Source organism: Patescibacteria group bacterium, assembly GCA_040390045.1.
GTDB lineage: Bacteria > Patescibacteriota > Minisyncoccia > Phycocordibacterales > SIBU01 > SIBU01.
Map to the genome: position 1 here is coordinate 163,891 of JAZJZC010000001.1, position 90,293 is coordinate 254,183.

The window sequence follows — 90,293 nt, forward strand, 5'->3', positions numbered from 1 at the left end:
GAAACGCTACGGTTATGATTGGGCGTCGTCGCTATACCACCTTTCATATGGGATGGTGAATCTGCCATCAGGCCGGATGAAGTCTCGTGAAGGAACAGTGGTTGACGCCGATAATCTGCTTGATGAACTTGAGCGGTCGGCGGCGCAGAAACTTGGGCGCGACGGTTCGGAGGCTACCAGCAAAGAAGTTCAACGTTCCTCATCGATTATCGCGATTGGGGCGCTGAACTACTACTTGGCAGCGGTTACTCCGCGAGCCGACATGTTGTTTGACCCAAGCTCGTCAATCGAGTTTGAGGGCGATACTGGACCGTACATCCAGTACTCCTGCGTTCGGATATCGTCAATCATCAATAAAGCGGGAGGACTGCCGGTGGTGCAGTATCCGGACGCACTGACAGATGATGATGCCTTTGCGCTTGTCAAAGCACTGATTGAGTTTCCGAACGCAGTCAAACAGGCGGCGCAGCAGTTCAATCCCACCATACTCACTGCTGCCCTCTATAAAACGGCAAAAACATTTTCGTCGTTTTATAGAAATCGGCACGTGCTTCATGATGGTACTGTCAACCAAGATAGGCTTGAACTGTGTCAGGCCACGAAAGTCGTGCTAACAAACGGGTTGAAATTGCTTGGCGTCGGGATTCCCGAGCGGATGTAATTCGGTATCGCCATTAAATTGTAGTTAACCCAAGGAGAATTTCCAAAAGATTTTCTCCTTTTTTATTGACATCGGTTTTAATATGGTTTATTCTCAACTTCAGAAATTGTCAGTAAAAACTCAACCAAAGGAGATAAAAGTGTCGAATTCGAATCTCTCGAAAACAGAAGACCACGGTCCTCTCAGTAAGTTTCTCCGGACTTTGCGGTTCAATAAGATAACCGAGGTAACCATTGAGGCCGGACATATCTATGCCGACCAGGTACCGGGCCAAGAACAACGGGAGGGCTTTGCGGTAGCGTGTGAGATTTGCAAGCAATTATCTTTGGAGGGTATTACTCCAAGGCGAATCGTGTTTGTTGATGACTACAACGCCAAAAGAAATGGCTTTTCCGTGGAAGGTTATCTCGAATTTGCCACCGTTTGCGGATTTGCTCCCGACAGTGTTTTTTGGGAGTCGGAGATGGCCGGACACGCTGAAGTCTTGATTGATAAGCTCATGAAGCAGGGTCAACTGGAGAATGGCGAGGGTCAAAAACTTCTGACTGTGAAGCAGGGTATCAAGCTTCGTCATTCCGATGGGCGCTATACCTGCGCTGCTCTAGACACAGCCTTTCATCTTGAGCGGTTTCGTCAATTTGGTTACAACGTTACGGTGTTACCCAAATGTTCGGAGCATAACCCCGAGCAAGATTATGCCGACCAGCAGCGAAATGTGCGGCGGCTCTTACGAATTCTCGGAAACGATCATTCGCCGCTCGCGACCGTGTTCTTTGACCCACAGCGCAATCTCAACATTGTGCACTGAATATATTAGGAGGAGAATTTCTGAACGATTTTCTCCTTTTTTCTTGCCAAAATATCTAATGCCATTTATTATTCAATTTTTGATGACTCTAGTGCTTCCCCTATGTTGTGGTATGCTTTTAATTCAAGAATTACGATGAAGAAAGATATTACAATTGTTTGCAGTAAATGTTTAAAGCCGTCGAAGAAAGGTGTTATTTCCTGCACATGCTCAACGAGCCGGTACTACGATTATGAAACCGTGCTTTATGACTACAAAAAGGCGGCTGAAAATTTTCCACTCGTCGGTACTCATAACGGTTTAGATAGATTTTTACCGTTGCTTCCCAATGAAAAGTTTTCAATTACTTTGGGTGAAGGTAATACTCCCCTGCTTCACTTTCAAAAATTCGGACTGAAATACGGTTTGGCGCGCCTTTTTGTCAAAAACGAAACTGGAAATCCCACCGGATGTTTTAAAGACCGAGAAACCGCGGTAGGCATCAATGTTGAAAGTGAGCAAGGCACAAAAAAAATTGAGATTGTTTCATCGGGAAATGCCGCGATTTCAGCCGTAGCTTATAGCAATAAGGCCGGTATCGAGTGTCTCTGCCATATACCGGAGACGACTTCTGAAGGTAAAAAGCAGTTGCTTCAGATTTTTGGTGCAAAGTTTCAATTGCACAAGGGTGACTACGAAAACATTTATCGCAATGTCATTGATTCACATTCGTTGAAAGATACAGTTGTAAATTTTACGGCTGGCAAATATGTTTATAGGGAAGAAGGTAATAAGACCATTGCTTTTGAAATTTATGAACAGTTAGATGCGGTACCCGATACCGTTGTTGTTCCAATCGGTAACGGTTCGCTGCTTTTCGCAGTATACAAAGGTTTTTGGGAACTTTTACAGATGAAGAAAATAAAAAAAATTCCGAAGATGATAGGAGTTCAAATTGCCGGATTTTCACCTGTTGCTGAAGCGTTACGGCAGGGAAAGGATTTTGTCGCCCTACCCAATTCACCCCATTCAATTGCTGAGGGGGGAATTGCCGCCATGGAAAGTTATTGTTCTCCGAAAGCGATAAAGGCCATTAAGGAAACGGATGGCGCTGTAATTGAAATTACTGATGCCGATTTGGTCCGTGTACTTAAAGAATTGATAACTGAAGAATCCTTTGTTGTTGAGCCAACTTCTCTTGCTCCTTTTGCTGCGTTCTCGCAGATTAAGTCAGAGCCGAACGAAACGATAGTGTGTGTTGCAACCGGGAATGCTTTTAAAAATCTTGAAGAAATTCTTCGGATGCTTGAGGGGTGGAGTCACGCAAAAAAGTAAAAATATAATGAAGTTGCTTTTCGTAGACATTATTACGGATGACCCGATTTTTCAGGAAAGTGATGAAAAAATGTTGTCCAAATATTGCCGGTGGTTATTTCAGCAGGTAACATTCGGCCTTCGTCCACGGGACGGGGGCGATTTTTTTCATATATCTTTTATGTATAATAATGTTGTAATTTAGGGCTACTTTCTTCGTGCTGCCTTTCATTTTCTGACCGTCAAGATTTACATTTTTGGTATAAAAAAACCCGGGGCACATTTCTGTAACTCCGGGTGTGATTGCTATCGACATTCAACTTTCGAGCCGTCGCACCAAGATTGTGATGGCGGATGAACTGTTGCTGGCCTGAAGATCTAGCGGGAGATCCGAAATCTTACCGGTAGTAAACTTCTGACTGAGCCACCATTGCCCTGTGTGCGGGCTGACCAATGTTAGTAGCGCCACCCCCTGACCCCCCGCTTCTTCAAAGAGGCGCTCAAGCATGAGCTCCCCAATACCGTCACTGAGGTATGATTGATCAACCGCAAGCGAACTAATCAACGCCTTTTTCTCACTTGGGAAACAGCGCAGACAACCGCAAGCCATAACTCCGTCGTCCTTTACTGCAACACGATAATTCGCGAGCTGCGCCCCGATCATCTCTTCCGTGTGTTGACGAACATCGCCACGGCTTTCCTGTGTGCCAAGGACATTCAGAATACCGCCAATGTCGGATTCGCGCGCGGAGCGAATTTCCTGGTAGGGATTCTGGTGAATCATTGTTCCGACGCCATCCTTGGTGAACACTTCACTGAGTAAGCCACCAATGACCTTGCCATTAATGAAGTGAACGCGCAACACTCCTGTACTGATTACCTGTTCTGCCATTGACGTGAACTCCGCGAACTGTCCCGTAATGACACCGTCCGTTACCAGTTGGCGGACTTCACTCGGCTGCGCTTCTCTCAGTAGAGCGCTACCCCTTTGGAAAATACCGTCAACGCACGAGAGGTAGATCAGTTTGTTTGTCGATATTCCTGCGCACAGACTGGTCGTGACTCGCAGCAACGAACCAAACCACGATTCATCGGTATTTTCATCTTTCGGTCTTGCAACAATGACCGGCAGTAACCCTTTGGCCAGAATGTCACCAACCTTGTCCGGAAGCGACTCGGTGCCGATGTCATTCTCCTCCACCTTGAATGCGAAACCCTGTGATTTTGTAACTTCCGGTTTGTTTGAAACCAAGAAATTGCAGTGGAGCATGTTAAGGGATCGGCACAACTGCGCGGCAAGTGATTGCAGTCGTGCGTACCGAGTTTTCCGTCTTATCCGGTAATCAGACTGGTCGGAAGAACCGAGCACTAGCACAATACGAATACCGACCGCATGAAGCAGAGTAATGTCCCCTGCTACAGAGAGTATGTCATTACCCTCAAGTACCCTGCCATCAATTGCGATGACGAAGGTTGAATGTCCGAACCGCGCGACGTAGGTAAGCATCTCGCGAAGCTGGCTCGTCGCCAATTTTCTATCTTTCATAATGAATCCTTTCCTTTTGGTTTCAGAGACACATCTTTTGTGCAATCTGCCTGAACTTGGTAACGGCAGACTCTAGTTGCTCAGTTTTGACAAACTCATTCGGTTTGTGCGCTTGCGCGATGTCGCCAGGTCCCAAGATGAGACAGTCGGTACCCATTAGTTGGAGAACTGACGCGTCTGTGCCGTATGGTACTCCTCGCGCCTTGATACCTGTCACCTGTTCCGCCACGGTCACGATTAATGAATTCGCATCCGTGGTTACCGGTTCAGTAGGACAACGCATGAGGCGAAGCGAAACGAGGGGTTGCCCTCCGTGCTCCCCAATACTTCGCATTCGGGCCACGAGGTCTTGAATCATCAAATCCGATGTCTGCCCTTTGATGGGGCGGATATCAAACTCGATTGCGCATTCCTCGGCAATCACATTGGCTTTTGTACCGCCTTTGATCACCCCGATGTTTAATGTCGCGCAAGGAGGATCATATTCCTCGTTTTCCTGCATCGCTAGTTCACCAGCAAATGCGCGTAACTTTTCAATAACCCCTGCTGCGATCTCAATAGCGTTGATACCGCTTTGGGGGTCACTCGCATGACCACTGACTCCGCGACATAGGGCGCGCAAGTAAATGTGTCCCTTGTGCATACGCATCGGTCGCATTAAAGTTGGTTCACCAACCAACGCGTATCGAGGTCGAATCAATTTGGATTCGACGAGATGTTTGGCTCCAAGCAGGCCAACCTCTTCGTCATACGTGAGCCCGAGAATCAGTTCCCGTTTGAAGCTTCCCGCTTTCGACAAAAGGGGCGCGATTGCACAGATCATTGCTGCAATTGAACCTTTCATGTCGACCGAGCCGCGTCCAAACAGCAATCCTCGCCTTTTCTCCTCAGTCAGCTGAAATGGCGGATAATCCCAGTGATTGCTGGAACCCACGGGGACTGTATCTGTGTGGGCGGAAAACATAAACGATTCCACGTCTCGCGGGCCGGCGCGGGCGATTATGTTTGCCTTCTCCAGTGTTCCATGCTCAAAGGTTCTCTGTTGGATTTCCACCTCAAAACCGATATCGACTAACAAAGGGTGGAGAAATTTCACCAACGGCAAATTGCTATTGGTTGAAACGGTATCGAACGAAACCATCCTGCTCGTTAGCTCTTTTACATCAAGTATTGTGCTCATTTTTTCCTCTCTTTCGTATCTGGGATTTGTTATTGTGTGTTCAATTTACAGCCTTATTGAGCCCCACCAAGGGCAGTACTGTCCTTAAAACAGTCGTTTTCAAAGGTCTATATATGAAACTAATTCCACCCTATCACAAATTTTGAGGCTTTGTCCAGAATCAGTACCCCGAGTTCAACAACCGATTTGCAACGCATGACTTAATGACAAAGGAACAGATTATCAACCGCATCAAAAACGACGGAGTATCGATCATTCAAGCTGCGCAAGACTACAGGGTATCGGAAAATTCGCAATCGCATATCCATATGCGAAAAACAAAAAAACATCCCGATCGGGATGTTTTTTTGTTTAAACTATTTCTGCGAAATCTAGAACTTAATATTTGCCGGAACAGTGAGCAACTTGGCGTCCATCAACCAATCGTGACAATCCCAACTGACATTGTCTGGATTGGTACCATATACCGCTCCACTGGTAAGATCGCTTGGAATAACTTCAGGAAGTTCTGCCACTGAAGTGATGCTTAATTTCTTGCCAGTCACCGCGCCTTCTTTCCAAGAATAGAGAAGTCCCCCACTGTAGATCATGAGATTTGCAGTGCTTGTGGTAGCAGTGATCGTTCGAAACTCTCCTCGCATTTTTCCATCTGCAATGTAAACCACACTGGTGCTTCGACTGGTTGGGTTAACCTGTTCATAGGAGCACTGATGATTTCCTGATTGCGCAAAAATACTTCTAAATGTCGTCGTATTTTTTACCGGTGTGACATTTGTTTGAGTGTTAGTGCTACTTGTTTCTGCTGGCACACTTGGCATAGTTGACGATGAAAAATACCAAATACCGAGTATTGCCAAAATTGCGACAACGACGATTCCAATTATTATGTTGCGATTCATGTGTAATATAAATTAAATTTTTAATGTAGGAAATTAAATTCGTCGACCTTTTAAGTCCGTGATAATTATATCACGTTAGGTTTGAAACACTTTATTTTGTAATACATAACAGCTTTTGCCGTCACTAGTCAGCAAGCAATATAATTGTTTATAATACTATCGTAGCTTATTTACTAATTAACAACAAAAATATGGCAAAAGTTAATCCGTTTATTAGATTCAACGACAAGAAGTGCCGCGAAGCAATGACTTTTTACAAAGACTGTCTCGGTGGTGAACTTGAATTTATGACCGCCAAAGGCACGCCGATGGAAAAAGACATGGACGCTGACAAGCTCGACCTAGTCATGCACTCAACTTTGAAGAAGGGCGACTGGGTGCTCATTGGTTCAGACATGATGCGAGATAAAGCGAAAAGTGGCGACCAAGTCGGTATTTCCCTTGATTGTGAAAGTGCCAAAGAAATCAAAACAATTTTCGACAAACTTGCAAAAGGCGGAGACGTCTTCATGCCGCTTGAAGATCAATTTTGGGGCGCGACCTTTGGTCTCGTTACTGACAAATACGGTGTCGAGTGGATGCTGAACTTCCAAAAAGCTCCGATGAAAAAATAAAGAGTCGCAACAAAAAACCGCCGCGCGAAAATTCACGCGGCGGTTTTTGTTTTCAAAAAAATTGACGCATGCTACTTAGGCGTGCTATTTTGATTTTTAGAAAATCACAGTTTTGACAATCAAACTCGGTACACCATGAGTGACAATACAAACCGCCTCGAGGAGGCTTTGCGCCTTTGGGAAACGCACGCCTTCCTTTTTGGAAGAACGTTGTGCTCCAGAAACAAAGGACAGGAATTGCCCGAGACCCGTGATGGCGTTTTCGCACATTATCAGGAGTTTAGGCAATTCTTGCTTTCGCGGAATCAAACCTTCCGGCCTGATAAATTTTTTCACCCGAATCAAAAAACAATGGAGGAGAACATCGCTATCGGAGGGAACCTCCTCCTGCCGCTCGAACTCCATCAATGGTCTTGCAGATCGCGAAGAATTTATAGTGTAACTTCCGAGTTGCAACAATTCCTCGAAACTACCTCGACGAAACACATCACTTGGAATGATGTAACACTTCCATTTGATTCGTTCGGTATCGCCCTCTCCATTCCCTTGAAATCATTTAATCGAGGTGAATCTGGAGTGAGGACGGTCACATCAAACTGCGACTTCATTCTCGTCACACGTCAGAGCATACCTGAAAAAAGATTTACCCTCTTGATCCGGCAAATTGCAATCGATCCCAACTATGTACACCCCGCTAAAGGCCTGCGCCAACATATTGATGAGTTATTACAAAGTGGAAAATATTCGAAAGCTTCGACCATCTTAGAGGAACGAATAGCCACAATAAGGGCTTCGAGCGGTTACATGAGTCTTTTGCGACTTAACCTTTCGGAAGAAGAATTTAATTCCCCTCTCAGTCTTGTTCTTGACAGTGACCCGATGGTTTTGGCGCACCCGCTTGCATCGTCGGAAGCAAAAGAATACGGCGAGACTGAAATTCAAAGTGTGGCTCGTTTGAGCATCAGAATTGTGGTGGGGCTTTGTCTGTACCTCGAATCCCTCGGGACCAAAAGTAAGGGTAAAGGAAAACTAGCTGAACCCATTTGGGAGCGGCAGACTTCAACCGATCCGCGCACGCTGGTTTCCGAGTCGCAGGTTCTTACCGTCACTGGTGAAAATCTCCTTTCAGCTCAGGATGAACGCCTCTACAAATTGACGCAAGAAAAAGGACTTGCACAAGCGCTCAAAGAAATGGGAGCTCACTTCCGCTGTGCTCACTGGCGTCGACCGCCGGGCAAAGGAGATGACGGTTCAGCGTTGAAAACCGTCCACGTTAAATCCTGTTTTGTCAGACCCGACCGACTTCCTCCCGAAGGATTGCCGCCCGGCACCGAAATGCAGGTAGTTTAAACTGAGCTCTTTTCGCACCGCTAAACGATAATTCGTTTAGCGGTTTTTATTTTTTAAAACAACCCTTTAATTGTATTCCACGGAACAGCCACAAAAAGCGTGCCGATAAAAACGAGCCCGAGGCCTATCCCCGATTGTACCGTGATGCCTTCGAGCAAAACCACAGCGGCGAGAATGGCAGTGAACACAATTGAAAGTTTGTCGATGACTGTGACGGCTACAGTCGGGCCGGCGGCGAGCGCTTGGTAGAAAAATATCCACGACAGTGCTCCACCAACGCCTGAGAGAATAACAAAGAGCCACTGTTTCGACGAAAGTGACTGTAAGGATGTCATGGAAATTTTTCCGAAAGAAAGCGCGGCAAGCGTCACGATTATTGCCATCACAATACCGCGGATGGCGGTGAGCAAATTAGCGTCAACACCTTTAAGCCCGAGTTTGGCAAAAATTGTTCCCAAACTTGCCATGACAGCGCCGATGAGCGCGTAGAGAATATACATCTCTGAATCATATCACGGAAACCCTAGGGCAAACCCACTCAGAGAAATTGTTGACAAACGCTTATAGATTTGTTATAATTTTTGTCCTTAGGTTACTTCTAATTTTTGCTTAAGGAGTCACACCATGTCTCCTACCCTTCACATTACTCGAGAGAAAAACCCGAAAGCAATTTCTGTTTCGGGTATTTTTCAGTGCATTTTTTCCGGACTACTATTTTTTCAATTGGCCATTGTAATCCTTGGTTTTAATTTTTCAAAAACGTCCTTCGAACCAGCTCAAGTCTTGTTTGCTAAAACACCGGCGGAAAAAATCGTCAGTAGCGGTCTTCCTCGAATTGCGAGAGTAGATCGAAAAGAGCCTGAGGTTCCGGTAAAAATTGCCGCCAAAAAAGTAACTCTTGCCACTTCGGACATTGTTCAAAAATTACCCGCGGCACGTCTGAAAATTCCAAAGATTACCGTTGATGCTTCTATTATAGACATGGGGCTGACAGAAAATGGCGCCATGGCCGTTCCAAACAATCGCGTGAACGTCGGTTGGTTTAGTCTTGGAACCCGTCCCGGCCAAACTGGAAGTGCCGTCATCGGAGCACACAATCGCTGGAATTCACAGGATGGAGTTTTTGCTCACCTTGATCAATTGGAAATTGGTGACATCGTCTCAATCGTAGACACAAGTGGCATCTCGATTTCTTTCGTAGTTCGAGATTTTAAAATGTACGACGCGACAGATACACACACAAATGATATATTTGAATCCGAGAACGGCGCTCACTTGAACCTGATCACCTGTAGTGGCGACTGGGATCCGGCGACAAAAAGTTTTGCCAAACGTTTGATTATTTTCACCGACCTCGTTGATACTCCGACAGCAATCGCCATGGTTCCACAAACACTGTAATCTTTTTCTACTTAACCGGCATATATGCTGATGAATCTAAAAAAACTACATTCAAACAAGCCCTTTTTCTACGGAAGTCTTGGCGTGGCAATTCTTTTGCTTATTGTTGCAGGGTTTTACATTCAAAAATTAATCACCTATTACGCAAATTCAACCGAGTACTTTGAAGTGCAAAACAGTTGCAATTTCGAATTCGTGGGAGATTGCGTCAACGTGCGATCTGGACCTGGAGAAAAATATTCTATTGTCACTCGCCTGCGCAATGGTGTGGTTCTCGAAGTTGCTGACAGAGTACAGCAAGATGGGCGTACCTGGTACAAAATTGGTTTCGGCCAAGAATTGATATATCCCGAGCGCGTCTCGGGTGGCTGGTATGTGGCGGCTGATCTTGTTCGTACATTTAGAAATGAAGGAGATGTCTTAATCAAAAAAGGAGAAGTTGCTACAACCAAGAAACGCATTGTGGTAGATCTTTCAGAAGAAAAACTTTTCGCCTACGACGGTGATCAGTTGTTTATGGAAGAATCAATTTCAACCGGACTTGATCTGACACCTACCGACCTCGGCACGTTCCAAATTTTCAAAATGACCCCAAGCCGATTTATGCAAGGACCAATTCCAGGTGTGAGCGATCAGGTCTACGACCTACCCGGAGTGCCTTGGGATTTATATTTTACGGGAAGTGGCGCGGCCATTCACGGCGCCTATTGGCACAACCATTTTGGAGAACAGTGGTCTCATGGCTGTGTTAATCTTCCCGTTGAAAGCGCCAAAAAGCTCTATTCTTGGGCCGAAATTGGGACAAAGGTTATTGTCCAAAATTAGACCACAAAAAAGCCTTGCTAACTAGGTCTCTATCTGAGATGCTGGATAGGTTATGTTCGTTGCAGTACCCCCAAATATTTTTCAAAATACTCCAGTTTCCACAGCACAGATTGAAACTGTGTTGCCCGAAGTGTATAAAAATTTTTCCCTCGCCGCTTCAACCTCAACTATTCCGGTAGTCCCCTTCTTTTCACAATTTAAAGATATTGCTTCTCCGACCTGGCAAAAAGTGGGTTGTGGTGTTGCGAGCTTGGCAATGGTAATTAATTATTTCGAACTAGATTCTGTATCGGTTACAACACTACTCAATCGAGGTATCGCCTCCGGCGCCTATCTGAAAAACGCCGGTTGGATTCACCAGGGTTTGATTGACCTATCGAAAAAATATGAGCTTGATGGAAAATCCTTCGACCTTTCAAAATTAGATTCGAAGGCTGCGCTTGCCGCATTTGAGAAAAATCTAAAAGATGGCCCCGTCATCGCGTCTGTCCATTACAAATTTGAACCGACCAATCCCATTCCACATCTTGTAGTAATTAACGCTATTGAAAATGGCATCGTCTACTACAACGACCCCGCCGCCAAAACTGGCGGAAAAACTATTTCCACTACAGATTTTCTCAAAAGCTGGAAAAAGAAATTCATCGCTATCAGACCAGTGCAACAAGTTGCAAAAGCAACGTCATTGACTCTGCATATCTAAATTTCGCCGTTTTGCAATTTATCCGTGCAACCCGATCTGCAACTCGAAAAGCCTCCGATATTCTCCGCCAGAAATTTTCAAAAGTTCGTCGTGATTGCCGTTTTCAATCAGTTTCCCCTCTTTGAAAACTAAAATCTTGTTGGCTTTTCGTACAGTACTCAAGCGATGCGCGATGATAAACGTAGTTTTGTCTTTCATCAAGACATCGAGTGAGTCGGTAATAATTTTCTCAGACCCCGCATCAAGCGCGGCGGTTGGCTCATCGAGGATTAAAATTCGAGGATTACGCAAGATGGCGCGAGCGATGGCCACACGCTGTTTCTGACCAACAGATAATTTAATTCCCCGCTGTCCCACCATCTGATTCCACTTGTCCGGAAATTTCTGAATGAAATCAAGGGCATGAGCTCGCTTGGCGGCGGCTTCCATCTGCTCGTTTGTCGCGTGGAAATTGCCGTACTTAATATTAGTTTTGATCGTATCGTTAAATAAAACAACTTCCTGCGGCACAACCGCGATTTGCGAACGATACGAATACAGATCGACAGCGTCAATCGATACACCGTCGATTGTGACTTTTCCCTCTGTAGGAAAATGATACGCAGACATGAGATCAATCAAGGTGCTTTTGCCGACACCCGACTCTCCGACGAGCGCAATCACCTCACCTGCTTGTACTTTGAAAGAAATGTCCGTGAGTACCGGTTTGCCATTTTCATACTGAAATGAGACGTGATCAAAAACAATATCTCCACGAACCGCGAACGGCTTTGATCCCGCCGGGTGATAATTTTCTGTCGGCAGGGCTAAAATCTTTTCCGTTTCTTGAATATTGATAACGCCGTTGTGAATTGTCTGCCAATTGCGCGCAAGTGTCATGAACGGCCCGAAGATCATGGCGGCGTAGGCGTTAAAGGCCAACAGTTCTCCGATCGTCATCGTGCCTTGGTGGATGTAGTAGATTGAAAAAAGAAAAATTAAAATTTGAGTGATAAGAATAATAACGCGCTGATACAAATTGAGTCCGCTCCATGCTTTTGTCAGCCGCATCCACAATGGAAGTGCCACCCGTGCGTTCTCGGCCATTTTGTTTTTTTCATATTCCTCGGCCGTCGCTTGTTTGATCGCCATGGTGTTATCGATCATTTCATAGGCATCGCCCCAAATGACATTGAATACTTTGTCATAATATTCTTTTTGATACTGACTCAAGGGTTGCACTTTTTTAGCAATAATAGCGGCGTAGAGCATGAGTCCCACCAAAAGAAACGCGGCCAAAACTGGTTTCAAAATAAAACCAATCACAAGCGCGATCACAATACTCAAAAGTTGCGGCGCCAAATCAATCACTACTCGGCCGGCAATAGTCTCGAGCGATCCGGCCGCATTATTTATTTTATTTCCAATCTCGCCAATTTTGTTGGTCTTATGAAAACTCATCGGTAAATTAACCAGGAAACTAAAACCTTTGGCCATGTAGTCGAGCCAAATATAATTGGAAAGATATTCACTCTTGATTTGAATTCGCCAGTCTATCGTTGAGGTAATCAATTGAACAGTCGCCCAAAGAATAAGAAGCGCAACGTAGAGCGGTAAAACAGCGCCAGAAATAGTTACCACACCGGGCGTGATGATCGCGTCAAAAAATCGACCAGCAATGTATGGCACAATACCGTTGCCGATTGCGGATAAAATACCGATGATACTGAGGATAATGATATCTTTGCGATAACTGGCGAGATATTTGAAAAGTACTTTAAATCCTGTGTACAGACTCTGTGCGGTAATTTTATCCTGTGGTTCTTTTGATTCTTCTTTTTTTTCAGATTCAGTCTCGGACTCTTTTGGCTCAACCACCACCTCTTCAGTTGTAGTATTTTGATTTTCCATGCAAACAATATATCGCAGATTGGCTTGAAATGAAAACTTTTTCTCGGATCGTGTTTTTTAAAAAATACTTTCGGCTTAATTTAGAGACCATGGTCTCTAAATTAAGCCGAAATAAAAAACTCCCGCGTGTAAACGGGAGTGTGACTTCCAAAAATGTTAGCGGATAGCTTCCAGCAGTCTTCGGGCGTCATGGACATGCCCGAGAAGAACCGGATCCTGCGTATGCGTTTGAATCTCCTCAAGGGTTGCCCGCACCCAGTCGCGGCCCCTGAACGAGCGTGTACGTCTCGATCTTTCGACAAGATAGGTCGCCACTTCGTCAATCGACACCTCAAACAACTCAGGGCCGGACTGGCCGACGCAAAGCTTCCTGAGACTTCGGTCTGGCCCCGCGAGAAATAGATTCTGATTTCTCCTCAATGCCCATGCCTCCAACTTTCTCGGTTGCTGGCGGGGGTGTCGGGTGTCACCTCGATCCGTGCCATGCCGCCAAAGTGGCTCATCGTTGTGGTTCTCCCCTCCCGGCCAAAAATAAATTTTTGTGGAAGAAACGAAGGGTTCCCCAAACCTGAGCTCATTGGTGTCGAAGGCCACGATGTAGCCATCAAACCGTTCCCGGCAATCGAGGGCAAGCTCACCTCTTCCGATTCCGGCAGACAAGATAAACCCGTCTTGAACGCTTGCTGGATGAAACCCAACAGCCAACTCAATGTGGCTTTGAAACTGAGGATTGATGGCGATAAAGCATCCATCATCTCTGAGTTCGAACGGAATTCCGGGAAAGAGTTGCCCACAAGCGATCCGGTAACAATTGCTATTCATAAAAATAAGACAGAACAAACTAGGTCGCAGAATACTGGATTGACAAGGGTTTGTCAATATTTCCTAGAACGAAAAAATTCACAGGTGACCTCTCGGTTGCTATACTTTCCAAATGCTAAAAGCCGTCATTTTTGATCTCAATGGAATTCTCATTCAAAGCCCAAAATTGAGCGAACGGTTTGAAAAAGATTTCGGAATTCCTGTTGCTACATTTCTGCCGAAACTTTCAGAAAATATGGAAAAAACCCGACAACCAGAAGCGGGCGGAAGTTTTCAATACTGGAAGCCTGTGTTGCAAGAATGGAAAATCAATTTGTCGGAACAAGAATTTTGGGACTATTGGTAAAAGAGCCAGTTCACAATCTAACCGCAACGGTAAGTGCGAAACAGAGCTTGCCTGCTAAAACTTCAAAATTTCGGCTGCAAATCACCCACTTCTCGTCAACGTATCTCGATATGTTTCCTCGAATTGTCTGATTTTCGCACGAAATTTTGAAGTTTTATCTAGGCATTAGATTGTTCACTGGCTCTTAGGCTGAAACCGTCTCAAAAACGATGATTGATTTTTGTAAAGAACTGCGTGCGAAATTTCTTACCAATGAAAAATCCCCGCGAAAATGATGTCGCGAGGATACGAAACGCAGAAGCTTAAAAAAGCATCTTCGGCAGAGGTTTGAAACCAAGATCTCGATAGATAGCGAAATACGCGCTGGTGTTGTTCATGCCCAAAGTTTGGGTCTGTCCATCTACGTCGACAGAAGTTGTGTCATCGGGATCGCCGACACGATCGGGGTTTGCCCGCCACGTTGCTTCCCGCTCCTTGAAAAGAGTCATGATTTGGGGAAACGTCGGTCGCTTCTCTGGTTTGAAAAGCGCTGAGCGCTCGAAAATTCGGACCGCCGCGACGCGCCCATCTGAAACAAACGGGATCAAAAAGACAACGATTTGCAGAACCTCCTGCGGGGTGTATTTGCGACTAAGATCCTCAATCAGGATTGAACTAAATGCTTGTGTGTTCATGTTTTTTGGGAATGTGCCTAGCAAAAACTTCTACATATGAATATATCAGTATTGTCTTTTTTGTAAACCTTGTTGAGAACCCATCAAAATGAGATACTGTTATTACAATGCCTCAGAAAAAATCCACCGCAAAATCAAATATCGTATATCACAAAGACGGTAGTATCTGGGCCAAGGGCAAAATGGTTAACGGAGTTTCTGATGGGTATTGGAAATGGTTTCGAAAACCCACCAAAACGGGCGGTGCAATCGGCATGATCATGCGTTCTGGTCATTTCAAAAAAGGGAAACAGGTTGGCGAGTGGATTACGTATGACAAGGCGGGAAAAATTTACAAAGTTACTACTATCAAAATCACAAAGTAACTAAAATGGAAAACGAAATTTTATTTGCCGAGACTCAAAAGTTTAAACAGTGGTGGCTGTGGATTTTACTTGCGGGTATTCCGGTACTGTTCTTTTTTGGCGCGTATGCGCAAATAGGATTAGGAATACAACTGAGCGACAAACCGATGACTGATACTAAAATTATACTGGCTTCTCTGTTTTGTCTCCTGCCTCTCGTGTTGTTTTATAGTTTCAAACTTGAAACCGAAATTAAACTCGATGGTTTGTATGTTCGCTTCTTCCCGCTTCACATCACTTTTCGAAAATACGCCTGGCCAAAAATGACCAAATGTTTCGTCCGACAATACAAACCCGTTCGCGAGTACGGTGGCTGGGGTTTGCGTGGGCTTGGTAAAAAACGAGCGCTCAGTGTTTCGGGCGATCAGGGGTTACAACTCGAATTTGTAAGCGGCAACACACTACTCATTGGAACGGCTAAGCCCGCGGAACTGACAGAGGTACTCAAAAAAATAGGAAAGCTAAAACAGTAGAGCGGTATTTACTAAATTTGTGCTACAATTTAAACAATGGAAACCTTAATGAAAGCTGATATTTTCTTTTTTATCACAGGGATAGCTGTAATAGTTTTAGCCCTTCTTACGGCTATACTTATGTACTACTTAATAAAGGCGGCGAAGAATCTGTATTCTTTGACCGAAACTATTAAAAATGGAGTTAAAGAATCTGAAGAGTTTATTATGGACATCAAGGATCGTTTTGACAGCAACATGATTTTGAGAATGTTCTTCCCTGCTTCGCGCAGAAAAAAGCGAGCAACCGTAAAAGAAGCCGAAGTTAAAAGCTAATCTTAAAAAATATGCAAAAGAAAAAAGTAGAAGAAGGATCGGGTGCAATGAAATTAGGAATGATTGGCGTGGGTTTGGCCGGCCTTGCCGCTACCGCCTATTTTTTCCTCAGCCCAAAAGCTAAACAGCATCAGAAACATGCTAAGGCTTGGGCGATCAAAATGAAAGGCGATGTTATTGAAAAACTTGAACAAGCAAAAGAAGTCAGCGAACCAGTCTACCGTGAAATTATCGATTCAGTTTCCAAAGATTATGAAAAAGGCATGAAAGCCACGAAGGAAGAAATTGCTGAATTGGCTGAGGATTTGAAAAAGCATTGGAATACTATCAGTGCCACGGCTATGAAAGCCAAAAAAGAAGTGGTGAAGGGTGCGGGACGAGTGGCAAAAAAGGCGGGGCTTTAGTCCCGACGCGAAGACGGTCGGGATCCCGAACTCCGAGTACGGAGCATCGGGATTTTAAAAATAAAAAAGAGGTTCACGCGTGAACCTCTTGCGGCGAATTATTCTTAGGCTTAGTCACTCTGTCTGACCGACTAATGGAGATGCGCCGACCTCTTGGCGGCGGTTCGGGTGCATCTTCGGACAAGTTGATGCCGAGAAAGCGCGCAAGACTTGCTCTAGCACTTGAAACCTCAGGGAAACTCTTGTACCACGCTCTCCACTGCGCATCCGTGGCTTTGCTGTAGATTAGAGTGCCTAGCGGTCCTCGGTTGATCCCTACCTTGAAGACGAGATCTCGCCACTGCTCTGGCTCAAGTGGCAAAGCGCCAATGTGAGCAAGTGTGAAAGCTGTCCGTTTGGTAGTCGGTGCCCGAAAGTGCAACTTAGCCCAATGCGCAGGCGTAGTGGCTAAGGACACGGCCTTGCTCCACAAGAGAAGCTCGAGCCTTCTCTGGCCACAAAGCTCGTCGATGAGATCGAGGCACCGATCGAATGTACCCGCAGACAGAACCATCTTGCGAACCTGTGCCCGACTGAACTGCGTTTGCCGACCGGCAGGATTCACTCTTGCCCGCTTCTGCTCCGGTGACTTATCGAAAACTGAATCAAATGGAATTGCCATGACTTTTTCCTCCAACGTTTCTTAATTGATACTATAATTATCGAAAGCTATTGTAAAGCAAGAAAAAATGCCCCGTTCGCTCTGCGAACGGGGCATTTTTTTTAACTAAACTCTAGTCAGACTTCACTTCAAACTATTGAGTGCGGAACGTTGATGGAAGCGTGATGCTCACATTTCCAGAAGCGTCCGTAACATAGATCAAGTAGTAATACGTCGTAGCAGATTGCAAACCAGACAATACTACATTTTGAGAAGTTCGGAGAGAACTATCGGTCATAGCGGTGTTACCACTGACATCAACCGTGTGCGGATTTTCATAGGTTGTAAGTGGTGTGGCACTGAAATATACAACTCCCTTTGCAAACTCGCTGGTGTTCCAAGAAACACTAGCGCTACTACTTGTTGTATTTACTCCAACACTTGAGATCACTGGTGCGTAGATATCTGCTCCGGTACTAACTCCCCCACCCATTTGGGCATTAAGAGCGGCAAGCGTCACAGGACCAACGCGTCCAACACTAGCGATACCGTTACGAGTTTGAAAATTCGCAACAGCAGCACTGGTCAATGCGCCGAAATAACCCGAAACGATTCCTTGGGGATAGAGTGATGGATCTTTAGCGAGAAACAATTGAAGTGCAGAAACATCGCTTCCCGACATACCAATATCGAGCTGGCGATTGAGCACTGCGGCGTGAGTGAGGAAAGGAATTGCGAAAGCCATGAAAGCTACCGCAACCAACCCAACTTGGACAAGAACATAATTCGATACTTTAGAAAAAGTTATGCTATTTGTCATGTTATTTTTTTTAATTTTAATTAATTTTTATTGTAATATACGCGTTCGACCACTTTCAGTACCTACCCCATATTTGCCGTTTGCACGACAGTAATATTACAGGATTTGTACTACGCTCGTCGCAAAAATTTCACCGCGGCAATAAGTAGAACTGACCCGAGAATTGCCACCAAGAAGCTATAGAGATTAAACCCTGAAACATCGCTTCCGCCAGTAGCAGTCATAATCCAACCTCCGATGACTGCGCCCACAATACCGACGATCACATTGAGCACAATTCCCTGCTGTGCGTCCGTATTCATAATGAGAGACGCTACCCAACCGACGATACCCCCGAAAATAATCCAAAGTATAATTCCCATATATTTTTAATTAGCTTGTAAACTCTTTACGCCTCCTCTTCGTGATTCAATTTTACTGCGGCTTCCGGCGTAGAAACCGTTTTACCCATCACGAACATTTTGATAATTCCCATCGCCACAATCCAGTAGACAAGCATCGCGAGAAGTGTCGTCCATTCGAAGACACTGCCCTCAACGCTGGTAACACGAAATACGTTGAGAAATGGGGCTGAAAAAATATACGTGGTGGAATAAATGAATTGAGTAAACCCTGCGCCAGCATTTGCTCCAAGAAGTTTCAAGACAAATCGAAAGACAAGTAACACTTCAATGAGACCGAGAATGTACCAAACAATCTGCGTCCCTCGATACAATGGTTTAGTTGTCGGTGAATTAAATGAATCCATAAATTTTGAAGTGAATTAAAATTGACGAGAATAAATTTTATTTTGTTCTAAACGTCACCTTATCTCCACGGACAGTACCTGAAGTGTTTTGTGCAACCAGTCGGAAATAATAATTGGTTTTACCAACGAGACCAGAAATGTTCTCGGCAACCGTTTTGTTTCCCGTGCTAACGCCAAGAGTTTTTTGGGGTGTAGTTCGGAGTAACACTGAACCTAAGAGCGAATCGGTGCTGTACTCAAACCAATAGGTGACTTCTTCACCGTTTGGATTGACCGTTCCGTTAAGACTTGCGGTTGAAGTGCCGACAGCGGTTGCAGAATTTGTGTTAACAGTCGGCAATGCTGGGCCAGCCGTTTTAAAGTTTAGAATTGCGCCGTTGACCGTACCGAATTGATTTTGTGCATTGAGTCGGAAATAGTAGGTTGTAGATGGAGTGAGATCAGAAAGTGAAATTGATACTGGCACTTTAGTTGATCCGTCACTTGCCGATTGAAAAGCGGTCACTCTTCCTAGGTCAGCACTTGTACCGAACTCAAACCAATACTGCGTAGCGGCCGAATTAGGATTCACTTCCCCATTTAGATTACTCGTAGTTCTTGATACTCCGCCAGCTGCAAGAGTTTTCGTAGTTGGTGCACTACCTACAGGCGCTGGATTGCCATGAGTTGTTTGAAATGAATATTGAGCACCTGAAACTCTACCGAATTGATTTTCAGCTGTTAATCGGAAGTAATACGTCGTATCTTTCGCTAAACCGGTGATGTAACCGGGAGCTGAAATCGAAACGAAACCTCCCCCAAGAGTTTGTTTTGGAGTCGTAAATGTATTGCTCATATTAGACGAAAGACTGTACTCGTACCAATAACTGGTGAAGGCGCCATTTGGAGTAACACGACCATTAACGACTGCGGTTGTGTCAGAAGGCGTGACACCAACATTAGTAATCACCACCGGGAGTCCAGCCTTTTGTACTACTGGAGTCGGTGTTGGAGTTACTGGGGTAGAAGGTGTCGGAGTTACTGGTGTGCCATCCGATGGAGTAGTGCTATCTTTGGTTGCGAAAAAAATGATTCCCCCGATAACAACAACGGCAACAACTGCTCCTACAATAGCTTTGGTTCCATTCATATTTTTTTTATTAAAATTTTTAACTGATAACGCTCACATAGAATAAGACGTCCGAAGGGTTAACACATTACAGTCCATAAACGTACTGTAATATTTTGTGATGATGGCCGTCTGCAAAGGTAACAAATATTATTAATATTTTATAAAAACATGACAACAATCATCAACACACCGCCACAAAATCAAAGCCCAGAAAGTACTGGAGCAGGAATTCTTATTGGTATTACAATCGTCATCTTGCTTGCCATCCTCTTCTTCTTGTTTGGCCTGCCCTATTTACGCAATCAACCAGCAACAGAAACTCCAGCCAAACCAGCCGCCTCTGTTGGTGCCGTTCTCAACATGGATACACCAAATAACTCTTCCGGTTCAAATACTGACGGGGTGGGAATGAAAAGTTCTTACTAAATACTAAAAAATACTCCCGCCGCGCTTTGCGCGGCGGGAGTATTTTCTTTACTTAGCTGCAACCTTCACCTTGAGCTCCTCGATTTGTTTTTTCAATTCTGTAATAGAGATTTCCAGCTTTTGAGTTCTTGCAGAATGTTTGCTTTCAAACTGATTAACGTGTCCCGCCAACTGTTCAGCAACCGCGATCATTTCTGTAATATCTTCCATAGCGAGAAGAATTATCGGCGGAAAAAGTTCAGAATCTCCAGAGCCAACTCCGGTAACAAATCGTGAATGAATTTGTCTCGCATTTAATATCATCACCCTTGATCCGATAACGGGAAATTCATGAGCAACTTCAAATCCTTTGAAAAAAGTGTGCTTCGGTAAAATATCTTCGAGCAGTTTCCGGAGGGACGCAATATTCCACTGACCGTTGCCGAGCTCATAGACAATCTTCCCTTCCGTCTCTTTTTGGGTGACTTGAAACATTCTATAGAAAGGCTCATTAGCCGCCATTACTTTAAAATTTTTATCCAAAATCAATACCGGTTCTCTCACCACATCAACCACCGTTTTAATGTACGTCCAACTTTCTTCCCACAATCGCTCAAAAAAATCAGGTCCGATTTTGTTTTTATTTTTATCCATAGTTCCCTAGCCGTTTGATGTCTAAAGTTATTGCAAAAAAAATCCTAGCTATGTTTTGTAAATCCTGCTACACTCTATATTCAGGAACCTACTCTTCAGCACACTGCACTACGCAGTGTAATGAACCAGAACTAAATCTGAGAGACTCCCCATAAACTCTCGAGGGAAAAATACAGCACCGAGCACAAACTGCCGAGTGACTGTAATAATTTCATAACCAAAAGCCGCTTGAAACGGCGATTATATATAATGACTCCAAAAGAAAAAATAGACCGACAAGAAATCTTGAGCGTGGCTCATACTGATTTTCAAAAGGGTCTCAACGCCCACGCTTTTTTCAAGATCAGCAATCGCGCCTTGAGCGAAGACTTGGTGCAAATCACCTTCATGAAAACCTGGGTCTACCTCGTCAAAGGCGGAAAAATCGACATCATGAAAGCCTTTCTCTACCACATTTTGAATCACCTGATCGTCGACGAACATCGGAAACATAAAACCACCTCGCTCGACGTCCTTATCGAAGAAGGTTTTGAACCCGCAGCCACCAACGACACCGAGCGTCTCTTAAATTTTCTCGACGGCAAAGGAGCCATTCTTTTAATCGCGCGTCTTCCCGAACCGTACAAAAAAATTATGCGGATGCGCTACGTCCAAGACCTGACACTCAAAGAAATGTCACTCATCACTGGTGAGTCAAAAAACACTATGGCAGTGCAAGCTCATCGAGGACTCGAGAAACTAAAATTGCTGTATTCGAACGCCCTAGCGTAAAGAAAAAATTGATTTTTTATAGCAATTGCCTTTCTTAAAGGCTTGGATTATCATAAAAATTAGACACCTTGAAACTAGGAAAATCACATGAAAAGCAGAGAACAAATGGTCGAGTCATTGACTCATGCTGGAATTGCACTCCGCGGCCCTCGAGATCCTTTTGAGGGTTCGACTGTGAGAATTAACGACAATCGCACCTGGAGCCAGGTGGCACTTTGGGGGACTCGCGGGCTTGCGCGAGCCTACGAAAATGGTTGGTGGGACTGCGAGCGGCCCGATGTTGTTGTAGAGAAAGCTGTACAACACGGGCTTGACTCGAAACTGTTTTCATCATCACTCAGTGACCTTGCCTTGAAGATCAGGGCGGCACTGTTTAACTTGCAGAGCAGGGCGAGAGCGTTCGTTGTCGGAGAGAAACATTACAATGCCGGTAACACACTTTTCGAAACCATGCTCGGGAAACATCCGCTCTACAGTTGTGCTTACTGGAGTGGCACACCTCGCGCGCAGACCCTCGATGATGCCCAGGAAGCCAAGCTTCATTTGATCTGCCGGAAACTCAAGTTGAAAAGGGGCGATCATATTCTCGACATTGGCTGTGGTTTCGGGGAACTTCTCCGATTCGCCCACGAGCACTATGGTGTCACGGGAGTTGGAATCACCATCTCGAAGGAGCAGGCGAAATTCGCACGGAAACTTGTCCATGGCTTGCCGATTGAAATTTGGGAGGTTGACTACCGCGACTTGCAAACAAGCCGAAAGTTTGACCGTGAGGTTTCGGTGGGTATGTTTGAGCATGTCGGGCAGAAAAATCACCGGGCGTTTTTTGAGATGGCACAACGTCACCTCAAACAAGACGGCCTGTTCCTACTTCACACCATCACTGGCAGTGGTGAAGCCGATCCGTTTCTCAACGATGACATTTTTCCGGGGAGCGTCGTGCCGAGCCTAAAACAAGTCGAGCGGTCCGCGCAGCAAAGGTTTAAGCGTCTCGACCTTCACGAGTTTGGACGCGACTATGATCCAACCTGTTGCGAGTGGGAAAAAAATCTCAGCCATGGATGGACGCGTATCGCGCACCTGTACAACAACGACGAAAAGTTTTTGCGCAGGTGGCGTCTCTATCTCTTGATGTCAGCCGGACTTTTCCGAGCAGGGAAAACCAGCGTGGCACAATTCGTCCTTTCCAACTGTGACTTTTCTTACGATCCGGTTCGGTAATTTAGTTTCGGCCCCGATTCGCAAAGCGAATCGGGGCTTTTCTTTTAGCTAAAAATCCACTCCAAAATTTCTTCCCTCCCCTCTTTGGTTTTAGCTGAACAGGGAACAATCTTCAATCCTGGAATTTTTTCAGAAATTTCCCGCAATTGAACACTGCGTTCTTTTTGATTGAGCGAATCAATTTTATTCGCGACCACCAAAACCTCTCTGCCGTGTTCAGAAAGTAACCGAAGCATTTCAAGATCCATCGCGCTTGGCCCAACTTTACTATCGAGCACCAAAACTACTTTTCTTTTCGCAATCTCAATCCCGAGAAGATACCACTGAATCATTTTGCTTAGTTGGTCGCGCCGTTCAATCGACATGCGAGCAAAACCGTATCCCGGAAGATCAACAAAATAGCAATTGTTGTTTATGAGAAAAAAATTTATTTCTTGAGTCTTGCCCGGAGTTTTTCCGGAACGAACCAAATCCACCCGATTGAGAAGGGCGTTCATAAGACTCGACTTACCCACATTTGATCGCCCGACAAAAGCCACCTGAGGATGAGGCTCAAGTAAAATATCATCGGTTCCCCGTATACTTTTTTTAAACTCCGCGGATTTTATTTCCATGTCGGTGATTACAGTACGAATCGTGAATCAAAAATTAGTGTGAATCGAGAAACATCTTCTTGACGTGCTCGACAATACTCATTGGCGTCACTAAAGCCTTAGTCAAGAATGAAGCGTTCAAACTTTTTGCCCTTTCGCGATCCTGAACCTGATCGGTGTTTGAAACGATGAGGACTGCTAGATTTTTTGTAACAGGATCCTTTCGCAAACTTTCAAGCAAGTCGAGGCCGTTGACCCCCGGCAAAAAGATATCAAGCACCAACAAATCAGGAACGTCACTCTTAATTATCTCTTGTGCACCATCTCCCCGGTCAATCAAAAAAACCTTCATGCCAGACTGCTGTAGGTGTTTTGCGAGCAACTTGCCCAAAAAGACGTCATCTTCAACAATCACCACTTTTTTTCCAGAAATTACCGAATTATCGATAATATTTTTCGGATCATCCGAGAAACTGTTGCCAATGCTTGAATTTTCAGCCATAAGTTTAAATTAAATTGGAGTAACGTTTGATTTTGATAACCCTATTATTCTATCACTTCTAAAATTTATCGCACCTAGGCGCTGTAGTTACCCACTTGTGCCGCAATAGAGCGGGGATTACAATATTAGCTATTAGAAGTAATCTACATTTTATGGATAATATGATGATGATGGAGTCGACGGGACCTATGATCGGGATTTTTCATTTTGAGGTTTTTTTGATGCTCGCTTCGGGGGTGTTTTACCTCATCTGCGCAGCCCTCTTGTGGAAACCGTTCCGCCAAGAAAAAAATGAATTGATCGGAGCCTTGTTTGCCTTCCTCGTCTATCAGGCGATCAGCATGTTCTTTATGGGAATGGAAATGCAAACCATGAACATGGTGTACAGCAACATCTCGAGCCTCGCGGTCTTTATCGGATCGGCCTTCATGCTCAAATTCCCTCTCAGTTCGTTCTCAGCCAGCACCAGAAAAATTGGTTTTCTTCTCTCGCTCATTGCCGTCTTGGGACTGTTCGCTTGGTTTATTCAGACCGAGGAAAGAGAAATGATGCTCATGAGTTTTACCCTCTGGTACGACATTGCTATCAACGGAATTATTGTCGGTGGTTCAATTATCGCCCTTGGTATAAACGCAGAACGCTGGATGCGCGTAAAAGCTTTCGGTGGAGGTTCAGGTGTTGTTGCCTGTTGTGTCCTTGCTAACGCCACTATGATTGGCGGCGCCATTCTAACTAGTTCAGTATTTCAGTTCGCCGCACCAGTTCTCATTCTAGGATCTCTTACCTACGCTCGAAAAAAACAAGCTGAAGAATCTCGAATGCAACCTGCAAACTAAGGATTTCATGGCTGAAAAAGTTGAAAAAATAATTTTTTACATCCTCGGAGGTGTCGGCGGGGCTGTCTTAGGATTCATCGTCCTTTCTTTCCGCATGTCCTACTTCGCCAACGAAAATCACTCGTTCGTCGTTGCCATTACATCTCTCATTGGTGTTCTGGTTTCTATCATTTTTGTTAATTACGAAAAACAAAAAACTCTCAAAACAAACAGCGCTGTGCGAGATGAAACTGTTGCTCTCATCACCCATGAAATGAAAACGGGACTCACCTCAACTGGCTGGGCCATCGAAATGATTCTTCAAAATTACGGAAAAGCCATAACTGAAGAAGACAAAAAAATGCTTGAAGGTGTCGTCAATTCGATTTACACGACCATCATGCACTCGGTTAACCTGCTCGACGTCAGTTTGCTCGACATAGGAAAATTGAAAATATCACTGGAAAAATTTGACCTCAAGGAAATCGAGCAAAACCTCAAAGAAACTATCGAAAAATACGCCTTCGGTGCGCAAAAGAAAGGTATACATCTCACCTCGGAAATCCACTTGAACCACGAGAGTTTAGTTGAGGTGGATTTACTGCGCCTACGCATTATTCTAGAAAATCTTTTGGAAAATGCTTTGCAATATACACTTGGTGACATTCGAGAAATCGCGGTGCACATCGGCAACGATGAAAAAACCTTGAACATTTCAGTCAGTGATAGCGGTATCGGCATTCCCGAAGCTGAAAAAGAAAAAATTTTCTTAAAATTTTTCCGCGCCAGCAACGCCAAAAAAGAATTAAACAGCGGTAGTGGCATTGGACTCTATATGACCGATCAATACATCAAAGCCCACCGAGGTTCTATTCGTTTCGAAACAGAACTCGGCAAAGGAACAACCTTCTACGTTTCCATACCACTTAAAACTGCGGCGAATGTCGGCGAATTTCTAACAAAAATTTAAAATTGAGAATGCAGGCGTTACGCGCTGCCAATTAATAGTCCCGCCACAAGAACAAGTGCTCCTCCGAAAACCACTTGCACCACTGAAAGCCAAAAGCTGGTTTTAAAATAGCGATATCTAATGTAGGCGATAGCCACGAGCTCGATACCAACAACAATGTAGGCGAGGTAGAGCGCGAGATGTAAATTGGAAATAAGAAAAGGCAAGGTGTGTAAAATGCCTCCCAGAAAAGTCATTGAACCGATGATGAGTCCCCGAATAAAAGGATGACCGCGACCGGTGTGCTCCCCATTGTCTGAAAGAGCCTCGGCAAATGCCATACTGATAGCCGCACCCGTAGCCGCAGAAGCACCAATCAAAAAAGCTAATCGAGGACTGCTCGTCGCATAGGCGGCAGCAAAAATTGGCGCAAGCGTTGATACCGAACCGTCCATAAGTCCCGCGAGCCCTGGCTGAACCACCTTGAGCAAAAAAGCTCGGTCGATATGTTCTTGGGATTGTGTCTGTGATTCCATACTATTTTTATCGTTTTAGTATAGCAATTCGATGACTAAAGTCATAATTCACAACGTGTAATTTTGTGCTAAAATGGACCCAATGTTAACCCTTATAACTTTTGCCACGTTTTTCTCAACCCTTCTCGGAGGTTTGTTTGCTTTACGCTTCAAAGACAGACTGCATCTTATTTTGGGCTTCAGCGCCGGCGCCGTCATTGGTGTTGCCTTTTTTGATTTGCTACCAGAAGCCATCGAACTTGGATCAAAAACCTACGGGTTTTCTACAACCACATCCGTGGTAGCGCTTGGTTTTATTTTGTACATGATTCTCGACAGACTCATTCTTTTTCATACTCATACACATGATGCTGAGCACCCTGAAACTCATCGTCAGAACCGAGGAATTGTGGGCGCCAGCTCCCTTTCAGTGCACAGTTTTCTTGACGGGGTGGGAATTGGACTGGCGTTTAAAGTTTCTCCAGCGCTCGGAGCAATTGTGGCCGTTGCAGTTCTAACCCACGATTTTTCAGATGGTATCAATACGGTTAACATGATTCTCAAAAACCATGGCGAATCGAAAAAAGCTTTCAAATGGCTTTTGGTTGATGCTCTTGCGCCGGTTGTCGGCGTAATTTCTACTATCTTTTTTACTCTACCGGAAAACGCGCTCGGCTTGTTGTTAGCTTTATTTTCAGGTTTCTTTCTCTACATCGGCGCAAGCGACCTTTTGCCTGAAAGCCACCATGCCCATCCAACCATTTGGACAACTTTCATGACGGTTGTTGGCGTAGCGGTGTTATTTCTCACAATCAAGCTAGCAAATATTTAATCCGCAAACATAGGATTTTTTTATATTTGTGGGATAATTCTTGTATGGAAGATTCTTCTGTACGTCAAAAAATTAAAAAGCACGGAACTGCTATCGCCTTTGTTCTCGGATTTATTTGGGACAACATCATGTTGAGCCAAATTGATCATGTCTTTGCCAACATCATGCTTGGTTCTTACTTGGTGATTTCAGCCTTCAGCATCTTGATCATGAACCTACCGTTTCACCCAGAGCGCCGGGTAAAAATTATAGAAAAAATCACTAAGTGGTTTCCACTCATTCTTCAGTTTTGTTTCGGTAGTCTTTTTTCCGCCTATATTATTTTTTACACTCGTAGCGCCTCGATTTCAAACAACTGGCCGTTCCTACTTTTTTTAGTTCTCCTCGTCATCAGCAACGAACTTTTGCGCAAACGCTATCTTTCGATCACCTTGCCCGTGAGCCTTTTCTTTACCGTGCTTTTTTCCTACAATATTTTTTCCCTGCCAATTCTTTTAAAATCAATGAGCGCGCTTATTTTTATATTGAGCGGACTCGCAACGTTAATCATCATTACAATTTTTATTTGGATTCTTTCTCGAATTGCGCCTGAAAAATATGCATCGAGTAAGCGCTCGCTCATTCTTTCTCTATCAGCAATTTATATTTTATTTAACGTCGCCTATTTCACCAACATTATTCCTCCCGTGCCTCTTGCGCTGAAAGAAATCGGTGTCTATCACTCGGTGACGCGACTGGCAAATGGCGAATACACCCTGAGTTTTGAGCATGACAGCTGGTATCCTTTTATTTCCAATACCGATTCCACCTTTCATCAAAAACCAAATGAATCTGTCTACGTCTGGAGCTCCATTTTTGCGCCGACGGATTTGACCGTACCAATCTATTATCGATGGCAGTATTTTGATGACGCACAAAAAAAATGGATCGAGACGGATTTAATTCAGTTGCCAATTTTCGGAGGCCGCGATGAAGGCTTCCGTGGCTACACAAAAAAATCTAACGTCCAGCCGGGTTTGTGGCGAGTCGATGTTGAAACTAATCGTAAAAATCTTATTGGCCGAATTGAGTTTACCGTCGAGGATGCAATTGATCCCATCAACAGCATCGTGACGGAAACTAAATAGCGAAAAATTACGTTTCAACCCTAATTGCACCACCTACATTAAGGAGTCACGGCCGTGACTCCTTAATGTAGGTGTAATTTTTTCTGAAAAAAATTTAAATTTTTAAAAAATAATTTTAAAACACAAAAAAATAGCCCGGGTAAAGCCGAGCTATGGACAAGAATAATCATGAGGGGTGAGCAACGAGCTTTTCTGCAAACTGACGCAAACGATCCGCTGTCTCGCGCATGTTGGAAGCAAGCGCCAAGCGAGCGACAGGCTGTTTCATTTCTTCACTCGCCCTGAAACCATCAGCCCAAAGATTCAGATTGTGGACACTGAGACGGACAGCCTCAATCGCTGTTCGCGCCAACTTGGCAACCTCGCATGGCTGTTCCCTTCTTTTACCGCCATTAGGACCTTTTTCCGTTTTGTTACCAATAATCAAAGCCTCAAGACAGGCGGCTAAACCTCGACGGCCCAAATGCCCGCTCTCTTGAATCGCTTGTGCCAAAATCTCCTCCTGTTTTTCAGGCTTGACCTTAGCGAGGAGCACTCCGCAACCGAGCGGAAGTTTTTTCCCTTTAGGTTGAGAAGTGCTCAGAAGCTCGAACAGACTTGGCACCAAGGCGCTCAGAGAAAGGTAATTCCGAACACTAGCTCCAGACATCGAAAAGTCCTTCGCTACATCATCGATGCTTCTGCCAGCCTTTTTCACCGCATAAATAATAGCGGTCGCGTACTCGTAGTGAGTGTGAGGTACAGCGTGCATATTCGACACAACTGACATCCGATGCTGATCTGCCTCGTCGATTGGATACCGCATCGAAACTAACACTTTCGGTATGCGCTTTAATTGCGCCGCTCGCCAACGCCGCTCCCCATCGACAATCTCGGAACAAACCTTACCAGCGGCCTGATCTGGACCGAGTGGACAAATTAGAATCGCCCGCATCTGCCCCGTGAGCAAACTATTGCCCAATTCGTCGAGCGCGGCGTCGCGGAAAACTTTTCTCGGCTGACCTGCCCACGGTCTTAAGCAATCCACGTCCATCCAAAACTCACCTTTCGAATCTTCACCTTGAGATTTCTGAGGATATATCCTTGAAGACTTAACGAGTGTGACGGGCGGAGGCTCGGGTGTTATCATCTCAGCTGGCTTATCAGGCAAAACGGATTCTGGATCCCACTTCTTACTGTCAACGACAATCTGGGCGTTGCTGAGCGAGTTGTAACCGTTTCCGTCAACGATCCACTTTCCTGAAACTTTATCGTCCAGATTACCAAAATATCCATCCTCGAGGGTTTGGACCCCGCCATCAGACGAGAGTCGCAAAAGTTTAAAGTTCCCACGCTTATTGGCATTTTTTTGCCTGGATATTTCAAGGACGTTTCTTCTCGTTGGATCGATAGCCCCGCGATGCACGGAGACATCAGGTTTTTCGGCGACAAATCCCGCGGCCAACAAAAACTCCACAGCCGCCGGGTCTGCCTCATGAGAACCCGAAGGAGATCTTCCAACCAACCGGAGAACTGCGTGCCTCTCCGCCGGCAAGTATTCCGGAGCCACGCCATGACCATTGCCATTTCCTTTGTTGCTCATATATTTCCCTCATGTTCAATTGTTAATGTTCAACTATTAAATTCCTTAATAAAGTTAATCACTGAAAGGGTTTCTTGGCAATAGAAAACGGCCCCGCTCCGATGTACATCGGAGCGGGGCCGTTTTAAAAATTAATTCTGAACCGCTCTCTTAGCGAGATAGCCGTGCAAAATAATTAAAGCGAACGCAGTCAAAGCCATCAAGGGAATTGTAATGTACCCAAAGACCGTGACAAATTGTTTGGCGCAAGAAACGCCAACGACACTGCAAGAAAGTTCTGGCACAAATCCCCACTGGAGCAAATAATGATAGATCGAATACAAAATTCCAACACCCGAAAGTGCCAAACCGTAATCAAAAATTTTATTGTCTTTCTTGTACAGTGCTAGACCAAAAAGAATAGTTTGTGGATACATAAAAATTCTTTGGAACCAACACAGATAGCACGGCTCGTAGCCCAAAATCTCAGAATAGGTCAGACTTCCTGAAGTCGCAACAAGGGCAACTAAAAACATCATCCATAAGGCGCGCTTGGTAAAAAAATCAACAATTGATTTTCCCGTTCCGGTAAGAAGACAAAAAATAACAACCACGATAATCACCTGCCCTAAAAGGGTAGCCGAACCCAAAATTAAATTTACAAAATCGGGAGAAAACATAACCTTAATTTGGAAGCGTACAACCGGTTTTATCTGCAAGGACACTCAGTTCCTGTTCACCAGTTGTTGAACTCATGTCTGGGAATATCCATGTTGGATACGAGTGAATTTCTTTTTCTATACAAATTGGAGTCTGGCCGTTAGCGTCGGGAGTTGAACATTCAACATAGGGAAGATATTTTTTCGCATTCCCAAACATTGATTTTTGCTTAGCGCAATGAGGACACCAAAATGCTCCGTAAAACGTAGCGCCTTTATCCTTCAAACACATAGCAAAACCGTCGTATTTACTTGGCGCGTTATTGGCATACACCAAACCACCAACAATGAGCACAAGGGCGACTATTCCAACAATCATAACGGTGCGATTTGATGTATCCATACTTTGTATTATTAACTAATTAGGAAAATTATAGCACATTGGTATGTGTTGTAAAAAGCGCCGAAAAACCTGCTAGAATACCAGCATGTCCAGTCAGTCTAAAAAAGTCTTAGTGTTCGGGGTTTTCGATATCCTGCACGATGGCCACAGGTATTTTTTAGAAAGCGCTAAAGCCTTAGGTGATAAGCTTTTTGTAGTACTAGCGCCAGATGAAGCAGTGCTCGATCTCAAAAAAAATCATCCGCACAATCCCCTCGCACTGCGCATGAAAAATTTAGAGACGGAAAAAATTGCCGATCACATATTTGAGGGAGATAGCAAAAGTGGCAGTTGGAATATTTTTACTGAACTCATTCCAGATATCATAGCGCTTGGCTACGATCAAGAACCTCTCGGAAAGGCTTTGGAAACTTTTCTCGCGCAAACAAAACACAACGTAAAACTGGTACGCCTATTCCCGCACAATGACGAAACGCTTCACTCAAGCTCACTCCGCAAAAATTTGAAAAAAATATAGTATAATTCTAGGAACATATGGAGCACGTGGACACCACAATTTTCTTCTGGTTCAATAGTGTTATTGGGCGATCGGCCTTCGTTGATCAGATACTCATCTTTTTTGCTAACTACCTTGCGTATGTTTTAGGCGCCGCCTTTATGCTTTTTGTTATCTTTCAAACGGCAACTCAAAAAGAAAGAATTTCAATACTGCTGTCGACGATTGTCACTGAACTTATCGGGATGGAAATTTTCTTAAAAATAATCAACGTTTTGTACGAGAGGCCACGACCCTTTATTACCCTGACTGAAGCCCGTCAACTATTTACAGAAGTAGGACCCTCCTTCCCATCGGGTCATGCCACTTTTTTCTTTGGATTGTCAGCGGTGCTTTTCCAATACAACAGAAAAATCGGCATCATATTTTTTATAGCAAGCACAGTCATGGTCATTGCGCGAGTGATGAGTGGAGTTCATTATCCATCTGATATTATTGCAGGAGCGCTTTTAGGATCGACTGTAGGTCTCACAATACCTCTCGTAGTCAATCGCTTTAGTTTTAAATTAATGAATAGGATTTACAAAAATTAATAGTAAAAATATGAAAAAATTTTACGCCAGTTTGTTTGCGAGTTTCATTTTCCTTACACTCCCCGTTTTTTCAATTCATGCAGACACTCCTTCCGTAGTTTCTTTCAGCGCGCCAACCAGTTTAGGATCCGGACAAGTCGGAGACTTTACCTGGACTATAAACGGCGGAGGACACTCAATCATCTTTTTTTGCCCACAAGGAGTGACGTTGCGATACGCTTCTACCAATCAATCATTTCCCTGTGATACCGCCACATCGATAAGCGGTGCCGCATCCGAAGGTGTGTCACTAAATGTTATAAACGTCAGTGGCAGTGGAAAAATTTTAACTGTGCGACTAACGCCCAAAGATGCCAGCGCGGTGAATTTTGATGCCGGAGCAAGAGAGGTTTCGCTCTATGTTAATCCTTCAGCAGAATCGATTGGAAACTTTTACACCACCGCAACCACCACGATTTCTGGAGCGGCCACCAATTTTTATTGGACATCTCCCTATCTCGGTGGTGTCAATTTTAAAATTGGTTGTAATAGTTTTATTGTTGCCACTTCGTCGTCCTACAATAACGGCGCTACTGTTCCTTGTGGTCAGGTTATTTTTCCAACCGACCTGCCGGGCTCAGGGTCTATGTCAATGTTGTTTAAAAATTCATCACAAGAAAATCTTCCGCTTGAAGTTACCATTCTGCCAGCGATGTCACCGGGGGTCTACGATGGTGGCCGATCAAAAAGTATTCAATTGTCGGTCACCTCTGACGCTCAAAAAGCAATTTCTCTCTCCACTTTTTCTGTTTCGCGTCAAAAAATATTTTCCGGTGACTCTGTGGCCTTCAACTGGTCATTTGTTAACGGCTCGGGCGCTAATATAAAAATTTCCTGCGCGGCCGCTTTAACCTACACCTTGATTTCAACGACAACAAGCACAACACTGCCATGCAATGAATTTCTGGCAACAACCACTTCGTTCGGTGCGACCGCCTCGACTTCCATTTTTTTCTTTAATTCAGAACCGAGCGATCAAGCCGCAATCGTTTCAATCTTTCCACAACTGAAAGACGGAACCTACACTGGCAGTAATGCGGCAAGTGTCAAAATTACAGTACAACCAATTCCAAAATCTGGCACAATTTCTCCTGTGACAACAACCACTTCAACGATAGTAACCACACCTACAATTTCAACTCCTGTAATCACAAACGTAACAACCGGCGGTAAAAATATTTTCAAGCGAGCACTTGATGTTGGTTCACGCGGCGCAGACGTTACGGCACTTCAAACCTTTTTCGCCAAAGACAAAATAATCTACCCTGAAGGCTCGATCACCGGCTACTTCGGCCCGGCGACCAAGCGGGCTGTTGGAAGATTTCAAATTAAATTCGCCATCATTAAAACTAGCTCCGACCCTTCGTACGGTTTTGTCGGCCCTAAAACCCGAGCTCTTTTAAATTCTCAACAGTAGAAAGAGGAGAAACGTCGTAGAAATTTAGGCAGTAGTCAAAGCCTGCACCTTTCCGCTAAACGTTTTAACCAAATCTTTAACCATATAGAAAAGCACAATAACCACGGCCACTGCTACAATCTGAATTATCAATCGGGTATTTAAAAATGCAGAAGTCATAAACTGCAAAAACTTTTGAGTTTCCAAAAGTGACGGCATATTTTTTAAGACATTTGGCACTGAAACAAAAAAACCGCACAGAGCTAGCAAGGTAGAAAAAATTGCTACCTTAGGAAGGAAGATTGCCGGCAATCTTTTCAAACCATACACAAACAGCACTCGTTGCATTATTTGTTGTTTTAAAAATTCTTCTTGTTTTGTCATGTTAATAAAAATTAAAATAGTAATATTGGCTTAGGATGCATCGTTTTCACCCGGAGAAAAATCAACAACTTTTTTAATCTCCTTTTTGGCACGATGGATTCGAGCCCGTACCGCACCCAACGAAATCCCCTCCATTTGAGCAATATCCTTTTGCGATTTGCCTTCAACAGAGTACAACCGCAAGACTCGCCCTAAAATTACAGGCAACTTGGAAATGAGGGATAAAACGTAATCGGTGTCGAGTTTTTGTTCAAAAGAATTGATTTCGTCTTTAGATGGCACAAGCTCGGCAATCTCAGGATCCAGATCGCGTAAGTAGACGTTATCACCTTTAATTTTTTTGTATTTCGTAAAACAGGTATTGATGAGAATTTTGTATCCCCAGGATTTAAAAGAAGCTCCTTCCTGGACCTTAAACTTGCTGGCATTTAAATATATTTTCACAAAGGCATCCTGAACGATGTCTTTGACCATGTCAGGATCGTTTCTGATTATTTGGCCGGCCTTCCGGATGAAAGCTTCTTGGTAGCGATCTACTAGTATAGAAAACTTGTCAGGGTTTGAAACAGACAGGGCTAAAATAGCCTCGTCACTAACATTCGCTACTTCTGTATTTTGAACGGTATCGTTTAGTAGGTCCATAGATATAACTCGAGGAGAGCCTGTCATAAGCAGACTCTCAAAGCGAGCTTCTTAATTATATCGACCGTCTTCCCTTTCTACAACACGCTGCTTTTTGAGAATGTTACAGGTTGAAAATATACCCTCATAACCTTTGACAAAAAGCCTTTTTCTTGCTTTACTTATGCGCACTGAGCCGAGGGCTCTTTATTTATTTTCAAACTTTTAAAGGACGAAACGTAATTAAATAACAAACTAATTTGGGCTTTCATTTTTGGATGAAATTCGAGGCGCACATGAGCACCGAAACGAATCGTACTCTTAGTACGCTGAGTGAGGAGCGGAATGTGCAACGACGAAGTTCGCCAAAAAGGAAAGCCCCCAACGCAAAATGGAGATTCGAAACATAGCAATCATAGCCCACGTGGATCACGGCAAAACCACACTGACTGATGCCTTAATGCGCCAAACCGGCATGGTCAAGGAGGACAGCGCCAGTATGGACTCAAACGCTCTCGAACAAGAGCGCGGCATTACCATTTATGCTAAAAATGCGTCTCTCTATTATAAGGACACCAAAATCAACATCGTTGACACTCCGGGCCACGCCGACTTCGGTTCAGAGGTAGAACGCGTGCTTCGTTCAATCGACACCGTGCTTCTGCTCGTTGACGCTCAAGAAGGCCCGATGCCTCAAACTCGTTTCGTACTTAAAAAATCTTTGGAATTGGGATTGAAACCGATCGTCATCATCAACAAGATCGACAAGCCAGCCGCTCGAATTACTGAAGTTAACGATGAAATTTTGGAACTCTTTATGGAACTCGGTGCGACCGACGCCCAGCTTGATTTCAAAGTGGTTTACGCTATCGGCCGACAAGGTATTGCTAAAATAAAAATTACAGACGAATCAAAAAATCTTAATCCTCTTCTCGATTTGATTCTTGCTGAAGTGCCCGCCGCTGACAGAAATTCCACAGCGAAGCTCCGGATGCAGCCTTTCAACCTTGCATACGATAATTTTCTCGGACGATTAGCAATTGGACGAATTTACGAGGGCACAATTAAACAAGGTTCAACTGTCTACATCAAGAAGCCGGCAGGAGGCGAGATGGTCTCTGGTAAAATTACTAAGCTCTTTAGCTTTGAAGGTGTCACTCGAAAAGAAGTTTCTGAGGCAGGAGCTGGAGACATTGTGATGATTGCCGGTCTGCCTAGTATTTACATTGGAGATACTGTGACAGACTCAGTTGATGTTATTGCCCTACCCGCTATTGCAGTTGACGAGCCAACCATTTCCTTGAACTTCCTGGTTAACGATTCCCCACTTGCCGGCCGCGAAGGAAAATTGGTAACCACACGACAAATCCGCGCTCGACTTGAAAAGGAACTTGAAGTCAACGTGGGTCTTAAGGTTGATTTTTCAAACGGCGATACTTACAAAGTCTATGGCCGAGGCGAACTACACATTTCCATTCTTCTTGAATACATGCGCCGCGAAGGTTTTGAATTACAAGTTTCTCAACCGCAAGTTATTATCAAAGAACTTGATGGCGTGAAGGTTGAACCTTTCGAAGAAGCGGTTGTTGATGTGCGAACTGAAAATGCTAGCTCGGTCATTCAGAAATTAACTCGCCGAAAAGGTATTTTGATGGAACACAAGGAGCACGAAAATATTGCACGACTAATCTTTCAAATTCCAACTCGTGGCCTTCTGGGTTACCGCGGAGAATTTGTGATTGATACTAAAGGTGAAGGTTTGCTTTCATCGCGATTTATCGGATTCAAACCATACGTCGGCGTGATTGAGAAACACAGTTTCGGTTCGATGATTTCCATGGAAACAGGCACCGCACTTGCCTATTCGATTTGGAATTTACAAGAACGTGGCATTATCTATATTGATCCTGCGACACCCGTATATGAAGGAATGATTATTGGAAACGTGACCAAGGGTGAAGACATGGATGTAAACCCAACCAAGAACAAACAGCTGACAAACGTTCGTATGTCGGGCAATGACGACGCAATCCTCATTATTCCACCTATGCGACTTACGATCGAACGCGGAATGGAAATTATGCAAGGCGATGAGTATTTGGAAATTACACCCAAATCCGTCCGCCTCAGAAAACAACATCTTAAAAAAGGAGATCGCAATAAGGCGAATAAGAAAGCGGAGTAGTGAAAACAAAAAATCCCCCCGCGGCCAAAGGCCGCGGGGGGATTTTTTGAAGCTGCAAGCCCCGCCCGAACGTACCAGAGTACACTCGGAACGGGGGGGGGTATTAGCTAACAGCTACAAGCTTCCTGTGGCTCTTCCAAAATCCTCCCTTTTATAGCATAATCTAGCCATGAAGCGGCTCACTAAGAAACTGATAATACCGCACGAAGGGAATAATTTTCATCCCTACCTTCTGCGCGCGAGTGGTATCTTTGCTTTCTTGTTACTCATCGTCGGTTCTTTTGTCACCTCCACTCTGTATTTTAAAGTTCTCCAAAAAAATAACTTTCTCGCCGCTATCTTGCCTTCAATCCTCATTGATCTTGCCAACTCAGACAGAACCACGCTTGCCTTAAACACTCTTACCGTTAGCCCAACCCTTGAGCAAGCGGCGCAAATGAAAGCCGACGATATGGCTCAAAAAAGCTACTTCGCTCACACCAGCCCCGAAGGATTGAATCCTTGGTATTGGTTTTCCAAAGCCGGATACTCGTTTGCTTTTGCAGGAGAAAATCTCGCCATTAAATTTGATGACTCGGACACGGTCAACACCGCGTGGATGAACTCCCCATCGCACCGCGCCAACATTTTAAATGAGCATTTTACTGAAATTGGTGTCGCTACCTCACGTGGCGTGTATGAAGGACAAGAAACAATCTTTGTGGTTCAAATGTTTGGCAACCCTTCGCCAAAACCCGCCACTACAACTCCACAAAATCTAGCCACCACAACTGAGCAACATGGGGCAACAACAACCACTGCTCTGGAAGAGGAAATTCCTAAACTTGCCCTCACTACTATTGTCCCAACAGAACCTGAACCAAAAATCGTACCGATAGGCTCAAGTGCCGTGTTAGGCGCCAAAATCGATGAAAGTTTTGAAGCAGTCCAAAACACTTCCGTGGAAATCCCAAGGCCCACCCTTTCCATAAACGAAAAACCTGAAGTCCTTCCGCAAGCATCGAAAATCGACCACATCGTCTCGAGCCCAAGTAAACTTTTGGGAATTTTCTATCTCATGCTCATTTTCCTGCTCTTTATAACGTTACTATTCGTACTTCACATCGATCACAAACGACGCGCGCATAATATACTCTCGATTATAATTTTGTTTTTAATTATTGTTATTTCCTACTACGGCTACCAAACTCTCATGCTTTCAAAAATCCAAATTTTGGATTCTCAAGTGACGGATACTCAAAAAGCCTAGCCAGTTGACAAACTAGTCACAACCAAGTACAGTTTGAAGCAGAGAGTGAAGTCTTGCTCACAATGCTGGCGACAGCGGTCATATTGACTTGAGCAATTCAAATCGCTTCCATTGGAAGCACTGAGAAAGGTCATTGCATGACATTTTCGAAGTCGGATGACAGGACACCTGTCAGCTGGATGTTAGCGGTGCTGGTCGTGAGATGGGTTGTTGTGCCTCTAATCGCCTTTTATCTCCTGGTTGGTTTGGTCCGAATGGTTGGAGTGGTCACAATGGATCACATCGGGATTTCCCGCGAGCCGTGGCTCGACTGGTGGTGGACACCGATCGTGTCAGGCATATTCAAACTGAAAGATACCGTGATAAATGGGCTACTGATCACACTCGGTACGATCGTCGCAATTTATTTTGCCACGGGCATGATCCGTGTCCTGGCGCAAATCGTCACAAACAGCGTGTTCACTGACCGACCGTGGCTCGACTGGTGGTGGGTAAAACTCGTAGACTGGTTTTTTCCCAAAAAGACCGCCGAGTAAACTGTCGGCAATGTACACAAACGACGTTCAATCCTGAACGCCGTTTTTTCTTTGCACTAAAATTTAATTAATTTAATACTCGATCGTTATAGGAAAAAGGATAAACGCCTCATGCTCCGGCAAACCGGAAGGATTGTCTTTCTTAAGAACGAGAGTGGCCGGCCCGATGTATGACTCTGGCACTTTCAAATCTACTTTAAACGGCACAAATTCAGTGGTCATCCAATCACTTTGAGCTTGGGCTGGCGTTTGAATAAGTATGTTGCCATCTTTGTCTCTCAACTCGACGGGAAACGAGGCCTCGAAAAACCAAGTGCCACGAGCTTTACCAATAACCGAAAAAGTTTTCCCCGTCACTGCGCCAGGAGTTGGTGTCTCCACCGTAATCAAATCCGCAGAAGCGTTGGCATAGGTAATTTTTGGCATAATTTCTTCAGCAAAAGTTCGTCCATCTGGAGTTTTACACTGACGCGGGTAACTTTCCATTACTGGATATCCAGCCTTAGCACAGTCCGCGAAAGATTTTATTTCGCTAACGCCTGGCGCATCTGCTTTTTTGAAGAACAAAAAGAAACCGAGTGCGAGCGCGAGCAAGACCAAAATAGAAATGATGATGTTTTTGTTTTGCATGTTTTTGGATTACATTTTTAAAGCTCTTTAAACGTTACACCTGCTGGTAGCGTAAATCTCGAAGTGTCTGAAGGAACAGTCTGGCAGTTGTAATCTCCAATTTGATCTGCATTAAAACTGTACGTGCCTGCAGGACCAGCGCCTCCATTATTTGATTCAGTTGTAGCTACTTTCGCTTTGAATCCCATGCCGGGCGCCAAAGAAGTCCACGAATAGGTGTAGCCGTCCCGCACAATGATGTTAGTCCCAACCGTCACACCAGAGACAGTTGTCGTATATTCACCGCGAATCATACCTGCGTGGACATAGGTCACCCCGCTCGTTTCTGCATCACCCGCATTTTGTTGTATGTCGCACTTATAGAAACCATTCTGCTTTACCAGTTCTGAAAATGCCATCTTTTTCCCATTGGGCAATACGCCCGCATCCTTTCCGTACTTCATACCGCCTCCGGTGACTAAAAAGTAACCACTGACTAATACGACGAGCACCGCCACCCCAATTATTATTTTTTTATTTTCCATAGTTTTTGAATTAACGAATATCGCTACCTTGTTATGGTAGCACGATTTTTCCCTCACCGGGCAACCCGAATCATGAAATGGTGTCAGCCACCATTTCTCGTTCTATCTATAAATAAATGCTGGCTGACCCCATTTCTTAATTTTAACACGAGTGACTCAAAAAATTGATCGAGAAATATAATTGTTGAGCTACATAAATTGACTGAGTTCTTTTGGTGAGTGAAATCTTTTTAACTCAAGGGGTTTACTGATTTCAATGGCTTCTTCTATTCCTTTACGTTCAGCCCGAGTAATCACACGCCACAAAAACTTTAAACTTAAACCTTCTATGGCTTCCTTGGGAAGTTCCGGTCGGTTTTTATTACGAAATTGAAACCAGCGTTTTATCAACCGCGCAGCACAACGAATTCCCGAGTAATCGAGATATAAAACAACATCAGCCTTTTTAAGACGGTTGGACATTTTAGCATCTATCCATCCTTCGATAATCCATTCATTTTTTTGGACGAGCGATTCATGCTCCTGTAAATATTCAGGTTCGGGCACTGACTCCCAATTACCCCTCCAAAAAAGAGCGTCCATGTGAAAAACCGGCAAACCAGTTTCAGACGAAAGCTGTCTCGAAAAAACACTTTTTCCAGAACCACTTATCCCAACAACAGCAATTTTTCTATAGTTCATGCCTTATATTAAACACTAAGCCAGCCCAATCTGCACGCTTGGTACAAAGGTTCGACCTTTGTATTTGACGGGAAAACAAAATTAAAATTTTACAAAAATAACAAATCTCTATCCAAATCATCGAAATCTGTCGGCTCATTATCTTTCGCTTTTTTCCCAAACTTACCCTTGGGTTTCAGCGCAGCGTGAGTCGAAGCCAGATGCACCACCCGCTTACCAAGTTTATTTTCTAAAGAATCAATCCGTTTGTGGATGACCTCAAATTTATCCGCCAATTCCCTACTACCAAACAAATCCGCTTGCGAAACTGAATCTGGAACTAACTCACGCAAGGTTACTCCAGTCGTACGATACAAAATGCCACGCTTGTGCATATTTTTTAATTGCTCGCCGGCCAGTGTCATTAAAACTTCCGGAGCGTTGGTCGGTGACGGCAGCGACACAAGAGAGGTCGTGTATTGAAAATCTTGAGTTTTTAGAAACAAAGAAAGCTTTTTGGGAACCAGCTTGTAATGCCTCGCTTTGGTGCAAGCTTCTTCGATATTTTTTGAAAGTTGGGCTAACAGAAAATTTTTATCGTTGGTCGCAGGATGAAACGTTCGAGTTTTTTGAATTGAAGAATAAGTAGTTTTTGCATTCGGATCTATCGGCATCACCGAAATTCCAGAAAGCTCCTGCCAAATTACTTCGTCCGGTTTAGGGAAAAAATGTCTAACCCAATTTAAATCTTTATCTATAAAATCTTTGGCCGTTTTAATGCCGTTACGCCACATCTTTTGGGAAGTCTGGCCGCCGATGCCCCAGATTTTTTCAATTGGTGTCTGCGACAAGAAATCTCCTGCAGTTTTTGCGGTGATGACCGTGAGACCCTTTGGCTTCACCCATTTCGACGCCACTTTCGCCAAAACTTTCGTCGGCGCTACACCAATTGAAACCGAGAGATCGAGCTCATTATTTATTTCTTGTTTAATCCGCTCAGCCATTTGCCGATACGTCATTTTAAGTGTGGCCTCAAGTCCCGTTAAATCAGCGAAACATTCATCGATACTGTATTCTTCCACGTCATCGGCGTACCTGCGCACAATATCAAACATCTTGCTCGAGTAGCGAGCATAGGAAGCATAATCCCCCGGTAAAATAATTACTTTTGGAAAATCCTTCTTCAATCTAAATATCGGCATGCCCCGAATAACACCGAGCGCCTTGGCTTCATAGGAGAGCGCTGAGACAATCCCGCGTTCTTCTCCCGTAACCACAGGCAACCCCCTGAGCTTCGGGTTTTTAGCAATTTCCACACCAACAAAAAACGCATCTCCGTCCATGTGTAAGATGGCTTTTTCTTTCACGTTCGGCTTGCTAGCCTCAGTGTCTTCCTCGCCTTCACTCCTCGATATTTTCTTTTGAACAATTTTAGGCACCAACTCATCATAATCTAAAAATGAGTATTAGAAAAAGGTAAGCAGAAAAAATGGTTAGCTTTTTTTCTTCGGTTTTGGCACTTTATCTCCTTCCCGACGAGCTTCTGAAATGGCGATTGCCACAGCCTGCTTTTGGCTGGTCACTTTTTTGTCGGAATTACCACTTTTCAATGTGCCCTCACCAAATTCATGCATTACTTTGCTTATTTTCTTTTGAGCTTTTGGTCCGTATTTTGGCATAGAATTTATCGTTAAAATTTAAAGCTTTGTTACCTAGAACTTCTCCAGTTGGATGCAGTTCGAGGCGCGAGCGATTTTGCGACTAAAATGTATTCCTATACATTGCGGGAGCAAAATCGTGAAGCAACAAAGAAATGCGCCGACTGGAGAAGTTCTAGCTGTCACGCTTACCGTGGAGAAGCATCTCGACCGCATGCTCCATTGATCCCGCCCGAATAATTTCACCAGCATTTACAAAGAAAATTTCGTCTGCATTTTCAATCGTGTTCAATCGGTGCGCGATGATCACCAGTGTCGTGGTTTTTGGTAATTTTTTCAAAATATCTTCGAGCAACTGTTCGGTCACGGTATCGATGTTGGCGGTTGCTTCATCGAGAATGAGAAGTTCAGGTTCACGAAGCACCGCTCGCATAAAGGCAATCAATTGTTTCTGACCAAGAGAAAGCGCGTCGCCAGATGTAGCCACTTTGGCTTCCAGACCTCCTTCAAAACGCACAAGCAAACTTTCAAGCCCCGCAGCATGAATGACGCCGACCAGCTTTTCACTTGAGAAATCTTTATACTTTTCGTTACCGTACAAAATATTTTCCCGTACAGTTCCAGAAAAAAGTAGTGGCTCCTGCAAAATAAATCCAATCTTGTGCGTGCGTTCCACTGCATCAAACGTTCGAATATCTCGTCCACCAAGAAGCACCGCACCAGCAGATGGATCGTAGAGACGCGCCATTAGGGATGCCGTGGTGGTTTTGCCGCCTCCAGTTGGTCCAACAAGCGCATAGGTTTTCCCTCGCTCAAGGATGAAATTAACATGATGCAAAACTTCTTTGTCTTCGGTATACCTAAAAGAAACATCTTTAAACTCGAGCAACGTGCTACTCGATTGTTTCTCCACTGTTCCAATTTCTGAAATAGGAACCGTTACCATTTCCCCGTGCATTTGAAGAATCGCCGAAATACGATCCCAACCGGCAAGCGCCACTTGAAAGTTTGACCACAAGGCCGCAAGCTGACGAAGCGGATTGTAAAAATTTGAAACGTAAGACAAAAAGCCGATGAGTAATCCGAGTGAAAAATTGCCCGTGCTGATAAGGTGCACTCCATACGCAAGCACAATAAGTTGCGCGAGGTTTGAAGAAAATCCGAACACAGGAGTGAAGACGTTGTTGGCCACACCGGCGCTCACAGCTGATTTGTAATTACCATCGTTCGCCACCTCAAAACGTTTACGGAAAAAATCGCGGCGATTAAAAGCTACCACTACTTTGAAATTATTGAGACTTTCCGAAACCTCTGCTGAAAGATCTCCCGTTGAAGTCATTGAAGCAGCGTTAGTACGTTTGACCCACGGCGAGAGAATTCGGGTGAAGAAAAATAAAGCTACAGCTGGGGCAAGCGCGGCGGCACCCAATTTAAAATTAATTGAGAGCAGGAAAATGGCCGCGCCAACCATAATGACAATACTGCCGACAAATTGCACCAAGGTTTGCGAGAAAAATTGGTTGAGCTTGTCCGTGTCGTTGTTGATGCGTGAGATAAGATCTCCGGCTTTGTTAGCGTTGAAAAAAGCTACAGGCAATTCCTGCAACTTCCCGAAAATTTTGGTGCGCAAATTAAACAGCACGCGTTGTCCCACGCCTCCCATGAGTCGTGTCTGTCCATAACTCGTACCCAAACCGAAAAGATAGAGTCCTAGTAAAATCGATGCGAACGTCAACACGCCGCTAAATTGTTTAGCCACAATGTATGTGTCGACGACGTGAGCAATGAGCAGCGGCGCGATAAGGTTGACGAGCGAGTTGGCGAGCGTGGCAAAACCAGCGTAGATCAAAATGCTTCGTTCGCCTGAAAGCAGAGGCCAAAGTCCACGGATAGCAGCCCATGCGGAAATTTTCTTTTTATTTTGTTCGGCGTTAAGTTCGTAATTCATAATGATCGTTAATTTTTAGGAGATTCATATGTGTGTGTTGAACGCTGGGAATCAAAAATCTGCACGTACTCCGGGCTAGACTCCATAAGCTCTTTGTGTGTACCATGCGCCAAAACTTCCCCTTCCATGAGCAGAATTATCTGATCGTAATTTTCAATCGGCGCAATTTTTTGAGTAATGGAAACGAGCGTAATTTCAGGATAATTTTTCTCGACATTAGCCAAAATCTTTTGTTCAGTGTGTGCGTCCACGCGAGCGGTAAAGTCATCGAGATATAAAATTTTTGGATTAAGCGCCAGCGCGCGAGCGAGCATGATGCGCTGTTTCTGACCACCAGAAAGCGACGTTCCTCTTTCAGAAACCACCGTGTCGAGGCCTAAGGGAAGCGTGTGAATAAAATCATCAAGCTCTGCCGTCTCAATCGCCTTTTTGAGTGTCTCGTCAGTCACCGTCGTGCTAAAGGCAATATTTTCCCGCACCGTGGTATTGAACAGAACACTGTCCTGAAAAACTAAACCAATCTGGGGATAAAATGCGGCGCGCTCATATTGCGCTAGTGGTCGCCCGTCATAATCAACTTCTCCTTTTTGCGGCGCGGTCAATCCTGTAATTACGTTAAGCAATTGAGTTTTACCGGCGGCGGTAGGACCTATGATCGCGGTTTTTGTTTTAGGCATAATGGAAAATGACACATCCTTGAGCGCAGGTTTTTCTCCATAGGTCACCGTAACATTCCTAACTTCAATTTTTCCCAAAAGTGGTTCAGTACTAACACCGAAATCTTTTTCGTCCGGCGCTTTAAGAATTTCGTGAATACGCGCATAGGACGCGCCTGCCTGAGCAATAACGTTACTCATAAAACCGATAACCAAAATTGGGAAAATAAGAATTACAATATAGTTCATAAACGCCGCAAATGAACCGAGTGTCATTGAACCATTGACGACATAGTATCCGCCGAGCGTTACAACCGTGAGCGTGGCCATACTCGAAACAAATGTAATGACCGGAATCATAAATGAAAAAAGTCGCAAAATTCCTAGACCGATAGTCCGCGCCTGAACATTCGCTCCTTCAAATTTTTGATGCTCGAAACGTTGAGAATTTAAAACACGAATAAGCGCAGCCCCTAAAATACTTTCGTTAATCACCTTGTTGAGCCAGTCGATCACTTCGCGACTCTGGGCAAAAAGTTTTCTGACCATCCGAAGAATCACAAAAAAAGTGCCTCCGATAATCGGGATGATCGTCAGCACTGCAAGCGCCAATCTCCAATCGATGGTGAGAAGTATAATCGCCACACCGACAATAATAACGGCGGATGAAACCAAGGAAACTATGGCCTGCGCCACAAACATTTTGATGGAATCAATGTCGGACGTGAGATTGGTGAGAATTTTTGACGGATTTTTATCTTCAATAAACCGATAGCTTTGCTTGGAAATTTTGTTTACAAGTTGAGAACGCAGGTCGCGCCCGACACGTTCCGAAGCGTAAGTCTGCACAATACTCTGAACATAGGTGAAAAATAAAATACCAACCGCAAATCCACCGAATTCAAGAACAAGAGCAAAGAGATCAAGTCCACCGCGAATATACGAATCAATCACGCCTGAAATAAACTTCGGCAAAAACAGAGTCAGCGTGTTAGCGGCAATAGCAAGAACTATCAGCCAGAAAACCTGCAACTTATACGGACTGAGAATGCTAAAAACGCTCGGCGGTTTTTGAATCTCTCCTATTTTTTCGTTTTGTGATATTGGTTTTTGAGTCGGCATTTTTGAAAGATTGCATATGGAGTAGTTGGAGTTAGGATATCTTACTAAAAAGTTGGGCGACTTTCAATTTAATAATTAAAAACAAATAGACAATTTCGAGAACGCCAGCGGTGTTGACCAAGAGCATCACCACAAACCAGTACTCCTGTCCACGTCTACCCGAATGCCAAAGCGCAAGTCCTTTCCAAAAAAGACTCCAGAGAATTAAAAGTAATAATGCCGGCCCAAACACATGAATCCACGCCGGCGCACCAGCACCCATTCCAAAAGTTGCATTAAAATTGTTCATACACCTAAGACGTTAGTAATGTATGTATATTACGTTGCAAATTCCCTACTTACTTTTCATCAAACTCGCTAATTTTCTAACTGTGTTCACATTTCTCGCCGTCATGTGTTTATACAGCGGTGTCCCAATAAATTTTCTCATGCCACTTTTGGTGTAGCCTTTTCTATCGAGGCTCCAAATTATCGCGCCGTCGATGTATTTCAACTTGTCGACTTCTGGATGCGCAACGATAAGATTAAGCGAGCTTTTTGTATCAAACTCTTCCCACAAAAATAAAATGTCGGTTTTTGTTTTGGTGTCGTTGGTCCAATCAAGCGGAATATTCTTGGAAATTTTTTCAATATTTTTAGCGTTTCGTACCACCGATCTAACAGCAAATCCAAAATGATCCTGTAAGGCTTTTTCGATCTCCTGTGCCAATTCCAAATGACCTCGCTCCTTTCCATCGAAAATTACATTCCCAGAATTGATGTAGGTTGAAACATTTTTAAACCCAAGAGCTTCGAAAACTTTTCTCAGTCTCGGCATTTCCACCTTACTATTTCCTCCAACATTTATACCGCGAAGTAGCGCAACGTATTTTTGCATAAAATTCTGTTTAACGATGAATACAGCCCACCCAACAACACGGCCGGCGCATTCCACCTGAGAGTTTAGAAAGTGCCTTCTTGATACGGATATTTCTGGTTTCTTCTTTTTTACCAGAGATCACCCAGCAAATCCATTCATTGCGTGCAAGAGGCGTAATATCCTCCCATATTGCCAATGACTTTGGCGTCGAAAGAATGGCTTTTTGCAAATCATCTGGCATTTCATGGACGACACCACCCGGAAGTTTTTTTGAGGTCATTTGTTATTTTTTATTAGACATCGAACTCTGTGCAACCCTAAACTTTACTATTTTTGCAACAAGTGTGAGTGGTAATTTTTTATCGAGTGAAAATTGAATAGTTCCTTTTGACGTGACGTACGGGGCTAATTCTTTTTTAAACTTCTCAACACCCGCCGAACCTGGGAAAAAACTAACATGATCTTTGAATCCTCCAAAATGCACGAGATTTTTCTTCTGAAATTTAAAGGTTGGTATTCCATAGCTAATCGCCTCTTCGGTCTTTGGCCCCGCCTTCTTAATCGTCGCGCGCATTTGCTTGAGAAGCATCTGCACTTTTTTTGGATACCCTTGTATGTAACTATCGATATCTTTGTAGGTGTTCGTATTTCGCATTCTGCTGATTTAGAAAGCTCGTATTCGTTTTGCAATTTCGTACTGCTTTTCAGTAAGCTCTAAATTGCATTTTTTGCATTTATAAAGGTTCACTCCTCCTTCAAAACCAGCCATACCATGTGCACCAGTGACAGAATCATAGACCGACAGAGCCCAAGGATCATTTGGATTGCCGCCTAGAGAAAAACCGTATGTCCCACAGCGAGGGCATTGTTCACCTGAATGAAAAAAACTGTTTGTCTGTATAACATCGTCGTACATTGAAACCACAAACCTATTATCTGAACGTTTTATCATCTTTTCAACCTCTTCTTCCAACACTTTCTCGAGTTCTGCTTCGGTATATTTCTTTTTCGGCTTTGAATTTTTTATATTCTCTTTACCAAATAAAGCTGTTGCAATCGGTGATACCTTTTCCCAAATAGTACCCATCTTCTTTAAAACATCTTCTGAGTCAAATATAATTTGATCTTCGGACTTGTAACCGTGTACAAAATAATTTCGTAACTCATAGATATCGCTGATAGCCTGAAATTCGTCTTCCGTGAAAATATTTTTGAAGATGATTTTGAATCGACCCAATATTTCCTTTATCCTTGCTGTTTCAATATCCTTCTCTTTTTTTAAAGCAATTATGGACAAAGAGTTACTGTCCTGAATATACTTAGTATCAAAAACTAAAAGAGGGTTCTTATTATGAAGTTTGATTTTTAGAATTTTTTCAACGGCTATACAGAATGAAACGATATTATCTGGAATCTCTTTTTCAGCAGAATTCTCGGAGCTTAAAAACTCCTCAACACGAGAATAAAGGAATAGTAAATACTTATGCGAAGATTTCTTTTTTGTCATTGATATATAGAGGTCAGAATCTATCTTAAGCTGGCTAGGTCCAGCGAACGAAATTGAGCTCAGTCAGGAATTATTTATAAAATCTGTGTCCTAATAATTTTACCAACCAATCAGTGAATTTTCATATATTTTACTTTGGCTAACCCATTAACTTTGCGCATTCGTTTTGAGTGCTCCATCGAACTCGTAGGTAGCAAAAATGAGGCCGGTCTTCCCTATCTTTGAATCAACAAGCTTGAAATTCTCGGCCTGAGTTCCCTCCGCGAAAAGCCGCTTGCCTGTGCCGATTGTAATCGGGTGTATCCACAAATGCATCCGATCGATCAAATGATTTTCGAGCAAAGTCTGGATAAGATTTCCACTGCCCCACACCCACAAATCCGGACCATCCATTTCTTTAAGTTTTTTAATCTCTGCCACCACACTACTTGAAATACAAACTGAGTTATTCCACTCCGGCTTAAAAGATTCATGCGACACCACGTATTTTTTTGTCTTATTAAACGGATTTGCCACCTCAAGATCTGTTTTGGCGGTAGGCCAAAATCCAGCAAAAATATCGTAGGTAATCTTACCGAGAAGAAGTTCAAATGGAATAGTAAAGAATCCACCCAAGATGGGCAACAGTTCCTCGTCTTGGGGAAAAGACATTTGCCAACCGCCGTATTTAAAACCATTTGAAGTATCCTCTTCCTTCCCTCCTGGCGCCTGCATCACGCCGTCTAACGTAACAAAAGTTGTGGTGATTATTTTTCTCATACATATATACTATTACTTTCGTAAGATTTTCTCCATAGTTTTCCCTTTTGCCAATTCATCAATTAATTTGTCTAGGTAGCGAACTTCCCGCGTAAGCGGATCTTTAATTTCTTCTATTCGAACACCACAAATCACACCTGTGATCAAAGAACGCGAAGGATTCATATTAGGAGCTTCTGCAAAAAACGCCTCGAAGGTATTTTGCTTCTTCACTTGTGATTCCAAACCTTTTTCCGCATATCCAGTCAACCAGCAGATAACTTGATCAACTTCCATTTTTGTCCGCCCCTTTCGCTCTGCTTTTGCAATGTACATGGGATACACAGCTGAGAACTTCATAGTGCGCATCCGATTTTTTGTCGCCTCGTTTTCTTTCATGTTTTGATTATATCAAAAATTTACGAGATGGTATCTGGACGATTTGTAAGCTTCAAGGGGTATGTTAAAATAATTGCATATGAATCCCGTAGTAGATTTTTGATTCGATTATGTTCTATGTTTATATTTTACAAAGCAAGAAAAACAACGAACTGTATATAGGTTATACTGAGGACCTCAAGAAAAGAATTTTAGAACATAATCAAGGATTAAATTTTTCGACCAAAAGATACATGCCATGGGAGATTATTTATTATGAAGCCTGCAAAGAACAGTCCGATGCCCGACGTAGAGAGAAATATTTAAAAACTACACAAGGTGGTAGACTGATAAAAAGGAGAATAAAAGATTACTTGTATGTGTCGAAAAATTTAACAAATCAAAAATTCACTACAGGATGAAATCAATACCTAAAAATACAATTTGTCTTTGGTACGAAAAAGATGCGGAAGCCGCGGCTAACTTTTATGCTGCTACTTTTCCAGATAGTGCAGTAGGCGCTGTTACCAACGCCCCCAGTGATTTTCCTGATGGCAAGAAAGGCGATGCGCTAACGGTGGAGTTCACAGTCTGTGGAATTCCCTGTATCGCTATTAATGGCGGCCCAACCTTTAAACAGAGTGAGGCATTTTCCTTTCAAATAATGACAGAGGATCAGGAAGAAACGGATCGTTATTGGAACGCGATTGTCAAAAATGGTGGCGAGGAAAGCCAGTGTGGTTGGTGCAAAGATCGCTGGGGACTATCTTGGCAGATTACACCGCGCACTTTGACCGAAGCTATGGCTGCTGGTGGTGCTGAGGCAAAACGCGCTTTCGAAGCGATGATGAAGATGCAGAAAATAGATGTCGCTGCTATTGATGCTGCCCGACGAACAAAGTGAGCGGAGCAATCGTCGTATGACGGTAACCCGGCGAACTAAGTGAGCGGAGCAATCGTCGTATGACGGCAACCCGACGAGATAAGTAAGGAAAAATTATTTCTTACGATTGACTGCAAGTTTGATAATTTTTTCAAGCTCTTTTGTATTAATATCGGAAAGTTTGTTGATGTAAAGACATCCTCCTCCTTCTTTATACTTACCTAATTTTAAAAGAAAGTCATTTTCTTTTCTCTTTTCTTTTAAACCACCGAGGGTCATTTTGAAAATCTTTAAACCATAGAGAGCGATGTTTTGTTTGCGTGGAGCAAAACCAATCTTCATCCATTCTGCCTCTTTACCATTTGCATATGTGTACTTCATTCGACCGAAACCAACAATCAATGCACCCCACATTTCTGGTTTGGTTTTAGTTACTTTCTCCATTATTTTAGAAATTTCGAAACAATCATTACGTCTCTCTTCATCTTTGATTGTGCTCAAAAATTTCTCCACACTGGCTTTATTCACTTTTGTTTTTAGTTCGGACATAAATATTTTTGCTGGGAGTTTGATAAAATACTAGAACCAATTTGGAGTATGATTGTTTTAGGTTTATTGTAACTGCGGATTCATCCTCGCCCGCTCTGGGGCAAGGATGAATCCGCAACGAATGGTTGCGTCGGCGGAGCCGACTCTTCTACAACAAAGTTTGCCCTGGTTCCTCGCCTATTACCCGCCGAGTCCGCGAGGACGCCGCTGCGGCGGGGATAGGACGAGGACAAACTTTATTTCTGACTAACTATGTCGACTGAGATCTCTACCGCTGGAATGGTTCCCTTGTTCTCGAGCCAGTGTGTAGTGTTGCTATCCTCCGGCCAGCCAACCCCAGGCCCGTAGTCAGTATCTACACCATTTCTATGGTCAGTAATGACTCCGTGTAAAATAAAAACAACACCTGGTCTGCCTGCATGATCATGAATTGGACCAAAGACGCCTCCAGGCTCGACAGTAAACTTACGCATTCGAAGTTGATGCCCCGCCATGCCCTTGATCTCAGGACCAAGGTCAATAGTTGCAAGTAATTCCACGGTAACGTCCTTCATCTCATGTAAAATTTTTTTGTTGCCCATGGATTTATTATATCAAAATGCTAAATGGCCGTCTGGGACGAAGTTAGAACTTTTTTTTAAAAACTTACAACTAAAAAACCCGCAACGGAAATTAAGACTGCACCAACGACTGACTGCCAAGAGTGATATTGTTTCCAGTGATCGTCCGGCCAATCCCAAGTTTTAAAAATAAAAAATAAAGGTATTTCATCTACAACCAAAGCGGTTCCTACAGCAAGCAACACAGTCCAGTGAATCATAAAATATAATGCCACAAGTATGATACCGTGCATATAATGGTGTGGTTGAATACTCAAAATCTTTTTTCCATGTATGTGAAAAAAGGTAAGAAATATTCTTGTAACAAGAATGGTTAGAGCGTATATTAAAAATAAATAACTGAAAGACATACGCCGAAAATTATAACACCGCTGACATGTTTAGTTCAGAATCCAAATCGAGTAATTGAGATACGCCGCAAAACTGACCCATAGAATATAGGGCGCCAAAAGCCACGCGGTGGGTTTGGAGATTTTGACAAAGGTGATGATCGTGACAAGAATAGCGAGCCACAGGAAGACAATTTCAACCAGCGCGCCGCCCGGACTGTGCAGGCCGAAAAAAATAATCGACCAAAGCGTATTCAAGGTGAGCTGGCTAGCAAAGATACCGAGAGCGATTTTTACATCCCTGCGCTCCAATCCTTTTTTCCAAATCAAAAATGCCGCGACACCCATAAGAGCAAAGAGTGTAGTCCAGACCGGTGCAAACACCCACGCTGGAGGATTGAAGCTCGGTTTAATAATACCCGCATACCAGCCAGTGATGGAGGGAGTCGTAAAGACCGAACCGATGATGCCGGCAAGTTCTGAAATGACAATAGCGATGATAAGTTTGAATGTGTTGTTGAACTTCATAGACACATTTTACTCTTTTTTATATTTATTGCGACGAGGGAGAAGGCGTATCAACCGTGATACGCTTAAAAATCGGCTGGGGGACTTGGACCGCGGGTACGCTTATATCCTTCGACTTAAATTTTTCGTCAAAAATTAAACAATTTTTACGCCTTTGGTTCACGTCTTGTGTCCTTGCCAGACATCCGCGACGTGAATTGAAGCTTTTTTATTATCGAGCACTTCGCTTGTAAAAAACATCAATTCGGCTGGGCTCCTCGGTCTCGTATATTTACCCATCAAGCCACATAAGGCTTTTTTGATTGATTTTATTCTACCATTTCGATGCTCCTCGGAACGAGAATCAGCATTTGTCTCCGAGTATTTCTTGGTCCAACTTTTTTAACGCATCAAATATCTTCTGTATACGATGTGGAGTCGCTCGGACGCTCTTCCCGCCTTGAGTTATTTCTCTTTTAATAAAGCTATCAAGAAAGTTTTCTACAACTTTTAGGTGCTCCTTCCTTATATATCCAGCCTTGGCTTCAAACTCATTCTTTATATTTAGAATATGTAGCCTCCACTGATCGTTAATAGGATTAATGTCACCAAACTTCTTTAAAATAGCACGGGTATCATCAATGGTCGGTTCAGCAGAAATTTCAGTTAATAATTCATCCCTATTAATATTTAAAGCTCTAATCATTAACAAATTATAGGTTAAAGATCCATACAATCTTTCTTGAGTCAGATTTTTCCATTTTGCTTTTTCTTGAAAAGATTCCTTTATCCAGTTAAGTACTACCCCAACTACCGTAGCAACTAGAGTAGAACTTATTATTGCCCAGAATATACTTTCAGTAATCATGATTATTTTTTGAAAACTAAAAAATATGGGAGTTTATCCATTCCTGTATAGGTAAACATTTCATAATTTGCTCTACGGGCAGTTTCAGAAAGACGATAGTTGGAGAGATTCTTTTTTGGAACAAAGGGATAAAACCTTACCTCTTGTTTTGTCTCCCCTTTTTCTGACCATTTGAAATTTAAAAATAGAGGCGGGGTCATATAACCAGACTTTAAAACCTTATTCATTATCTGCCACCCAGCACCAAAGACTACGGATTTAGGTTTACTTTGATTTGTTTTGACTTGTGCTCGGAAAGAGCAACCCGTGCACTGAACATCGTACAAAGGATAATTCGGTGGTAATTTCATCAAACTTTTTCCGCAATTTGGACACGGAACAAGTTCGACAATTTCTTGTTCTCCTGAGTTTCCTGATTCTTTGTTAGTTATTTTCTTCATAGATTTCAATGCTCTTCGGAGTCCGAACCTATCTCAAACTGGCTGGGAACTTGGACCGCGAGTACGCGTATCGAAACTTACAGTTTCAGTACACCTTTCCCGTTTTTTCCTCATCTGAATGACTCAAAAACATGGGAGAAGGTCTTCGATTCCAGGACGAAAGTGCGTTTAGCACTTTCGTCCCCCATGACATTTTTATAGCAATAAAACATGTCCGTCGAAATTTACTAATTTCGACGCGATTTTTACGCTTAAAAATCGGCTGGGGGACTTGGAATCGAACCAAAATTAACGGCTTCAAAGGCCGCTGTCCGACCATTAGACGATCCCCCAATGGCACTTCTAATCTCTAGAACTTAAATATACTACTACACCTTCTACCCATCCCGCAATCTTCCGATTGAGCGAAATACTTCTACTGACGATGACAGACAATACCCCTCGATAATCTTCTCCGACCCTCCTACGCTTAGTTTTTGGGTTATGTTTTTTAAAGTAAACCTTAAGTTTATCCTCTCGAAATTTGAGATTTTGCTTCCAATATTTTTTTGCGCTTTCTACATCAGCTTTCTCATGAATGAACAATTCAAAGCGTGTGTCTCCATCAACAACCTGTAAATATTGGTGGATCCAATTCAAAAAAATCTTGTGAGCCTGTAAATCCATGTTGGTAAACTTCACAGGACAAGCAATCGCGTGCTCTTTTGATCCTTCAGCCCAATACAAAATAACCCCCGTTAACCAGAACGGGTCCCGAATCAGCGAAGCGACTTCTTGCCTTGCCGAATCTTTAATATCTTTTACTCTCCTAATTTTATTTCTCCGTACAGCATCAACACCCCTCAATCTGCCTGCAATTCTTTTTTCTGTAATAACTTGTTTTTGCTTTTTTGCCAACCCAACATCACGGAGCCACAGCGAAATAGTAGACTTGGCAACCGGAATTTGTTTCAAAATTTCCGAATACGAAAGACCCTTTCTGCGCAGAGCAATAGTTTCTTCCTTGAGTTTTCCTTTTGTAAACATCGAACAATGATTATACACTATATAATAGCATACTACCGTTCGAAATACTTATTTTGTTTGTGGGGAGAAAATTTTGACTAACGCAAGCTCTATAGGTAGAGCCGGAATATGAGCTCGGGAGATAGAGTCATAGGCCAAAAGAAGCTCAGATAAAAGAACCGAGGAAATGGAAGAATCTTTGGCAGAGGCGAGCGAGCTTAAATATTTAAAATCCTCAGGCGAAACTTCATCGGCAATTTCTTTTTCTAGCTCATGAGCGTATCGCAACAGCAAAACATAGCGCAATTTTTGAAGCACTAGTTGCATAAAAACTTTAGCATCAATATTTTTCTCGAGCGCTTGGTGGAGCGCCACAATCGCAGGTTCAACTTCCTTTTTTGAAAGCGCTTCAATAAAATTGTTGACGATAGAACTTTTCGGCGCGCCCGTAACCACTTCGACTTCTGCGAGAGAAACCTTTTTATCTTTCGAGGCACTCATCACCTTCTGCAAAATTCCCTGCGTATCGCGGAAAGAACCGTCGCCCAAAAGTGAAATGAGCTCCCCCACTCCCGCCTCAAGTGAAAATCCCTCTTTTTTGGCAACAGAGGCGATTGACTGTTTAAGAATTTCACTCGTTGGTCGCTTTAGTTGAAAAACCTGACAACGCGAAAGAATAGTTTCTGGAAGCTTGTCGACTTCGGTGGTAGCTAAGATGAAAACCACATGCTTCGGCGGCTCCTCCAAAGTTTTGAGAAGTGCATTGAAAGCCGATTTGGAAAACATGTGTACCTCATCAAGAATGTAAACTTTGTACGGCGAACTGAAAGGCAGTGTGCTCACAGCTTCGTTTAGAATTCGCATTTCATCAACGCCGTTGTTTGAAGCGGCGTCAATTTCGTAAATGTCATCTGCACTCGCGCCAATTTCTTTCGCCACGATTCTGGCGAGTGTTGTCTTGCCCGTTCCGCGTGATCCGGCGAAAAGATAGGCATGGGAAATGTTCCCAAGCTTCAGTGCGCCTTCGAGAGTTTTAACTACATGATCTTGCCCGATCACCTCCTTAAAAGATTTGGGACGGTATTTTCTATATAGAGCTATTTCTGGCATGAAAGGGCTACGTGGTTGGCCTATTTCTTTGTTGCTTCACGATTTTACTCCCGCAACGTATATGAATACGTTTTAGTCGCAAAATCGCTTGCGCCTCGAACTACATCCAACCCCGTAAGCCCTTTAGTATAACAGATTTGTTTGGGTAAAAAAAAGAACCCCGAGTTGGAGTTCAAGACAAAAATCTCATGCAATCGCCGACGCGACTGGCCAACACACAGACACAGTTCACAAAGTGACCCAGTCTGGATATTTCCCGGCTGTCCAAGTCGGATGAATCGAACCACGCATTCCGGCAACCATAGGTGCAAAAATGTCTCCACTGACCGTTTGGAAGGTTGAAATGGGTTCCGTGGTCGACGTCTTTTATGGCAATTCCGCAATTGTAACAATAGAGTTTCAGCATAAACCTTGGCTTCAACGGTGGTTAAGGTACCGAAAACACTCGGGAGAGTATAGCAAAAAGGGGGTTAGACGCAAACGAGAAACCCCCGGCCGCGCGAAGCGCGGCCGGGGGTTTTCCTGAATCTTAAATCTATTCAAGACCATTAAACAACCTTAACTTCTCCCCTACCACCTTTTGCATTGCCAGTTTTGGTTCTTTCAGATATTTGTACGGTGAAATTTCATCGGGATGTTCTTGAAGAGAAAGCATCAAGGCTTTCCGGTACGCCACGCGAAGTTCGGTGTTGATATGTACGATCGCCACACCAGCTTTGATAGCGCCGAGAAAATCTTCGGGAGAATTTCCTGATCCGCCGTGAAGCACAAGAGGAATTCCTACCGCTTCTGAAATCTCAGCGATCCTTCCCAAATTAAGTGCAGGGTCTTTTCCGCCAGAAAGCATACCGTGAATATTTCCCACGGCTGGTGCCAACAAATCAGCTCCGGTTTCTTCCACAAATTTTTTCGCCTCATCTGGTTTTGTTAAAAATTCCTCAGAAATTTTCACGCCCGCTGGAATGCCTTCCAAAATTTTTGAGGATTTACCGATAAAACCCAATTCCGCCTCGACGATAATTTCAGGGTTTACACTTCGGGCGTATTCCACACACTGCTTGGTCAATGCTACATTTTCGTCATGGGGTAATTCAGTTCCATCAAAAATCACCGCATCAAAACCCGCATCCACCGCTTCTTTTACTTTTTCAAATGAATAGGTGTGATCAGCATTAAGGTACACAGGAAAATCAAATTCATCGCGCAAACTTTTCACTAACGCCGCAACCTGCCGTACACCGACAAAACTTCGCTCGCCTTCTGACACACCGATAATGACCGGAACATTCAATTCTTTGGCGGCATCAAACACTGCCCAAAAACCTTCGAGGTTGGAAATGTTGAAATGGCCGATGGCCACCTTACGCGAAACTGCGTCATCAATAGATTGTCTCAGCGATTTCATGGCTAGATTGTACCACGGAGAGCACACAACATGGAACATGGAGCACGGAACATGCTAAAACCATAAGGTATGTTAAAATAATTGAATGTTTAATCGTACACCAGACTTCCTCGCCATTGGCGACATTACCACCGACGCTTTCATTCGCATAAAAGAAGCGAGTGTGCACTGCAATCTCAATAAAGAAAACTGTGAATTGTGTGTCAGCTTTGCTCAAAAAGTCCCTTATGAATTTGTGGAAGTCCTAAGGGCTGTGGGTAACGCATCGAATGCGGCGGTTTCAGCTAGTCGGCTCGGCCTATCTTCCGGATTGGTTGCCGACACAGGTAACGATCAGAATGGTAAAGAATGTCTCGCTGTTCTAAAAAAAGAAAAAGTTTCTAGCAATTTCGTGAGTACCCACAAAGGCATGGAAACCAACTATCACTACGTTTTGTGGTACGAAGATGAGCGAACCATTCTCGTCAAACATCAAGCCTTTCCATACAAACTTCCACATATCGGCTCACCGAAGTGGATCTATCTCAGTTCACTCGGTGGAAATACAGAAAAATACCACGACGAAATCGCGCTGCATTTGGAAAAACATCCGGAAATTAAACTGGCCTTTCAACCGGGAACTTTTCAAATAAATCTCGGCGTGGAAAAATTGAAAAAAATCTACGCTCGAACCGAAGTGTTTGTCTGCAATAAAGAAGAGGCGGAAAAAATTCTCGGCGTGGGTGAAACTGACATAAAAGAACTTCTGAAAAAAATCCACGAGCTTGGACCAAAAATTGTTCTGATAACTGATGGGCCAAAGGGTGCCTACGCCTTTGCAAATGACGTTTCTTTTTTCATGCCACCGTATCCAGATCCAAAACCTCCATTTGAACGGACCGGCGCGGGAGATGCCTTTGCCTCGACTTTTGTCACCGCACTCGCACTCGGTAAATCAATTGAAGAAGCGCTCCGCTGGGCGCCGATCAATTCGATGTCTGTGGTTCAACAAGTCGGGGCTCAACGAGGACTTTTGACTCAAGCAGGAATTGAAGAGTGGCTCAAAAAAGCTCCTCAGGATTATTTCCCAAAAAAGATTTAGTCAACCTAAACGTATAATTTATTTAAAAATCAGTGATTGACTGATTGCTGATTAAACTGTACTCTGTTGGAAGTTACAACGCAGTACACTACCAAAACATATGACGACAGTCATTTCCCAACCACCGCAAAATCTTGCTCGCCTCGCAGAGCAAGCTGTGCAAGCAGAATTGTTCTCCGCCGAAGACCAAGGCACTCATCAAGAACGCGCCCGCGCCAAGGAAGCCGCTCCACGGTATCACGGCGAGATCACTCGCCAAACCAGCTTTGAGCGCTATCAATCGAGAGCAGCCTGGCTGGCCAACATCGGTCTCTAACCCATTCCCACGCGACTCTGCGTGGGAATTTTTTTATCATTTTTATTCCCTTACCTTCTCTTAGTTTTTATTTTCTTGTCTTAATTTAGAGACCATAGTTTCTAAATTAAGCTTTGTAAAAAGTTCCTATCCTAACTTAAAAAGGGAAAGGTATTTATTCATGTTCCCCAAGGTGTCCGAAACAATAAACCGAACTTCATCATCCGAAAGATTGAAAAAACTTTTTAAATCATTGATTTCTTTTTCACAATCAAATGGTAAAATCCAAACGCTTTTTTGAAACTGAACAAACCCCAACCGTTTTAGCAAAAATCTCAAAGCGTTTCTTTTTGACCTATGCTCCGTTGCGATATCAAAGAGAACCAGTCTCCATTTTTTGTCCCACTTTTGTGGTCTAGCGATTTTTTTCTTATTGTAGAAATTATATTGCGCTGCGACCCTTTTGCCTTCTTGAGTTAAAGAAATATACACCTGTCCGTGTGTCTCTTCGTAGTGAATAAAACCAAGCCTGCGTAAATAATAAAAAGTGTTTCTAACTTTTTTCTCGTTGAATTCTTTCCGTATTCCCTGCAATAATTTTTGTACAGCATGAGGATTGGATAAAACCAAAGTTACGGCTCCTGCTACAAGAAGAGCCCCCAACACCGTGTTAGTAAAGCTATTTTGGGGCTTATATTTATCTTTGTGTAACTTTAAAACCATGGTCTTTATACTACATAAATTTGTTACATGAGATTAAAAAATTAAAAAGATGGGGGCATTTTTATCTTTTCCTTTTCAAAACTTTTCTGGCCGCTTCTTTGATATGACTCGAACCCATTTTATAGTGTTCAATTAATTCTTCTGGAGTTCCTGACTGTCCAAACTGATCTGCCACACCGATAAATTCAATCGGCACCGGCATCCGACGCGCCAAACATTCTGCCACTGCCGAACCAAAACCTCCTGCCATTTGGTGTTCTTCTACAGTGACGATCGCTCCGGTTTCGTGCGCCAAATCAACCAAAGCTTTTTCATCAAGCGGTTTAATCGTGCCAAAATTTAAAACTTTTACCCGAACGCCTTCTCCCTCTAATTTTCGTGCCGCTTCGAGCGCCTTATGAACCAGTGCTCCCGTCGCCACAATCCCAACTTCAGCGTTGCCTTTTTCTGGAGCAAAGAAAACCTGTGCCTTCCCTATTTCAAACGGCGTAGCTTCGGTTGTCATAATCGGAGTTTTTTCACGAGCCAATCGTAAATACACCGGCGTGTTATTTTTGGCAATCGCCAGCGTAGCTTTTTTTGCCTCAATGGCATCGCATGGTGAAATCACCACCATCCTTGGCAAGACGCGCATGAGCGCAATGTCTTCAATCGCCTGATGCGTTCCGCCATCGGCCCCGACAGAAACTCCAGAGTGTGAACCAACAATTTTTACTGGTCGGTCGTTGTAGCAAATAGTCGTGCGAATCTGTTCCCAGTTTCTTCCCGGATTAAACATGGCATACGACGTGCAAAAAGGAATTTTTCCCATGGCCGCCATCCCACTCGCCACCGTCACCATGTTTTGTTCCGCCACGCCCATCTCCACAAATCGCTCTGGAAATTTTTTCCTAAACAAATGCATCTGGGTCGATTCAGTCAAATCGGCACACAACCCCACCACATTTTTATCTGCCTCTCCAGCAAGGAGAAGTCCCTCGCCGAACCCTTTGCGAGTGGGCAGTTGCTCGACGTCTTTGTCGAAAAGTTTCGGATTTAATTTTAAACTTAAATTTAACATACCTACTGATTTATTTAGCTTAGTATGGAATAAAATATGTAAAGAAACAAGAACGTAAGGGCGGAGGTAAGAGACCAAAAAAGAACTGGTTGTTCACTTCGATAAATATATCCACGGGTATTGCGAACATACATCCTTCCCTTAGAAATCTCAAGCAGAAACCAGCAAAATAAAAAAACGATCGGTATTAAAACAAATATTTTCATCATTGTAATCTGTGGAGCAGGCATTCGTATGTACTCTAACTCATGAACAAAGGCTGGTGACTACTGAGTATGGAATAAACCAAAATTGAAAAACAAACGACTGAGAAAATTATTAAAATGCCGCCTTCTGTTTTGCGAATTGCGTAATCTCTTTTAGATTGTGGGTAATTGTAGCTCGATTTTTTATTAAAAATCAAAACCAAACCCAAAATAAAAGACAGCAGAAAAAACGGCGGCCCGAAAAATAAAACCAATATAGCCGGTTCTTGGTTCGGACTCTGAGCGAGTACTGTCAAGTACATCGAGCTCAAAAGGAAAAGTAATTTTAAAATAGTTTCAAAGACTCTCATGGGTAATGTATCTGAACTTAACCCAGCGTAATCATATTAAAGACATGCAAGCCGATTACCAGGGTCACCGGCAAAAACATGCCAAAGTGAACAAAGGTTTTAAAGTCGCAATAACTTCTTTTTTTGACCGGCACTCGGTAAAAATAAAACCAATAAGTAAAAAGAAAAGTAAACGCGATAAACAAAACGTAGGTCAGACCTTGGTGCTCGGGTGTCAACAAATACAATTCCTTTAAAACACTCAAGACGGAGCTAGAAAAAAGTTCATAGGAAAAACCTTTTTGGAAAGAGACCGCTATCGCTCCCACAATCGCCAAGGAATAACTAAAAATTCCATAACACAGCACAAAAAACAAAATGTTTTTTTCGTGTTGATAATTTGGTTTTTTTCGAGCGGCTCTCATCGCATTACAAAAATATAACTTCTCCTTCCGTCCCATTATATCACGTTGCCTTAGCAAAATTTCTATTGATGTTCACTTTTGATCTTCCCACCGAGCGTTCGCAATTCGGCCAAAGCCATGTCTGCTTCTTCCCTATTTGGTGGTTTGCCATGCCAAGTATAATCTCGTTCAAATTCCTTGACTCCTTTTCCTGGAATCGTCCGAGCAATAATCACACTTGGTTTATCAAAAACCGCTTTGGCTCGATTGACCGCTTCATCAATCGCAGAAAAATTATGCCCATCAATTTCTTGAACATGCCAATTGAAAGATTGGTATTTATCACTGAAAGGCTCGAGCGGCATAATGTCTTCGGTATACCCGTCGATTTGAATATTATTGCGATCAACAATAGCAATTAGGTTACCTAGTTTTTCTTTTCCAGCGAGCATCATGGCTTCCCACGTATTGCCACAGTCGTGCTCACCATCTGACATCATGCAGAAAATAAATTTTCCGGAAGTTTTACCGCCATCAATTCTGTTGGCGAGTGCCATGCCCACGGACTGAGAAAGGCCAGAGCCAAGAGGCCCAGAACTCGTCTCAAGCGCTGGCAAAAAATCACGATGCGGATGACCTTGGAGCGACGAACCAAATTTTCGTAAAGTCTTGAGCAGGTCTTTTGAAAAATATCCGGCGTGCGCCATGGTAGCGTAGAGCACCGGACAGATGTGGCCATTAGAAAGTACCAATCGGTCGCGTTCTGGCCAATCAGGAATTTTAGGATTATGTTTCAAACCATAAAAATATAAATAGGTAAAAATGTCGGTCATGCCAAGAGGGCCTGCCGTGTGCCCCGAACCCGCTTCGACAAGCATCTCGATAATGGACTGGCGAATATTGTTAGCCTGTAGTTCGAGATTTTTTATTGTATCTTCGTGAAGTGCCATTTATTTTTAAGTCTGGCGTTTGTTGCTAAATTTTGTTTTTAAAAGCTCAACATCCTTTTTTAAAATATCAAAATCAGTATATTTAACTCGGTTAAAAGCCAAATCATCAATTCGAATATTGGTGCTGTCAAGCTTTCGTAAAATCTCTTCTCTTGCAAGAACAAGCCTTTGGTCCGTAGTAGAAATTTTTCCGTCAATTTCCTTAAAACTTCGAGCCATCATTATGGCAAGATTTTCAATTTTAGTATCAATTTCAAGACGAAGATTATTGTGTGATGGCAAAACCACATCTTCAATAGCTTTTTTAACACCCTCCAAAGTCAGGGTTTCTTTTGGCCGTACCACTTTCTTGTTATTTTTTTTAGCTTTCATTTTTTAGACTCTTAAACTTCGCCAAATTTTCTCGAAGTGATCCGTCTGCCCACAGTGCTGAACCAACAACCAATCTCGTGGCGCCAGAAAATAGTAAAAGTGGAGCATTCTCTAAGTTCACTCCCCCATCAACACTAATTATATGCTCGGGGTAGAGCTGTCGCAATCGTCGCACTCTATTTAATGTACCTTCGTCAAAGGTTTTCCCTTGCTGGCCGAGATTGGAAAAATTCCAACCCATGCATTGGATAATGGAAACCTTGTCAGCAATCGGTTCAAGTAATTCTTCTGGCGTATCGAGCGCAAGAGAAACACCAAGCGGCACGCGCTCTGCCACTTCAGTTACCACCGCATTGAAATCCTTGCAACCCTCGAGTTGCACAATAATTCTCGAGGCGCCGGCGATGATCCAATCTGAAATAATCAGTTCCGGCTGGCGAACCATAAGGTGAGCTTCAAATTCCAACTGTTCCCAAAATGGAAATCCTTCTTTTTCTTTTAGAATATCATCGAAAAACGAATCGGATTTGCTTGGCGATTGATACGGCCAACTCCGCGCGGAAACCAAGCTACCGTCCAGTACATCAATCTGCACCACAGGTACGAGATTTCGCAGTGAAGACATTTTGTCTTCGAGCTCTTCAATATTTTTAGGAATGATGGCGGGAATGATTTCGAAATTAGGCATTAGGTTTTAGGCGCTAGGCCTTAGAAATTAAATCAACTTTTTGCAAGCGACGAATGTGGCGACCATCATTCGAAAAGGCTGTTTCAAGCCAGAGCTTCACCGCGGCCTGCGCTTCAGCTTCATTTAAAAACCGCGCGCCGAGTGAAAGAATATTGGAATCATTGTGCTCACGAGAAATTTTAATTTCATTGGGAATTTCGCGTCCGTCTTTTGGGGCGTATTGGCCGTTGAACACTACCGCTCTCACATGCGGAAATCGATTAGCCACAATGGCCTCCCCTTGACCAGAACCGCCAAAAATAATTCCTCGACTGCGCTCGGGATCACCACCATCATTCGAAATCGCTTGCGCCACAGGAATTATAAAATCTGGATAATCGTCGTCCGGCAAAAATTGATAGGCACCTTTATCTACCACCTCGTGACCGAGATTCATCAAAAATCGGGAAATCATTCCCTTGAGTTCAAATCCAGCATGATCAGATCCGATGTAAATTTTCATTGGAATAGATAATTAGGAATTAGGCCTCAGGTAAATTAGTTTTTCGACTTTTTTTATCAGTTGCTACCATAACAATGAATACAATAGTCAGTAAGAAAGTGACTATCCAGATTCCACCCATAATCGCCCAAGAGTAACTTGGCGAAATTGAATTTATCATATCTTGGAATATTTCGGGGAAAAGGAAACTGCATCCTGAAATTAGTATAAAGACAAGAAACACTGTACCTGTTATCTTTTTCATAGTTTTATTACTAAACCAACTTCCCCGCTTCAATCACATGTCGCACGAGCGTGTGAGTGTACCCCATCTCATTGTCGTACCACGCCAAAACTTTTACCAAATTTCCTCCAACCACTCGCGTCATAGAAAGATCAGCGATAGCGCCTTCAGCGCGACCGACAATGTCTGTGGAAACGAGATCTTCACCGACTTCAGAAACTGCAAAAATACCGGACCAGCGCGGCGCCGCTGCGGCGCCGCGCAGAATTTCATTAACCTCTTCTATTGTCGTATCGCGTTTTGCAATAAAAGTAATATCGGCAATCGATCCACAGGTGACCGGAACGCGAAGGGAAATACCCTCAAACAACCCTGTTAGTTTTGTGTACGCCTTTGTCATCGCTATCCCAGCTCCGGTGCTCGATGGAATAATATTTACTGCCGCGGCACGTCCTTCACGCAAACCTTTTTTTCCCGCAGGAGCATCAACAAGCGCTTGAGTAGCGGTGTAGGCATGCACCGTATTTAAAATCGCTTTCTCAATTCCGATCGCTTCATCTAAAATCGCAATCACGGGGCTCGAAGCGTTTGTGGTGCACGAGGCGTTTGAACTGACCACGCAGGTTTGCAATTTTTCTTCGTTAATTCCAACTAAAACCGTTGCACCCTGTGGATCTTCGTCTTTGACTGGCGCGGTAATCACCACACGTTTTGCTCCGGCAGCAATATGTAATTTAGCTTTTTCGTAACTAGCAAAAAAACCGGTCGATTCTACAACCACATCAACATTCAAATCTCCCCATGGCAATTTAGCCGGATCTTTTTCTGAAAGATATTTAATTTCCTGACCTTTCACCGTCAAAACTCCCGTTGCCCCCCTAGCTTCCAATCCGCTTCTACCGTACACAGAGTCAAAATTTAAAAGATACGCCATGTTTTCCGCATCTCCCAAATCATTGACCGCCACCACTTCCAATTCCTTGTTTTCCAAAGAAACTTTCAAAAATGCTCTGCCAATTCTTCCAAGTCCGTTGATTCCAACTCTGATTTTTTTCATAGGTGATTTAGCGAAATCATGTCGGCGCAACGTCCATTGAGCGCCGACGCTTATAAATAATTTTATCTAATGTATAGGTTTCATTATAGCAACAAAACCTTTACGGGAGAAACAGCCTTTTAAATTACCTTATTTGCTTGCCACTGCTGCCAAATTAGTTGATGGTGCGGAAAATGGCCCAAACACTCGCAAAGAATCTTCGGATAATTGAACAAGAGCGATTCCAGTTCCTTGGTACAAATCTAAAAATTCACTGGAGACTGTCGAGAGACCGACATGAGCATACTTTAAAAATTTTGAAACCGGAGAAACTTTTTGTAAAGAGATGGCTGAGGCAGCAGACTCAAGCCTAACGGTTAAACTTGAAACATCTGATTGATCTATCGAAAAAATTCCAAAAATTAAACCCGCTGAAACAACTAATGCTGCCATGCCAGTTTTCCATTTAAAATTAGTTTTCTTGATCGTAGACGCAACTTTTCGCTTTTCAGAAATTTCAGAAACAAGAGCGACAGACTTTTTTTGTAAATCTGGAATTAAAGGCGAAGAGTCAGTGTCATACACAAAAGACCCACCCCGAATGGAGAGATTTTTTTTCTTCTCAAATGTATGGTCCGAACTCATAGTTCTTGGCTCTAATTATAATCCCAATAAGCCTTGTGACCTAACAAATTGTGGGGACGAGGAAAGAACTGGAGCGGTTAAACCGGCTATTTTGCGATACTTTCACGGATCATCGTCGCCAACATCGCGGGATTAGCCGAACCCTTGGTGGCTCTCATGCCCTGCCCCACCAAAAATTGCAACGAGGCTTCTTTTCCATTTTTAAAATCTTCAACCACTTTTGGATTAGCCTGAAGTATAGTCTTTACAATCTCGCTCAACTCCCCTTCATTACTTTTTTGTAGGAGGCCAGCCTTTTCAGCGAGAACCACTGGATCGCCTCCGTCCTTGTACATCAAAGCAAGAACATCTTTCGCGCCGCGGGAAGAAATAACTGATTCCCCTACTTGACGCATGAGCTTGGCAAAATTTTCCGGAGAAATTTTAGTGGAAACTTTTGCAAATTCTTCTTCCCACGAATCACCGAAATCTTTTTTCATCAACCCAATCAAATCAGACGTTAAGTAATTAATGGCAATTTTTTCATGTTTTTTTTCTCCAGCAAAAGCCGAGATGACTGCGTTAAAATAATTTCCGAAAGGAATCACCCGCACAAAAATCTCTCGATTTTCTTCGGTCAATTTGTCTCCATACGAAGTGGAGAGCCTCTCTCGCACTTCCCTCGGTAGCTCTGGTATCTCTTTTTTAAGCGCGGCACTAGCAAATTCTGGAATCTCAGAAATCATCAGTTTCGGAAGATCGGGGTCAGGAAAATAACGATAATCATGGGATTCTTCCTTGGCGCGCTGACTAAATGTGACCTGTTTTCCATCATCCCACCCTCGAGTTTCTTGAATGACTTTTTCTCCACTCTCGAGTACGTCGATCTGACGTTCAAGCTCAAAACGCACCGCGCGCTCAACAGATCGAAATGAGTTAAGATTTTTTACTTCAACTTTCGTTCCAAACGTATCGGTGTCGCTCACTGAAATATTTGCCTCAACACGCATTTCTCCTTTTTCCATGTTGGCATTAGACACTCCTAGGTATCGCAACAAGAGTTGCAACTCACGCGCAAATGTTCCCGCTTCTTCCGCACTTTTAATGACAGGCTCAGTTACTAATTCCATGAGCGGTAATCCTGCGCGATTAAAGTCCACAAGACTGTAGTCGCCTTCGTCATGTCCCGATCGAGCCGTATCTTCCTCGAGGTGAATTCGAGTCAGCGCCACGCCAGAAAGTGTGCCGCCTTTTACCAGCGGATATTTGTATTGACTGATCTGATAGCCTTTTGGTATATCAGGATAAAAATAATTCTTACGATCAAATTCAGTAAAATCAGCGAGCTCACCTTCTACGGCCACGCCAACTTTCAAAACATGTTTAACCGCTTCTTTGTTGATCACAGGAAGCGTGCCCGGGTGCCCCATGCAGACAGGACAAATATTGACGTTAGGTTTCTGCTCATCCGGATCATTCTTGGAGTTGCAAAACATCTTGGTCAGTGTTTTGAGTTCTGCGTGAATTTCGAGTCCAATTGTAGGTGAATATTTCTTTTGTGACATGGACATTAGTGTAACGATTTTCATCGCTTTTTACAAATCCCGCATGATTGAGAAAACGGCAAAATTAAACCGAGTACTTTTTTAAAATAGCCGTCAAATCTTTCTTTAATTTTTTGAGCGAGTCGGTGTCAATTGTCGAAACCGTGAGAATGTCGGTTGTTTTTTTGGAAAGTTTTTTTAACTTCTTAGCAACGTCTTCCTCAGAAACCATATCGGTTTTTGTGAGAATGATCACCTCAGGCTTTTGCGTTAACTTCGGATTGTAGGCCTTGAGTTCTGCGCGGATAGTTTTATACACTTCCAAAACATCTTCATTTTCAAGTGAGATACAATGCAAAAGCACTTTGGTTCGTTCGATGTGACGCAAAAATTGATGGCCGAGTCCTTTGCCTTCCGACGCGCCCTCAATAAGACCTGGGATGTCAGCAAGAATGTGTCCGTAAAAATCTCCGAGGTTAGGTTCGAGTGTTGTAAATTGGTAATTGCCAACTTTAGCCGTGGCGTTAGTCAGCTCATTGAGAAGAGATGATTTTCCAGCGTTTGGCAGTCCGATAAGTCCCGCGTCGGCCACCAGTCGAAGTTCAATAAAAAAATCTGCCTCGTCCCCGGGTTTCCCCGGAGTCCATTCGTACGGTCGAATATTTTTTGAACCCTTGAAGTGCTCGTTGCCATAGCCGCCGCGGCCACCTGAGAGTAACAACACCGATTCGCCTTCCTTCAAAAGTTCCACCACCTTTTTGGTTCGCAAGTTTGTGACAAGCGATCCAACCGGCAAAAGAATTTCCAAATCATTGCCGCCTCTTCCGTGCATACTTTTGTTTTTGCCACTTTCACCGTTCTCAGCCCGAAATTCTTTTTCATGTCGATACTTAGCGAGCACACCGATGTCCCTCGCCCCGCGCACGATCACATTTCCTCCATTGCCACCGTCGCCTCCGGCAGGACCGCCGAATTCTTTACCTTTCTCGTGCAACCACGAGACAATACCCCGGCCACCATTGCCGGCTTTCATGTGCATTTTTAATTCGTCTACGAAGGCCATAGGATTTTAGTTTATCAAGTTAAAAGTTATAAAGTTCATCAAGTTACAGCACCTTAATAAGACCGGACAGAAGTTTTGAGATCTCAATGGAACTTGAATAAATTTCCTTGAAATCGCTCTCCTTGAGATATCCTAACTCTACACCAACATGAGCCATTGAGCGAACTTCTCCACATGACCCTTTCGCCACGTATAAAAATTGCTTGAACTCTTTATTGCTTCTCCTTTCATATCCTTCCGCAATATTATTTGAAATACTCACTACCGCTCTCTGAATCTGATCCCTAAAACCGTAATCTTTATTATCTTTTAAAATTTTATAAAGTAAGACAGCTAAACTTTTTGCCCTTTGCCACGAAAGTATATCCTCAAATTTTTCTATCTTCATACTTTATAAACTTGATAACTTGATGAACTTTATGAACTTTATGAACTCAGAGCGAGCTCCGCGAGCTTAATCGCCCCGGCTTTTGATTGTGCAACGGCCATGAAGCGACCGTTGTGACAAAAAACAGCATCGGGAACGCCGGTGACAGAAGCTAACTCAGCGTCGCGCTTGCCAGCCCAAGCCTCTGGCAAATTCTTCCGATTTTTAAATGACGCTTCGTCATCCCGAATGGCGCCGACATTCCATTTACCGTCGGGGCGAGGATGCACCACAAACAACGGCTCCGAAAATCCTCCCAGGGTTTTTTGGTGAGGATAAAAAGCGTCGAGCACAACCACTCGTTTGTCTTTCGACGATTCATACGCCGCAATCACCAATTTTTCCGCTTCAAGCGAGCCCCTAGAGTGCTCAATTTCACGCGTCAAAATTTGCCGCGCGATAGCAACTGCTTCTAAAAATTTTGTGTCGAGTGAGTCGATCGATTCCTGCCATGTTGGTCTGAGATTGTGGAAAAAATCACCCACAAGATACGGCTCAACGTCATCAAAGTTTTTTTTATAAATATCGATGCCGTTATCGCCCGCGTCAATCGAAGAAACCAATTTTTGATCCACCGAGGCCGCCAACTTTTCTGAACCGGCAATATCCTTGCCATACTTCTGCCACACCAAACCGAACGCGGCGAAGGAGATTCCATTCGCTCGCTTCCCCGCACCTCCCGCTTGATGATGATCAAAACGGTTGTTTTTTTCGTCATGCGCGCCACCAACATCCACCACAAAATCTGCCTTGCGCAATCTATCTTCATCGCGAGTTCTAATCACGGTAGTCAACACAGGAGTTTTCTCCAACAAACACAAAAGAGTAGCCACAGCAAAAATATCATCCGGGTGGAACATGCCATCATGCGTAGCAATTACAACCTTTTTGTCCATAATGGAACTACTATACTACAAGTGCGAAAGAGAATCGAATTATCGATTGAGCATCCTTTTTATGTCTTCTAGACCTTGAGTGAGCAAATCAACTTTTTTATGTAACACGTGGATGAGCACCTCTTCATCTCGAACCTCTGATTCAGTTTTTTCCTCAACTTTTTTCTCATGCTTCAGCCCAGACATGATGATTCTGTCTCCGATAAAAAACGAGACAAAGATACCTGTGCCCAATAGGATTATCATACTGATAAGAAGAGAAATTATGGGATCAAAAATAATTGCCCATAGCCCGCCCTTCAGAGCCAATATGTCCGCAAGATCCCAGATGCCTCTCCAAAATAAAACAATCGACACCGCTCCGATGAGCGCGTAGAGAATCGGAACGTGACTCAATTGTCCTCGAGTTTTATCTTCCAAATGATCGAAAAATTTAAGAATTTTAGTCATAAAATCAAAATTATTTTTTATTATTCTTTTGCTTGTTAACAAGCCATGAACTCGACTGCACCTTGCCTCCATGACCGATATTGAAAACCATTTTGATATTGTGCTTGTTGCATACGACACTTTCTAAACTGGGAATTTCATCGGGGTTTCTACGATCTCCGCCGTTCGCAAAAATGTCAGGTCGGATTTTTTCAAGCTCGGCGCAAACGCTCGTGTCAGTCACTATTTCTGGATGTGAGGTCAACACCACTTCATCGACTGCGGCTAAAGCCTCCAAAATTTCTTTCCGCTCGGCTTCTGGCATAAACGGTTCGCCCTTTTTATTTTTTAGCCAGTTATCGTTGTTTAAAATTACAACCAATTTGTCCCCGAGTTTTTTAGCCTCGTTAAACATCCGCACGTGACCGATGTGGACTGGGTCAAATCCCCCAGAAACAGCGACTACGAGGGGTTTCTTGTTGTTTTCTGCTTTTTTCATATTTTCTATTCTTCCTAATCAAGCTTTAGCAACCTACCCGTCCGCTTCACCTGTGCAAACATTGTAGCAAAAAACCAAACGACCAGCACGGCGTAAAAAAGAGTACTCCCGAAACCGAAGGCCAAATCCCGAAGTGGCAAAGTTCCGAGGGCAATCACATGTCGCATACCCTCAAAAACGTACGTCGAAGGAATCATATACGCGAGTGGTTGTAAAAATTTCGGAAGCGCTGAAACCGGATAAAACACGGCACTGAAAGGTTGAATAAGAACAATAAAACCCCACGCAAATATCTGCGCTGACGTGCCAAAACGCAAAATGACAGCCGTGCTGAAAAGACCCAACGTCCAACCAAACAGAAGCAAGATTGCCACAAATGGAATCAAGTACAACCCGAGCGTAAATAAGTTGAAACTGTAGAGGAAAAAGGCCAGCGGAATCATAACGAGCGCCGCGAGAATAATTCGTATCAATCCTACAAAAATAGTCGACGTGAGAAACTCAGAAACAGTCAGTGGCGTTACAAAAATATTTAAAAGATTTTTCTCCCAAACTTCTTCCAAGAATGCGATAGAAACGGCTTTTTGTGATTGATCGAGTAACACCCAAAAGACAATCGCTCCCAAAAGAACTGTCACAACATTTAAACCACCGAGCTGTAATTTATCAATGTAGACACTGAGAAATCCCCAAATTAAAATTTCCATCACCGGCCAATAGAAAATATCCATGAGCCGTGGCAAGCTTCTCTTGTAGAGATACAGATGGCGAATTAACAATGCATTGATGCGGTGTAACTTCATAAAAAGTAAATCCGAAATTCGAATATCGAAATTCGAAAAATATTTAAATAATAATTTTTAAAATTTCAAACATTGCAATTTAAGAGTTCGTTTCGGATTTCGGGTTTAGTGCTTCGAATTTTGAATCTTCATTTCTCGCTATGTGTAAAAAAACATCATTCAGGTCGTTCTTACCGTATTTCTTAATCAGTTCAATTGGCGTTCCTTCATCCTTTATTTCCCCGTGATTAATAAAAATGACTCGATCGCAAATTTCTTCAACCTCGGCCATATTATGCGTTGTATAAAGCATCGTCACCTTTCGTTCACTCCGAATTTTCAAAAGCATTTTTCGGGTACGATCAGCAATGTCGGGATCCAAGCTCGAGGTCGGTTCGTCGAGAAGCAAAAGTTTTGGATCATTTAAAAGCGCCTTCGTAAGATTAACCCTCGTCAATTGTCCAGTCGATAAATTAGAAGTCATCTTGCCTAAAAAATCTTTAATCTCGAAAAAACTGCTCAGTTCTGCAATTTTAGATTTAACATCAGAAACGCCATACAACCGCGAGAAGGTTTTAAGATTTTCCATGACGGTCAAATTGCCCGGAAGAGCAACGTACGGTGACGAAAAATTCATCGCCCCTAAAATTTCTTCTCGATGGCTACTCATATGCTTGCCGAAAATTTTTATGTCACCGGAGGTTGGCGTAATAAGATCGAGAATCATTTGAATGGTCGTGGTCTTCCCTGCTCCGTTTGGGCCCAAAAGTCCACAAATTTCTCCTTCATACACATTGAAAGAAATTCCTTTTACCGCAGGAATTTTGTTAAACGTTTTAGCGAGATTTTTTACTTCGATAACTGCGTTCGGCATGCCAGATAGTATAGCAAAAATTTATCGCCGAATCAGCAGACAAATAAAAATCCCTCGAAAATGAGGGATTGGAACCTAGTTAATTCATCAAGGGGCGATTAATGTGACCGAGCTTGCGTCCGGGCCGTGCTGGCTTGCCGTAGATGTAGATTCTCGCTTTCGGATGAGGCAAAGATGCTTGGACCTGCTCGAGATTACCAATAACATTGACCATCTTGCCGCCCTGTCCTCGAACCGCAGTAGAACCGAAAGGTAATCCGCAAACCGCGCGGATGTGTTGCTCAAACTGACTTGTGTAAGCCCAATCAAGCGTAACGTGTCCGGAATTGTGCGGACGAACTGCAAATTCGTTGAAAAGGATCTTACCATCCCGAGCGTAGAAAAACTCAACTGCCACAAGTCCAACCACTTCAAGACGATCAGCAATCCTTTTCGCCGAATCAAGAGCAGCCGAAGCAACTACGGACTCAACAAAGATTGATCTCTCTGGCCAAACCGTTTCAACCAAAATACCATTCTCGTGGAAATTCCGAAACGGCGCATAGGCGCGACATTCCCCGGTCTGACCCCGGACAACGATCACCGAAAACTCAAAGAAAAAATCGACGATCTTTTCCAAGACGCAGTCGACACTTCCGAGTTCAGCGAAAGCCGGCTCGAGCTCCTCCACCGAATTTACTTTCCGTTGGCCTTTACCGTCGTAACCGCCGGTGCAAGTTTTTAAAAGCATGGGAAAGGAACAATCCGCGAAGTGACTGAAGTCGCTTGCTTTTGTAACCACGCCGTACCAAGGATTTTTAATCCCAGCAGAAAACGCAATCTCTTTTCCACGCCTGCGATCCTGCGCCGCGAGGAGTGCTTCTGTGCCCGGGAAAACTTTCTTACCCAGGCCCTCCAAAAATTTGGTGGCCCAAAGAAAACCGGGACCTTCGTCGAGCTCGCAGGTAATCACACCGCACTGCTCGGCAAAAAACTTCAAAGCATCGCCATCTTCCCAGCCTGCAACAAAGCCTCGAGCAACCGTGAGCGCACAGGCGTCCTTTTCAGGACAGTAGATTAAGGGTTTATATCCAAGTTGAGCGGCCGCAGCAGCAAGCATCTTGCCAAGTTGACCACCACCTAAAATCCCAACGGTTGAACCGACTGGGAGCGGAGACAAATTCGTCGTCATAATTATTCCTTATTTCAATTGTTCAAACTTTTGCCATACTACCCAAAGGAGAGAAATATGCAAGATTACGCATCATAAAAAACTTTGCCAGTTTTGTAGCTATCAATCACATTCGGCACCATTGCATACAAGGGCGACGGAAGCTTGTCCATATCATACCAACCCCACGACTCAAATGAATCAGGCTCACACACTTTTGGCACGCCAGATTTCCAATCGGCTACGAAACTAATGTTGATGTAATGTTTGGGGGCATATTCTTTTTCGTTGTACACTCGCAGAAATCGAATATTTTTAATTTCAATTCCGGCTTCCTCTTTTGTCTCTCGTCTAACACAGTCCACAATCGATTCCATGTATTCTAAATGTCCGCCGGGAAAACAAAACTGGCCTTTTCCGTGTGCGCTTTTGCGCTTTCCCAGCAAAACTTTCCCATCTTTAAAGATCATTACTCCACACCCCACAGATGGTCGTAAATTTTTATCGAAGTCTTTCATATTTTATATAAGCTAAATATTTGGTGTGGTGTCATTCCCGCGAAAGCGGAAATCTAGGCTTCACAACAATACCATTTTCTGGATCCCCGCATTCGCAAGGATGACAGAAGAAGCAACCATGGGCATTTTCTAATTAACTGACGTTAAAAACTCCTCAACATATTTTTTAATACTTTTCTCTGCTCGCCAACCCAGCTCGTCGCGAGAACGAGAAAGGTCGATAGTAGAAGTCATGCGATTGCCCGCGCGCTCAGGCAACATTTGGATTTCTCCACCAAAAAGTTTGGCAATGTCCAGTATTGAATACTCTTCTTCTGCACCCAAACCATAGCCATCACCAAGGCCTTTTTCTCCAACCAAAATTAAACCTCGAACGATATCGTCAACATGTGTAAAAATCCGAGTTTGAGTTCCCGGAGCAACCACAGAAAGCGCCTGGCCATTTTTTGCTTTTTCTTTAAAAATTCCGATGACCGTCGCAAAGCCACCAGTAGAAATTTCTCGTGGGCCGTAGACGTTATAAAAATACGTGATGGCATACTTGAGACCAAACCAAACGCCATAATTTTTTACGAGCTCGGTGTTGCTGGCCTTGGTCCAGGCGTACGGACTTTGGTCGCGGCCGAGTCCCCCATCGCCGAATTTAGTACTTGAACCAGCGTAGACGATTTTGGCACCAGCATTCCGAGCAAATTGCAATACCGCAAACGTCCCATTTTTATTTGAAGCCCAAACCATTTCCATATCCTCGAAACTTTTTTCGACACGAGCATACTCACCCAAATGAAATATCAAATCGGGTTTAATTTTTACCAATTGAGCAATCTCACGCGTGTCACCGGCAATATAGGTTGCGCCAGCAACATGGTTTTCTTTTGAACCCGTTGAATAGTTGTCCAGCGAGTAAACCTCGTTACTGGAATTTTTTACCAGTTGCTCAATCAGATTTGAGCCAATAAAGCCCGCTCCACCGGTTACTAAAATAGTCTTTTTTGCCATAACTCGATAACAATAGCGCAAAAGTTCTTACTTTCCAACATATGTAAATCGTGGAACTTCTTTTCCATTATGCTCAACTTTCTCTAAAAACATTCCGACTGGGCGAACCCATAATTCTCCTTCGCCATAGAGCGCGCGATACACTACTAATTCTTCGAGCGATTCGCTGTGTGTAGCAACCCCAATAACTTCGTAGCGCTTACCTTTGTAGTGTTCGTACGTTCCTTGTTTAATTTCCATAAATTTAATTACTGCTACTTTAGTTGACTAAAGTAGCCAAATTTAATCAGTGCTTACTAAAATAATTCTTTTTTTGAAACCTCCTCGCTCCGCAAATTTTTGCTTTTTAATTTTCAGAATTTTCCGTCGATCGAACTTTTTAAACGCAATGACCGCGTCAAGCACCTCTAAAATATCCGCTATCTCTTCCATATTCTCGTCTTTATTAAATTCCCCAACCTCTTCCAACAATTTTTCTTTCAGTTTCTGCCAATACTCGTTTTTACTGGCGACGTGAACCACGGCAGTTTCTCTTTTTTGTTTAATGATTTGAGGAATTTTATCCCGTACCAATTTGTTGTACTTCATTTAAATTTGATTTTGATAATTCATGCGAATGCACGTTGCCATATCATCTACCAAATTAAGCTCGAGCGATTCTTTTGGCGAAATCCAACAAAACCCCTGATGTTCTTTTTCAACGAGAGTAATTTTTGGTTTATCACTCAAGACGAGCCGAAACATGTGATACACAAAATCATAACCCTCATGATGCACGTAGACTTTCCGCAAATATTTCAAATCTGATTCCTTCAACGTTAATCCCGTTTCTTCAAATGCTTCCCGCGCCATTGCCCGTTCTAACGTTTCTCCCTTTTCAACTTTCCCCGCCGGCGCTCCCCACTTACCGCCTTGCGACTTATTATCGTTTCGATGCAATAGCAAAATCTTGAGGAACGAAGGCGACGAAATACTGAGGCCAGCAGGCCGAATGTGTTGGGAAGAGAGCTCAACAAAACAACTTACCACTTCAAATTTCGGCTTAAAATTTTTCGGCTCTTCTGTATACAACATACTAATTTACTCCTATAACTTAAAATATTTTTTCAGGGCGCCCGAAAAATCACTTCCGTCATCAAAGCGCTCGAAGTCCTTGGCCTCTATCCACGTAAACCGATCATGTTCATCACTTAATTTGATATCACCGGAAACGTACGCGCATCTAAATCCCACGATATACACAAGCTTTCCAAAATTCCTATGATCTTTAGCAAACTCATGATACCAAACTACAAAAGGCTCCTGTACCTCAACCTCTAAGTTTGTTTCTTCTCTTACTTCCCTCTTTAGTGCATTTGTTAAACTGGCCACATCCCCGAGCTTCGCCTCTCCTTCCTGAATTTTTCCACCTGGAAAATCCAGCCCACCCTTTGGATCGTTCAGCACCAAGACTTTTCCATCTTTCTCAATGAAAGCTTTTTGACCGACACAAAATAATGCATCTTTTTTCATATTTTTGTTTGATTATCTAGGGCTTCCAAAGTTGGATGCAGTTCGAGGCGCGAGCGATTTTGCGACTAAAACATATTCCTATATGGTGCAGGAGCAAAATCGTGAAGTAACGAAGAAATGCGCCAACTTTGGAAGCCCTTATCGTAAATAATTACCACTTTCATACCGTCGTACTGCCAAACTATACACCAAATATGTTATACCTACCCACACAACTGTCATTGAAAACCCAAACAAAACCAAAAAAATCGAGTGAGACTTAATGATATAGATTGGCGTGGCGCTCGTCAAAAGCGCAGGAACAACAGTCATGAAAAATATTTTCATTTTATTGGGGAAAATAGCACCGGGATAGAGTCCTGGGCGGATAAAAATTTCAAACAGCTGGTTTGAAATTATCTCTCCATCATGAACAAAAAATACCACCAGAGAACACAGCAGACGCAAACACAGAAAGACGATACAACCCAAAATAATTGCAACGATATATAAAATCCAAGTATACAAATCAAACCTCGAAAACACTCCATACAAAAAGGCAACGACGGCACCTTGCAACAAATCACCGTAGGCAGTCACCGAAAACGACGAACCTCCGATTTTTAAAAAAGTATTAACTGGCGATACCAGCACGCCATCAAACGTGCCTTTGGTGACCAGTTCCGGCAAATCCACAACCCCTCGGAAAAAAGCGTGGGTAAAACCGAAAGCCGTAATCGAAACTCCGAGCATTCCAAACACATCAATACTTGTCCAACCGTTAATTGGCCCAGTCGCCTGCATAAACAAAAACCAAATAATAAAAAAGGTGAAATTATTCAAAATCATACTCAAAACTCCCACCCAAAAAGAGCCTGAAAGCGCGTGGGCGTTTTTTAAATTATATTTTGATTGTGCGAAAAAATAATAAAGACTGTGCAACATACATTTTATCCGTTAATCGACAACTTTCGCATTGCCCGCTTTGAAATAACGGCCGTCAGAACGCCAAAGATTACAATCCACGCACATAAATTTAAAACCGATACTGGAAATCGCTCAGCAAAATTGGGATACATGGCATACGAAAGCGCCACCGAAGCACCGAACGGAGAAAACTCGGCGAACAGTTGCAATGCTTTCGGGAAAAAAGCAATCGGCACCCAAGCGCCACCAAAAATCATAATTAATTTACTAACCACAAAATAGATTGGCTCACTGTTCCCCAACCAAAATCCGGAAAGTCCGCACAGGACATAAATCAAACACGTGAGAATTTGACTGAGGAAAAATATTACCAAGAGAGAGCCTATCCAAACTGGAAGAGTCTGACTCATCTGCGGTAATCCAACAATCAAAGTATCTAAAACAACAGAAAGTACGAGCGCCAGCACAAACGTCGTAAATCCTTGGCCGATCTGCACAAAAACTTTCTGCCAAACGTATCCAATCGGGCGCAACAAATACATTTCAATATTGCCCGAAAGAATATCCTGTCTGAAAATTTTTTCTATATTGCGAAACCCCAACCAAAAAACAATAAAATACATGGACATGCTCCAGATGGCGTTTGAGAAAGGCAGCTTGGATCCTATCTTTGGCAACAGTTCGTAGACATATTTGTACAAAAATAAACTAAACAAAAGAAAAACGGTGTGATTGATCATTTGAAAAATCAGTTTCTTTTTTTGTTCGACAGTATTTTTGGCGACGATGTAGATGTAATAAAAAGCTTTATACATTGGCTATTTTTTATAGAGCGCCACAAGCACATCTTCCAAAGACGGCGACAAAATTTCCACTTCCCCATTGTAGCCACCATCCAGAATTTTTTTGAGGACAGCGGTTACATCAGCAACGGTTGTATCAATCGTAAAAATAGTACCGCTGGCATCGTTTGATTTTGTCACACCCGACATTGAGAAATCAGCAACATATCTTTCGGAAAGCACTATGCGCCGCTCCTTTTGAATCATTTTTCTTAACTCGCTCGTTGGTTCATCCACCACAATCCGTCCGTAGTTAACAATAATCGTTCGGTCACAAATAGCTTCAATATCCCCCACATCATGCGAAGTGAGAAAGATCGTCATGTTGTGTTCAGCTCGAAGCTTCGAAAGCGTTTCTCGCAATACTTGTTTGGCAATAATATCGAGTCCTATGCTTGGCTCATCGAGAAATAAAATTTTAGGTTTATGAATTAAGGCGCAGGCAATTTCCACACGCATCCTTTGTCCTAGAGAAAGTGTGCGAATCGGCTGATCTCGAAATGGCTCAATGCCCAAAGTTTTTTCAAGATAGGTAATGCGTTCTTTGATTTCTTTTTTTGAAAGGCCGTACATCACTCCAAAGAGACGCAACGTATCTTCTGGCGGAAGATTTGGCAGGAGATTGCTCCTTTGGCCAAACACCGCGCCGATCTGAGCCACCACTTCTTTCCGATTTTTCTGAGGAGACAACCCCAACACCTGTATCTCACCGCTCGTCGGCCACAAAATTCCCGTGAGCATTTTAATGGTCGTTGATTTCCCCGCGCCATTTGGGCCGATAAAAGCTACCGCTTCTCCCTGAGCAACAGAAAAATTAACACCGTCAACAGCAACAACGTCCTTGCCCTTGTGTTTAAAAACTTTTTGTAGATTTTTAACTTCGATCATACGCATTATTATAAATCATTTGGGTAACATTACACCCTTTGCAAAATTTGACACATACATAGTAATATTTTATGCTCAATTTTAGTAATTAGAAACACAACAATTTCCAAGGAGGAATTATGTCTCCGCGGGTAGCAGAAAAAAGACGAAAAGAAATCCTGATGGCTTACGCAGCGTGGAAACCCATCGTGGCATTTGTCAGCAGGCTGAGCAAACACTTACGCTACGGACAGAGTAGCTTGCTTGACGTCGGCACGGGAGAAGGTGTCTTCGGCCTTGAAGTGGCTAAGGAGTTTGGAGTTAGCAAAACCACACTCGTTGATATCCAAGGGGCTCTCCTCGTTGAGCTTGCAGCAAATACGGTTTTTGAAATGGCGGATGTTTGTGATGAAAATTTTGTGCCAAAATTTCAGAATCAATTTTCTGTGGTGACCTGTTTCAAAGCTCTTCACGAATTTCGGAATCCCGTCCAAGCTGCCCTAAATCTGGTTCGAATTTTGCCCGAGCGAGGAGTAACGTTTATCATGGATCACGCAGAGGAGGGTTGGGAACATCTGAGAATTAACCGCTTCCAAAACAAGGGGTCGCTGTTACATTACGAACGAGACCTCGACCGACTAACACTTAGTAGATCCCGTCTAACCACAAACACAGGAATCCGCGATTTCTGGGAACAGGAGATTTTTCCTGGATTGCCGGGAGAACACTACCTGACCTTTCACGGGCATATGTACTCGATGATCTACGTAGCCCGGCAATAGCCATGAGCAGCAACTTTCCATTAGTTATTTTACACCTCTGAAAAATCAGAGGTTTTTTCTTTTCTGGTCGAGATTAGCAACTAAACCGAAAATTTGACTTATTACAATAAATGTTTTACTCTACCATTAGTTGGTCTTCGTGAAAACTCCCATGAAAAAGATTGTCTTTCAAGCATTGCTAATCGCGCTAGCGACAGGCGGTGCTCTCGTAATTTTGGGTCTATTACTTCGACCTGAGTTGCTAACTCCGGGCTGGATAAGTGCCACGATGGCTTTCAGCTTTCTCGTAAACCTGTGGGACTTGCGCCGCAGGGCTCGTCGCTCTACTTCTAGGGTCCTATGATAAAGATCATTCTTCGGTCTCTGCTCCTCTCACTCGTGCTTAGTGCTCAAGCATGGATTTTGGTTATGATGTTTTGCAACGTGTCACTGACCTCTGGTTGGATGTACAGTTGCATGGCGCTAACCTTCACTGGAAACATAATCGCCGAAACTCGCAGCACTCGCCACTTCTAACTTCGCCACGGAATTACTGTCCGTGGCATTTTTTATATTTTTATCCCAGATATCACAACAGGTTTTCATTGTTATAAAAATCTTGCCACTTTAGTTAACTAAAGTGGCAAAATTTAAAATTAAATTTTTAAAAAATTAAGCTTTTTTAGTAACCTTATTCTTTAATTGCAAAAATGTTTTCAAATCTTCTCGTACCTTTTCGGTCAAATCATACTCAAAAACTTTATCGAGCGAAATCCAATCGAAATCTGCGCCTTCTCCAAGATTTATTTCTGATTTTTTCAATTCACTTTCAATATAATAAATATAGCGCCAAGTGTTTTTTTCAATATTTAGGTAATCACAAACTGGAACTAAATCGCTTGAATCGATTTCAACATGAAGTTCCTCCATCAACTCTCTGACACAACAATCTCCGGGAGTTTCACCCCCTTCATTTCCCCCACCAAAAAATGCCCACTTATGTGGATTATTTTTAGTATTACCATCTCGCTTATGCAATAAAACCTCGTTTGATTTTGAATTATATAGAAAACATCCAGAATAGAATCTAGTATATTTTATGTTCTTAGGCACCATGACACTTCTTGTATTTTTTCCCAGAACCGCACGGACAAAGATCATTTCTCCCAACTTTATTTTCAGGAATTCCGGGAATTACCGCGTGGGATTTTCCTTGGTGCTGACGATTTGATTGCGCGTCCCCCGAACCGATGATTTGAGCCTGTTCGTGAACTTCGGCAAGTTTGCGCTGTTCAACGCGAAGGCCGGCACCAAGATCAGCCGAAGCTGTAGCGGCGATAACAGGGATCAATCGGCTAATCTGATTCATCGTCGCATCTTCCATTTCTTTGAAAAGTCGCAACCCTTCTTTTTTATATTCGACGAGTGGATCACGCTGACCGTAGGCGCGAAGATTTACCGAACTTCGCATGTAATCCATAATTTCAAGATGTTCAATCCAGAAGGTGTCGATGGCTTGGAGCATAAGCCGGCGGAGACCCGTGAAAAAATCCTTGTCCCCCACTTCTTTCTTTTTATCAGCCACAATCTTGACCAACGCCTCATCCGTCCCAGCCATTTCAAACAAAGTTTTCTCAAGCTCTTCTGTAGTGCCGCGAAGAATATTTCGGCGTCTTCCGTAAATTACCGAACGCTGGAAATTTAAAACGTCATCGTATTCCAAAACGTGTTTGCGTGCGTCAAAGTTAAAACCTTCAATTTTAGTTTGTGCCGTTTCCAGTGATCGGGTAATCAAGCGATTCTCAATAGCCTGATCCTCAGGAATACCAAAGCGTCCCATCATAGTTTTGATAGTATCCGACGCAAACACGCGCATCAAAGAATCTTCAAGCGAAACAAAAAATTGAGTTTCTCCCGGATCACCCTGACGTCCTGATCGTCCTCGAAGCTGATTATCAATGCGTCTCGCTTCATGTCTCTCGGTACCGAGCACAAAAAGTCCACCGGTTTTTTTCACTTCTTCATACAGTTCCTCGGTCGAAGGATTGCCTCCGAGTTTGATGTCCACTCCTCGTCCCGCCATGTTGGTCGCGATAGTCACTGCACCTTTGCGTCCAGCTTGAGCAATAATTTCTCCTTCGCGTTCGTGATTTTTGGCATTGAGAACTTCATGCAGTACACCTTCTTTTTTCAAATATTCAGAAAGTAATTCGTTCTTTTCAATCGAAACTGTTCCGATTAAGACCGGCTGGCCCTTGGTGTTTTTTTCTTTTACTTCTCGAGCAATGGCACGGAATTTTCCAAGTTCGGTTTGGAAAATTTGATCATTGTGATCTTTTCGAGCAATAATTTTGTTAGTTGGCACGACGAGTGTGTCAGCGCCATATACTTTGTAAAATTCCTCGGAAGAGGTTTTCGCGGTACCCGTCATACCTGAAAGTTTTTTGTAGAGTCTAAAATAATTTTGGAAAGTAATCGAAGCCATGGTTCGGGATTCTTTTTGAACGGCCACACCTTCCTTGGCCTCAATTGCTTGATGAAGTCCTTCTGACCAACGTCTGCCCGGCTGGAGTCTTCCGGTAAATTCATCGACAATAATCACCTCACCGTTCTTGACCACATAGGCTTTGTCTTTCTCATACAGAGCCTTGGCTTTGACCGCCGACTCTAAATGATGGACATACTTAATTCCCTTTTCAGTATAAATATTATCAACACCTAATTTTTTCTCGGTTTTCTCAATTCCAGAATCGGTCAAACTAATCGTGCGCAACTTTTCATCCACTTTAAAATCTTCCTCCGCGTGTAAAGTCTCCGCAATTTTGGCAAATATATCGTATAAATTCTCAGAATCAACCGTCGGCGCAGAAATAATGAGCGGAGTTCGGGCCTCATCAATTAAAATCGAATCGACTTCGTCAACAATGGCAAAATTAAAATCTCTCTGGCGAAGTTCGCGTTCGTCGTACGAAATGTTGTCGCGGAGATAATCAAAACCAAATTCGTTGTTGGTGCCGTAGGTAATATCTGCGTTGTAAGCCTCACGACGACTGACCGGACGCAAAAATTCATGAATCACTTTAAACGATCCAACTTCATCTCGAGACTTATCGAGCTCGACATGTTTAGGATCGTAGATAAATGAACTTTCGTGATTGATGACTCCAACCGACAACCCGAGGAAAGAATAAATTTGTCCCATCCACACGGCATCACGACGAGAAAGATAATCGTTGACCGTGATGATATGCACACCGTTTCCCGAAAGCGCATTCAGATACGCTGGCAAGGTTGCCACCTGGGTTTTCCCTTCTCCGGTACGCATCTCGACAACATTACCTTTGTGTAAAATTGTTCCCCCGATAAGTTGAACATCGTAATGCCTCTGGCCAAGCGTTCGGCGAGCCACCTCACGAACCACAGCAAAGGCTTCAGGCAAAATTTCATCGAGAGTTCTCCCCGAAGCCAATTCTTTTTTAAAATACTCAGTACGCTTTGAAAGCGCCTCGTCAGAGAGCGGCTTAATGGTCTGTTCAAAACCATTGATCTCAGCAACAATCGGCAAAAAAGCCTTAATCTTAGAGTCGTTATTGTCACCAATCAGTTTTTTGAAAAATGAAAGCATCCGCCAATACTAACACAAAAAAATATAACTAAAAACTCCCCCAGAGGCTCGGCCTCTGGGGGAGTTTTTTAAACTATCGCTTTCTTTTTGTGGTCTTTTTCTTCTTGCTAACTGTCTTTCGCTTTGCTACTTTCTTTTTTTTCTTCATAGAGATTTTTCGGCGAGTGCGGAGAATTCTTCAATCGTGTGACCAGAAAGAAACTCGCCATTAATTATTTTGATAAACAAGTGCACAATTTAAATTTCTTCGACCAAGAAATTTTACTGCCTGAGTTAAGTATTGCATGTAGCAACTCAATTGCAATGGTTTTTTTAAAAAACTTGGGGACAACGAGAAAAATTTTAAGAATTAGATTTTTTTTCTTCCTCCACTTTTTTAGCCGAGTCCATCGGATGAGAAGTTCTTAGATTTTTGAGATTAATGAAAGCGATGATAATGGTTACCAAGCTACCAGAAAATGTAAATGGCGACGGCAGGACAAACAAGATAGACAGCATGGTCAAAAGTAAGGTAAGTGTCACAGCATGAAGTGAAATTTGGTAGGCCTCTTTGTACGTCATTGCCACTTTCTTAAGTCGAGCCAAACCAAAAATAATTAGAGCGACAATCAAAAGCCACAAAAGATTGGCAAAGAAAAAAATCAAAAATGATACGAGCAAGGAGAAGAAAATTCCGAGGGAAATTAGCCAGTGGTGGCTGACAATTTTATCAGACCAGTGCAAAAGCTTGGCGCGGTCGAGACTGAAATCCGGAATCTTGCTCAAGTCGGTAAATTCAAATTGTCCTTCGCGCTTTGAAGTCACGGCAAAATTTTTGCCAATTAAAAGCGGGGTGTCAAAACTTTTAAAGGTGTCAATCGAGAAATCAGATTTGGTATCAATCACTAAGAGATTTTTGCTCGATGGATTTTTTGTTATAGCCTTAACGATGTAGGGTTCAGAAACGTTTGTAGAAACTACACCGCCTTTTATTTGTATTGCGAGCTCAGCAGGATAAAAATCAATAACTTTCTCTAGCCGCTCTTTAGTAAAAATGGACGAAAATTCAATACCCAAACTAAACGCCAAAATAATTGAAAGTACAACACAGAGATTGATGAAGTACTTAAACGATGAAGAAATGCCCGCCCCTCTCAGGTGGGAATAAAATTCTGGATTATAAATACTATTTTTTATTTTTGTAAGAAAATTCATATAGCTATAGTATATCTTGAAACTCTTACAGTATCAAAGCAGGATTAGTCGAGATACTGAACTTCCCACTCAACATCGATGCCGGTTTTTTCCTTAACAGATTGAGTAACTTCAAGAGCGAAATCTGTAACACTTTTTGCGTCTGCCCCGCCAAGGTTAACCAAAACAATTGGCTGTCTTTCAAATAATCCCGTACTTCCCTTGACTAACCCTTTCATATTGCAAACATTGTCCAGGATCCACGCGAGAGAGATTTTAATAGTAGATAGTCGGTAGTCGGTAGCTAGTAGAGGAAACCCGGGAAGGTCGGGAAATTTTTTCTTGAGTTCCTCAAACTGCGCAACAGGAATAATCGGGTTTTTAAAAAATGATCCCGCTGTACCAATTTTTTGTAAGTCGGGAAATTTTTTACCACGGATTTCTAAAACTCCTCTCCGAACATCGAAAATTGTCGGGGTGATCTTCACCAGTGCAAAATAATTTTTTAAATCTTTATATTCTAAATTAAGCGACGCGTTTTTTTTCAAATGAAAATTAACCGCCAAAATTATGTAGGATTTCCCTGCTGGGGTTTTAAAAAAACTGTCGCGATAGGCAAATCGACATTCGTCACTAGAAAAAATTTTAATTTCTCCTGTTTGAGCATTGAGAGTTTCAACCGACATAATGGTTTCTTTCACTTCCACTCCATAAGCTCCGATATTTTGCACAGGCGCGGCACCCACCGTTCCGGGAATACCTGAAAGATTTTCTAGGCCAAATAACCCGCGCACCACTACCGACTCAACAAAAGTATCCCAATTTTCTCCCGCTCCAACTTTTACTGAAACTTCATCCCCTGTTTCCTCGAAGGCGACCCCTTTAATTTGATTTTTGATAACCACCCCTTTAAATCCAGAATCACTGACGAGTAAATTGGAACCGCCACCGAGAATAAAAAATGGTAAGTTTTTTTCTCGAGCAAAATCCACAGCTTCGCGCATTTCTTCCAAAGTTTCCACAGGAAAAAAATACTGGGCAGTTCCGCCGATTTTAAACGTGGTGTGTTGAGAAAGCGGAATATTCTCGTGGAATTTCATTGGTACATACTACTGAAAAAACACCCAAAGGTAAAATTTGAATGGCTCAGCCTCCGCATACATTAACTAGTCACGGCCGTGACTAGTTAATGTATGTCTAAAAATAACCCGTCACAAGCCCCAGGCTTGTGACGGGTTATTTTCAAATATTCTAATTGGTTACACTAAAATTGTGGAGTCTTGCCCGATCTAATTTGCTGAATAATCTGATCCACCTGGGGTTTTGTCGAAGGATTTAGTGTCGCCGCTTTATTAAGGTCAGCGATCGCTTCGGAAGTTCTACCTGCGCCCATAAATACCGCTGCTCGGGTAAAATAATTTTGAGGATTAGTAGGATCAAGCACGATGAGCGCATTGAGACTTTGGAGCGCTCGTGTAAATGCTTTCGTGGTGTAGTAGGCAATAATGAAACGTTGATCAGCGAGCACAGATTCTGGCTTCAAAGGTTTGAGCACGAGATCGGAGGCAGAAATTTTCCCATCATACACAAGCGCGAGCGCGTAGAGCCGGCGTGCCTCATCGTAACTCGGATCAAGGTCAAACGCAGTCTTTAAAACTTCAACAGCTTTCTGACTGTCACCCTTCGCTAAATAGGTCGTACCGAGAGAAAACATAATGGTCTGTTTTTTGGGAGATAGGGTCACCGCTTTTGAAAGATCGGTAATCGCCGTGTCAAAATCACCAAAACTAGAAGCCAAACTGCCAGCAAACAAGAAGTACCGCGCATCATCTGGGGTGCGTTTCAGTTGAATTTTGGCGCGCTCGGTTGCCAGATTGAAAAAATCAGATTTAATTTTCGGATCAACACCCGCGACTGTTGCAGCTTGATTGGTGGCTTGAATTAATTGCTCCAAAATTTCCGGATCAGCAAAAGTGCCATAGGAAAAAGCTTTTTCGTAATACGCAATATTCTCTGACGGACCGCCCGGGTGATTGGACAGCGCCGCGATCAAGGTTGATGAAGCGAGCATTGCGGGAACGTTCACGATATAGATGATGAAAATTACACCAACCGAAACAATCGGTATGATAATTTGATCTCGGACTCCATGATCAAGATTGTGAAGTTTTTTCTCGAGGAAACTTGGATTTTTTTCAACCGAACTCTCAATCCACGCAAGCACCATCACAAACAAGATGTAACTGGTGAGATTATCAAAGACGGTTAAGTTGTGAACAAAGTACGCAACCAAAAGCCCCGTAATCAAACCCTTTTCCATAAATGAAAATGGTCCCTTTTTTCTCCAGACATAATAGAGCGCGACACCGAACAGAGAAAGGTATGAGAGCAATCCCAAAATTCCACCAGCGATAAGCCAGTCGAGAAAAACGTTGTGTGTGCGATCAAACCACTGCTCCTGACTGTACATCCGAGGATCGTAATACTTGTTGAATACATAATTGAAACTCTCCTGACCCCAACCAAGTATCGGATTTTCCTTAACTCCTTGGAATGCGATCGGCCACAAAAGACAACGAGATTTTAATTCCCCGTTACAGATCTTTGTCTTATCGAAGGTCAAGGCTTCATCAACAAAAGAACCCAATCGGTGCAGAGCCTCGCTGTTAGCCACAAAATGTGACTTGCGTCCGAGTACAAAAAGTCCTCCAAGGAAAACCATGAGAATGAGGATGCCCAAACTGATCCGTCTTAACAGTTGATCTTTTCTTTCGAAAAAAGCCAGCGTCGCTGCAAAAACCAAAAGCCCGAGCACGAAACCGATTTCAGCACCTCTCGTCGCTGTTTCAAAAAGAATGAAGGTGTCAGCAAGCACGGCAAAACCATAGGCGACCGGCCAAAACCACTGCCAATCGCGCGTGCCATAATGTTTCCTTAAATAGGTACAGAAAAAATATAAAGCCAAGAAAATGTGGAACAACATGTATCCGCCAAGATAGGCTGAGTTACCAATGGTTGTATCGATGCGAGTTGAACCCTGATGAATCGGCAATTTGCCACTGATCTGAAAACAACCGTACACAAACAAAATGAGACTGACACCGATCGATGTTCGGAAGAGCCATTCCCATAATTTTTTAGTCATCATAGAACTCAACACCACAAACAAAGCAAAAAGATGCGCCAACGTCACCCAACCTTCCATGCGTTCGAAATTTGACCAAAAACTTTTGTAGACATTCGGACTGAGCAAATCAGAAACAAATATCACGGCAATAAAAAGAGCAAAGGCTTGCAGAAGTCGTGAGGATTTCGGTAGTGCGGTCTTGTCGCGCAAGGCGAGGATAATCCAAAGGCCCGTAATGATTTCTACGATAATTCTAAAAGCAAAATTCTTGCCGGTGATAAATGGAAAGAAAAAATTACTTGAAACGATGAGGCAAATAAACGGTAATAAAAAAAATCCTGTAAAAATAGAATACCGCAAAATTTTGTTGGTTTGCATGACAAAAACTATATCATGGGTCCTGGAAAAAAAATAGACAATCCTGTTTTGGATTGTCTAGGCGGCAGGGCGCCTGTAGCGCTCTTCCATAGAAGGAATAATTCGCGGAAGGGCAAAGGCTTGGCCCAAAGCTCGAAAAGCTTTGGATAGCGACTCGCACTGAAACCTTCGCTTGCTGACCATAATGTCTCTCAACATGCCCTCTTCCTCCTGCCTTTGCTCGGGCGGATACTCCACACCAACTTCCACTCGAGCGGGTCGCTGGCGTCTTTGGGCGCAGAGCACGAGCGAAGCCAAAACCTGAACGTAATCACCGTCAATGTCAGGTGCAAATCTCCTTGCGTGAAATGTCATCAGTTCAGGAAGAAGCGAAACGTGAAAAGCCACCGTACCAAACATCGGGTCAAGACCTTCCCAGCCCGTGGCCTCGGCGTATACCGCATTGGCCTTTTGTTCACTCGCAACTTGAAAGTCCGGCCATGTTGCCCAACTCCTTTGTGATCGACAGGCCATTGAGACCAGTGTCCGAACGCCGTCGATGGGAGCAGCAATTGTCGCCGCGAGCTTTGGAAGAAACCGCTTCTCCGGCTCAAGCCACATGACGCGATCATAGCGCGGATAGTCGAGAACAAATTCATGGGCGTGAAAAAACGCCTGTCGCCGAGAAGCCGCCATGCCAGCCTGGTGCTGACGGAAGACAATTGCCCCCGATTGTCTGAAAGCATCGGCATAGGAAGAGTGGCGTGAGTCATCGACGATGATGACGACGCACCTCTCTTCCCGCGCGGCTAAAAAAGTTTCGCGAGCCAGTTGAGCTCGAAGTGTGTCTCGCAATTCGTACCGCGTGGTTGTAACCAGAAGAGTCTTGCCTATATTGTGCATAATAATGATCAGTGATTTCTGCGTTGTTGTTTCTGTCTAAAAACAAACTATCATTACGAATAGCAAAAATCAATTTCTTATTATTCCCAATTTTTAAAATGAACCAACTTGACACCTTTTGACACTTTTGCTATATTTGGCAATGAATCCCGTAGTAGAAATTGGCTTCGCTGTTTGCTCCAACGAACTTCGGATTTGCTTCAAAACATATCATTACAAAACTTAATCTAATTTAAATTTGGCGAAAGTTGCAATACAGCAAACCAAGCCAATTTTCACTACGGGATGAACGAGGAAATTAAACCTGGTGCAGTCTACACGACAGCCGAAACTCAAAAAATTCTCAAACTCAGCGAGAGCACTATTAAACGTCTCTTAAAAAGTGGCATCATTAAGGCCAACAAGATCGGCGGGCAATATCGCATTCTCGGCCACGAACTCCTTACCCTTCTCTCCCCTACTATAGACAAGCAAGCCACCGACTCCTACCAGAACCTGAAACAGACCGTTAAGAAAAAGATAAAAAACTGGTAACAGAGAGGCTTTGACACTTGTTCTACATGATATACTTACTCGCAAATCGTTTAAAATTATGAAAACTGCCACAAAAAAAACCGACAGCCAAAAAGTTAAAAAAGCTTTGATCACCGGCATCACCGGCCAAGACGGTTCATATCTCGCGGAGTTACTTTTAGAAAAAGGGTACGAAGTTCACGGACTCATCCGCCGATCATCGAGTTTTAACACGGGCAGAATCGAACATCTCTACCAAGATCCTCATTTACCGAACACCAAACTGTTCCTCCACTACGGTGATCTTTCTGACAGCACCAACCTTCAAAGAGTGCTTTTTAAAGTGAAGCCAGATGAAGTCTACAACCTCGGCGCGCAGTCGCACGTCAGAGTTTCTTTTGATTTGCCCGAATACACCGCAAACGTCACCGGCGTCGGGGCTCTCCGACTTTTGGAAGCCGTCAAAAATGTTGAGGAACAAACTGACAAGAAAATAAAATTTTACCAGGCATCATCGAGTGAAATGTTCGGTGCTTCAAAACCTCCGCAAAATGAAGACACCTGCTTTGAACCGGTCAGTCCCTACGGCGCAGCTAAAGTGTTTGCCTTCAACATCGTGAAAAATTATCGCGAATCCTACAACATGTTTGCGACCAATGGCATTTTGTTTAATCACGAATCTCCACGACGAGGCGCCACCTTTGTCACTCGAAAAATTACTGAGGCAGTCGCCCGCATCAAGCTTGGCCTTCAGGAAAAATTATATTTGGGGAATCTTGAAGCCAAAAGAGACTGGGGTCACGCCAAAGATTATGTAGTTGCAATGTACCTCATGCTTCAAGAAGAAAAACCAAATGACTATGTGATCGCCACTGGCAAACAATACACTGTCCGCCAATGCGTTGAATTCGCCTTCAAAGAAATTGGAATTACTATTTCGTGGAAAGGCGCCGCTGAAAAAGAACAAGGGGTTGATACCAAAACCGGTAAGGTTCTCATAGAAATTGATCCTCGTTATTTTAGACCGGTAGAGGTTGATTCCCTGCTCGGCGACGCGCAGAAAGCTCGGAAAGAGCTCGGTTGGAAAACCACGATTAGTTTCGAGGCCATGATCAAAGAGATGGTAGCGCACGATTTGGAAAACGTTGAAAAAGAAAAGAAATTAGATAAAAATGCGATTGTTTTTTCTTCTTACTATAAGCGT

At 43.3% G+C, this 90,293-nt stretch carries 112 protein-coding genes and 1 tRNA gene (1 of these 113 running past the window's edge); 33 read left to right on the top strand and 80 right to left on the bottom strand.

All coding sequences use genetic code 11. The features are described 5' to 3' along the window. The 3 genes from argS to V4467_00905 form a co-directional block, all read left to right on the top strand. Positions 1-661: the end of an arginine--tRNA ligase gene (gene argS / locus V4467_00895; GenBank protein ID MES2087528.1), read on the top strand. Its footprint begins 1,196 nt before the window's first position; only the last 661 of its 1,857 coding nucleotides appear in the window; the start codon falls outside the window, past its left edge; its stop codon occupies positions 659-661. An 82-nt stretch (positions 662-743) separates the two neighbouring features. Continuing rightward, complete coding sequence (locus V4467_00900; GenBank protein MES2087529.1) at positions 744-1,469, top strand: hypothetical protein; 726 nt, start codon at positions 744-746, stop codon at positions 1,467-1,469. A gap of 102 nt (positions 1,470-1,571) precedes the next feature. Next, positions 1,572-2,783 carry a pyridoxal-phosphate dependent enzyme gene (locus V4467_00905; protein MES2087530.1) on the top strand — a complete coding sequence of 404 codons (1,212 nt, stop codon included), beginning with the start codon at positions 1,572-1,574 and terminating at the stop codon, positions 2,781-2,783. 295 nt (positions 2,784-3,078) lie between these two features. Here V4467_00905 and V4467_00910 read toward each other — a convergent pair whose 3' ends face one another. The 3 genes from V4467_00910 to V4467_00920 form a co-directional block, all read right to left on the bottom strand. Next, the gene (locus V4467_00910) at positions 3,079-4,308 is read right to left on the bottom strand and encodes a GNAT family N-acetyltransferase (GenBank protein ID MES2087531.1); all 1,230 of its coding nucleotides are present in this window, start codon (positions 4,306-4,308) and stop codon (positions 3,079-3,081) included. Positions 4,309-4,330: 22 nt separating this feature from the next. Next, positions 4,331-5,488 (bottom strand): acetylornithine deacetylase, encoded by a 1,158-nt coding sequence (argE, locus tag V4467_00915; GenBank protein ID MES2087532.1) that lies wholly within the window; start codon positions 5,486-5,488, stop codon positions 4,331-4,333. Between the two features lie 371 nt (positions 5,489-5,859). Continuing rightward, positions 5,860-6,387 carry a hypothetical protein gene (locus V4467_00920; GenBank protein ID MES2087533.1) on the bottom strand — a complete coding sequence of 176 codons (528 nt, stop codon included), beginning with the start codon at positions 6,385-6,387 and terminating at the stop codon, positions 5,860-5,862. A 191-nt stretch (positions 6,388-6,578) separates the two neighbouring features. On the opposite strand from V4467_00920, the gene V4467_00925 reads away from it, so the two are divergent. Next, complete coding sequence (locus tag V4467_00925; protein ID MES2087534.1) at positions 6,579-7,001, top strand: VOC family protein; 423 nt, start codon at positions 6,579-6,581, stop codon at positions 6,999-7,001. A 96-nt stretch (positions 7,002-7,097) separates the two neighbouring features. On the opposite strand, the gene V4467_00930 is transcribed toward V4467_00925, so the two are convergent. Next, the gene (locus tag V4467_00930) at positions 7,098-7,337 is read right to left on the bottom strand and encodes a hypothetical protein (GenBank protein MES2087535.1); all 240 of its coding nucleotides are present in this window, start codon (positions 7,335-7,337) and stop codon (positions 7,098-7,100) included. Positions 7,338-7,352: 15 nt separating this feature from the next. Between V4467_00930 and V4467_00935 the strand changes: the two genes are divergently transcribed. Then, the gene (locus V4467_00935) at positions 7,353-8,351 is read left to right on the top strand and encodes a hypothetical protein (protein MES2087536.1); all 999 of its coding nucleotides are present in this window, start codon (positions 7,353-7,355) and stop codon (positions 8,349-8,351) included. A 53-nt stretch (positions 8,352-8,404) separates the two neighbouring features. Here the strand turns inward: V4467_00935 and V4467_00940 are convergent, their stop codons facing one another. Then, complete coding sequence (locus V4467_00940) at positions 8,405-8,851, bottom strand: EamA family transporter (GenBank protein MES2087537.1); 447 nt, start codon at positions 8,849-8,851, stop codon at positions 8,405-8,407. A 124-nt stretch (positions 8,852-8,975) separates the two neighbouring features. Between V4467_00940 and V4467_00945 the strand changes: the two genes are divergently transcribed. From V4467_00945 to V4467_00955, 3 genes are read left to right on the top strand one after another with little or no spacing between them, the layout of a single operon-like run. Further along, the gene (locus V4467_00945) at positions 8,976-9,752 is read left to right on the top strand and encodes a class F sortase (GenBank protein ID MES2087538.1); all 777 of its coding nucleotides are present in this window, start codon (positions 8,976-8,978) and stop codon (positions 9,750-9,752) included. Between the two features lie 30 nt (positions 9,753-9,782). Then, complete coding sequence (locus V4467_00950) at positions 9,783-10,577, top strand: L,D-transpeptidase family protein (protein ID MES2087539.1); 795 nt, start codon at positions 9,783-9,785, stop codon at positions 10,575-10,577. A gap of 52 nt (positions 10,578-10,629) precedes the next feature. Further along, the gene (locus tag V4467_00955) at positions 10,630-11,280 is read left to right on the top strand and encodes a C39 family peptidase (protein MES2087540.1); all 651 of its coding nucleotides are present in this window, start codon (positions 10,630-10,632) and stop codon (positions 11,278-11,280) included. 18 nt (positions 11,281-11,298) lie between these two features. Here the strand turns inward: V4467_00955 and V4467_00960 are convergent, their stop codons facing one another. Beyond that, positions 11,299-13,170, bottom strand: coding sequence for an ABC transporter ATP-binding protein (locus V4467_00960; GenBank protein MES2087541.1), 1,872 nt, complete (start codon positions 13,168-13,170; stop codon positions 11,299-11,301). Positions 13,171-13,326: 156 nt separating this feature from the next. Then, positions 13,327-13,992, bottom strand: a complete 666-nt coding sequence (locus tag V4467_00965) for a hypothetical protein (GenBank protein ID MES2087542.1) — start codon at positions 13,990-13,992, stop codon at positions 13,327-13,329. Positions 13,993-14,104: 112 nt separating this feature from the next. Here V4467_00965 and V4467_00970 point away from each other — a divergent pair, with 112 nt between their 5' ends. Continuing rightward, the gene (locus tag V4467_00970; protein MES2087543.1) at positions 14,105-14,338 is read left to right on the top strand and encodes a hypothetical protein; all 234 of its coding nucleotides are present in this window, start codon (positions 14,105-14,107) and stop codon (positions 14,336-14,338) included. Positions 14,339-14,640: 302 nt separating this feature from the next. On the opposite strand, the gene V4467_00975 is transcribed toward V4467_00970, so the two are convergent. Further along, positions 14,641-15,012 (bottom strand): hypothetical protein, encoded by a 372-nt coding sequence (locus V4467_00975; protein ID MES2087544.1) that lies wholly within the window; start codon positions 15,010-15,012, stop codon positions 14,641-14,643. Positions 15,013-15,119: 107 nt separating this feature from the next. On the opposite strand from V4467_00975, the gene V4467_00980 reads away from it, so the two are divergent. Genes V4467_00980 through V4467_00995 form a run of 4 tightly spaced genes read left to right on the top strand, consistent with a single transcriptional unit; the run spans position 15,120 to position 16,608 of the window. Next, positions 15,120-15,377 carry a hypothetical protein gene (locus V4467_00980; GenBank protein ID MES2087545.1) on the top strand — a complete coding sequence of 86 codons (258 nt, stop codon included), beginning with the start codon at positions 15,120-15,122 and terminating at the stop codon, positions 15,375-15,377. Between the two features lie 5 nt (positions 15,378-15,382). After that, the gene (locus V4467_00985; GenBank protein MES2087546.1) at positions 15,383-15,889 is read left to right on the top strand and encodes a DUF6141 family protein; all 507 of its coding nucleotides are present in this window, start codon (positions 15,383-15,385) and stop codon (positions 15,887-15,889) included. Positions 15,890-15,925: 36 nt separating this feature from the next. Beyond that, positions 15,926-16,204 (top strand): hypothetical protein, encoded by a 279-nt coding sequence (locus V4467_00990; GenBank protein MES2087547.1) that lies wholly within the window; start codon positions 15,926-15,928, stop codon positions 16,202-16,204. A gap of 11 nt (positions 16,205-16,215) precedes the next feature. After that, positions 16,216-16,608 (top strand): hypothetical protein, encoded by a 393-nt coding sequence (locus tag V4467_00995; GenBank protein MES2087548.1) that lies wholly within the window; start codon positions 16,216-16,218, stop codon positions 16,606-16,608. A gap of 73 nt (positions 16,609-16,681) precedes the next feature. Here the strand turns inward: V4467_00995 and V4467_01000 are convergent, their stop codons facing one another. From V4467_01000 to V4467_01020, 5 genes are all read right to left on the bottom strand, one after another. Further along, positions 16,682-17,269 (bottom strand): hypothetical protein, encoded by a 588-nt coding sequence (locus V4467_01000; protein MES2087549.1) that lies wholly within the window; start codon positions 17,267-17,269, stop codon positions 16,682-16,684. A gap of 133 nt (positions 17,270-17,402) precedes the next feature. Then, a complete protein-coding gene (locus V4467_01005) occupies positions 17,403-18,068 on the bottom strand; it encodes a peptidoglycan-binding protein (GenBank protein MES2087550.1) in 666 nt (221 codons plus the stop codon). Between the two features lie 110 nt (positions 18,069-18,178). After that, complete coding sequence (locus tag V4467_01010; protein ID MES2087551.1) at positions 18,179-18,430, bottom strand: GlsB/YeaQ/YmgE family stress response membrane protein; 252 nt, start codon at positions 18,428-18,430, stop codon at positions 18,179-18,181. A gap of 26 nt (positions 18,431-18,456) precedes the next feature. Then, positions 18,457-18,816, bottom strand: coding sequence for a YggT family protein (locus V4467_01015; GenBank protein MES2087552.1), 360 nt, complete (start codon positions 18,814-18,816; stop codon positions 18,457-18,459). Between the two features lie 37 nt (positions 18,817-18,853). Next, entirely contained in the window at positions 18,854-19,945 is a 1,092-nt protein-coding gene (locus V4467_01020) for a hypothetical protein (protein ID MES2087553.1), read from the bottom strand. Between the two features lie 150 nt (positions 19,946-20,095). Here V4467_01020 and V4467_01025 point away from each other — a divergent pair, with 150 nt between their 5' ends. Further along, positions 20,096-20,353, top strand: a complete 258-nt coding sequence (locus V4467_01025) for a hypothetical protein (GenBank protein ID MES2087554.1) — start codon at positions 20,096-20,098, stop codon at positions 20,351-20,353. A gap of 48 nt (positions 20,354-20,401) precedes the next feature. On the opposite strand, the gene V4467_01030 is transcribed toward V4467_01025, so the two are convergent. Continuing rightward, complete coding sequence (locus V4467_01030; GenBank protein MES2087555.1) at positions 20,402-20,986, bottom strand: PAS domain-containing protein; 585 nt, start codon at positions 20,984-20,986, stop codon at positions 20,402-20,404. A gap of 249 nt (positions 20,987-21,235) precedes the next feature. Between V4467_01030 and V4467_01035 the strand changes: the two genes are divergently transcribed. Together V4467_01035 and V4467_01040 are read left to right on the top strand one after the other, a co-directional pair. After that, the gene (locus V4467_01035) at positions 21,236-21,757 is read left to right on the top strand and encodes an RNA polymerase sigma factor (GenBank protein ID MES2087556.1); all 522 of its coding nucleotides are present in this window, start codon (positions 21,236-21,238) and stop codon (positions 21,755-21,757) included. An 87-nt stretch (positions 21,758-21,844) separates the two neighbouring features. Next, entirely contained in the window at positions 21,845-22,978 is a 1,134-nt protein-coding gene (locus V4467_01040; protein MES2087557.1) for a class I SAM-dependent methyltransferase, read from the top strand. A 44-nt stretch (positions 22,979-23,022) separates the two neighbouring features. Here the strand turns inward: V4467_01040 and yihA are convergent, their stop codons facing one another. Both yihA and V4467_01050 read right to left on the bottom strand, forming a co-directional pair. After that, complete coding sequence (gene yihA / locus V4467_01045; GenBank protein MES2087558.1) at positions 23,023-23,592, bottom strand: ribosome biogenesis GTP-binding protein YihA/YsxC; 570 nt, start codon at positions 23,590-23,592, stop codon at positions 23,023-23,025. A gap of 34 nt (positions 23,593-23,626) precedes the next feature. After that, positions 23,627-24,073, bottom strand: a complete 447-nt coding sequence (locus tag V4467_01050; protein ID MES2087559.1) for a response regulator — start codon at positions 24,071-24,073, stop codon at positions 23,627-23,629. Between the two features lie 152 nt (positions 24,074-24,225). On the opposite strand from V4467_01050, the gene V4467_01055 reads away from it, so the two are divergent. Both V4467_01055 and V4467_01060 read left to right on the top strand, forming a co-directional pair. Continuing rightward, positions 24,226-24,909: a hypothetical protein gene (locus tag V4467_01055; GenBank protein ID MES2087560.1), complete on the top strand. Its 684-nt coding sequence runs from the start codon at positions 24,226-24,228 to the stop codon at positions 24,907-24,909. Positions 24,910-24,916: 7 nt separating this feature from the next. Next, positions 24,917-25,858 (top strand): HAMP domain-containing sensor histidine kinase, encoded by a 942-nt coding sequence (locus V4467_01060; protein ID MES2087561.1) that lies wholly within the window; start codon positions 24,917-24,919, stop codon positions 25,856-25,858. A 17-nt stretch (positions 25,859-25,875) separates the two neighbouring features. On the opposite strand, the gene V4467_01065 is transcribed toward V4467_01060, so the two are convergent. Beyond that, the gene (locus V4467_01065; GenBank protein ID MES2087562.1) at positions 25,876-26,373 is read right to left on the bottom strand and encodes a VIT1/CCC1 transporter family protein; all 498 of its coding nucleotides are present in this window, start codon (positions 26,371-26,373) and stop codon (positions 25,876-25,878) included. Positions 26,374-26,455: 82 nt separating this feature from the next. Here V4467_01065 and V4467_01070 point away from each other — a divergent pair, with 82 nt between their 5' ends. Both V4467_01070 and V4467_01075 read left to right on the top strand, forming a co-directional pair. Next, positions 26,456-27,184: a ZIP family metal transporter gene (locus tag V4467_01070; GenBank protein ID MES2087563.1), complete on the top strand. Its 729-nt coding sequence runs from the start codon at positions 26,456-26,458 to the stop codon at positions 27,182-27,184. A gap of 44 nt (positions 27,185-27,228) precedes the next feature. Continuing rightward, positions 27,229-28,311, top strand: a complete 1,083-nt coding sequence (locus V4467_01075; protein ID MES2087564.1) for a DUF2914 domain-containing protein — start codon at positions 27,229-27,231, stop codon at positions 28,309-28,311. 166 nt (positions 28,312-28,477) lie between these two features. On the opposite strand, the gene V4467_01080 is transcribed toward V4467_01075, so the two are convergent. The 3 genes from V4467_01080 to V4467_01090 form a co-directional block, all read right to left on the bottom strand. After that, positions 28,478-29,893 carry a ParB/RepB/Spo0J family partition protein gene (locus V4467_01080; GenBank protein ID MES2087565.1) on the bottom strand — a complete coding sequence of 472 codons (1,416 nt, stop codon included), beginning with the start codon at positions 29,891-29,893 and terminating at the stop codon, positions 28,478-28,480. Between the two features lie 131 nt (positions 29,894-30,024). Next, a complete protein-coding gene (locus V4467_01085; protein MES2087566.1) occupies positions 30,025-30,552 on the bottom strand; it encodes a disulfide bond formation protein B in 528 nt (175 codons plus the stop codon). Between the two features lie 4 nt (positions 30,553-30,556). Continuing rightward, complete coding sequence (locus V4467_01090; protein MES2087567.1) at positions 30,557-30,934, bottom strand: hypothetical protein; 378 nt, start codon at positions 30,932-30,934, stop codon at positions 30,557-30,559. Positions 30,935-31,019: 85 nt separating this feature from the next. Between V4467_01090 and V4467_01095 the strand changes: the two genes are divergently transcribed. From V4467_01095 to V4467_01105, 3 genes are read left to right on the top strand one after another with little or no spacing between them, the layout of a single operon-like run. Next, positions 31,020-31,451 carry an adenylyltransferase/cytidyltransferase family protein gene (locus V4467_01095; protein MES2087568.1) on the top strand — a complete coding sequence of 144 codons (432 nt, stop codon included), beginning with the start codon at positions 31,020-31,022 and terminating at the stop codon, positions 31,449-31,451. Between the two features lie 17 nt (positions 31,452-31,468). Further along, on the top strand, positions 31,469-32,023 hold the full coding sequence (locus V4467_01100; GenBank protein ID MES2087569.1) for a phosphatase PAP2 family protein: 555 nt from the start codon (positions 31,469-31,471) through the stop codon (positions 32,021-32,023). 10 nt (positions 32,024-32,033) lie between these two features. Further along, positions 32,034-33,479 (top strand): peptidoglycan-binding domain-containing protein, encoded by a 1,446-nt coding sequence (locus V4467_01105; protein ID MES2087570.1) that lies wholly within the window; start codon positions 32,034-32,036, stop codon positions 33,477-33,479. Positions 33,480-33,503: 24 nt separating this feature from the next. Here the strand turns inward: V4467_01105 and V4467_01110 are convergent, their stop codons facing one another. Both V4467_01110 and V4467_01115 read right to left on the bottom strand, forming a co-directional pair. Further along, the gene (locus V4467_01110; GenBank protein MES2087571.1) at positions 33,504-33,842 is read right to left on the bottom strand and encodes a hypothetical protein; all 339 of its coding nucleotides are present in this window, start codon (positions 33,840-33,842) and stop codon (positions 33,504-33,506) included. Between the two features lie 30 nt (positions 33,843-33,872). Then, positions 33,873-34,484, bottom strand: coding sequence for an RNA polymerase sigma factor (locus tag V4467_01115; protein MES2087572.1), 612 nt, complete (start codon positions 34,482-34,484; stop codon positions 33,873-33,875). Positions 34,485-34,854: 370 nt separating this feature from the next. On the opposite strand from V4467_01115, the gene typA reads away from it, so the two are divergent. The 3 genes from typA to V4467_01130 all read left to right on the top strand — a co-directional run bounded on the left by typA (position 34,855) and on the right by V4467_01130 (position 38,433). Beyond that, positions 34,855-36,648, top strand: coding sequence for a translational GTPase TypA (typA, locus tag V4467_01120; GenBank protein ID MES2087573.1), 1,794 nt, complete (start codon positions 34,855-34,857; stop codon positions 36,646-36,648). Between the two features lie 169 nt (positions 36,649-36,817). Further along, positions 36,818-37,897 carry a CAP domain-containing protein gene (locus V4467_01125; protein MES2087574.1) on the top strand — a complete coding sequence of 360 codons (1,080 nt, stop codon included), beginning with the start codon at positions 36,818-36,820 and terminating at the stop codon, positions 37,895-37,897. A 179-nt stretch (positions 37,898-38,076) separates the two neighbouring features. Further along, complete coding sequence (locus V4467_01130; protein ID MES2087575.1) at positions 38,077-38,433, top strand: hypothetical protein; 357 nt, start codon at positions 38,077-38,079, stop codon at positions 38,431-38,433. A 72-nt stretch (positions 38,434-38,505) separates the two neighbouring features. Here V4467_01130 and V4467_01135 read toward each other — a convergent pair whose 3' ends face one another. From V4467_01135 to V4467_01200, 14 genes are all read right to left on the bottom strand, one after another. Further along, complete coding sequence (locus V4467_01135; GenBank protein MES2087576.1) at positions 38,506-39,063, bottom strand: Gmad2 immunoglobulin-like domain-containing protein; 558 nt, start codon at positions 39,061-39,063, stop codon at positions 38,506-38,508. Positions 39,064-39,080: 17 nt separating this feature from the next. After that, positions 39,081-39,587, bottom strand: coding sequence for a hypothetical protein (locus tag V4467_01140; protein ID MES2087577.1), 507 nt, complete (start codon positions 39,585-39,587; stop codon positions 39,081-39,083). Positions 39,588-39,776: 189 nt separating this feature from the next. Further along, positions 39,777-40,268, bottom strand: coding sequence for a hypothetical protein (locus V4467_01145; GenBank protein ID MES2087578.1), 492 nt, complete (start codon positions 40,266-40,268; stop codon positions 39,777-39,779). 89 nt (positions 40,269-40,357) lie between these two features. After that, on the bottom strand, positions 40,358-41,686 hold the full coding sequence (locus V4467_01150; protein ID MES2087579.1) for a DNA polymerase IV: 1,329 nt from the start codon (positions 41,684-41,686) through the stop codon (positions 40,358-40,360). A 54-nt stretch (positions 41,687-41,740) separates the two neighbouring features. Then, positions 41,741-41,926 (bottom strand): DUF6496 domain-containing protein, encoded by a 186-nt coding sequence (locus tag V4467_01155; GenBank protein ID MES2087580.1) that lies wholly within the window; start codon positions 41,924-41,926, stop codon positions 41,741-41,743. Positions 41,927-42,080: 154 nt separating this feature from the next. After that, the gene (locus V4467_01160; GenBank protein ID MES2087581.1) at positions 42,081-43,853 is read right to left on the bottom strand and encodes an ABC transporter ATP-binding protein; all 1,773 of its coding nucleotides are present in this window, start codon (positions 43,851-43,853) and stop codon (positions 42,081-42,083) included. Between the two features lie 8 nt (positions 43,854-43,861). Next, positions 43,862-45,631: an ABC transporter ATP-binding protein gene (locus V4467_01165; GenBank protein ID MES2087582.1), complete on the bottom strand. Its 1,770-nt coding sequence runs from the start codon at positions 45,629-45,631 to the stop codon at positions 43,862-43,864. 31 nt (positions 45,632-45,662) lie between these two features. Continuing rightward, on the bottom strand, positions 45,663-45,920 hold the full coding sequence (locus V4467_01170; protein ID MES2087583.1) for a DUF5652 family protein: 258 nt from the start codon (positions 45,918-45,920) through the stop codon (positions 45,663-45,665). Positions 45,921-45,965: 45 nt separating this feature from the next. Next, the gene (locus V4467_01175; GenBank protein ID MES2087584.1) at positions 45,966-46,508 is read right to left on the bottom strand and encodes a DUF1697 domain-containing protein; all 543 of its coding nucleotides are present in this window, start codon (positions 46,506-46,508) and stop codon (positions 45,966-45,968) included. 10 nt (positions 46,509-46,518) lie between these two features. Beyond that, positions 46,519-46,770, bottom strand: a complete 252-nt coding sequence (locus tag V4467_01180) for a YdeI/OmpD-associated family protein (GenBank protein ID MES2087585.1) — start codon at positions 46,768-46,770, stop codon at positions 46,519-46,521. A 3-nt stretch (positions 46,771-46,773) separates the two neighbouring features. Continuing rightward, the gene (locus V4467_01185; protein MES2087586.1) at positions 46,774-47,145 is read right to left on the bottom strand and encodes a DUF1801 domain-containing protein; all 372 of its coding nucleotides are present in this window, start codon (positions 47,143-47,145) and stop codon (positions 46,774-46,776) included. 9 nt (positions 47,146-47,154) lie between these two features. Beyond that, positions 47,155-47,997, bottom strand: a complete 843-nt coding sequence (locus V4467_01190) for a hypothetical protein (protein MES2087587.1) — start codon at positions 47,995-47,997, stop codon at positions 47,155-47,157. Between the two features lie 147 nt (positions 47,998-48,144). Next, positions 48,145-48,756: a dihydrofolate reductase family protein gene (locus V4467_01195; GenBank protein MES2087588.1), complete on the bottom strand. Its 612-nt coding sequence runs from the start codon at positions 48,754-48,756 to the stop codon at positions 48,145-48,147. Positions 48,757-48,768: 12 nt separating this feature from the next. Then, the gene (locus tag V4467_01200; GenBank protein ID MES2087589.1) at positions 48,769-49,134 is read right to left on the bottom strand and encodes a DUF2200 domain-containing protein; all 366 of its coding nucleotides are present in this window, start codon (positions 49,132-49,134) and stop codon (positions 48,769-48,771) included. A gap of 110 nt (positions 49,135-49,244) precedes the next feature. Here V4467_01200 and V4467_01205 point away from each other — a divergent pair, with 110 nt between their 5' ends. Together V4467_01205 and V4467_01210 are read left to right on the top strand one after the other, a co-directional pair. Next, on the top strand, positions 49,245-49,535 hold the full coding sequence (locus V4467_01205) for a GIY-YIG nuclease family protein (GenBank protein MES2087590.1): 291 nt from the start codon (positions 49,245-49,247) through the stop codon (positions 49,533-49,535). Beyond that, the gene (locus V4467_01210) at positions 49,532-50,017 is read left to right on the top strand and encodes a VOC family protein (GenBank protein MES2087591.1); all 486 of its coding nucleotides are present in this window, start codon (positions 49,532-49,534) and stop codon (positions 50,015-50,017) included. The genes V4467_01205 and V4467_01210 overlap by 4 nt, the downstream gene beginning before the upstream one ends. A 93-nt stretch (positions 50,018-50,110) precedes the next feature. On the opposite strand, the gene V4467_01215 is transcribed toward V4467_01210, so the two are convergent. From V4467_01215 to V4467_01260, 10 genes are all read right to left on the bottom strand, one after another. Further along, the gene (locus V4467_01215) at positions 50,111-50,545 is read right to left on the bottom strand and encodes a DUF1801 domain-containing protein (protein ID MES2087592.1); all 435 of its coding nucleotides are present in this window, start codon (positions 50,543-50,545) and stop codon (positions 50,111-50,113) included. 236 nt (positions 50,546-50,781) lie between these two features. After that, the gene (locus tag V4467_01220; GenBank protein ID MES2087593.1) at positions 50,782-51,126 is read right to left on the bottom strand and encodes a cupin domain-containing protein; all 345 of its coding nucleotides are present in this window, start codon (positions 51,124-51,126) and stop codon (positions 50,782-50,784) included. Positions 51,127-51,182: 56 nt separating this feature from the next. Next, positions 51,183-51,515, bottom strand: a complete 333-nt coding sequence (locus tag V4467_01225) for a hypothetical protein (protein MES2087594.1) — start codon at positions 51,513-51,515, stop codon at positions 51,183-51,185. Positions 51,516-51,545: 30 nt separating this feature from the next. After that, positions 51,546-52,022, bottom strand: coding sequence for a TspO/MBR family protein (locus tag V4467_01230; protein MES2087595.1), 477 nt, complete (start codon positions 52,020-52,022; stop codon positions 51,546-51,548). Between the two features lie 343 nt (positions 52,023-52,365). Then, the gene (locus V4467_01235; GenBank protein ID MES2087596.1) at positions 52,366-52,869 is read right to left on the bottom strand and encodes a hypothetical protein; all 504 of its coding nucleotides are present in this window, start codon (positions 52,867-52,869) and stop codon (positions 52,366-52,368) included. Between the two features lie 2 nt (positions 52,870-52,871). Continuing rightward, positions 52,872-53,309 carry a DpnI domain-containing protein gene (locus V4467_01240; GenBank protein MES2087597.1) on the bottom strand — a complete coding sequence of 146 codons (438 nt, stop codon included), beginning with the start codon at positions 53,307-53,309 and terminating at the stop codon, positions 52,872-52,874. 262 nt (positions 53,310-53,571) lie between these two features. Further along, positions 53,572-53,642, bottom strand: a tRNA-Gln gene (locus V4467_01245). A 9-nt stretch (positions 53,643-53,651) separates the two neighbouring features. Beyond that, positions 53,652-54,335, bottom strand: a complete 684-nt coding sequence (locus V4467_01250; protein ID MES2087598.1) for a hypothetical protein — start codon at positions 54,333-54,335, stop codon at positions 53,652-53,654. Between the two features lie 48 nt (positions 54,336-54,383). Continuing rightward, positions 54,384-55,424, bottom strand: a complete 1,041-nt coding sequence (gene dnaX, locus V4467_01255) for a DNA polymerase III subunit gamma/tau (protein MES2087599.1) — start codon at positions 55,422-55,424, stop codon at positions 54,384-54,386. A 535-nt stretch (positions 55,425-55,959) separates the two neighbouring features. After that, positions 55,960-56,829 (bottom strand): class II fructose-bisphosphate aldolase, encoded by an 870-nt coding sequence (locus V4467_01260; GenBank protein MES2087600.1) that lies wholly within the window; start codon positions 56,827-56,829, stop codon positions 55,960-55,962. A gap of 85 nt (positions 56,830-56,914) precedes the next feature. Between V4467_01260 and V4467_01265 the strand changes: the two genes are divergently transcribed. Together V4467_01265 and V4467_01270 are read left to right on the top strand one after the other, a co-directional pair. Further along, a complete protein-coding gene (locus tag V4467_01265) occupies positions 56,915-57,910 on the top strand; it encodes a carbohydrate kinase family protein (protein MES2087601.1) in 996 nt (331 codons plus the stop codon). 100 nt (positions 57,911-58,010) lie between these two features. Further along, complete coding sequence (locus V4467_01270) at positions 58,011-58,226, top strand: hypothetical protein (protein ID MES2087602.1); 216 nt, start codon at positions 58,011-58,013, stop codon at positions 58,224-58,226. Between the two features lie 126 nt (positions 58,227-58,352). Here the strand turns inward: V4467_01270 and V4467_01275 are convergent, their stop codons facing one another. The 27 genes from V4467_01275 to V4467_01405 all read right to left on the bottom strand — a co-directional run bounded on the left by V4467_01275 (position 58,353) and on the right by V4467_01405 (position 78,651). Continuing rightward, positions 58,353-58,928 carry a hypothetical protein gene (locus V4467_01275; GenBank protein ID MES2087603.1) on the bottom strand — a complete coding sequence of 192 codons (576 nt, stop codon included), beginning with the start codon at positions 58,926-58,928 and terminating at the stop codon, positions 58,353-58,355. A gap of 61 nt (positions 58,929-58,989) precedes the next feature. Continuing rightward, positions 58,990-59,988 carry a transketolase C-terminal domain-containing protein gene (locus tag V4467_01280; GenBank protein MES2087604.1) on the bottom strand — a complete coding sequence of 333 codons (999 nt, stop codon included), beginning with the start codon at positions 59,986-59,988 and terminating at the stop codon, positions 58,990-58,992. 573 nt (positions 59,989-60,561) lie between these two features. Continuing rightward, positions 60,562-60,984, bottom strand: a complete 423-nt coding sequence (locus tag V4467_01285; GenBank protein ID MES2087605.1) for a hypothetical protein — start codon at positions 60,982-60,984, stop codon at positions 60,562-60,564. A 26-nt stretch (positions 60,985-61,010) separates the two neighbouring features. Beyond that, on the bottom strand, positions 61,011-61,877 hold the full coding sequence (locus tag V4467_01290; protein MES2087606.1) for a transketolase: 867 nt from the start codon (positions 61,875-61,877) through the stop codon (positions 61,011-61,013). A 6-nt stretch (positions 61,878-61,883) separates the two neighbouring features. Beyond that, complete coding sequence (locus V4467_01295) at positions 61,884-62,249, bottom strand: hypothetical protein (protein MES2087607.1); 366 nt, start codon at positions 62,247-62,249, stop codon at positions 61,884-61,886. Further along, complete coding sequence (locus tag V4467_01300; protein ID MES2087608.1) at positions 62,239-62,937, bottom strand: hypothetical protein; 699 nt, start codon at positions 62,935-62,937, stop codon at positions 62,239-62,241. Before V4467_01300 ends, V4467_01295 begins: the two co-directional genes overlap by 11 nt. A gap of 13 nt (positions 62,938-62,950) precedes the next feature. Next, on the bottom strand, positions 62,951-63,439 hold the full coding sequence (locus V4467_01305) for an RpiB/LacA/LacB family sugar-phosphate isomerase (protein ID MES2087609.1): 489 nt from the start codon (positions 63,437-63,439) through the stop codon (positions 62,951-62,953). A 254-nt stretch (positions 63,440-63,693) separates the two neighbouring features. Continuing rightward, positions 63,694-64,719 (bottom strand): glyceraldehyde 3-phosphate dehydrogenase NAD-binding domain-containing protein, encoded by a 1,026-nt coding sequence (locus V4467_01310; protein MES2087610.1) that lies wholly within the window; start codon positions 64,717-64,719, stop codon positions 63,694-63,696. Between the two features lie 129 nt (positions 64,720-64,848). Next, positions 64,849-65,343, bottom strand: a complete 495-nt coding sequence (locus V4467_01315; protein ID MES2087611.1) for a hypothetical protein — start codon at positions 65,341-65,343, stop codon at positions 64,849-64,851. 86 nt (positions 65,344-65,429) lie between these two features. After that, entirely contained in the window at positions 65,430-66,887 is a 1,458-nt protein-coding gene (gene gatB / locus V4467_01320) for an Asp-tRNA(Asn)/Glu-tRNA(Gln) amidotransferase subunit GatB (protein ID MES2087612.1), read from the bottom strand. A gap of 64 nt (positions 66,888-66,951) precedes the next feature. After that, positions 66,952-67,929 (bottom strand): GTPase ObgE, encoded by a 978-nt coding sequence (gene obgE, locus V4467_01325; GenBank protein ID MES2087613.1) that lies wholly within the window; start codon positions 67,927-67,929, stop codon positions 66,952-66,954. A gap of 43 nt (positions 67,930-67,972) precedes the next feature. Continuing rightward, positions 67,973-68,317: a four helix bundle protein gene (locus V4467_01330; GenBank protein MES2087614.1), complete on the bottom strand. Its 345-nt coding sequence runs from the start codon at positions 68,315-68,317 to the stop codon at positions 67,973-67,975. A gap of 38 nt (positions 68,318-68,355) precedes the next feature. Next, positions 68,356-69,252, bottom strand: coding sequence for an MYG1 family protein (locus tag V4467_01335; GenBank protein MES2087615.1), 897 nt, complete (start codon positions 69,250-69,252; stop codon positions 68,356-68,358). A 39-nt stretch (positions 69,253-69,291) separates the two neighbouring features. Further along, positions 69,292-69,702 carry a hypothetical protein gene (locus tag V4467_01340; protein MES2087616.1) on the bottom strand — a complete coding sequence of 137 codons (411 nt, stop codon included), beginning with the start codon at positions 69,700-69,702 and terminating at the stop codon, positions 69,292-69,294. A 10-nt stretch (positions 69,703-69,712) separates the two neighbouring features. Then, positions 69,713-70,180, bottom strand: a complete 468-nt coding sequence (locus V4467_01345) for an adenylyltransferase/cytidyltransferase family protein (GenBank protein ID MES2087617.1) — start codon at positions 70,178-70,180, stop codon at positions 69,713-69,715. 14 nt (positions 70,181-70,194) lie between these two features. Beyond that, the gene (locus V4467_01350; GenBank protein MES2087618.1) at positions 70,195-70,911 is read right to left on the bottom strand and encodes an ABC transporter permease; all 717 of its coding nucleotides are present in this window, start codon (positions 70,909-70,911) and stop codon (positions 70,195-70,197) included. Positions 70,912-71,062: 151 nt separating this feature from the next. Further along, the gene (locus V4467_01355) at positions 71,063-71,836 is read right to left on the bottom strand and encodes an ABC transporter ATP-binding protein (GenBank protein ID MES2087619.1); all 774 of its coding nucleotides are present in this window, start codon (positions 71,834-71,836) and stop codon (positions 71,063-71,065) included. 79 nt (positions 71,837-71,915) lie between these two features. Continuing rightward, entirely contained in the window at positions 71,916-73,007 is a 1,092-nt protein-coding gene (locus V4467_01360) for a 5-(carboxyamino)imidazole ribonucleotide synthase (GenBank protein MES2087620.1), read from the bottom strand. Between the two features lie 65 nt (positions 73,008-73,072). Continuing rightward, a complete protein-coding gene (locus V4467_01365; GenBank protein MES2087621.1) occupies positions 73,073-73,504 on the bottom strand; it encodes an NUDIX domain-containing protein in 432 nt (143 codons plus the stop codon). Between the two features lie 129 nt (positions 73,505-73,633). Then, positions 73,634-74,503, bottom strand: a complete 870-nt coding sequence (locus V4467_01370) for an NAD-dependent epimerase/dehydratase family protein (GenBank protein MES2087622.1) — start codon at positions 74,501-74,503, stop codon at positions 73,634-73,636. Positions 74,504-74,530: 27 nt separating this feature from the next. Beyond that, positions 74,531-74,743, bottom strand: coding sequence for a DUF1653 domain-containing protein (locus tag V4467_01375; GenBank protein ID MES2087623.1), 213 nt, complete (start codon positions 74,741-74,743; stop codon positions 74,531-74,533). A 42-nt stretch (positions 74,744-74,785) separates the two neighbouring features. After that, positions 74,786-75,091 (bottom strand): nucleoside triphosphate pyrophosphohydrolase, encoded by a 306-nt coding sequence (locus tag V4467_01380; GenBank protein MES2087624.1) that lies wholly within the window; start codon positions 75,089-75,091, stop codon positions 74,786-74,788. After that, a complete protein-coding gene (locus tag V4467_01385) occupies positions 75,092-75,577 on the bottom strand; it encodes an NUDIX hydrolase (GenBank protein ID MES2087625.1) in 486 nt (161 codons plus the stop codon). It lies immediately after the preceding gene. A 12-nt stretch (positions 75,578-75,589) separates the two neighbouring features. Then, complete coding sequence (locus V4467_01390) at positions 75,590-76,015, bottom strand: NUDIX domain-containing protein (protein MES2087626.1); 426 nt, start codon at positions 76,013-76,015, stop codon at positions 75,590-75,592. 138 nt (positions 76,016-76,153) lie between these two features. After that, complete coding sequence (locus V4467_01395) at positions 76,154-76,939, bottom strand: ABC-2 family transporter protein (GenBank protein ID MES2087627.1); 786 nt, start codon at positions 76,937-76,939, stop codon at positions 76,154-76,156. Positions 76,940-76,944: 5 nt separating this feature from the next. Next, the gene (locus V4467_01400; protein ID MES2087628.1) at positions 76,945-77,736 is read right to left on the bottom strand and encodes a hypothetical protein; all 792 of its coding nucleotides are present in this window, start codon (positions 77,734-77,736) and stop codon (positions 76,945-76,947) included. Between the two features lie 3 nt (positions 77,737-77,739). Then, positions 77,740-78,651: an ATP-binding cassette domain-containing protein gene (locus tag V4467_01405; GenBank protein MES2087629.1), complete on the bottom strand. Its 912-nt coding sequence runs from the start codon at positions 78,649-78,651 to the stop codon at positions 77,740-77,742. A gap of 119 nt (positions 78,652-78,770) precedes the next feature. Between V4467_01405 and V4467_01410 the strand changes: the two genes are divergently transcribed. Next, positions 78,771-79,412 carry a methyltransferase domain-containing protein gene (locus V4467_01410; protein MES2087630.1) on the top strand — a complete coding sequence of 214 codons (642 nt, stop codon included), beginning with the start codon at positions 78,771-78,773 and terminating at the stop codon, positions 79,410-79,412. A gap of 462 nt (positions 79,413-79,874) precedes the next feature. Here the strand turns inward: V4467_01410 and V4467_01415 are convergent, their stop codons facing one another. The 7 genes from V4467_01415 to V4467_01445 form a co-directional block, all read right to left on the bottom strand. After that, positions 79,875-79,997 carry a hypothetical protein gene (locus tag V4467_01415; GenBank protein ID MES2087631.1) on the bottom strand — a complete coding sequence of 41 codons (123 nt, stop codon included), beginning with the start codon at positions 79,995-79,997 and terminating at the stop codon, positions 79,875-79,877. Between the two features lie 66 nt (positions 79,998-80,063). Then, positions 80,064-80,552, bottom strand: a complete 489-nt coding sequence (locus V4467_01420) for an NUDIX hydrolase (GenBank protein ID MES2087632.1) — start codon at positions 80,550-80,552, stop codon at positions 80,064-80,066. After that, on the bottom strand, positions 80,497-83,016 hold the full coding sequence (secA, locus tag V4467_01425) for a preprotein translocase subunit SecA (GenBank protein ID MES2087633.1): 2,520 nt from the start codon (positions 83,014-83,016) through the stop codon (positions 80,497-80,499). The genes V4467_01420 and secA overlap by 56 nt, the downstream gene beginning before the upstream one ends. 342 nt (positions 83,017-83,358) lie before the next feature. Next, positions 83,359-84,210 carry a DUF1189 family protein gene (locus tag V4467_01430; protein ID MES2087634.1) on the bottom strand — a complete coding sequence of 284 codons (852 nt, stop codon included), beginning with the start codon at positions 84,208-84,210 and terminating at the stop codon, positions 83,359-83,361. A 44-nt stretch (positions 84,211-84,254) separates the two neighbouring features. Next, the gene (gene murB, locus V4467_01435) at positions 84,255-85,289 is read right to left on the bottom strand and encodes a UDP-N-acetylmuramate dehydrogenase (GenBank protein ID MES2087635.1); all 1,035 of its coding nucleotides are present in this window, start codon (positions 85,287-85,289) and stop codon (positions 84,255-84,257) included. A gap of 164 nt (positions 85,290-85,453) precedes the next feature. After that, positions 85,454-87,694: an O-antigen ligase family protein gene (locus tag V4467_01440; protein ID MES2087636.1), complete on the bottom strand. Its 2,241-nt coding sequence runs from the start codon at positions 87,692-87,694 to the stop codon at positions 85,454-85,456. Positions 87,695-87,751: 57 nt separating this feature from the next. Beyond that, the gene (locus V4467_01445) at positions 87,752-88,576 is read right to left on the bottom strand and encodes a hypothetical protein (GenBank protein ID MES2087637.1); all 825 of its coding nucleotides are present in this window, start codon (positions 88,574-88,576) and stop codon (positions 87,752-87,754) included. 285 nt (positions 88,577-88,861) lie between these two features. Here V4467_01445 and V4467_01450 point away from each other — a divergent pair, with 285 nt between their 5' ends. Next, positions 88,862-89,110, top strand: coding sequence for a helix-turn-helix domain-containing protein (locus V4467_01450; GenBank protein ID MES2087638.1), 249 nt, complete (start codon positions 88,862-88,864; stop codon positions 89,108-89,110). 58 nt (positions 89,111-89,168) lie between these two features. Then, positions 89,169-90,293, top strand: a 1,125-nt coding sequence (gene gmd / locus V4467_01455; GenBank protein ID MES2087639.1) for a GDP-mannose 4,6-dehydratase, incomplete at its 3' end; no start/stop codon positions are given.

Bases quoted from the DNA above. Each gene is read 5' to 3' on its own strand.
- V4467_01145 (MES2087578.1), bottom strand. From the start codon at position 40,268: ATGAACTATAGAAAAATTGCTGTTGTTGGGATAAGTGGTTCTGGAAAA.
- V4467_01305 (MES2087609.1), bottom strand. From the start codon at position 63,439: ATGAAAATTTACATCGGATCTGATCATGCTGGATTTGAACTCAAGGGA.
- V4467_00925 (MES2087534.1), top strand. From the start codon at position 6,579: ATGGCAAAAGTTAATCCGTTTATTAGATTCAACGACAAGAAGTGCCGC.
- V4467_00950 (MES2087539.1), top strand. From the start codon at position 9,783: ATGAATCTAAAAAAACTACATTCAAACAAGCCCTTTTTCTACGGAAGT.
- V4467_01195 (MES2087588.1), bottom strand. From the start codon at position 48,756: ATGAGAAAAATAATCACCACAACTTTTGTTACGTTAGACGGCGTGATG.
- dnaX (MES2087599.1), bottom strand. From the start codon at position 55,424: ATGCCAGAAATAGCTCTATATAGAAAATACCGTCCCAAATCTTTTAAG.
- V4467_01225 (MES2087594.1), bottom strand. From the start codon at position 51,515: ATGTCTTTCAGTTATTTATTTTTAATATACGCTCTAACCATTCTTGTT.
- V4467_01000 (MES2087549.1), bottom strand. From the start codon at position 17,269: ATGGCAATTCCATTTGATTCAGTTTTCGATAAGTCACCGGAGCAGAAG.
- obgE (MES2087613.1), bottom strand. From the start codon at position 67,929: ATGGCCTTCGTAGACGAATTAAAAATGCACATGAAAGCCGGCAATGGT.
- V4467_01240 (MES2087597.1), bottom strand. From the start codon at position 53,309: ATGAAGAAAATAACTAACAAAGAATCAGGAAACTCAGGAGAACAAGAA.
- V4467_01070 (MES2087563.1), top strand. From the start codon at position 26,456: ATGTTAACCCTTATAACTTTTGCCACGTTTTTCTCAACCCTTCTCGGA.
- V4467_01190 (MES2087587.1), bottom strand. From the start codon at position 47,997: ATGACAAAAAAGAAATCTTCGCATAAGTATTTACTATTCCTTTATTCT.
- V4467_01335 (MES2087615.1), bottom strand. From the start codon at position 69,252: ATGGACAAAAAGGTTGTAATTGCTACGCATGATGGCATGTTCCACCCG.
- V4467_01280 (MES2087604.1), bottom strand. From the start codon at position 59,988: ATGTTAAATTTAAGTTTAAAATTAAATCCGAAACTTTTCGACAAAGAC.
- V4467_00985 (MES2087546.1), top strand. From the start codon at position 15,383: ATGGAAAACGAAATTTTATTTGCCGAGACTCAAAAGTTTAAACAGTGG.
- V4467_01260 (MES2087600.1), bottom strand. From the start codon at position 56,829: ATGAAATCGCTGAGACAATCTATTGATGACGCAGTTTCGCGTAAGGTG.
- V4467_01155 (MES2087580.1), bottom strand. From the start codon at position 41,926: ATGCCAAAATACGGACCAAAAGCTCAAAAGAAAATAAGCAAAGTAATG.
- V4467_00935 (MES2087536.1), top strand. From the start codon at position 7,353: ATGGAGGAGAACATCGCTATCGGAGGGAACCTCCTCCTGCCGCTCGAA.
- V4467_00900 (MES2087529.1), top strand. From the start codon at position 744: ATGGTTTATTCTCAACTTCAGAAATTGTCAGTAAAAACTCAACCAAAG.
- V4467_01075 (MES2087564.1), top strand. From the start codon at position 27,229: ATGGAAGATTCTTCTGTACGTCAAAAAATTAAAAAGCACGGAACTGCT.
- V4467_01060 (MES2087561.1), top strand. From the start codon at position 24,917: ATGGCTGAAAAAGTTGAAAAAATAATTTTTTACATCCTCGGAGGTGTC.
- V4467_00910 (MES2087531.1), bottom strand. From the start codon at position 4,308: ATGAAAGATAGAAAATTGGCGACGAGCCAGCTTCGCGAGATGCTTACC.
- V4467_00945 (MES2087538.1), top strand. From the start codon at position 8,976: ATGTCTCCTACCCTTCACATTACTCGAGAGAAAAACCCGAAAGCAATT.
- V4467_01030 (MES2087555.1), bottom strand. From the start codon at position 20,986: ATGGATAAAAATAAAAACAAAATCGGACCTGATTTTTTTGAGCGATTG.
- V4467_01315 (MES2087611.1), bottom strand. From the start codon at position 65,343: ATGAGTTCGGACCATACATTTGAGAAGAAAAAAAATCTCTCCATTCGG.
- V4467_01265 (MES2087601.1), top strand. From the start codon at position 56,915: ATGTTTAATCGTACACCAGACTTCCTCGCCATTGGCGACATTACCACC.
- V4467_01410 (MES2087630.1), top strand. From the start codon at position 78,771: ATGTCTCCGCGGGTAGCAGAAAAAAGACGAAAAGAAATCCTGATGGCT.
- V4467_01235 (MES2087596.1), bottom strand. From the start codon at position 52,869: ATGATTACTGAAAGTATATTCTGGGCAATAATAAGTTCTACTCTAGTT.
- V4467_01275 (MES2087603.1), bottom strand. From the start codon at position 58,928: ATGGTTTTAAAGTTACACAAAGATAAATATAAGCCCCAAAATAGCTTT.
- V4467_00940 (MES2087537.1), bottom strand. From the start codon at position 8,851: ATGTATATTCTCTACGCGCTCATCGGCGCTGTCATGGCAAGTTTGGGA.
- typA (MES2087573.1), top strand. From the start codon at position 34,855: ATGGAGATTCGAAACATAGCAATCATAGCCCACGTGGATCACGGCAAA.
- V4467_01165 (MES2087582.1), bottom strand. From the start codon at position 45,631: ATGCCGACTCAAAAACCAATATCACAAAACGAAAAAATAGGAGAGATT.
- secA (MES2087633.1), bottom strand. From the start codon at position 83,016: ATGCTTTCATTTTTCAAAAAACTGATTGGTGACAATAACGACTCTAAG.
- V4467_01115 (MES2087572.1), bottom strand. From the start codon at position 34,484: ATGGACCTACTAAACGATACCGTTCAAAATACAGAAGTAGCGAATGTT.
- V4467_01160 (MES2087581.1), bottom strand. From the start codon at position 43,853: ATGAATTACGAACTTAACGCCGAACAAAATAAAAAGAAAATTTCCGCA.
- V4467_01285 (MES2087605.1), bottom strand. From the start codon at position 60,984: ATGGGACGGAAGGAGAAGTTATATTTTTGTAATGCGATGAGAGCCGCT.
- V4467_01050 (MES2087559.1), bottom strand. From the start codon at position 24,073: ATGGCTGAAAATTCAAGCATTGGCAACAGTTTCTCGGATGATCCGAAA.
- V4467_01385 (MES2087625.1), bottom strand. From the start codon at position 75,577: ATGTTGTATACAGAAGAGCCGAAAAATTTTAAGCCGAAATTTGAAGTG.
- V4467_01175 (MES2087584.1), bottom strand. From the start codon at position 46,508: ATGCAAAAATACGTTGCGCTACTTCGCGGTATAAATGTTGGAGGAAAT.
- V4467_01185 (MES2087586.1), bottom strand. From the start codon at position 47,145: ATGCGAAATACGAACACCTACAAAGATATCGATAGTTACATACAAGGG.
- V4467_01040 (MES2087557.1), top strand. From the start codon at position 21,845: ATGAAAAGCAGAGAACAAATGGTCGAGTCATTGACTCATGCTGGAATT.
- V4467_01010 (MES2087551.1), bottom strand. From the start codon at position 18,430: ATGGGAATTATACTTTGGATTATTTTCGGGGGTATCGTCGGTTGGGTA.
- V4467_01080 (MES2087565.1), bottom strand. From the start codon at position 29,893: ATGAGCAACAAAGGAAATGGCAATGGTCATGGCGTGGCTCCGGAATAC.
- V4467_01390 (MES2087626.1), bottom strand. From the start codon at position 76,015: ATGAAAAAAGATGCATTATTTTGTGTCGGTCAAAAAGCTTTCATTGAG.
- V4467_01035 (MES2087556.1), top strand. From the start codon at position 21,236: ATGACTCCAAAAGAAAAAATAGACCGACAAGAAATCTTGAGCGTGGCT.
- V4467_01365 (MES2087621.1), bottom strand. From the start codon at position 73,504: ATGAAAGACTTCGATAAAAATTTACGACCATCTGTGGGGTGTGGAGTA.
- V4467_01090 (MES2087567.1), bottom strand. From the start codon at position 30,934: ATGGATACATCAAATCGCACCGTTATGATTGTTGGAATAGTCGCCCTT.
- V4467_01450 (MES2087638.1), top strand. From the start codon at position 88,862: ATGAACGAGGAAATTAAACCTGGTGCAGTCTACACGACAGCCGAAACT.
- V4467_01215 (MES2087592.1), bottom strand. From the start codon at position 50,545: ATGTCCGAACTAAAAACAAAAGTGAATAAAGCCAGTGTGGAGAAATTT.
- V4467_01020 (MES2087553.1), bottom strand. From the start codon at position 19,945: ATGAATGGAACCAAAGCTATTGTAGGAGCAGTTGTTGCCGTTGTTGTT.
- V4467_01370 (MES2087622.1), bottom strand. From the start codon at position 74,503: ATGGCAAAAAAGACTATTTTAGTAACCGGTGGAGCGGGCTTTATTGGC.
- V4467_01445 (MES2087637.1), bottom strand. From the start codon at position 88,576: ATGCACAATATAGGCAAGACTCTTCTGGTTACAACCACGCGGTACGAA.
- V4467_01135 (MES2087576.1), bottom strand. From the start codon at position 39,063: ATGCAAAACAAAAACATCATCATTTCTATTTTGGTCTTGCTCGCGCTC.
- V4467_01310 (MES2087610.1), bottom strand. From the start codon at position 64,719: ATGAAAAAAATCAGAGTTGGAATCAACGGACTTGGAAGAATTGGCAGA.
- V4467_01415 (MES2087631.1), bottom strand. From the start codon at position 79,997: ATGAAAACCTGTTGTGATATCTGGGATAAAAATATAAAAAATGCCACG.
- V4467_01380 (MES2087624.1), bottom strand. From the start codon at position 75,091: ATGAAGTACAACAAATTGGTACGGGATAAAATTCCTCAAATCATTAAA.
- V4467_01025 (MES2087554.1), top strand. From the start codon at position 20,096: ATGACAACAATCATCAACACACCGCCACAAAATCAAAGCCCAGAAAGT.
- V4467_01085 (MES2087566.1), bottom strand. From the start codon at position 30,552: ATGTTTTCTCCCGATTTTGTAAATTTAATTTTGGGTTCGGCTACCCTT.
- V4467_01180 (MES2087585.1), bottom strand. From the start codon at position 46,770: ATGACCTCAAAAAAACTTCCGGGTGGTGTCGTCCATGAAATGCCAGAT.
- V4467_00970 (MES2087543.1), top strand. From the start codon at position 14,105: ATGCTAAAAGCCGTCATTTTTGATCTCAATGGAATTCTCATTCAAAGC.
- V4467_01055 (MES2087560.1), top strand. From the start codon at position 24,226: ATGGATAATATGATGATGATGGAGTCGACGGGACCTATGATCGGGATT.
- V4467_00990 (MES2087547.1), top strand. From the start codon at position 15,926: ATGGAAACCTTAATGAAAGCTGATATTTTCTTTTTTATCACAGGGATA.
- V4467_01065 (MES2087562.1), bottom strand. From the start codon at position 26,373: ATGGAATCACAGACACAATCCCAAGAACATATCGACCGAGCTTTTTTG.
- V4467_01230 (MES2087595.1), bottom strand. From the start codon at position 52,022: ATGAAGTTCAACAACACATTCAAACTTATCATCGCTATTGTCATTTCA.
- V4467_01205 (MES2087590.1), top strand. From the start codon at position 49,245: ATGTTCTATGTTTATATTTTACAAAGCAAGAAAAACAACGAACTGTAT.
- V4467_01350 (MES2087618.1), bottom strand. From the start codon at position 70,911: ATGGATATTTTCTATTGGCCGGTGATGGAAATTTTAATTTGGGGATTT.
- V4467_00955 (MES2087540.1), top strand. From the start codon at position 10,630: ATGTTCGTTGCAGTACCCCCAAATATTTTTCAAAATACTCCAGTTTCC.
- V4467_00995 (MES2087548.1), top strand. From the start codon at position 16,216: ATGCAAAAGAAAAAAGTAGAAGAAGGATCGGGTGCAATGAAATTAGGA.
- V4467_01170 (MES2087583.1), bottom strand. From the start codon at position 45,920: ATGAACAATTTTAATGCAACTTTTGGAATGGGTGCTGGTGCGCCGGCG.
- V4467_01270 (MES2087602.1), top strand. From the start codon at position 58,011: ATGACGACAGTCATTTCCCAACCACCGCAAAATCTTGCTCGCCTCGCA.
- V4467_01295 (MES2087607.1), bottom strand. From the start codon at position 62,249: ATGAAAGCTAAAAAAAATAACAAGAAAGTGGTACGGCCAAAAGAAACC.
- murB (MES2087635.1), bottom strand. From the start codon at position 85,289: ATGAAATTCCACGAGAATATTCCGCTTTCTCAACACACCACGTTTAAA.
- V4467_01105 (MES2087570.1), top strand. From the start codon at position 32,034: ATGAAAAAATTTTACGCCAGTTTGTTTGCGAGTTTCATTTTCCTTACA.
- V4467_01125 (MES2087574.1), top strand. From the start codon at position 36,818: ATGAAGCGGCTCACTAAGAAACTGATAATACCGCACGAAGGGAATAAT.
- V4467_00965 (MES2087542.1), bottom strand. From the start codon at position 13,992: ATGAATAGCAATTGTTACCGGATCGCTTGTGGGCAACTCTTTCCCGGA.
- V4467_00980 (MES2087545.1), top strand. From the start codon at position 15,120: ATGCCTCAGAAAAAATCCACCGCAAAATCAAATATCGTATATCACAAA.
- V4467_01355 (MES2087619.1), bottom strand. From the start codon at position 71,836: ATGCCGAACGCAGTTATCGAAGTAAAAAATCTCGCTAAAACGTTTAAC.
- V4467_01110 (MES2087571.1), bottom strand. From the start codon at position 33,842: ATGACAAAACAAGAAGAATTTTTAAAACAACAAATAATGCAACGAGTG.
- V4467_01210 (MES2087591.1), top strand. From the start codon at position 49,532: ATGAAATCAATACCTAAAAATACAATTTGTCTTTGGTACGAAAAAGAT.
- V4467_01405 (MES2087629.1), bottom strand. From the start codon at position 78,651: ATGATCGAAGTTAAAAATCTACAAAAAGTTTTTAAACACAAGGGCAAG.
- argE (MES2087532.1), bottom strand. From the start codon at position 5,488: ATGAGCACAATACTTGATGTAAAAGAGCTAACGAGCAGGATGGTTTCG.
- V4467_01360 (MES2087620.1), bottom strand. From the start codon at position 73,007: ATGACGACGAATTTGTCTCCGCTCCCAGTCGGTTCAACCGTTGGGATT.
- V4467_01375 (MES2087623.1), bottom strand. From the start codon at position 74,743: ATGGAAATTAAACAAGGAACGTACGAACACTACAAAGGTAAGCGCTAC.
- V4467_01420 (MES2087632.1), bottom strand. From the start codon at position 80,552: ATGATCTTTGTCCGTGCGGTTCTGGGAAAAAATACAAGAAGTGTCATG.
- V4467_01140 (MES2087577.1), bottom strand. From the start codon at position 39,587: ATGGAAAATAAAAAAATAATAATTGGGGTGGCGGTGCTCGTCGTATTA.
- V4467_01005 (MES2087550.1), bottom strand. From the start codon at position 18,068: ATGACAAATAGCATAACTTTTTCTAAAGTATCGAATTATGTTCTTGTC.
- V4467_01400 (MES2087628.1), bottom strand. From the start codon at position 77,736: ATGTATAAAGCTTTTTATTACATCTACATCGTCGCCAAAAATACTGTC.
- V4467_00975 (MES2087544.1), bottom strand. From the start codon at position 15,012: ATGAACACACAAGCATTTAGTTCAATCCTGATTGAGGATCTTAGTCGC.
- V4467_00905 (MES2087530.1), top strand. From the start codon at position 1,572: ATGTTGTGGTATGCTTTTAATTCAAGAATTACGATGAAGAAAGATATT.
- gatB (MES2087612.1), bottom strand. From the start codon at position 66,887: ATGTCACAAAAGAAATATTCACCTACAATTGGACTCGAAATTCACGCA.
- V4467_01395 (MES2087627.1), bottom strand. From the start codon at position 76,939: ATGTTGCACAGTCTTTATTATTTTTTCGCACAATCAAAATATAATTTA.
- V4467_01300 (MES2087608.1), bottom strand. From the start codon at position 62,937: ATGCCTAATTTCGAAATCATTCCCGCCATCATTCCTAAAAATATTGAA.
- yihA (MES2087558.1), bottom strand. From the start codon at position 23,592: ATGGAAATAAAATCCGCGGAGTTTAAAAAAAGTATACGGGGAACCGAT.
- V4467_01330 (MES2087614.1), bottom strand. From the start codon at position 68,317: ATGAAGATAGAAAAATTTGAGGATATACTTTCGTGGCAAAGGGCAAAA.
- V4467_01100 (MES2087569.1), top strand. From the start codon at position 31,469: ATGGAGCACGTGGACACCACAATTTTCTTCTGGTTCAATAGTGTTATT.
- V4467_00920 (MES2087533.1), bottom strand. From the start codon at position 6,387: ATGAATCGCAACATAATAATTGGAATCGTCGTTGTCGCAATTTTGGCA.
- V4467_01440 (MES2087636.1), bottom strand. From the start codon at position 87,694: ATGCAAACCAACAAAATTTTGCGGTATTCTATTTTTACAGGATTTTTT.
- V4467_01290 (MES2087606.1), bottom strand. From the start codon at position 61,877: ATGGCACTTCACGAAGATACAATAAAAAATCTCGAACTACAGGCTAAC.
- V4467_01430 (MES2087634.1), bottom strand. From the start codon at position 84,210: ATGAATTTTCTTACAAAAATAAAAAATAGTATTTATAATCCAGAATTT.
- V4467_01095 (MES2087568.1), top strand. From the start codon at position 31,020: ATGTCCAGTCAGTCTAAAAAAGTCTTAGTGTTCGGGGTTTTCGATATC.
- V4467_01200 (MES2087589.1), bottom strand. From the start codon at position 49,134: ATGAAAGAAAACGAGGCGACAAAAAATCGGATGCGCACTATGAAGTTC.
- V4467_01130 (MES2087575.1), top strand. From the start codon at position 38,077: ATGTTAGCGGTGCTGGTCGTGAGATGGGTTGTTGTGCCTCTAATCGCC.
- V4467_01220 (MES2087593.1), bottom strand. From the start codon at position 51,126: ATGGGCAACAAAAAAATTTTACATGAGATGAAGGACGTTACCGTGGAA.
- V4467_01345 (MES2087617.1), bottom strand. From the start codon at position 70,180: ATGAAAAAAGCAGAAAACAACAAGAAACCCCTCGTAGTCGCTGTTTCT.
- V4467_01250 (MES2087598.1), bottom strand. From the start codon at position 54,335: ATGTTTACAAAAGGAAAACTCAAGGAAGAAACTATTGCTCTGCGCAGA.
- V4467_01015 (MES2087552.1), bottom strand. From the start codon at position 18,816: ATGGATTCATTTAATTCACCGACAACTAAACCATTGTATCGAGGGACG.
- V4467_01340 (MES2087616.1), bottom strand. From the start codon at position 69,702: ATGACTAAAATTCTTAAATTTTTCGATCATTTGGAAGATAAAACTCGA.
- V4467_00960 (MES2087541.1), bottom strand. From the start codon at position 13,170: ATGGAAAATCAAAATACTACAACTGAAGAGGTGGTGGTTGAGCCAAAA.